Here is a 111,673-nt window from a genome sequence, read left to right as displayed (position 1 = left end):
GCTCGATCCCGACGACCCCTTCCCGGCCGGTTTCGTGCTGTAGCCGCCCGGCCCCGATACTGGTCGCCGACCCCATGCCCGGCAGCCGAGGAGGACCGGCCCGATGACCGCTCACGACGGGCCCGCCCTGCCCTCCCTCGGCGGGCAGCGGCCCAGCTACCGCGAACGCGTCGCGGACGCCCTGCGGGCCGCGCTCGTGGCGGGCGAGCTGCGCCCGGGGGAGGTGCACTCCGCACCCGCCCTGGCGGGCCGCTTCGGGGTCTCGGCCACCCCGGTGCGCGAGGCGCTGCTCGACCTGGTGAAGGAGGGCCTGGTGGACCCGGTGCCCAACAAGGGCTTCCGGGTCACCGAGGTCTCCGAGCGGCAACTCGACGAGTACACACACATCCGCGCCCTCATCGAGATTCCCACCGTCGCCGGCCTGGCCGCCGTCGCCGACCCCGCCGCGCTGGAGGCGCTGCGCCCGGCCGCCGAGGCCATCGTCGGCGCCGCGGCGACCGGCGATCTCATCGGGTACGTCGAGGCCGACCGGCGCTTCCACCTCGGCCTGCTCGCCCTGGCCGGCAACGAGCACCTGGTCGAGGTCGTCGGCGACCTGCGCAAGCGCTCCCGCCTCTACGGCCTGACCGCGCTCGCCGAACGCGGCCTGCTGACCGCCTCGGCCCAGGAGCACCTGGAACTGCTCGACGCCCTGCTCGCCCGCGACGAGGAGGCGGTGCGGGCCGTGATGACGCGCCACCTCGGGCACGTCAGGGGTCTGTGGGCGCGCTGATACGGTGGCCGGACCCCGAGTCACCGGTCCCGGCCGCCGCCGTCGCGCGCCCACCAGGCGCTGGAGCGTGAAGCGCATGACCCCGCACCTTCTGTCCGCCGCGCCCGGCCCGGCGGCCGCAGCGCGCGCCGCCGGCCACCGGTAGGGCGGGCGCCGTGGGGCCCTTCTTCACCCTGAGCACGGAGCCCGGGGAGCCGCGCGCCGAGGGCTTCGTACCGCTCGCGGAGGTGTACGACGGCTCCGCGCGGGAGGCGCTGGCCGGGCGGGTCGCCGAGGTCGGACGGCGGCTCGGCACCGGCGAGCGCCGTGTCGCGGCCTCCCTGGCCCACCAGGGTCTCGCCGCCCGCCTGTGGTCGGTCGCCCTGGGACCCGCGGCGCTGACCGGGCACCTGCCCGACCTGACCGGCGGGCGCCTGTGGTGGCACCCGGACCGCGCCGTGCCGGACGAGCTCAGGCTGCCCGCGGCGGGGGAGCGGTTGCCGGCGGACCGGCTCGGCGAGGCGGTGCTGCACGGGCATCTCGTCCCGCTGACCGAGGCCGTCCGCGCGGTGTCCGGCGTATCCGCCGGGCTGCTGTGGGGGAACGCGGCCTCGGCGCTGGCCGGGACGCTGCGGGTGCTGCAGGCCTGGTGCCTGGGGGAGGGCGGGCGGCCCGGGGCCGCGGCCCGCGCGGCCGGTCTGACGGCGGCTCTGCTGGCCGACCCCCTGCTGCGGGACACCGGCACCCTCGATCTCGCCGGACCCGCCGCCCCGGCCTACCGGCGCCGCAGTTGCTGCCTGTACTACCGGGTGCCCGGCGGCGGTCTGTGCGGGGACTGCGCGCTGCGCTGAGGGCGGGCCGGCCGGACCGGCGGGTGCCGGGTGGAAAGACGATCACCCCGCGGGAAGGACGCACCTGGGACCGCAGGTGCGCTCGACCCGAGGGCTGACGGGCCGGCCTCGCCCTCGTCCACCAGGTTGATGCATTGGCGTAGTTGTTGCAATAAATACGCAATAAAGGTCTGGGTTGCCGAACGCCGAAGGGGCCGTGCCGCATGGGCGCCTCCACGCTTCCCGACATGCCGTACGACTGCGCCGCGCCGGGGCCGCGCCAAGTACCACGCCGCCTACGTCAGGCCGGAACGCGTGGGGGCCGTCGCTCGCGCCCTCCGCATGCGGAAGGACGCGGGCGACGGCCCCGGAACAGCGATACGGCGCGGGCCGGTGACCCGCGGCGCTGTCACACGTCGAAGTAGAGCTCGAACTCGTGCGGGTGCGGCCGCAGCGCGATCGGCGCGATCTCGTTGGTCCGCTTGTAGTCGACCCAGGTCTCGATCAGGTCCGGGGTGAAGACCCCGCCCTGGAGGAGGAACTCGTGGTCGGACTCGAGGGACTCCAGGACCGCCGACAGCGAGGTCGGGACCTGCGGGACGCCCGCGTGCTCCTCGGGGGCGAGCTCGTAGAGGTCCTTGTCGACGGGCTCGGCCGGCTCGATCTTGTTTTTGATGCCGTCGAGACCGGCGAGCAGCAGCGCCGAGAAGGCCAGGTACGGGTTGCCGGAGGAGTCCGGGGCGCGGAACTCGATGCGCTTGGCCTTGGGGTTGGCACCCGTGATCGGGATGCGGATGGCCGCCGAGCGGTTGCGCTGCGAGTAGACCAGGTTGACCGGGGCCTCGAAGCCGGGGACCAGGCGGTGGTAGGAGTTCACCGTGGGGTTGGTGAACGCCAGCAGCGCCGGGGCGTGCTTGAGGATGCCGCCGATGTAGTAGCGGGCGGTGTCGGACAGGCCCGCGTAGCCCTGCTCGTCGTAGAAGAGCGGGTCGCCACCCGCCCACAGGGACTGGTGGACGTGCATGCCGGAGCCGTTGTCACCGAAGATCGGCTTGGGCATGAAGGTCGCGGTCTTGCCGGCGCGCCAGGCGACGTTCTTCACGATGTACTTGAAGAGCATCAGGTCGTCGGCCGCGGCGAGCAGCGTGTTGAACTTGTAGTTGATCTCGGCCTGGCCGGCGGTGCCCACCTCGTGGTGCTGGCGCTCGACCTGCAGGCCGGACTTCATCAGCTCGAGGGTGATCTCGGCGCGCAGGTCGGCGAAGTGGTCGACCGGCGGGACCGGGAAGTAGCCGCCCTTGTACTTGACCTTGTAGCCGCGGTTGTCCTGCTCCGCACCGGTGTTCCAGGCGCCGGCCTCGGAGTCGATGTGGTAGAAGGACTGGTTCGCGCTGGTCTCGAAGCGGGCGCTGTCGAAGACGTAGAACTCGGCCTCGGGGCCGAAGTACGCGGTGTCGGCGATGCCGGAGGAGGCGAGGTAGGCCTCGGCCTTCTTCGCCACGTTCCGCGGGTCACGGCTGTACTGCTCACCGGTGATCGGGTCGTGGATGAAGAAGTTGACGTTGAGTGTGGAGTCCCTGCGGAACGGGTCGAGCTTGGCCGTCGACAGGTCCGGCACCAGCGCCATGTCGGACTCGTGGATGGCTTGGAAGCCGCGGATCGAGGAGCCGTCGAACATCAGCTGCTCGTCCGGGTCGAAGGACTCGACCGGGACCGTGAAGTGCTGCATCACACCGGGCAGGTCGCAGAACCGGACGTCCACGAACTTGACGTCGTTGTCCGAGATGAACTTCTTCACCTCGTCGGCGTTTTGGAACGACATCCAACTCCTCCTTGGCCCGGCCCGGGAGGCCGGATTGCAGCTCATGGGTGCGACCAGTGCGGTGGCGCACGTTGAGGGTGACGATAGAGACCGGGCATTTCCCCGTCGTGACCCATTTGTTTCTTGCAGGTTAACCGAGCCACCGGGTGGTTGACGGGTCGCGCGCGGGGGGCCCGGCGGCACCGCGTACCGTGGACGCGTGGACAACAGGGATGTCATCGGATCGTGGATCGAGGGCCCGAAGGCGGCCGCGGAGCGGATGGGTGTCGAATTCGGCTACCGCGGCAAGCGCCTCGGCCTTCCGGAGGAGGGCCCCGGTTCGATCGCCCCGGTCGGGCGGCGGATCGCGGCGCTCTTCATCGACTGGGGCCTGTGCGCGCTGATCGCATACGGCCTGATCGCGCACCGTGACGCGGCCGCGGCCAATCCGTGGACCACGGTCGTCTTCGGTGTCATGAGCGTGCTGCTGCTGGGCACCGTCGGCACCACCCCGGGCAAGCGCCTGCTGGGACTGCGCGTGGTCCGGGAGGACGGCGGGCGGCTCGGCCCCGGCGCGGCGGTGCTGCGCACGTTCCTGCTCCTGCTGGTGATCCCGGCGGTGGTCTGGGACCGCGACACCCGCGGCATGCACGACAGGGCCGTGAAGGCGGTCCAGGTCCGGATGTGACCCGTCGGGTCCTGATCGCATCCGGACCCCACGGAAACGGGACGTGCCCCGGACGAGTCGACTCGTCCGGGGCACGTCCCGTTTCCGTTCGTATACGGTCCCGCGGGCTCAGCGGCCCTTCGGCATCCGCATGCCCTTGGGCATCGGGCCCTTGGGGACCGGCATGTTGCTCATCAGGTCGCCGAGCGCCCGCAGGCGGTCGTTCACCTCGGTGACCTTGGGCCCCGGCACCACGCGCGGCAGCTTCAGCAGCGTGGCGCGGATCTTCTTCAGGGAGACCTCGCCCTCGCCGTTGCCGACGATGATGTCGGTCACCGGCACGTCGTAGACCACCCGCGCCATCTTCTTCTTCTCGGCGGCCAGCAGGCTCTTGACCCGGTTCGGGTTGCCCTCGCCCACCAGCACGATGCCGGCCTTGCCGACCGCGCGGTGCACGACGTCCTGGTTGCGGTTCATGGCCACCGCGGGCGTCACCGACCAGCCCCGGCCGACGTTGTCGAGCACGGCCGCCGCGGCGCCCGGCTGTCCCTCGAGCTGGCCGAAGGCCGCCCGCTCGGCACGCCGCCCGAAGACGACCGCCATCGCGAGGAGGGCCAGCAGGAGGCCCAGGATGCCCGCGTAGATGGGGTGACCGATCGCGAAGCCGACGGCGAGGATGACACCGAAGGTGACGACTCCCACAGCCGCGAGGACGAGGCCGACCTTGGAGTCGACCCGCCTGGTCATCTTGTACGTCTGGGCGATCTGCTTGAGGCGCCCAGGGTTGTTCTCGGATTCTTCCCTCGCCATGCCGCACAGGATACGTGTCCCGGGCGGCGCCGGCCCCACCGGAGGGGCCGGGAAGGGCCGGGAAGGCGGGGAAGGAGGCTAGAGGCTGTCCTGACGGCCCGTGCGGGCGGAGACCAGGGCGTCCATGACGTGCTGGGCCTCGCGGCGGTCCTTGGCCCGCTTGCGGTCCTCGAGCACGGCCGACCAGGCGTTGCGTCGCGCGGTGGCCTCGGCGCCACGGAACAGGAAGGACTCCACGGCGCGCAGCGCGCCCGCCGCGGCGCCGGGGATGGTGCTCTGGCGATGGAGTTGTGCGGCCTCGGCCTGCATGGTGGTGTCCCCCTCAGGACGGCTCAGTCGCGCGTGGATGTTCCGCTTGTCCAGAGTCACCACATTGTGTTACCAGCCCGTGACTGGTCGGTCAAACCGTCGTGAAACCCGGTCGGTCCCTTCGCGTCGGCCCGCTGCGCCTGCCGCACGTCAGAGACACGAAAGGGGCCCGAGTGGGGCCCCTGACGTGACGAACCGCACGTTCGCCGATCGAGTGCGGTGGGTGATCAGACGGCCTCGGCGGCCACCGCGCCGCGCCGCTCCATCGCCTGCTGGAAGAGGCGTCCCGCCCGGTACGAGGACCGCACGAGGGGGCCGGACATGACGCCGGCGAAGCCGATCTCCTCGGCCTCCTCCTTCAGCTCCACGAACTCCTGCGGCTTGACCCAGCGCTCCACCGGGTGGTGCCGCAGGCTCGGCCGCAGGTACTGCGTGATGGTGATCAGCTCGCAGCCCGCGTCGTGCAGGTCCTGCAGGGCCTGGCTGATCTCCGCGCGCTCCTCGCCCATGCCCAGGATCAGGTTGGACTTGGTCACCAGACCGGCCTCGCGGGCCTTGGTGATGACCTCCAGCGAACGCTCGTAGCGGAAGCCGGGGCGGATGCGCTTGAAGATCCGCGGGACGGTCTCGACGTTGTGCGCGAGCACCTCGGGCCGGGCGCCGAAGACCTCGGCGAGCTGCGCGGGGTCGGCGTTGAAGTCCGGGATCAGCAGCTCGACCTTGGTGCGGCCGGCCGCACGGGTGCCGGTCATCGCGTGGATCTGGCGCACCGTCTCGGCGTACAGCCAGGCGCCGCCGTCCTCGAGGTCGTCGCGGGCGACGCCGGTGATGGTGGCGTAGTTCAGGTCCATCGTGACGACGGACTCACCGACGCGGCGCGGCTCGTCGCGGTCGAGGGCCTGCGGCTTGCCGGTGTCGATCTGGCAGAAGTCGCAGCGCCGGGTGCACTGGTCGCCGCCGATGAGGAAGGTGGCCTCACGGTCCTCCCAGCACTCGAAGATGTTGGGGCAGCCCGCCTCCTGGCACACCGTGTGCAGGCCCTCGCGCTTCACCAGACCGTGCAGCTCGGTGTACTCGGGGCCCATCTTCGCCCGGGTCTTGATCCACTCGGGCTTGCGCTCGATGGGGGTCTGGCTGTTGCGGACCTCCAGACGGAGCATCTTGCGGCCCTCAGGTGCCACAGCTGACACGGTCGACTCCCTCTCGCGACTTCATTTCCTCGGTGAACATCAGCCTACGCCCGTGGATTCCCATCTCAGACCGCGCGCGGCAGCGGCTCGGCCGACTCCAGAACGGCTCGCAGGTGCTTCTCCACGACCGGCAGCACGTCCGTGACGCCGATCTCGCGCCCCAGCTCGTTGCTGAGCGAGGCCACGCCCGCGTCCCGGATGCCGCACGGCACGATCCGGTCGAACCAGGTGTTGTCCGGATTGCAGTTGAGCGCGAAGCCGTGCATGGTGACGCCCTTGGCGACCCGGATGCCGATCGCGGCCAGCTTGCGGTCCTCGCGGCGCTGGCCGGCGTTGGAGGGGGCGTACTCGGGGCCGGACAGCCGCGGGTCGAACTCGTCGTCGTGCAGACGGGGGTCGAAGTCCAGGGTCAGCCCGGGGATGACCGCCGGGCGGTCCTCGATCGGGTCGCCGAGCACCCACACCCCGCTGCGGCCCTCCACGCGGGTGGTCTCCAGGCCGAACTCGGCGCACGCGTTGATCAGCGCCTCCTCCAGCCGGCGCACATGGGCGACGACGTCGACGGGGCGCGGCAGCTTCAGGATCGGGTAGCCGACGAGCTGGCCGGGGCCGTGCCAGGTGATCTTGCCGCCGCGGTCCACGTCGATCACCGGCGTACCGTCCAGCGGCCGCTCGCTGTCCTCGGTGCGGCGGCCGGCGGTGTACACCGGCGGGTGCTCCAGCAGCAGGCAGGTGTCGGGGATCTCGTCCGCGAAGCGCGCGGCGTGCACACGGCGCTGCTCCTGCCATGCCTCCTGATACTCCACGGCGTTCTCGCCGAAGCCCAGATGGACGAAGTGCAGCTCACTCACGGCCGCTCCCTTGTGATCGCCTGCTGCGGCGCCCCCGTTCGTCGATACCGGACGCCTTGGCAACTGTACGTCCGCCGCGGCCCTGCCTTGCAGCGGGCTGCGGATAGCAGCCGGGAGGGGCGGACGGAAGGATTCCGGGGTTATGCGGGGGGAGGTTCACCCGTTACAGCGAATGCGAGGCTCTGGTAGTGAGCGTCCCGGCACAGAACGTTACATTCGCGCCGTTCTGGAGATAGCCCGGAAGGCAGGGGACCGCACCACTGATGTCCGACCGTTCCTCGCAGCGCCCCCCCAACCGCCAACTCGCGGCCCTCATCGCCGAAGCCGGCTTCTCCAACGCGGGACTCGCCCGCCGCGTGGACCAGCTCGGCATCGAGCACGGGCTCGACCTGCGGTACGACAAGACCTCCGTCACCCGCTGGCTGCGCGGCCAGCAGCCGCGCGGCACCACCCCCGCGCTGATCGCCGAGGTCTTCACCCGCCGGCTCGGGCGGCGGCTGTCCGCCCACGACCTCGGCCTCGACGCGGTGGCCCCGGTCTACGCGGGACTGGAGTTCGCCGCGTCCCCCGAGGAGGCCGTGGAGATCGTCTCCGGGCTGTGGCGCAAGGACACCGGCAGCCAGGCCGACCTGCGCAAGATCGCCTTCACCCCGGCGGGCCTGGTCGTGCCCAGCCGCGACTGGCTCATCGGGCGCGCCGACGACCGGGTCGGGCGCAACGCCGACCCGGGCCCCCAGGGCGGCGGCACACCCCGGCTGCCCGCCCAGCGCACCCGCGGCGACGCGGCGCCCCAGGTGCCGGGAGGTCCCGGCGGGAACCGCGTCACCATGGGCGACCTCGCCGCCCTGCGTTCCGTCGGCGAGCTCTTCCGCTCGCTGGACAACGCCTTCGGCGGCGGCCACGCCCGCCAGGCCCTGGTCCGCTACCTGGAGCACGAGGCCGAGCCGATGCTGCGCGGCAGCTACGGCGAGACCATGGGCCGCCGGCTGTTCGCCGCCGTCGCCGACCTGACCCGGCTCGCCGGCTGGACCTCGTACGACATCGGCGCCCACGGCCTCGCCCAGCGCTACTTCGTGCAGTCGCTGCGGTTGGCCCAGGCGGCCGGCGACCGGGTCTACGGGGGCTACGTCCTGGTCACGATGAGCCGCCAGGCGGTCTACCTCGGGCACGGCCGCGAGGCCGTCCAGCTCGCCCGGGTCGCCCAGCAGGGCGTGGGCAGCGGGGCCCCGCCGGTCGTCCAGGCGCTGCTGCACGCGGCCGAGGCCCGCGGGCACGGTCTGCTCGGCGAGGTCAGGGCGTGCACCGCCGCGCTGGTACGCGCCGAACGCGCCCTGGAGACCGCCCGCGCCGGGGACGACGTGCCGTCCTGGGCCCGCTTCTTCGACGAGGCCCAGCTCGCCGACGAGTTCGGCCACTGCCACCGCGACCTCCAGCAGTACCGCGCCGCCTCCCAGCACGCCGAACGCTCGCTGCAACTGCGGCCCGCCGCCTACGCCCGCAGCCGGCTGTTCTGCCGCACCGTGCTCGCCACCGCCCGCCTCGGGCTCGGCGAGGTCGACGCGGCCTGCGCGCTGGGCGCCGAGGCCATGCAGGCCGCCGTCGAGATGCGCTCGGTCCGCGCCCTGGAGTACGTCCGGGACTTCGGGCGCCGGCTCGACGCGCACCGCGACACCTCGTCGGTGCGGGCCTTCCACGACCGGGCCGCGGCGCTCGGGGTCCTCGTGGGCTGACGCACGGGCCGGCGCGCGGCCGGCCGGCCCCGGGGCGCTGCTTCCCCGGGCCGGCCGGGGCCGCTCACGCGGCCAGCGGCTCCGTCCGGGTCCCCGGGCGCAGGCCCACGTCGCGCAGCAGCCGCTGCGCCGCCCGGCGCCCGGAGAGCATCGCGCCCTGCACCGTGCTGGTGTCGCGATGGTCGCCGCAGACGTACAGCCCCTGCAGGATGCGCACCGGGCGCCGCAGATCGTGCGGCGCGGGCATGGCGGGGACGGCCTCCGGGTCGTGGTGCACGGCCAGCCGCCGCCAGCCCGCGGTGGAGGTGCCGTAGAGCTCGGCGAGATGGGCGCGCACGGCGCGGTCGTCGGGGTCCGGCACGGCGGCGGCACCGAGCAGCACCGAGGTCACCAGCGTCCGGCCGACCGGCGCGCGGGACGGGTCGACCAGGCTTGCCGGGAGCGAGTGCGAGACCGGTCCGCGCCGGTCCGCGTCCAGCACGAGCGCGGCCTCCCGCAGCGGCGCCGTCGGCGCCATGTGGTGGACCACGGTGACGGCGTGGAAGTCGGGCACGCGCAGCCCCGGCAGGAGTTCGGCCGCCGCGCGGGCCCCGGTGGCCACCACCACGGCCCGGCACGGCAGTTCCTCCTTGTCCTCGGTCAGCACCGCGTTGGTGGAGGCCGCCACCGCGCGCGTGCCCAGCCGCAGCGACCCCTCCGGCAGCGCGGCCGCGAGCTGCCGCGGCAGGGCCTGCGCGCCCCCCGCGGGCACGCAGGTGCGCCCGAGGGCGAAGGCGCGCAGCACCAGGTCGGCGCAGCGGCTGGACGTCGTCAGACCAGGGTCGCAGAGCAGCGCCGAGAGCAGCGGCCGCAGGTACCCGTCGACCGCGCGGGGCGCGAGCCCGCGTGAGGAGAGCGCTTCGGCGGCCGTCGTCTCGGGCCGCTCCAGGAGGCGTTCGACCGGGGTGTCGGCCAGGCGGTGGAGCGCCGCCCGCAACCGCGCCTTGTCCAGCGGCGAGCCCAGCGGCGCGCGGGCCGCCGCCAGTGCGCCGCGCGGGTCGCCGACGCGGTAGCCGCGGCCCGCGGCCCGCACCAGGACGGCGGGTGAGAAGGGCCGCAGCTGGAGGTTGTCCAGACCCGGAGTGCGGAGCAGTTCCGGATAGGAGGTGTTGAGCAATTGCGGCCCCCGGTCCAGCAGGAAGCCGTCCACCTCGTCGGTGGCCATGCGCCCACCGACCCGGTCGTCGGCTTCCAGGACGGTCACCTGGAGCCCGGCACTGATCAGATGATGCGCCGCCGACAGGCCGGCGACACCGGCCCCGATCACGCATACGTCCGTAGAAGAACCGGTAGAGCGTGCTGTTGAGAGCACGTTGCCCCTCCCCGAGGTCGGCACGTTTCCCCGCTCGCGTCAGCTGGCGCTGGAAGCGTCATGCCCAGAACTTCGCCAACTGATGCCGCCCGGGGGCCGCGTGGTGGCATTCAGTGCCGCTCTTCGGCCAGTGCCGCGCGGATCGCCTCCTCGATGCCGGGGTGGGCCCAGGCGAACGAGGTGTCGAGGAGCTTGCGCGGCACGGCCCGCGTACTGCCGAGGATGTCGGTGGAGAACTCCCCGACGACGGTGCGCAGGACGGGCGCGGGGACCGGGAACAGCGCGGGCCTGCGCAGCACCCGGGCCATGGCGGCGGTCACCTCGGCGTTGGTCAGCGGCTCGGGCGCGCACAGGTTGACCGGCCCGGAGACCGTGTCGTGGTCGATGATGTGGCGCAGCGCGGCGACCTGGTCGTGCAGCGAGATGAAGCTCCAGTACTGCCGTCCGCTGCCCAGCCGTCCGCCCAGCCCCGCCTTGAACAGCGGGAACAGCCGCGCCCAGGCGCCGCCCCGGCCCGAGACGACCAGGCCCGTGCGGGCGAACGCCGTCCGGATGCCCGCGTCCTGGGCCGGGGCCGCGGCGGCCTCCCAGTCGCGGCACACGTCCGGCAGGAAGCCCTCCCCGTACGGGGCGTCCTCCTCGACCCGGCGGTCGCCGGTGTCGCCGTACGCGGTGATCCCGGACCCGCTCACCAGCACGCGCGGCGGAGTGGCCAGCGAGGCCAGAGCGCCGGCGAGCGTCGCGGTGCCCCGCACCCGGCTGTCGTGGACGGTCCGCTTGTACGCGTCCGTCCAGCGGTGGTCGCCCACGTTCGCCCCCGCGAGGTTGACCACGGCCTCGGCACCCTCCAGGGCCGAGGCGTCGATCCCGCCTCCCTCGGGGTCCCAGCGCGCCTCGTCCGCCCCGGAGGGCGGCCGCCTGACGAGGCGTACGACCTCGTGGCCGTCGGCGAGCAGGGAGCGGACCAGGGCGGAACCGATGAGACCGGACGAGCCGGTGATCGCGATACGCATGGGGACATGGTCGCGCCTCGGCGCCGCCCGTTGTGACAGGGTGACGGGCATGTCCGGGATACGTGTGCGCGCCGCCCTGCTCTCCGACGACCCCGCCCTGGCCCGGCTGGACCGTGCCACGTGGTCGACGCTGCACGCGGTCGCGCCGCCGCCGCAGGAGCACCAGGACTTCTTCGGCGAGCGCTCCGGACCCGACGCGTACCTGGTCGCCGAGGTCGACGGGCGGACGGCCGGATACCTGCGCCTCGTGCCGCCGACGCCGCTGGCCTCCAACGCCCATGTACGCCAGATCCAGGGCCTTGCGGTCGACACCTGGGCCCGCGGCCGCGGCGTCGGGCTCGAACTCGTCATGGCGGCACTGGAGGCCGCCCGGGGGCAGGGCGCGCGGCGGGTGACACTGCGGGTGCTGGGCCACAACACCCCGGCCCGGCGGCTGTACGAGGCGGCCGGCTTCACGGTCGAGGGCGTCCTGCCCGGGGAGTTCCTGCTGGACGGCGTCTACGTGGACGACGTGTTGATGGGGCGGGCGCTGTGACCGCCGCCGCGACCGCTGCCGCCCGGGGCGGGGCTCAGCCGAAGCGCTCCCACAGCCGGGGGAAGCGCTGCGCCACCGCGTCCGCGTTCTCGAAGTCGACGTAGACGCCCTCCGGCTCGGCCGGCTGCGGCGGCAGGTCCAGATCCGGCAGCCGCACCCCGGTCAGCTGCTCGTACGCCTCGTCGGCCGCGTAGCCCAGGTCCTCGGCGTCGCCGTCCACCTCGGGGTCGAAACTCTCGGCCAGCTCCGCCAGCGCGTCGGGGTCGTGCACCGCGCCCTCGAACACATGCCGGCCCTGCCCGATCAGCCAGCACCGGAAGAAGTCGAACGCGTCGTCACCCGCGCCGCCCAGCATCAGATCCGCGGCGCCCCACACGTCCCACCGGTACGCCCGGTTGAAACGGCTCTCGAAGTGCCGCGCGAAATCGACGACGGACTCCGGGTCGAGCTGCGTCAGCCGCTCCACCAGCAGATCGGCGTGCTCCTCCGGGTCCCCGCCCGCCGCCGTCCGGGTACTGTCGACGATCTCCCAGAACTCCGTCTCGTCCATCACCGCTCCAGCATCGTGTCTGGGGCCTGCCCCCGCACGCGGAGAGACGCGGATGCGCCCGTGTCGTGACGTTACTCTGCCCGCGCGGGGGCCTGTGCGCCCGGGTGTTGACGCCGCCGGGACGGGCGGGCGACGCGGGAGTCGACGGGCGGCGGCGGTCAGCCGTCGTAGGCCGCCGCCATGGTGCGGGCCGCGCGGGCGAAGCGGGCGCGGAGCGGGGCGGGGGAGAGGAGTTCGGCCTCGGGGCCGAGGGCGAGCAGTTGGTGGTAGGCGACGTCGAGGGACTCCACGGGCAGTGTGACGGTGACCCGGCCGTCCGCGTCGGGCGGCGCGGCCGCGTCCAGCGCCTCGCGGGCGGCGGCCGTGTCGGCGACGTACGGCAGGTGCCGGGCGCCCTCCGGGGTGAGCCGCAGCACGACCTCGGCCCGCAGCACGGACCGCGCGAACTCGGCGGCCCGCGCCTGCCAGAACGCGGGCAGGTCGAACCCCGGGTCCCTGGCGAATCCTTCGGGCAGGACGTCCGCGGCGCTGAAGCGGTCCACCCGGTACACCCGGACGTCCCCCTCGGTGCGGGCGACCGCGTACCAGACGCCCGCCTTGAGCACGAGCGCGTACGGATCCAGCTCCCGTTCCACCTCCGTGTCCGCGCGCCGGTACCGCGCCCGCAGCCGGCGGTCGCCCCACACCGCCTCCGCCAGGGCCGGCAGCAGCGGGGGCGTGGCCGGTTCCTGCCACCATCCGGGCGCGTCCAGGTGGAAGCGCTGCGCCGCGGTGCGCGGGGCGTCCCGCAGCTCGGGCAGCAGCGCGGCCGCCACCTTCAGCCGGGCCGCGGACCCCGCGTCGTGCAGCCCCATCGCCTCCAGCGCCGCGGGCACACCGGACAGGAACAGCGCCTCCGCCTCCGCGCGGGCGAGCCCGGTGAGCCGGGTCCGGTACCCGTCCACGAGCCGGTAGCCGCCCGCGCGCCCCCGCTCCGCGTACACCGGGACGCCCGCCTCCGACAGCGCCAGCACGTCCCGGCCGACGGTCCGCTCGGACACCTCCAGGGCCCCGGCGAGCTCGGCCGACGTCATGGAGCCGTGGGACTGCAGGAGCAGGACGAGGTGGATCAGCCGTGCCGCGCGCATGCCGTCGAGGCTAAGCCCTGGGTCCGACACCGCGGCGGGGCCGGTCCGGACAGCCGGACCGGCCCCTGTGGTGCCCGCTGCGCGCGCCTCGGCGCGGGGGAAGGTCGACGCAGCGCGCGACCCGCAAGGGCGTTGGGGCCACCGAGGGGGCGGTGCCTCCCCGTCCTTGCCGGCGGTGCATGGCCATGCCCCCTGAAGTACGGCCGCGGTGCCCCAACCACTCACCGCGGCACGGGATTTCCCGCGGGAACGGCCGAGGCCCCAGCCCGCGAAGGGGCTGGGGCCTCGGCCGTCGTACGGTCCCGCGGCGACGTGCGGTCGATTACAGACCGAGGTCGCCCTCGAACTCGCCGGCCTCCAGGCGGGCCTTGACGTCGTTCAGGTAGCGGGCGGCGTCCGCGCCGTCGACCAGCTGGTGGTCGTACGACAGGGTCAGGTACGCCACGTCGCGGATCGCGATGGTCTCGCCCAGGTCCGGGTGGTTGATCACCATCGGGCGGCGCACGGTGGCGCCGATGCCCAGCTCGGCGACCTGCGGGTAGTTCACGATGATCGTGTCGAACAGCGCACCGCGCGAACCGGTGTTGCTGATCGTGAACGTGCCGCCGGACAGATCGTCCGGGCTGATCTTCTTGTTGCGGACCTTGCCGGCCAGCTCGGCGGTCTTCTTGGCGATGCCCGCCAGGCTCAGGTCGCCGGCACCCTTGATGACCGGGACCATCAGGCCCTGCTCGGAGTCGACCGCGATGCCGATGTTCTCGGCGTCGTGGTAGGTGATCGTGCCGTCGTCGTTGATCTTGGCGTTGACGACCGGGTGGGCCTTCAGCGCCTCGGCGGCGGCCTTGACGAAGAACGGCATCGGCGAGAGCTTGACGCCCTCGCGGGCCAGGAAGGACTCCTTGGCCCGGGCCCGCAGCTTCATGATCTTGGTGACGTCCACCTCGACCACGGTCGACAGCTGCGCCTGGCTGTGCAGGGCCTTCATCATGTTGTCGGCGATGACCTTGCGGATGCGCGACATCTTGACGGTCTGCCCGCGCAGCGCGGCAGCGGCGGCCGGCACCGTGACACCCGCGGCCGGGGCCGGGGCGGTCGGCGCGGCGGCGGCGGCCTTGGCGGCCTCCGCGGCGGCCAGGACGTCCTGCTTGCGGATCCGGCCACCGACACCGGTGCCCTTGACCGAGGCCAGGTCCACGCCGTTCTCGGCCGCGAGCTTGCGCACCAGCGGGGTCACGTACGCGCCCTCGTCGGTGGGCGCGGTCGCCGAGGGGGCGGCCGCAGGGGCCGGGGCCGGGGTGACCGGAGCCGGAGCGGCGACCGGCGCGGGGGCCGGGGCCGGGGCGACCGGAGCCGGAGCAGGCGCCGGAGCGGGGGCCGGGGGAGCGACCGGGGCGGGGGCCGGAGCCGCGGCGGCCGGGGCCGGTGCGGGGGCGGCGGGGGCCGGAGCGGCGGCGGGCGCGGCACCGGCGGCACCGATGACGGCGAGCTTGGCGCCGACCTCGGCGGTCTCGTCCTCGCCGACCAGGATCTCCAGCAGGGTGCCTGCGGCCGGCGACGGGATCTCGGTGTCGACCTTGTCGGTCGAGACCTCGAGCAGCGGCTCGTCGGCCTCGACGCTCTCGCCGACCGACTTCAGCCAGCGGGTGACGGTGCCCTCGGTCACCGACTCGCCCAGCGCCGGCAGGAGCACCGGGGTGCCCTCGGCGGCGCCGGCCGGGGCCGGTGCGGGGGCAGGGGCCTCGGCGGCGGGAGCCGGGGCGGGGGCCTCCTGCACCGGAGCCGGCGCGGGCACCGCGGCGGCCGGGGCGGGAGCGGCAGCGGGCGCGCCCGTGCCGTCGTCGATGACGGCCAGCTCGGCGCCGACCTCCACCGTCTCGTCCTCGGCCACCTTGATGGACGAGAGGATGCCCGAAGCGGGCGCCGGGATCTCGGTGTCGACCTTGTCGGTCGACACCTCGAGCAGCGGCTCGTCGGCCTCGACGCGCTCACCCTCGGCCTTGAGCCAGCGGGTGACGGTGCCCTCGGACACGCTCTCGCCGAGCGCCGGCAGGGTTACGGAAACCGCCATGGTTTCGGTTGCTCCTAACGATCTGTGCGGATTGGTCTGCGTGTCCGTGGATCAGTCGTGCGCGTGCAGCGGCTTGCCGGCCAGCGCCAGGTGAGCCTCGCCGAGCGCCTCGTTCTGCGTCGGGTGCGCGTGGATGAGCTGGGCGACCTCGGCGGGCAGGGCCTCCCAGTTGTAGACCAGCTGCGCCTCGCCGACCTGCTCGCCCATACGGTCACCGACCATGTGGACGCCGACCACGGCGCCGTCGCGGACCTGGACGAGCTTGATCTCGCCGGCGGTCTTGAGGATCTTGCTCTTGCCGTTGCCGGCCAGGCTGTACTTCAGGGTGACGACCTTGTCGGCGCCGTACAGCTCCTTGGCCTTGGCCTCGGAGATGCCCACGGAGGCGACCTCCGGGTGGCAGTACGTGACGCGCGGCACGCCGTCGTAGTCGATCGGCACGGTCTTCAGGCCGGCCAGCCGCTCCGCGACGAGGATGCCCTCGGCGAAGCCGACGTGGGCCAGCTGCAGGGTCGGGACCAGGTCGCCGACCGCCGAGACGGTGGGCACGTTGGTGCGCATGTACTCGTCGACCAGGACGTAGCCGCGGTCCATCGCGACCCCGGCCTCCTCGTAGCCCAGGCCCTGGGAGACCGGGCCGCGGCCGACGGCGACGAGCAGCAGCTCGGCCTCGAACTCCTTGCCGTCGGCGAGGGTGACCTTGACGCCGTCGGCGGTGTACTCGGCCTTGGAGAAGAAGGTGCCGAGGTTGAACTTGATGCCGCGCTTGCGGAAGGCGCGCTCCAGCAGCTTGGAGCTGTTCTCGTCCTCGACCGGCACGAGGTGGGGCAGGCCCTCGACCACCGTGACGTCGACACCGAAGGACTTCCACGCGGAGGCGAACTCGACGCCGATGACGCCGCCGCCGAGCACGATGGCGGACTTCGGGATGCGGTCCAGGACCAGCGCGTGGTCGGAGGAGATGATCCGGTCGCCGTCGATGGTCAGGCCCGGCAGCGACTTCGGCACGGAGCCGGTCGCCAGGAGCACGTGGCGGCCGGTGTAGCGCTGGCCGTTGACGTCCACCGAGGTCGGGGAGGACAGGCGGCCCTCGCCGGTCACGTAGGTGACCTTGCGGGAGGCCACCAGGCCCTGCAGACCCTTGTAGAGGCCCGCGATCACGTCGTCCTTGTACTTGTGGACGCCGGCGATGTCGATGCCCTCCAGGGAGGCCTTGACACCGAACTGCTCGGCTTCGCGGGCCTGGTCCGCGATCTCACCGGCGTGCAGCAGAGCCTTCGTGGGGATGCAGCCGCGGTGCAGGCAGGTGCCGCCGAGCTTGTCCTTCTCGATCAGGGCGACGTCCAGACCGAGCTGCGCCGCGCGCAGCGCTGCGGCGTAGCCGCCGCTACCGCCACCGAGGATCACTAGGTCGAAAACGGTGCTGGCGTCGTTCGCCACGTCACGTCCTCCATGCATGGATACGCCGGAGCCGGTCCGTCATGACCGGGCGGCGGCTTTTGTTCGGCCGCTTCTGTTAAACGGGGCCCTGTCGTGCCGAGACAACATCTTCGCACTTGTTCGGGGCGGACGAGGCACCGGGCCGGGGTGTGAGACGTACGGAACGCCCCTGGCCAGGCTTACTCGCCGGTATCCCCGGTGAAATACGGGAGTGCGTTGTCCCTTTGCTCGCTCTTGGCGAACGCGTACGGCCCCGGATGCCATACCCGGGGCCGTACGGAATGTGCCGAGGCTTACACCGCGGTCAGAGCAGCTCGCCCGCGCCGGCCTTCTCGGCCAGCCGCACCAGGGTGCGCACGGCGGAGCCGGTTCCACCCTTGGGGGTGTAGCCGAACGGGCCGGACTCGTTGAACGCGGGACCCGCGATGTCCACGTGGGCCCAGGTGATGCCCTCGCCGACGAACTCCTTCAGGAACAGGCCGGCCGCCAGGCCGCCGCCCATCCGCTCGCCCATGTTCGCGATGTCGGCGGTGGGGGAGTCCATCGCCTTGCGCAGGTCGGTCGGCAGCGGCATCGGCCAGGACTGCTCGCCGACCTCGCCCGCCGTCTCGTGCACCGCGGTGCGGAAGGCGTCGTCGTTGGACATGACACCGAAGATGCGGGTGCCGAGGGCCAGCACCATGGCGCCGGTCAGCGTCGCCACGTCGATGATCGCGTCCGGGTTCTCCTCCGAGGCGCGGGTGATCGCGTCGGCCATGACCAGGCGGCCCTCGGCGTCGGTGTTGAGCACCTCGACGGTCTTGCCGCTGTACATCCGCAGCACGTCGCCGGGGCGGGTGGCCGCGCCGGAGGGCATGTTCTCGGCGAGCGCCAGCCAGCCGGTCACGGTGACGGGCAGGCCCAGGCGCGCGGCGGCGACCACGGTGGAGAACACGGCGGCGGCGCCGCTCATGTCGCACTTCATGGTCTCGTTGTGGCCGGCCGGCTTCAGCGAGATGCCGCCCGAGTCGTAGGTGATGCCCTTGCCGACCAGCGCGAGGTGCTTGGCGTCGCGGCCCTTGCCGCCGCTGTAGACGACCTTCACCAGGCGCGGCGGGTTCGCCGAGCCCTGGCCGACGCCCATGATGCCGCCGTAGCCGCCCTTGACGAGCGCCTTCTCGTCCAGCACCTCGACCTTGAGGCCGTGCTCCTTGGCGGCCTCCTGCACGAAGGCGGCGAAGGCCTTCGGCGTGAGGTCGTTCGGCGGCATGTTGATCAGGTCACGGGAGCGGTTGACCTCTTCCGCGATGACCGTGGCGCGCTCGGCGGCGGCCTTGAAGGCCTTGTCGCGCGGCTTGGCGCCGACCAGCGCCACCTCGGCCAGCGGCGCCTTGCCGTTGCCGGCCTGGTAGGCGGTGTACGCGTACGCGCCCAGCAACGCGCCCTCGGCGACCGCCTGGGCGGCCGCGGCGTCCGCCACCGGCAGCGCGAGGGCGGCCTTCTTGGAGCCGGCGAGGGTGCGGGCGGCGGCACCGGCCGCCTTGCGCAGCACCTCGGTGTCGAACGCGGCACCGTCCGCCGGGGCCTCCCCGAGGCCGACCGCCAGCACGACCGGCGCCTTCAGCCCGGCCGGGGCGGGGAGCTTGGTCACCTCACCCTCAGCGCCCGAGGCGCCCAGCGTCTCGAGCGTCGCGGCAAGCCTGCCGTCGAAGGCCTGGTCGACCGCCTCCGCCCCGGTGGCGACCTCGGGGCCCTTCGTCCCCTTGGTCACGCCGATGACGACGGCGTCCGCGCGCAGCGCCGCGGCGGAGGAGGTGCTGAGAGTCAGTGCAGTCACGGTGATGGAGATCCTGTTCCTTCAGAGGCCCGAATTCTTGGCACCGGGCATCGCCCGGCGGCGCGGGGCGGGGGTGCAGGACCGACCTTACGCTCACTCCTGACACTTCCGCCCGCGGCGTGCACCCCGCGGCCGAAGGCGCGGGTTTTCCCTATCCGGTTCGGCCGCCCGCCGCCAGCACGACCAGGGCGGCGGTGCACGCCGTCTCGCACAACGCGCCGAAGACGTCGCCCGTGACACCGCCCAGCCGCGCCCGGCAGCGGCGCAGCAGCAACTCCGCGGCGCCCAGGGCGATCAGGGCCGCCGCGGCGAACCGCGCCACCGCGTACGGGCCGAACGGCAGCCCCGCCGCGGCGCACAGCGCCACCACCCCGGCGGCCAGTCCCCACGCCGCCCGCGCCGGGACCGCGCCGGCCACCGCCGCGCCCAGCCCCTCCGGCCGGGCCGGGGGCACCCCTTCGCGGCAGGCGAGCGTCATGGCGGTGCGGGCCGCCACCGACGCCACCGCGAAAGCGGCCGCCCCGCGGGCCCACGAGGTCCCGTACGCCCCGGCCAGCGCGGCGACTTGGCCGAGCAGGACCAGGACCAGGGTCAGTACGCCGAAGGGCCCGATGTCCGACTGCCGCATGATGCGCAGCGCGTCCTCGGCGGGCCGTCCGCTGCCCAGTCCGTCGGCGGTGTCGGCGAGTCCGTCCAGATGCAGTCCCCTGGTGAGCGCGGCGGTCACCGCGACCGTGCCGGCCGCGGCGAGCAGCGGTCCGCAGCCGAGCAGCAGCAGCACCCCGCCGGCCGCCGCGGCGAACAGCCCGGCGACCAGGCCGACCAGGGGGGCGGCCAGCATCCCCGCCCGGGCCGCCGGGCGGTCCCAGCGGGTGACCCGCACACGCAGCACGGTCAGGGTGCCGAAGGCGAACCGCAGTCCGTCGGCGGGGGTCGCGGCGGCGGGGCTGGCGGTCATGGCGTGCAGAGTAACGGCCGCTTCCTGACCGTATAGTGCGCATACCAGGCCGAACGGGAGCAATCGGTATGAGCGACTGGTGGTACCGCAACATCATCGAGCCGGGAAAGCTGCCACTGCTCCTCGCCCTCTTCGCCTTCGTCGCGACCTTCGTGATCACACGGACCATCACCCGCCTGATCCGCGCCGGAAAGGGCCCGTTCCGGAACATCTCCTCGGGCGGGACGCACATCCACCACGTGGTGCCCGGCATCATCCTCATGACGATCGGCGGCTTCGGGGCCGTGGCCAGTTCCACGCACGGCTTCGGGGCGGGGCTGGCGGCCGTGGTCTTCGGCATCGGAGCGGGGCTCGTGCTCGACGAGTTCGCGCTGGTGCTCTACCTGGACGACGTGTACTGGAGCGAGCGCGGCCGCAAGAGCGTGGAGGCCGTCGTGATCACCTTCTCCCTTGTGCTCATGCTGCTCGGCGGCCTCGCCCCGTTCGAGGTCGACTCGCTCTCCGCCGACCAGCAGCAGAACCGCCTGACGGCGGTCCTCACGATCGTCGTCAACTTCCTCTTCGTCCTGGCCGCCCTGGTGAAGGGCAAGTTCCGCACCGCCGTGGTGGGCGTCTTCGTGCCCTTCGTCGCCCTGGTCGGCGCACTCCGGCTGGCCCGCCCGGACTCCCTGTGGGCCGAGCGGCTGTACGGGCGGCGCCCGAGGACGGCCCACCGCGCGGAACTGCGCGCCGCCAGGCACGCCGCCCGCTGGCGGGGCCCGACGCGGCGCTTGCAGGACTGGCTCGGCGGCTTCACCGAGCACTGATCGGGCCGGGGCAGGCGGCACGGACCTGTGCCGCGCACGACAGAGGTGACCCGCAGTGACGCCCGCGGGGAGTGCCGCGGGGCGGCGTGCGATGCTCACCGGCGGGGCGACGGCAGCCGGGGGACGCCGGGGAAGCCGTCCGCCGCGGTTCGCCGGCCGGATCCGCCGCACCGGTCCGGTCCGCAGCCCGTGCCGCGCCCCGGAACCGGCCGGAGCAACGCGAGGCTCGGCCGCGCCTGTTCCAGGGTTCGGCGCGACCTCGTCCGGGTGCCTGATCACGGAGACCGGTGCGGATTGCGGGGCACGAAGCCGAGCCGCGGGGACCGTCCGGTGACGCCCCATCCGCCGCGCGCACCCGGCGAACCGGCGCGTACGACGCGCGGGTGCACCTGCCGCGCGCCGCGTACGGCCGGCCGGTCGTGCGGTCACGCTGAGGGTCCGGCGAGGCGGTCAGGCCTCAAGACGCGCTCGTGCCCTTGCGGGCCGTCACCTCGGGTCGGGTGTCTTGGCCTGGCGCGGTTCGCCGCTCGCCTGCCCGGCCGGGTGCCAGTCCGGCGTGCGGAGGGCGATGCGCTGCGCGACGAGCGTGCGCGTCGCGGTCGGCCGGCCGGTCGTGCCGGTCACCTTAAGGGGCCGCCGAGGCCGTCAGGCCTCAGGCGCGTTCGGGCAGTTCGGCGGAGAGTGCCGCGGCGGCCTTGAGCAGCGGCAGTACGAGCAGCGCCCCCGTGCCCTCGCCGGCCGTCACCTTCAGGTCCAGCTGCGGTTCGATCGACAGCCGGTCCAGTGCCTTGGCCTGGCCCGGTTCGCCGCTCGCCTGCCCGGCCAGCCACCAGTCCGGCGCACGGAAGGCGATGCGCTGCGCGACGAGCGCGCACGCCGCCGACACCACGCCGTCCAGGACCACGGGCAGCTTGCGCACCGCCGCCTGCAGCAGGAAGCCGGTGATCGCGGCCACGTCGGCGCCGCCCACCGCGGCCAGCAGCTCCAACTGGTCGCCCAGGACCGGCCGCGCCCGGCGCAGCGCGTCCCGGATCGCCGCGCACTTGCGCATCCAGGCCACGTCGTCGATGCCGGAGCCGCGGCCCGTCACCACGGACGCGTCCGTGCCGCAGAGCGCGGCGATGAGCACCCCGGCGACCGTGGTGCCGCCGACGCTCAGATCGCCGAGCAGGACCAGGTCGGTGCCGGAGTCCGCCTCCTCGTCGGCGACCGCCATGCCCGCGCGGAACGCGGCCTCGGCCTCCTCGGCCGTCAGCGCGTCCTCGACGTCGATCCGGCCCGAGCCGCGCCGCACCCGGTGCGCCGTGACCTCGGCGGGCAGTTCCTCGGCGGGGGTGTCCACACCGACGTCCACCACCCGGACCACCGCGCCGTACTGACGCGCCAGCACGTTCACCGGCGACGCCCCGTCCAGGACCGCGCGGACCAGCTCCACGGCGGTGCCCGCCGGGCGCGCCGACACCTTCAGCGCCGCCACCCCGTGGTCGGCCGCGAACAGCACCGCCTTGGGGCGTTCGATCGGCCGCACGACGGCCGCGCTCTGCGCCGCGGAGAGCCACTCCGCGAGTTCGGCCAGGTTGCCCAGCGCCCCGGCCGGTCGCACCAGCCGCTGCCAGCGGTCGTGCGCGTCACGGCGTACGCCGGCGTCCGGGCGCTCCACGCGGGAGGCGAAGTCATCGAGATTCAGGCCGCTCACGGGATCGAACACTACCGTTCCACCGCGCCCCGCGCCGAGGTCAGCCCCGCAGCGTCAGCGTCTGTCCGGCCACGACCAGCAGCACGTGCTCCGACTCGCCGGCCACCATCGCGTTCAGCCGCCCCAGTTCGTCCCGGAAACGGCGCCCGCTCGCCGTGGCCGGGACCACGCCGGAACCCACCTCGTTGCTGACGGCGACCACGGTCCGCCGGGTGGCGCGCCAAGCCGCCGTCAACGCCTCCACACGACGGCGCAGTTCGCGCTCGCCGCCGTCCGCCCAGCTCGCGTCGGACCAGGCGCCGACCTCGTCCATCGCGTGCGTCAGCCAGAGCGACAGGCAGTCGACCAGCAGCGCCGGGCCCCCGTCCCGCCCGAGCAGCGGCACCAGGTCGCAGGTCTCCAGCGTCTGCCAGCCGCCCGGCCGCCGCTCCCGGTGCAGCGCCACGCGCCGCGCCCACTCCGGGTCCTCGTCCCGGGTCCCGCCGGTGGCGACGTACAGCACCTCCGGGAAGGCCGACAGCCGTCGCTCGGCCTCCGCCGACTTGCCAGAACGGGCCCCGCCCAGGACGAGGGTGCGGCGCGGCAGGTCCGGTACCTCGTGGAAGTCGCCGACGGTCAGCGTCGTCCCGTCCGGCACGGCGCGTGCGCCCAGCGCGGCCAGCCGGCGGCGCGTCTCCGGGCCGGGGTGCACCGCGTGGTCGAGGTGCACGGCGATCACGTCCGTCGTGCCGGTGACGGCTCCCGCGGCGCGCAGCCGGGCCAGCGCGTCGGGCCGCGCCACGACGTCCAGCAGCACCGTCCCGTACGGGCGTTCCGCCTCCGCGAGCCCGGCTGGGCCGCACTCCGGCGGCAGGTACAGCAGCCGTTCGCCCGTCGGCGCCACCACCTCGTACCCGGCCCCGGGCGCGTCCACCGGCACCGACCGGATCCGGTGCCGCGTCGGCAGCGTCATCTCCTGCCCGGCGGGCAGCCGCGCCGGGGCCGGCAGACCCGCGGGGATCTCCACCGCCGGTCCGTCGTGCGGATGGGACAGCAGCACCTGCCGCACACCGGCCAGCGAATGCCCCGACCGGGCGGCCGCCAGCGCCACGCCGGGCGTGAGGTCCAGCAGCAGCACCCCGTCCACGAGGAGGGAGGTCGCCGCCCGCGCCCGTTCGCCCACCGCCACCGCGCACGCCGCGCACGGGCAGCCGGGCAGCGGCAGGCCCTCGGGGCCCCCGGTGCCGAGAAGTGTCAGTTCCACGTCCCGATTCTTTCGCGTCCGCGCACGCTACGCTGCCGGGCAGGCACCCCGAGGGACGAGGAGACGGACATGGCGTGGACCTGGCGTTTCGAGAAGACCGACGGCACGGAGGTCGTACCCGCGGTCGAGCCCGAGGAGTTCACCACACAGGGCGACGCCGAGTCCTGGATCGGCGAGGTCTGGAAGGACCTGCTCCAGGGCGGCGCCGACCAGGTCGTCCTCTTCGAGGACTCCACCAAGATCTACGGCCCCATGAGCCTGCACGGCGACGAGTAGCCCGCGCCGCCGTCTCCGCGGTGTGGAGGGCGCCGTGCGGCGCCCTCCACACCGGGTGTTCCGCCGGGCGGGGTTCTAGAGCTCGCCCAGGGTCACACTGACCGTCTTCTCGTTGCCGTCGCGCACAAAGGTGACGTCCACCTTCTTGCCCGGGGCGGAGGGGGCCAGCGCCTCGGAGAGCGCCTGGGAGGTCTGGATCTGGGTGTTGCCGACGCCGATGATGATGTCGCCGGGCTCGATGCCCGCCTTGGCGGCCGGGCCGCCCCGGACGACGGAGATGACGGCGACGCCGGCCGGGCTGAAGTCCGGCCCGAGCACGGTGCGGCCGGTGACGCCGAGGGCGGCCCGCCCGGACGAGGTGACCTTGCCGTCCTTGATGATCTGATCGGCGATACGGGTGATCGTCGAGGAGGGGATCGCGAAGCCGATGCCCGGCGCCGAGTTGTTCCCGTTCCCGGAGGACGGGTTGATCGCGCCGAGGGTGGGGATGCCGATGATCTCGCCGGACAGGTTGACCAGCGCCCCGCCGCTGTTGCCCGGGTTGATGGGCGCGGAGGTCTGCACCAGGTTGGCGATGGTGGCCCCGGGGGTGCCGCCGGACGCCGTCTCGGTGACGGTGCGGCCGAGGGCGGAGACGATGCCCTGGGTGACGCTGCCGCTGAGCCCCAGCGGGCTGCCCATGGCGAGCGCGATCTGCCCCACCTCGACCTTGGACGAGTCCGCGAAGCGTGCCGCGCGCAGCCCCGACGGCGGCTTCTCCAGGGCGATCACCGCGAGGTCCTGCTCCGGGTAGCTCGCCACCAGCGTGGCCTTCTGCGGCTCGTTGTCGTTGGCCAGCGTCACCTGGAAGGTGGTGTTCTTCCCGACGACATGGGCGTTGGTGACGATGTGGCCCTTGGTGTCGTAGACGATGCCGGAACCGAGCTCCTCGGACGTCGTGATCTGCACGACCGAGGGCAGCACGTTCCGGACCACGTCCTGGTAGTTGTCCTGCAGCTCGCGGGCGCCGGTCGCCTCCGAGACCTCCGGCGCCGCGGACGTCTTCGCCGCGGGGGACTGGGGGGAGGAGGGGGAGCCGGAGGTGCATCCGGCGAGCATCAGCAGCGTCGCGGTCGCCGCGCACAAGGCCCCGAGCGTCCGTCGGGAGGTCGGCATGGAATCGGTCATGCCGGAAGTGTCGCTTTCGGCACACTCTGTGGCGTGTAGCCCGCCCCGGTCAGTCCCGGACGCCGCACAGATGCAGCAGTGCCGCCACCGAACGGTACGGATCGGTGCGCCCGGCGAGCTCCTCCGCGGCGAGCAGTTCCTCCGGCACCTCGGCGGGCACGGCGTCGTCACCGTCCGGGGCGGTGTCGGTGAAGATCCGCACTCCGTACCAGGCGTGCAGCGGAGCGCCGATGCCGTTCAGGGTGGTGGTGAGTGCCGCGAGCCGGTCGGCGCGGGCGGTCACTCCCAGCCGGTTGGTGTACGTGGTGCCGCCGCCCGAGAGCGCGGCCAGCGCGGTCGTCCAGTCGCCCTGCAGCGCGGGGCGCATCGCCAGCGCGTCGGCGTTGCGCACCAGCAGGGAGAGCAGCCCGCCCGGAGCCAGTACGCGGGCCAGCCCGGCGAGCATCGGGTCGGGCTCGGGCACGTACATGAGCACCCCGTGGCAGAGCACCACGTCGAAGCTGCCGGGCCCGAAGTACCGGCCGGTCTCCCGGCCGTCGCCCTCGACCAGGGTGACGCGCTCGCGTATGCCCTCGGGCTCGGTGGCCAGCGCCGCGCGCAGCGTGCCCGCCATCGCCGGATCGGCCTCCAGGCCGGTGACGAGGTGGCCGGCGCGCGCCAGCCGCAGGGCCTGGGTCCCCTGGCCGGGGCCGACGTCGAGGACGCGCAGCCGGCGGCCCACCGGGAAGCGGGCGGTGATCTGCTCGTCGAGCTGGCGGGCCACCAGCTCCTGGCGCACTGTGTTCCGGAGTCCGCCCAGCCCGTCCAGCCAGCGGCCGGCGACGGAGGCGAACCCGCCGTCCGCGCTCAGAGCTGCTTCGTGCCGCGCTTGACCTGCGGCTTGGGCAGGCGCAGGCGGCGCATCTGGAGGGACCGCATCAACGCGTAGGGAACGGCGCCCCGGGTGTTCTGGCCGGGGAAGCGCTTGGCCAGTTCGCGGCGCAGGAGGAAGGCGGAGACGGCCGAGTCGACGACGATCACCACGATCACCACCAGCCACAGCAGCAGCGAGAGCTGCTTGAGCGCCTCGTTCTGCACGATGCTCAGCACGAGGATGACCACGGCCATCGGCAGGAAGAACTCGGCGGCGCGGAAGCGGGAGTCCACGTAGTCGCGGGCGAACTTGCGCACCGGGCCCTTGTCACGCACGGGCAGGTAGCGCTCGTCGCCGTTCATCAGCGCCTCGCGCTGCTTGGACATGTCCGCGCGGCGCGCGTCGCGCGCCTGCCTGGCCGCCGCCTTGCGGTCGCCGGGCGCGGTCACGACCTTGCGCCGCTGCGTCTGGGCCTCGCTGCGCTTGGGGGTAGGACGGCCCTTGGGGGCCTGCGGGTCACGGGTCTGCCGGTCCTCGACCACCGTGGTGGCTGAGGCCTGCTCATCTTGAGAACGACGTCGGAACACAACACCAAGGTTACGTGGTCGCCGACCGGACCCCCAGCCCCTCACCTACTCCCTGGGCCTGAGGTCACCGAACTGTGATCGTTCTCAAGGATGAGCGCTTCCGCAGCAGAACAGTGGGGTAATGGAACCACGCCCCGTACTGTGGGGTCTGTAGATGGTGTGCCGGCCAGCCGACTGAAGGGGGCGCGCGAGGCCCATGAGCGGTGTCATGAAGCGGATGGGGATGATCTTCCGCGCGAAGGCCAACAAGGCCCTTGACCGGGCCGAGGATCCGCGCGAGACCCTCGACTACTCGTACCAGAAGCAGCTGGAGCTGCTGCAGAAGGTGCGCCGGGGAGTGGCGGACGTCGCGACGTCCCGCAAGCGCCTGGAGCTGCAGCTGAACCAGCTGCAGCAGCAGTCCGCGAAGTACGAGGACCAGGGCCGCAAAGCGCTCGCCCTGGGCCGTGAGGACCTGGCCCGCGAGGCGCTCTCGCGCCGGGCCGCGCTGCAGCAGCAGGTCACCGACCTGGAGACGCAGCACCAGACGCTGCAGGGCGAGGAGGAGAAGCTCACCCTCGCCGCCCAGCGGCTGCAGGCCAAGGTGGACGCCTTCCGCACCAAGAAGGAGACCATCAAGGCCACCTACAGCGCCGCCAAGGCCCAGACCCAGATCGGCGAGGCCTTCTCCGGCATCTCCGAGGAGATGGGCGACGTCGGCCTGGCGATCCAGCGGGCCGAGGACAAGACCGAGCAGCTGCGCGCCCGCGCGGGGGCCCTGGACGAGCTCCTGGCATCGGGCGCGCTGGACGACCCGACCGGCATCGCCAAGGACGACATCCAGGCCGAGCTGGACCGGCTCTCCGGCGGCAGCGACGTGGAGCTGGAACTGCAGCGCATGAAGGCCGAGCTCGCCGGGGGTTCCCCGCAGCAGGCCCTCGAGAGCGGGCAGCCCGGTCAGCCGCGCCAGCAGCAGGCGCAGCCCCAGGACCAGCCGCGTTTCGACAAGCAGTAGCAAGCAAGCAGTAACGAGCAGTGGCGAGCACGGACCGGCAGAGGGAAGAAGCGTCGAGGCACCCCTGAGGAGGGCGTCGTGATCGTGAGGATCATGGGCGAGGGCCAGGTGACGGTGGACGCGAGCCACCTCGCCGAACTCAACAGGCTCGACGACGAGCTCCTGGCCGGGATGGAGAAGGGCGACGAGACCGCGTTCCGGCGCACGCTGACCGCGCTCCTCGACGCGGTCCGCAGGCTCGGCACACCGCTTCCGGACGACTCCCTGGAGCCGTCCGAGCTGATCCTGCCCGGCCCGGACGCCACCTTGGAGGAGGTCCGGGCCATGCTCCGCTGGGGGTCCCCCCAGACGGAGTCCGGGGGAGGACTGATCCCCGGCTGACCGACGCACCAGCGCACCCGACCGTGCCCCGGCCCCGGTTCCGCACCGGACCGGGGCACGGTCGTTCCGCGGGGCCCGTACCGTTGGGCAGCGTGCAGCATCGTTCCATGCGGGACCGGGCCCGCCTGTGGCCGACGGCCCACCCCGTCGCCCTCGACGCCGGGCTGGCGGCCGCGGTTCTGGCGATCATCCTCGGCAACATGTTCATCGGGCCGCACGCGGAGCGGTACGACACCTCCGTCACCGACATCGTGCTCAGCGTCGTCGCCTGCGCCGCTCTGCTGCTGCGCCGCCGCAGCCCGCTGGGCGTGCTGGTGTTCACCGGCGCGGTCACCGTCGTCTACCTGCTCACCGCGAGCGGCGACAGCCGGGGCCCGGTGGCCGGCGCCGTCATCGTCGCGCTGTACTCGGCCTCCGCCCGCACCGATCGCGCCACCACCTTCCGCATCGGGCTCGCCTCCTGCCTGGTGCTGACCGTGGTCGCCATGCTCTTCGGGGCCAGGCCCTGGTACTCCGCCGAGAACATCGCCCTGTTCGCCTGGTCCGGCATGGCCGCCGCGGCCGGTGAGGCCACCCGCAGCCGGCGCGCCTACATCGTCGCCGTCGAGGAGCGGGCCGAGCGCGCGGAGCGGACCCGGGAGGAGGAGGCCAAGCGGCGGGTCGCGGAGGAGCGCATGCGCATCGCCCGCGAGCTGCACGACGTGGTCGCCCATCACATCGCCCTGGTCAACGTCCAGGCCGGCGTCGCCGCCCACGTCATGGACACCCGGCCCGACCAGGCCAAGCAGGCCCTGGCCCACGTCCGCGAGGCCAGCCGTTCCGCCCTGGACGAGCTGCGCGCCACCGTGGGACTGCTCCGCCAGTCCGGCGATCCCGCGGCGCCCATGGAACCCGCGCCGGGACTCGGCGTCCTGGACCAGCTCGTCGAGGGCTTCCGGCGGGCCGGACTGCCGGTCGACGTCGCCGAGGACGGCGCCGGCACGCTGCCCGCGACCGTCGACCTGACCGCCTACCGGCTGATCCAGGAGTCACTGACCAACGTCCACAAGCACGCCGGCCGGGGCGCCCGTGCCGAAGTGCGGATCGCCCGCGCCGCCGGGGCCCTGGAGGTCACCGTCGTGGACCGCGGCGGCCGCCCCGACGCCGCCGTCCCGGCCCCCGCCGCCCCCGGCGGCGGCCACGGCCTCATCGGCATGCGGGAACGCGCCGCGGCCCTCGGCGGCACCTGCGAGGCGGGTCCGTGTCCGGACGGCGGGTTCCGTGTGCACGCCCGGCTTCCGCTGGCGGTGACCGCCTGAGGGCGGCACGGGCACCCGGCGGCAGTGGGAGGATGCCCCCATGATCAGGGTGCTGCTCGCCGACGACCAGGCGCTGCTGCGGGGCGCGTTCCGCGTCCTCGTGGAGTCCGAGCCGGACATGGAGGTCGTCGGGGAGGCCTCCGACGGCGCCGAGGCGATCGCGATGGCCCGCAGCACTCGGGCCGACGTCGTGCTCATGGACATCCGGATGCCCGGCACGGACGGCCTGGCCGCGACCCGGGCGATCACCGGCGACGAGGACCTGGCGGGAGTGGCGGTGCTGGTCCTCACCACCTTCGAGGCCGACGAGTACGTGGCCCAGGCGCTGCGCGCCGGCGCCGCCGGATTCCTCGGCAAGGGCGCCGAGCCCGACGAGCTGCTGGGCGCGATCCGCACCGTCGCCGCCGGGGACGCGCTGCTGTCGCCGTCCGCGACGAAGAGCCTGATCGGGCAGTTCCTGGCGCAGGCCGGCACACCGTCCCGTCCCGCCCCCGAGCTCGACGCGCTCACCGCCCGCGAGCGCGAGGTGCTGATCGAGGTCGCGATGGGCCTGCCGAACGACGAGATCGCCGAACGCCTCGGCGTGAGCCCGCTCACCGTCAAGACCCATGTGAACCGCACCATGGCCAAGCTGGGCGCCCGCGACCGCGCTCAGCTGGTCGTGGCGGCGTACGAGTCCGGCCTGGTGCGCCCGGCCGGGCGCTGAACTACGCCCGGCGCCGTACCGCAGCCGCAGTACGCGGCCGCCGCACACCACGACCTCGGAGTGAGAAAACCCCCCTCCCCGACAGGAGAAGCTGGGGTGGTCCGACGACCGATATCTGAATCCGCATCCTCTGACCCAGAGAAGAGACCGCACCACGATGTCCTGGCTGTCCAGAATCAGCCTCGCCCAGCGCGCCCTGATCGCGCTCATGGCCGTGGTCGCCGTCGTATTCGGCGCGATCGCGATACCTTCGCTCAAGCAGCAGCTGCTGCCCTCCATCGACCTGCCCATCGTCTCGGTGATCACGACCTTCCAGGGTGCCTCGCCCGATGTCGTCGAGAAGCAGGTCGTCGAGCCGATCGAGGACGGCATCAAGGGTGTCGACGGGATCACCGGCATCACCTCGACGGCCAGCGAGGGCTCGGCCGTGATCATGGCCCAGTTCGACTACGGCAACGACAGCGACAAGCTGGTGGCCAACGTCCAGCAGGCAGTGAACCGGGTCTCCTCGCGTCTGCCGGAGGCCGCGGACCCGCAGGTCGTGGCCGGCTCGACCGACGACATCCCGACCGTCGTGCTCGCCGCGACCTCCACCGGACTGGACCAGCAGGCGCTCGCCGACGGCCTGGACCGCTCGGTGGTCCCGGTGCTGCAGGACATCGACGGCGTCGGCCAGGTCACCGTCACCGGCGTCCAGGACCAGGTCGTCACGGTCACCCCGGACGACGCGAAGCTCGCCAGGGCCGGGATCGGCGCGGCCGCCGTGGTGCAGGCGCTGCAGGCCGGCGGCCACCCGGTGCCCGCCGGTTCCTTCGACGAGAACGGCAAGAGCCGTACCGTCCAGGTCGGCGGCGAGTACGCCTCGCTGGACGAGATCAAGGACCTGCGCGTCCCGGCGGGCGCCAAGCCCGTGCGGCTCGGTGACATCGCCACCGTCGTCGAGGCGCCGGACGCCACCGACTCCATCACGCGCACCGACGGCGAGCCGAGCCTCGGCATCGCCGTCACCATGACCCAGGACGGCAGCGCCGTCGCGGTCTCCACGGCGGTCAAGGACAAGCTGGCGGACATGGAGCGGGACCTCGGCAAGGGCGCGAAGCTCACCGTCGTCAGCGACCAGGGTCCTGCGGTCTCCAAGTCGATCCACGGCCTGACCACCGAGGGCCTGCTGGGCCTGCTCTTCGCGGTCCTGGTCATCCTGGTCTTCCTGGCGTCGCTGCGCTCGACGCTGGTGACCGCGCTCTCCATCCCGCTGTCGGTCGTGCTGACGCTGATCGTGCTGTGGACCCGCGACCTGTCCCTCAACGTCCTCACGCTGGGCGCGCTGACGATCGCCATCGGCCGGGTCGTCGACGACTCCATCGTGGTGCTGGAGAACATCAAGCGGCACCTGGCCTACGGCGAGGAGAAGCACTCGGCGATCATCACCGCCGTGCGCGAGGTCTCCGGCGCGGTCACCGCGTCCACGCTCACCACGGTCGCGGTCTTCCTGCCGATCGGACTGGTCGGCGGCCTGGTCGGGGCGCTGTTCGGTTCCTTCTCGCTGACCGTGGCGGCCGCGCTGCTCTCCTCGCTGCTGGTCTCGCTGACGGTGGTGCCGGTGTTCTCGTACTGGTTCCTCAAGCCCCCGGCCGACGCCGGCACCGTGGACCCGGACGAGATCCGCCGGGCGGCGGAGGCGAAGGAGGCCGGCAGCCTGCTGCAGCGGCTGTACGTCCCGGTGCTGCGCTTCGCCACGCGCCGCCGCATCACCAGCGTCGTGATCGCGGTCGCGGTGCTGTTCTGCACCTTCGGCCTGGTCCCGCTGCTGAAGACGAACTTCTTCGACCAGGGCGACCAGGACACCCTGACGGTCAAGCAGCAACTCGCGCCGGGCACCGGCCTGAAGACCTCCGACGCCGCGGCCGGCAAGGTCGAGAAGCTGCTGGGAAGCATCGACGAGGTCAAGGACTACCAGGTCACCGTCGGTTCCTCCGGCTTCCTGGCGGCCTTCGGCGGCGGTACCGGCGCCAACCAGGCCAGCTTCCAGGTCCGTCTGAAGGACGCCGGCGACACCGCCGCCGCCCTGGACAAGATCCGCGCCGGCCTGAAGACGCTCGACGGCGTCGGCACCACCTCGGTCTCCGCGGGCGGCGGCTTCGGCAGCCAGAACCTGTCGGTCGTGGTGAAGGCCGCCGACGGCGACACCCTCGCCAAGGCCGCCGACCAGGTCCGCGACGCCGTGGCCGGACTGGACGACGTCACCGACGTCACCAGCGACCTCGCGCAGTCCGTGCCCCGGATCGAGGTCCACGCCAAGCAGGCCGAGGCTGCGAAGTACGGCCTCAACGACACCACCATCGGTGCCGCCGTCACCCAGGCCGTGCACGGCACGACCGTCGGCAAGGCGGTGCTGGACGACACCGAGCGCGATGTGCGGGTCACCTCCGAGCAGGGCGCCACGACCCTCGCCGGGCTCAAGGCGCTCACCATCGAGACCCCCGTGGGCCCGGTGAAGCTGGGCAAGGTCGCCGACGTGGTGGAGGCCCCCGGGCCGGTGCAGAAGACCCGGATCGACGGCGCTCGGGCGGCGACGATCACGGCGACGCCGACCGCCGACAACACCGGCGCCGTCAGCACCGCCCTGCAGAAGAAGATCAAGTCGCTCCACCTCCCCAAGGGGGCGACGGCCGAGATCGGCGGCGTCTCCTCGGACCAGGGCGACGCCTTCTCGGGGCTCGCGCTGGCGATGCTCGCCGCCGTCGCCATCGTCTTCATGCTGCTGGTCGGCACGTTCCGCAGCCTGGTCCAGCCGCTGGTGCTGCTGGTGTCCATCCCGTTCGCCTCGACCGGCGCCATCGGCCTGCTGCTCATCACCGGCACCCCCCTGGGTGTGCCGGCACTGATCGGCATGCTGATGCTCATCGGCGTCGTGGTGACCAACGCGATCGTGCTGATGGACCTCATCAACCAGTACCGCGCGCAGGGTTACGGCGTGGTGGAGGCGGTCATCGAGGGCGGCCGGCACCGTCTGCGGCCGATCCTGATGACGGCGCTGGCGACCATCTTCGCGCTGCTGCCGATGGCCCTCGGGGTCACCGGTGAGGGCGGCTTCATCGCCCAGCCGCTCGCCGTGGTCGTCATCGGCGGTCTGCTGACGTCGACGCTGCTCACGCTGCTGCTCGTGCCGACCCTCTACACGATGGTCGAGCTCCGCAAGGAGCGGCGGGCCAAGCGCAAGGCGCTCAAGCGGGCCGCGAAGGCGGGCGGTTCCGGCGCGGGCGAGGCCGAGCCGACGCCCGAGCTGACCAAGGTCTGACAGCCTTGAGCAGGGCCTGACGGCAGAGGGGCCAGGGGCGAACGCCCCAGGCCCCTCCCTGGTTCTCCCCGGTTTGCGCGGGGCGGGCCGGCGGGGGGGCCGGGGCCCCCCCCCCCCGGCCCCTCTGCCTGTTGTCCGTCTGTTGTCCGCCTGTCGTGAGCCCGTTGCGGCCGCGTTCGGCTCTCACAGGAAGAAGCCCGAGGGGATGTACGGCTCCGGCGGCCGCATCCCGCGCAGGCAGATCCAGCCGGACGTGCTCAGTTCCAGGCCCGCGGTCAGGCCGACGTCCACCGCCCACTGCTGCTCGGCCGTCAGATTGCCGACCCGTGCCGGGGTGCCCTCGGGCAGGCTCAGCAGCGCGGCCGTGAGCAGCCGGGTCGCCAGCCTGCGCGACGTGGCGGCGAGCAGCCGTACATACCCGTCCTCACCGACGTAGCAGTAGCCGCTTCCGGCGAGGTCGTCGACCACCAGCAGGCCGCTCTCGGTGAGCAGTTGGTCGTGGTCGGGACCGTGCGCGCCGCCCCGGGTGCGCCGGTCCACGGAGTCCATCATGTCGCGGTGCTCGGCCGACCCCTCGTGCACCGCCCCGTCCGGCGCCGGCAGGTCGCCCTTGCGGACGGCACCCTCCAGGCGCATCGCCGGGTGCAGCGCGAAGCCCGCCCGGCGGTAGGTCGCCGCCGCCCGCGCGTCGGGGGAACTGCAGATGATGCCGCGCAGGCAGCCGCGCCCGTAGGCCAGGGCGGCCGCGAGCAGTTCGCGTCCGACCCCCTGCCGCTGCGCGGACGGCAGCACGGCGAACAGCGACAGGCCCCATGTCCCCTCGCGGCGCGTCGACATGGAGACGCCCAGGGGCATGCCGGAGGTCTCGTCCACGGCCAGCCAGCAGCCACCGGGGTCGGTCCGCGCGACGTGCCGGTTGCGGCGGCGCAGCAGAGCGGCCCGCTCGGGAGGCATCCCCTCGGGCGGGCCGCTGCCGGGCAGGGCGTCGGAAGCGCCGAAGGCGGCGGCGGCCACGACCGCTATCGCGTCGGCGTCCTCGTCGGAGTCACGGAGGGGGCGAAGGATCATGCGCCCATCCTGCCCGCTACGGCAGGGCGAGCATCCGCTCCAGCGCGAGCTTGGCGAAGTGCTCGGTCTCCTCGTCGACTTGGATGCGGTTGACGACCTTGCCGTCGGCCAGCGACTCCAACGTCCACACCAGGTGCGGCAGGTCGATCCGGTTCATGGTCGAGCAGAAGCAGACGGTCTTGTCGAGGAAGACGATCTGCTTGTCCGGGTGCGCCTTGGCCAGCCGGCGCACGAGGTTGAGCTCGGTGCCGATCGCCCACGAGGAGCCGGCCGGGGCCGCCTCCAGCGCCTTGATGATGTACTCGGTCGAGCCGACCTGGTCGGCCGCGGCCACGACCTCGTGCTTGCACTCGGGGTGCACCAGGACGTTGACGCCGGGGATGCGGGCGCGGACGTCCTCGACCGACTCCAGCGAGAAGCGGCCGTGCACCGAGCAGTGGCCGCGCCACAGGATCATCCTGGCGTCGCGCAGCTGCTCCGTGGTGAGCCCGCCGTTCGGCTTGTGCGGGTTGTAGACGACGCAGTCCTCCAGGGAGAAGCCCATGTCGCGGACGGCGGTGTTGCGGCCGAGGTGCTGGTCGGGGAGGAAGAGCACCTTGTTCTCCCGGCCCTCGCCCTGCTCGAAGGCCCACTCCAGGGCGCGCTTGGCGTTGCTGGAGGTGCAGATCGTGCCGCCGTGCCGGCCGGTGAACGCCTTGATGTCGGCGGAGGAGTTCATGTACGAGACGGGCACGGTGACGTCGGCGACGCCGGCCTCGGTGAGCACGTCCCAGCACTCGGCGACCTGCTCGGCGGTGGCCATGTCGGCCATCGAGCAGCCGGCGGCCAGGTCGGGGAGGATCACCGCCTGGTCCTCGGAGGTCAGGATGTCCGCGGACTCGGCCATGAAGTGCACACCGCAGAAGACGATGTACTCGGCCTCGGGCCGGGCGGCGGCGTCGCGCGCCAGCTTGAAGGAGTCGCCGGTCACGTCGGCGAACTGGATGACCTCGTCGCGCTGGTAGTGGTGGCCCAGGACGAAGACCTTGTCGCCGAGTTTCTCCTTGGCGGCGCGGGCCCGTTCCACCAGGTCCGGGTCGGAGGCGGCAGGCAGGTCGCCGGGACAGTCCACACCGCGCTCGCTGCGGGGGTCGGACTCGCGGCCCAGGAGAAGCAGCGCGAGCGGGGTCGGCTGGACGTCCAGCGGTTCGGTGGTGGTGGTCACGGGCCCGGAGCCCTTTCTCTGCGGAACTGCGGCTCAACCTTTTCGTCTATTTGACGCTATCTATCATAACCCGTTCGCGTCAGGATGACGATGGGCATCGCGTCACTGTGACGCATTACCCGGAGCAGCGTCGGTGTGCGAGCATGGATGACGCGAAAGACGGTCGGACCCGGAGGAATGAATCCGGGAAGCCACCGGTTGACCGTCGTGGCAGCAGTCCGTACAACCCGGGAGTGATCAGATGACGGTTCAGGACGAGACCAGCCAGAGCGAGGGCATCCTGCTGTCCGACGCAGCGGCCTCCAAGGTCAAGAGCCTGCTCGAGCAGGAAGGCCGCGAAGACCTCGCGCTGCGCGTCGCCGTCCAGCCGGGCGGCTGCTCCGGTCTTCGCTATCAGCTGTTCTTCGACGAGCGCGCGCTCGACGGCGACGTCGTGAAGGACTTCGGCGGCGTCAAGGTCGTTACCGACCGCATGAGCGCCCCGTACCTCGGCGGCGCCTCGATCGACTTTGTGGACACGATCGAGAAGCAGGGCTTCACGATCGACAACCCGAACGCGACCGGCTCCTGCGCCTGCGGCGACTCCTTCCACTGAGTCCCGGCGCGGACGCGCACGCACACGGAGGCGGCGGACACCGAACGGTGTCCGCCGCCTCCGGCGTTGTGCGGGATCAGGTGTGCGGCACGGTGCTGCCGTCGGAGAGGTCCACGACCTTCCGGTCGCCGAGCGGCCGGTCCAGGGAGACCGTGCGGGTGAACTTCTTGGCGATCATGATGCAGGCCGCGCCGGGGTTCTTCTCCACCGAGGTGACGCGCACCTCCACCACCCGGCCCGAGCCGTCGGCGGTCGCCGCGTAGCTGCTGCAGACGCCGCCCCAGAAGCGCAGGGTCAGCTTCGAGCCCTCGACGGTGTACGACTCCACCTTCGTCGTCCCCGCCCGCGGCGCCGTGCCCGGGCCGGGGGCCCCGGGCCCGGTCGAGGGTGACGGGCGGCCGCGCAGGTACGCCGGGTCCACGGCGGGCTGCGCCAGCACCGAGGTGCCCCGCACGCCGGGCTGCGTCAGCGTGAACAGCCACGACGGGACCAGTGCCCGCCGCCCGCTCACGAACTGCGCCGACAGCCCGAACTCGGCCTTGCGGATCTCCTGGCCCCGGGGGCCGGACGGCAGGCACGGCAGCTGCCTCGGCAGCGCCGGGTCCTCGCCGGGTGCGCGGGACTCCTTGGGGACCACCGTCGGGCAGGTGCGAAGTCCCAGGTCACCGCCGGTGCCGGAGCGCCGCAGCTGCTCCAGCGCCTCCTCGGCCGACACCACGGGATAGGTGTCGCCCCGCGTCAGCGGCGCCATCGACCCGTACGCCGTGACCACGCCCTCGTGGCCCACGGTCAGCACCGTGCGCCACCCGTGCGTCGGCAGGCCCGCGACCCGCGGGTCCGCGGTGACCTCGCGCAGGGCTCCCGCGGACTCGCCGGCGTCGGTGCGGGCGTCCTTCAGGCCGAGTGCCGCGAGCACGGGAGCCGCCTCGCGCAGCGCCCGGTCGGCGGGCACCGCCTGGTCGCCCGGGGCGGGGAGGCGCTTCTTCGGCGGGGAGGCGGTGGTGTAGCGGGAGTACGCCCAGTCGCCGGGCGCCTGCTGGTTCACCCGCAGGGCGGGCCCGCCGCCGTCCGGGGTGCCGCCGGCCTTCCACGCGCCGTGGTCGGAGCCGACCGTCCCGGACATGCCCAGGGCGCGTGCCAGCTTCTCCACCGCGGACCGGGAGACCGTGCCGGGGCGCTGAAGGGCGGCGGACGACGGACCGGCGGGCAGGTCGGTCCTCAGGACCGGGTCGCCGACCGGGCCGTGCGTGGCGCCGTCGAGCTCCAGCGGCGTTGGGGACCCGTTCCCGGCGCCGTTCCCGGCGACGGCGGGGGTACCGGGCGTGCCGCCCTGGGCGCTCGCCCAGTAGGCGCCGCCGCCCCCGGCGGCCAGCACGGCCGCGGCGACCGCGGTGACGGCCCAGGACGGCCTGCGCCGGCGGCGCGGCGGCGCGCTCTCGCTCTCCACGGTGGCTCCTTCGGCTCCCGTACCACGGGGTACAGCAGATGACGCCCCTGTGACTCAGGAGCGGGACGTCACTTGGACGGGCCGGAGCGCGTCGCGGTTCCGATCAGTCGCCGTACTCGGCCATGCCCTCGACGACGTGCGCGGACGCCTCGGGCACCGTGATGCCGTGCAGGGTGGAGGGGGCGACCCGTGAGACCTCCGTCGCGGCGGGGGTCTCCCAGTGCTGGGCCATCTTGCGGCAGTCGCCGAGCAGCTCGGCGAGCGTCTCAGGTTCGCCGAGCGGGGCGGCGGGCAGGGAAGGGGTCATAAGCCGACCCTAGGCATCCTGAATCACATGAGAAAGCCCTACTATCGGGTAGTTTCTCCGTGTCGGCGTTCACCGGTGCACCCGGTAGCGTTGACAGCTCCGTTGCCCGTTTCCACGTCCGCCCCCCGCAGGAGCAGCCCAGCCGTGCGTATCGCAGTCACCGGCTCCATCGCCACCGACCATCTGATGACCTTCCCCGGCCGATTCGCCGACCAGCTCGTCGCGGACCAGCTGCACACGGTCTCCCTCTCCTTCCTGGTCGACACCCTCGACGTGCGCCGTGGAGGCGTCGGCGCGAACATCTGCTTCGGAATGGGCCAACTGGGTGTACGGCCCGTGCTCGTCGGGGCCGCCGGCTCCGACTTCGACGACTACCGGGCGTGGCTGGACCGGCACGGTGTGGACACCGCGTCGGTGCGGATCTCCGAGGTCCTGCACACCGCGCGCTTCGTCTGCACCACCGACGCCGACCACAACCAGATCGGCTCCTTCTACACCGGTGCGATGAGCGAGGCCCGCCTCATCGAGCTGCACTCCGTCGCCGCCCGCGTCGGCGGCCTCGACCTGGTCCTCATCGGCGCCGACGACCCGGAGGCGATGCTCCGCCACACCGAGGAGTGCCGTTCCCGCGGCATCCCGTGGGCCGCGGACTTCTCGCAGCAGATCGCCCGTATGAACGGCGACGAGATCCGGATACTGCTGGACGGCGCGGCCTATCTCTTCTCCAACGAGTACGAGAAGGGCCTCATCGAGTCCAAGACCGGCTGGACCGAGGAGGAGATCCTCGGCCGGGTCGGCACCCGGGTCACCACCCTGGGGTCCCGCGGTGTGCGCATCGAGCGGGTCGGCGAGGAGTCGATCGTCGTCGGATGCGCCGAGGAGGAGGCCAAGGTCGACCCCACCGGCGTGGGCGACGCCTTCCGTGCCGGCTTCCTGTCCGGTCTCGCCTGGGGCGTCGGGCACGAGCGCGCCGCGCAGGTGGGCTGCATGCTCGCCACCCTGGTCATCGAGACCCTCGGCACCCAGGAGTACCAGCTGCGCCGGGCGCACTTCATGGACCGCTTCACCAAGGCCTACGGCGACGAGGCCGCCGACGAGGTCCGCACGCACCTGCGCTGACCTCGCCGCGCCGTTTCCTTCGCGCCCCGCCGCCCTTCCGGGGCGGCGGGGCGCGGGTGCGCGAGGGGTCAGGACAGCCGGCGCACCCAGTAGGCGACGCCGCGCGGCGCCTCGTGCGCACCGGCGTACTCCTGGCCGCGCATCTCGCACCAGGCGGGGATGTCGAGCCGGGCGGCCTCGTCGTCGGACAGGACGGAGACGATGCCGCCGACCGGCACGTCCTCGATCACCTTCGCCAGCTCGATGACCGGGATCGGGCACCGCTTGCCGAGGGAGTCCACCACCAGCTCCGGCAGGCCCTCGCCCGCCCCGCCGGTGGGCCGGGCCGACGGCTCGGGGGCGCCGAGGCGTTCGCGGACGGTCCGGACGACGCCGGGCAGTGTCTCCAGGAAGCCCTCGACGTCGTCGGCCACCGCGCCGTACGGCAGCGACACGCGGACGTTCCCCTCCGACAGCACGCCCATGGCCTTGAGGACATGGCTGGGCGTCAGGGTGCTCGACGTGCACGACGACCCGGAGGAGACGGACCAGCCCGCCCGGTCGAGTTCGTGCAGCAGCGCCTCGCCGTCGACATAAAGGCAGGAGAACGTCACGACGTTGGGCAGTCGCAGCGAAGGGTGCCCGACGACCTCGACGTCCGCCACCAGCTCCGGCACCCGGGCGCGGATCCGGTCGACCAGCGCCGACAGACGTGCCGCCTCCGCGACCGCCTCCGCGCGCACCGCGCGCAGCGAGGCGGCCGCCGCGACGACGGCCGGGAGGTTCTCGAAGCCGGGGGCGCGGCCGGACTCCCTTTCGTCCGTGGGTCCCTGGGGAGCGAAGCGGGTGCCCTTGCGCACCGCGAGCAGCCCGACCCCGGACGGCCCGCCCCACTTGTGCGCGCTCGCCGCCAGCAGGGACCAGGGGCCCTCGACCGGACCCCAGCCCAGCGACTGGGCGGCGTCCACCAGCAGCGGCACCCCGGCCGCCCGGCACCGTTCCGCCACCTCCGCGACCGGCTGCACCGTGCCCACCTCGTGGTTGGCGGACTGGAGACAGGCCAGCGCGGTGTCCTCCCGCAGCGCCTCCGCGAAGGCGGCGGCGTCGACCAGGCCGGTGCGGTCCACCCCCACCTCGGTCACCGGGCCGCCCTCCACCGCGTGCAGGACGGAGGAGTGCTCGACCGCGGAGACGACCGCGTGCCGCCCCACCCGCCGCCGTCCGGCCAATGCCCCGGAGACCGCCGCGTGGACCGCGCGTGTCCCCGAAGGAGTGAAAACCAGTTCGTCCGGCCGGCACCCCACGGCCTCCGCCGCGGCCTCCCGCGCCGCGTCCAGCAGCAGTCGGGCCCGGCGCCCCTCCCGGTACAGCCGGGCGGGGTCGGCCCAGCCCTCGTCGAGGGCGGCGAGCAGGGCCTGACGGGCGACGGGATGCAGGGGAACGGCGGATGCGGCATCGAAATAGGGCACGTCCCGCACGGTACGCCCCGTGGGTCCCGACGGCTTCTGGGCCTGCGTCAGAAGGCCCCGGAACGGGGCGTTCCGCGAGTACGGGACGGCGTCCGACACCCCTTCGGGGGCCGCCCCGGCGCGTTGGCACCCCTCCCCGCGCGGCCCAAAAACGAGTCCAGTAGGGTTTGGTCCGCATAAACATCCACACCACTGCCCGCGCCAGGGCGACCGACCAGCACAGGCCGGGAATCCGGACGCGCGGGCGAGACTCTCGGGAAGGCGCTACGTGAGTCCCTACGGCTCCGACCGCTCGTCGCGGCGCCCGATGCGGCGGATTCTGCCGCAGGCGCTGGCCGCGGGCCTGGTCCTTGCGACCGCCACCGGTTGCACATACGAGGACTTCCCCCGCCTCGGCATGCCCAGCCCCGCAACAGCCGAGGCACCGCGGATCCTCTCGCTCTGGCAGGGTTCCTGGGCGGCCGCGTTCGCGGTCGGTGTGCTCGTCTGGGGACTGATCCTCTGGAGCATCATCTTCCACCGCCGCAGCCGCACCAAGGTGGAGGTGCCGCCCCAGATCCGGTACAACATGCCGATCGAGGCGCTCTTCACCACGGTTCCGCTGGTCATCATCTCGGTGCTCTTCTACTTCACCGCGCGGGACGAGTCCAAGCTCCTGGAGACCTCGAAGCGGCCCGACCACGTCATCAACGTGGTCGGCTTCCAGTGGAGCTGGGCCTTCAACTACGTCGAGGACGTGGACGGCAACCCGTCGACGCCCCCGGCCGGCAAGGTGCCCGCGGAGCTCTCCTCGATCTCGGCGAAGAAGCTGGACGCGCCCGCCGGTGCGGACGGCGTCTACGACTTCGGCTCCGCGGCCACCCGGGACCCGGACACCGGCAACCCGGGCCCGACCCTGTGGCTGCCGAAGGGCGAGTCGGTTCGTTTTGTGCTCACCTCGCGTGACGTCATCCACGACTTCTGGGTGGTCCCCTTCCTGATGAAGATGGACGTCATCCCCGGGCACACCAACGTCTTCCAGGTGACCCCCAACAAGGAGGGCACCTTCATGGGCAAGTGCGCCGAGCTGTGCGGCGTGGACCACTCCCGGATGCTCTTCAACGTCAAGGTCGTCTCTCCGGCGCAGTACCAGCAGCACCTGAAGGACCTGGCGAAGAAGGGCCAGACCGGTTACGTCCCGGCAGGCATTGCCACCACCGGCAACGCCAAGAACGCGGAGACCAAGACCCAGTGAGCATTCTCAACGAACCCCACGGCGCGGCCGCGGCGCACGAAGACACGTACGAGGACGAGCTGCCGCTGCGCACCAAGCAGCCCGGCGCGGCGGTCGTGAAGTGGCTGACCACGACCGACCACAAGACGATCGGCTCGCTCTACCTCGCGACGTCGTTCTTCTTCTTCATCATCGGCGGCATCATGGCGCTCATCATGCGCGCCGAGCTCGCCCGCCCCGGCACCCAGGTGGTGTCGAACGAGCAGTTCAACCAGCTCTTCACGATGCACGGCACCGTGATGCTGCTGATGTTCGCGACGCCGCTGTTCGCCGGTTTCGCGAACTGGATCATGCCGCTGCAGATCGGCGCCCCCGACGTCGCGTTCCCGCGGCTGAACATGTTCGCCTACTGGCTCTACCTGTTCGGCTCGCTCATCGCGGTCGCCGGCTTCCTGACGCCGAACGGCGCCGCCGACTTCGGCTGGTTCGCCTACTCCCCGCTCACCGACGCGGTCCGCTCGCCGGGCATCGGCGGCGACCTGTGGATCATGGGTCTGGCCTTCTCCGGCTTCGGTACGATCCTCGGCTCGGTCAACTTCATCACCACGATCATCTGCATGCGCGCCCCCGGCATGACGATGTTCCGGATGCCGATCTTCGTCTGGAACGTGCTGCTCACCGGTGTGCTGGTGCTCTTCGCCTTCCCGGTGCTGGCCGCCGCGCTGCTCGCCCTGGAGGCGGACCGCAAGTTCGGTGCCCATGTGTTCGACGCCGCCAACGGCGGCGCCTTGCTGTGGCAACACCTGTTCTGGTTCTTCGGGCACCCAGAGGTGTACATCATCGCGCTGCCGTTCTTCGGCATCATCAGCGAGGTCATTCCGGTCTTCTCCCGGAAACCGATGTTCGGTTACGTCAGCCTCATCGCGGCGACCATCTCCATCGCCGGCCTCTCGGCGACCGTGTGGGCCCACCACATGTACGTCACCGGCGGCGTGCTGCTGCCGTTCTTCTCGTTCATGACCTTCCTGATCGCGGTACCGACCGGTGTGAAGTTCTTCAACTGGATCGGCACGATGTGGAAGGGCTCACTGAGTTTCGAGACACCGATGCTCTGGGCGATCGGCTTCCTGATCACCTTCGCCTTCGGTGGTCTGACCGGTGTCATCCTGGCCTCGCCACCGCTGGACTTCCACGTCTCCGACTCGTACTTCGTGGTGGCGCACTTCCACTACGTCGTCTTCGGAACCGTCGTCTTCGCGATGTTCTCCGGCTTCCACTTCTGGTGGCCGAAGTTCACCGGCAAGATGCTGGACGAGCGGCTGGGCAAGATCACCTTCTGGACGCTGTTCTTCGGCTTCCACGGCACGTTCCTCGTCCAGCACTGGCTGGGCGCCGAGGGCATGCCGCGCCGCTACGCGGACTACCTGGCCGCGGACGGCTTCACCACGCTGAACACCATCTCGACCATCAGCTCGTTCCTGCTGGGCCTGTCGATGCTGCCGTTCTTCTACAACGTGTGGAAGACCGCCAAGTACGGCAAGCCGGTCGAGGTCGACGACCCGTGGGGCTACGGCCGCTCGCTGGAGTGGGCGACCTCCTGCCCGCCGCCGCGGCACAACTTCCTCACGCTGCCGCGCATCCGGTCCGAATCCCCGGCGTTCGACCTCCACCACCCGGAGATCGCCGCTCAGGACCAGCTGGAGAACGTCGGCCCGGCCCCCAAGGCCGTCTCCGGCGGCGATGAGAAGGAGACGGGCAAGTGAAGTTCCAGGGCAGGCTGTTCCTGTGGCTCTCCTTCTTCTTCCTGGCCATGGCCGTCATCTACGGTCTGTGGTCCAAGGAGCCGGTCGGCACCACGGCGCTGTTCCTCTCCTTCGGCCTGGCCGTGATGATCGGGTTCTACCTGGCCTTCACCGCCCGCCGGGCGGACACCGGGGCACAGGACCGTGAGGACGCGGACGTCGCGGACGACGCCGGCGAGCTGGGCTTCTTCAGCCCGCACAGCTGGCAGCCGCTGCTGCTGGCCTTCGGTGGTGCCACCGCGTTCCTCGGCATCATCTTCGGCTGGTGGCTGATCTACTTCGGCGCGCCCTTCATCCTCTTCGGACTGTGGGGCTGGGTCTTCGAGTACTACCGGGGCGAGAACCGCACCCAGTGAGCCCGTCGCGCACACGGGCGAGGCCCGGACACCCGAATGGGGTCCGGGCCTCGCCCGTTCGCACGCGCCCGACGCGCGCGAACGGGCTCTTATGCATAACGTGTGATCATGGGTCTCTTTTCTCCCCGCCGAATGGCGATCGCACTCGTGACAGCGGTGGCGGCAGCTCCGCTCGCCAGCTGCTCGGGTGGCGGCGATCCGTTGGCCAAAGCTCCCTACGACGCTTCGGGCGACGTGGTGTGGGCCGCGGGCACGGGCACGAAGAAGGCCGACCCCCGGAAGCCGCTGGAAATCACCGTCAAGGGTGACAGCAAGCGCATCACGGATGTGACGGCCACCGACGGCGCCGGCCGATTCATCCGCGGGCGGCTCTCCGAGGACGGCAGGCACTGGCAGAGCACCTCCGCACTGGGGGCGGGGGCCCACTACACCGTACGGGTGAGCACCGAGGACAAGGACGGCCGTCAGGGCCGCAAGACGCTGGCGCTGGACACCCGTGCCCCCGACAAGCTGCTGCGGGTCACCTTCGGCCCCGAGAGCGGCACCTACGGCGTCGGACAGCCCGTCACCGCCGAACTCAGCGCCCCGGTCAAGGACATCAACGCACGCATCGCCGTCGAGCGCAGTCTGCACGTCGACTCCGCGCCGTCGGCCGGCCAGGGCGCCTGGTACTGGGTGGACGACCGCACCCTGCACTACCGCCCGCGCACCTACTGGCCCGCGCACGCCCGGATCGAGGTGCGCAGCACCCTCGACGGCCTGCACATCAAGGGCGGCATGTACGGCGGCCCGGCCAAACCCCTGACGCTGCGCACCGGCGATCGGGTGGAGGCGCTCACGGACGCCGAGACGCACACCATGACCTTCAAGCGCAACGGCCGCGTCGTGCGCACCATCCCGGTCACCACCGGCAAGCCCGGCTTCTCCACCCGCAACGGCATCAAGGTCGTGCTGGGCCAGGAGGCCAACGTACGGATGCGCAGCGAGACCGTGGGCATCGCGTCGGGCAGTTCGGACGCCTACGACCTGCCCGTGCAGTGGGCCACCCGGGTGACCTGGAGCGGCGAGTACGTGCACGCCGCGCCCTGGTCGGTGGGCTCGCAGGGCGTCGCCAACGTCAGCCACGGATGCACCGGGATGAGCACGGACAACGCGCACTGGTTCTTCGACAACGTGCGGCGTGGGGACATCGTGGTGGTCACGCACAGCCTGGGTGACGAGATGGCGCCGTTCGGGAACGGATTCGGCGACTGGAACCTCAGCTGGGCCGACTGGCGCAAGGGCAGCGCCGCCGGGGCGCGGGCCGGCACCGACCCGGCCGCGGCGGACGACACGGACGACCCGCAGGCCCGTCTGCGGCCGGTCCTGTGACCTCTGCGCCGGCTACGCGTCGACGGACAGACGCTGCCTGAGCAGCCCCGCCAGGGCGGCGCTCAGCTCGACCGGGTCGACGGGGTGGCTCACCGCCGCGTCGGCCCGGCTCCAGCTGGCCAGCCAGGCGTCCTGGGGGCGTCCGATCAGCACCAGCACCGGCGGGCAGCGGAAGATCTCGTCCTTGACCTGCCGGCACACACCCATGCCGCCTGCCGGCACGGACTCGCCGTCCAGCACGCACGCGTCGATGCCGCCGTTCTCCAGCGCGCTCAGCACGGCGGGAAGGGTCGCGCACTCCAGGTACTCCACCGGCGGCAAGTCGGCTGCGGGGCGGCGCCCGACGGCCAGACGGACCTGCTCCCGGGTGTTCCTGTCGTCGCTGTAGACCAGCACCGTCGCGGTCGTCTGCATCCGTGCCTCCTCGCCTTCGTGGAGTCGCCTGCCTGTGGCCGAACCTTACTCCTGAGCAGGGTCCTTCGAGGAGTGTTAGCTCCTTCGGGCGATCTCTGCCGCTGTCCCAACGGCCTTGACACACCGAATGGCACCCCCCGGAGTGAGCGCGAGATAAGGGACCGACATAATGTCGGTCGTGGCGACAGCAACAGCAGTAGAAACCGGGCACGCGCACCCGTCGGTCAACCGGCCGAACCTCACCAGCGTCGGAACCATCATCTGGCTGAGTTCCGAGCTGATGTTCTTCGCGGCCCTCTTCGCGATGTACTTCACCCTTCGCTCGGTGACGGGTGCCGAGTACTGGAAGGCTCACGCCGATCTCCTGAACGTTCCGTTCTCGGCGGCGAACACCACGATCCTCGTGCTCTCCTCCTTCACCTGCCAGATGGGTGTCTTCGCCGCCGAGCGCGGCGATGTGAAGAAGCTGCGCGCGTGGTTCACGGTCACCTTCATCATGGGCGCGATCTTCATCGGCGGTCAGATCTTCGAGTACACGAACCTGGTCAAGGAGGACGGCCTTTCGCTGTCCTCGGACCCGTACGGTTCGGTGTTCTACCTGACCACCGGCTTCCACGGTCTGCACGTGACGGGCGGTCTCATCGCCTTCCTGCTGGTCCTGGGACGGACCTACGCGGCCAGGCGGTTCACCCACGAACAGGCCACCGCCGCCATCGTCGTCTCCTACTACTGGCACTTCGTCGATGTCGTCTGGATCGGCCTCTTCGCCACGATCTACCTGATCAAGTAAGCGGACCGCCGCGGCAGCCGCGGCCTTCGGTCCGTGTCCCAGACCCATCGACGCAAGAGATCCTGACACCGGGGTAATCCGTGAAAAAGCTCTCCGCACGACGGCGCCACCCGATGGCGGCGCTCGTCGTCCTACTTCTCGCGCTCACGGCCATCGGGGGGCTGTACGCGGCGCTCGCGCCCGCACCCAAGGCGCAGGCCGACGACAGCTCCCAGTCCCTCGCCATCGAAGAGGGCAAGAAGCTGTACGCCGTCGGTTGCTCCAGCTGCCACGGTACGTCGGGCCAGGGAAGCAGTGACGGCCCGAGCCTGGTGGGCGTCGGCTCCGCGGCCGTGGACTTCCAGGTCGGCACCGGCCGCATGCCGGCCCAGCAGCCCGGCGCGCAGGTTCCGAGCAAGAAGAACATCTACTCGCAGAAGCAGATCGACCAGCTCGGCGCCTACATCGCGTCGCTGGGCCCCGGCCCGTCCACGCCCACCGAGGATCAGACCAACCCGAGTGGCGCGGACACCGCGCGAGGCGGGGAGCTGTTCCGCACCAACTGCGCGCAGTGCCACAACTACCAGGGCAAGGGTGGCGCCCTGACGAACGGCAAGTACGCCCCGTCGCTCTCGGGCGTGAGCAACAAGCACCTGTACGAGGCCATGCTCACCGGCCCGCAGAACATGCCGTCGTTCCCCAACAGCACGATGCCCGAGCAGAACAAGCGCGACATCATCGCCTACCTGAACGCCGTCAACGGCGACAAGGCGCCGAGCCCCGGCGGCATGTCGCTGGGCAGCCTCGGCCCCGTCACTGAAGGCCTGTTCGGCTGGATCTTCGGCCTCGGCGTTCTGATCGTCTGTGCGTGCTGGATCGGCGCCCACACCACCAAGGCCAAGAAGTCATGAGTCAGGACATGTCAGAAGAGAACCTGCCGGAGCGTTCGGCTCACGACCGTGGCCAGGTCGGCCTCGCGGATGAGCACCCGTTCGCCGACCCGGGCCTGCCCGCGCACCTGCCGCGCCGCCAGGACATCGACGAGAAGGCCGCGAAGTCCTCCGAGCGGACCGTGGCGCTGCTGTTCACCGCCTCGATGATCGCCACGCTCGGTTTCATCGCGAGCTTCGTCGTCATCCCGATCGACAAGATCGTCTACGTCTGGCCGCTGGGCCACATCAGCGCGCTCAACTTCGCGCTGGGCATGACGCTGGGCGTCTCCCTGTTCGCCATCGGCGCGGGCGCGGTCCACTGGGCCCGCACGCTGATGGACGACACCGAGCGCCCGGCCGACCGGCACCCGATCGAGGCCGACCCGGAGACCCGGGCCCAGGTGATGCAGGACTTCGCCGACGGCGCCCGCGAGAGCCAGCTCGGCCGTCGCAAGCTGATCCGCAACACCCTGCTCGGCGCGCTCACCCTGGTCCCGCTGTCCGGCGTCATGCTGCTGCGCGACCTCGGCCCGCTGCCGGAGGAGAAGCTCCGCCACACGCTGTGGGCCAAGGGCAAGCTGCTGGTCAACCAGAACACCAACCAGCCGCTGCGTCCCGAGGACGTCGCCGTCGGTTCCCTGACCTTCGCCGTGCCCGAGGGGCTCGAGGAGGACCAGGAGGACTTCCAGGAGCAGATCGCCAAGTCCGCGCTGATGATCGTCCGCATCGAGCCGGAGGACATCAAGGACAAGCGGGCGCGCGACTGGGCGCACCAGGGCATCCTGGCCTACTCGAAGATCTGCACCCACGTCGGCTGCCCGATCAGCCTGTACGAGCAGCAGACGCACCACGTGCTCTGCCCCTGCCACCAGTCGACGTTCGACCTGTCCGACGGTGCCCGGGTGATCTTCGGCCCGGCGGGCCACGCTCTGCCGCAGCTGCGGATCAGCGTGAACGACGAGGGCTACCTCGAGGCGCTCGGCGACTTCGAAGAGCCCGTGGGCCCTGCCTTCTGGGAGCGTGGATGAGTACCAACGAGAGCGTGAGCGCCAAGCCGCGCGGCAAGGCGCCCGCGGGTGAGCGTGTCGCCGACTGGGCGGACGGCCGGCTGGGCATCTTCAGCCTGGCCAAGGCCAACATGCGGAAGATCTTCCCGGACCACTGGTCCTTCATGCTGGGCGAGATCTCCCTCTACAGCTTCATCATCGTCATCCTGACCGGTGTCTACCTGACGCTGTTCTTCCACCCGGCGATGAACGAGGTCGTCTACGACGGCTCGTACACCCCGCTGCAGGGCATCAGGATGTCCGAGGCGTACGCGTCGACCCTGCACATCAGCTTCGACGTGCGCGGCGGTCTGCTGGTCCGGCAGATCCACCACTGGGCGGCCATCGTCTTCGTGGCCGCGATGCTCGTGCACATGATGCGCGTCTTCTTCACCGGCGCCTTCCGCAAGCCGCGCGAGGTCAACTGGCTCTTCGGCTTCCTGCTGCTGTTCCTCGGCATGTTCGACGGCTTCATGGGCTACTCGCTGCCGGACGACCTGCTGTCGGGTACCGGTATCCGGTTCATGGAGGGCGCGGTCCTGTCCGTGCCGATCGTCGGCACGTACCTGTCGTTCTTCCTCTTCGGCGGGGAGTTCCCGGGGCACGACATCGTGCCGCGGTTCTACACGATCCACGTGCTGCTGATCCCGGGCATCATGGCGGGCCTGCTGGTGGCCCACCTGATCCTGGTCTTCTACCACAAGCACACGCAGTTCCCGGGTCCCGGCAAGACCGAGAAGAACGTGGTCGGCATGCCGCTGCTGCCGGTCTACACCGCGAAGGCGGGCGGCTTCTTCTTCCTGGTCTTCGGCGTCATCGCGGCCATGTCCGCGCTGGTGTCCGTCAACCCGGTCTGGGCGTACGGCCCCTACCGGCCGGACCAGGTGTCGACCGACGCGCAGCCCGACTGGTACATGGGCTTCTCCGAGGGCCTGATCCGCATCATGCCGGGCTGGGAGATCAGCCTGTGGGGCCACACGCTCGTGCTGGGCGTGTTCATCCCGCTGGTGATCTTCCCTCTGGTCCTGGGCTTCATGGGCGTCTACCCGTTCCTGGAGTCGTGGGTCACCGGTGACAAGCGCGAGCACCACCTGCTCGACCGCCCCCGCAACCGCCCGGTCCGCACCGGCATCGGCGCGGCCTGGATCAGCCTCTACCTGATCCTGCTGGTCGGTGGTGGCAACGACCTCTTCGCTACCCGCTTCCACCTGTCGATCAACGCGATCACCTGGGTGGTCCGGATCTCCTTCTTCGTGCTGCCGGTGCTGGTCTTCTTCATCACGAAGCGGATCTGCCTGGGCCTGCAGCGGCGCGACCGCGACAAGGTGCTGCACGGTCGCGAGACCGGCATCATCAAGCGGCTGCCGCACGGCGAGTTCATCGAGATCCACGAGCCGCTGGACCAGGCCAAGCTGTTCACGCTCACCTCGCACGAGCAGCCGGAGCCGCTGGCCATCGGCCCGGCGACGGACGAGAACGGCGTGGAGAAGAAGGTCGGCCTCACCACGCGACTGCGCGCGAGGCTGTCGCGCGGCTACTACGGCGAGGGCACCCAGATCCCCAAGCCGTCGGCCGAGGAGTACGAGGAGATCACGAGCGGCCACGGCCACCACTGATCCCGGACGCTGTGCCACCGGGAAGGGCCCTGTTCGTCGGAGTTCATCCGATGGACGGGGCCCTTTCCCGTTCCCCCGCGCCGATAGGGTGGGGGCGAGGACGTCCGTTGCCCATCCCCTGCACGTCAGACCACCCGGAGTGTGGACCATGAGCGTTGTGAACCCCGCTGGAGGCGACACCGCGGCGGGCCGCTCCTGGCCCGGGATCCTGGGAGCCCTGCTGGCGGGGCAGGACCTGAGCACCGCGGAGACGGCCTGGGCGATGGACCGCATCATGAGCGGCGGGGCCTCCGACGCCCAGATCGCCGGCTTCATGGTGGCGCTGCGGGCCAAGGGCGAGACCGTCGACGAGGTCACCGGCCTCGTCGAGTCGATGTACGCGCACGCGCAGCCCCTCGACATCCCCGGGCCGGCCGTCGACATCGTGGGCACCGGCGGCGACCGGGCCAGGACCGTCAACATCTCGACGATGTCCGCCATCGTCATCGCGGGGACCGGGACCAAGGTCGTCAAGCACGGCAACCGCGCGGCCAGCAGTGCCAGCGGGGCCTCCGACGTGCTGGAGAAGCTGGGCATCAACCTGGACCTGTCGCCCGACCGCGTCGCCCGGGTGGCCGAGGAGATCGGCATCACCTTCTGCTTCGCGGCCAAGTTCCACCCCGCGATGCGCTACGTGGCCTCGGCGCGGCGCGACCTGGGGGTGCCGACCTCCTTCAACATCCTCGGCCCGCTGACCAATCCGGCCCGGGTCGGGGCGTCGGCGGTCGGCTGCTTCGACACCCGGATGGCCGGTCTGATCGCGGGGGTGCTGGCACGGCGCGGCTCCTCCGCGCTGGTGTTCCGCGGTGACGACGGCCTGGACGAGCTGACGGTCACCTCCACCTCGCAGGTCTGGATCGTGCGCGAAGGGACCGTGGAACAGGTCCCCTTCGACCCGCGCGACGTCGGCATCGAGCTGGTGCGGATCGAGGCGCTGCGGGGTGCCGACGCGGCCTACAACGCGGATGTGGCCCGCCGGCTGCTGGCCGGTGAGACCGGGCCGGTGCGGGACGCCGTCCTGCTCAACTCCGCTGCCGCGCTGGTGGCGCTGGAAGCCGCGGAGGGCAGTCTGACCGAGCGGATCGCCGCGGGAATGGCACGGGCGGCGGAGTCCATCGACTCGGGCGCGGCCGCGAAGACCCTGGAGCGGTGGGCGGCGGCCACGAACGCGTAGCCGCGCGGACGTTCGCAGGCGAGGGCCGGGGCCGGGCGCCCCGGCCCTCGCGCGTCTCCCGGCCCTCGCGCGCTCCCGGTACGGCCCGCGGCCCCGGGTGCCGCCGTGCGATGTCCGGGATGCGGACCGCGGCTTGCGGCACCGGGCGTCTGTGGCAGGATGCTGCGCAGGTCACGAGTGACAGCGACACGGCCCCGGCCCGCTGTCCGGCAACCCTCCTTCCGTGGCGGGGTGCCCCGGGTGATGACCAGGCCGCAGGCAGCGAGGTCTGCGGCAAGCACGGGCATGAGGAGTTCTTCCATGAGCAAGCGAATGCGCTAGGGCCCGAAGGCCCCTTTTCCACCCTCCCCGGGCGCGCCGCCGTGTGCCGTCCGGCGCCGCGAGGGCTTTCCCGTCATCCCTGACGCCCTGTCGCTCCCCCCCTGCCCACAGGAGACTTCGCCATGTCCGTGCACCTTGCTGCGACCGTCCGCACCACCACCACCGCCCCGCTGCCGGTCCTCGGCCGCGACGTCCTCGTCCCGCTCGTCACCGGTGGCGAGGTCGCCTACGCCGCCCTCGACTACGCCGCGAGCGCGCCCGCGCTGCAGCGGGTGTGGGACGACGTGGCCGCCTACGCGCCCTACTACGGCAGCGTGCACCGGGGCGCGGGCTACCTCTCGCAGCTGTCGACGGACCTGTTCGAGAGCAGCCGTGCGGAGGTGGCCGCCTTCCTGGGCTGCCGTGCCGACGACCAGGTCGTGTTCACCCGGTCGACCACGGACTCGCTCAATCTGCTGGCGTCCGTGGTGCCCGACGGCACCCGCGTCTTCGTCTTCGAGACCGAGCACCACGCCTCACTGCTGCCCTGGCGGCAGGGCGACGTCACCTACCTGAGCGCGCCCCGGACCCCCGCGGAGGCGGTGTCCGTGCTGGAGCGGGCGCTCGCCGCGTGTCAGTCGGAGGGTCCGGCGCTGGTCTGCGTGACGGGTGCGTCCAATGTGACCGGTGAGCTCTGGCCGGTGCGCGAGCTGGCGGCCGCGGCCCACGCGCACGGTGCGCGCATCGTCCTGGACGCCGCGCAGCTCGCGCCGCACCACCCCGTCGACGTGGCCGCGCTCGACGTGGACTGGGTCGCGTTCTCCGGGCACAAGCTCTACGCGCCCTTCGGCTCCGGCGTCCTGGCCGGCCGGGCCGACTGGCTCCGCGAGGGCGAGCCGTATCTCGCGGGCGGCGGCGCCACCCGGCGGGTCGCCCGCCGCGAGGACGGCGGCGTCGACGTGGACTGGCACACCACGGAGGCCCGCCACGAGGCCGGTTCGCCCAACGTCATCGGCGTCCACGCCATCGCCTCCGCCTGCCGGGCCCTGCGCGAGGCGGGCTTCGAGTCCCTCGTCGAGCGCGAGCAGGCACTCGTCGCCCGGGTGCGCGACGGTCTCGCGGGGATCCCGCAGGTGCGGGTGCTCTCCCTGTTCGGCGAGGACGCCCCGCGGGTGGGCGTCCTGTCCTTCGTGGTCGACGGCTGGAACAGCTCCCACTTCGCCGCGGCGCTGTCGGCCGAGTACGGCATCGGCGTCCGCGACGGGCTGTTCTGCGCCCATCCGCTGGTCCGCACCCTGCTCGGCGACCACACGGAACCGGGCGACTGCGGGGGCGACACCACCCTCAACGCCGTTCGCGTCTCCTTCGGCGCGGGTACCCCCGACGAGCACGTCGAGCGCTTCCTCACCGCCGTCGCCACCCTCGTCACCGACGGCGCCCAGTGGCGCTACCGCACCGAGAACGGCCGCTGCGTTCCCGCGTAACGCCGCGCCGGGCGCGCCCGGAGCCGAGGTCTACTAGGAGTCGAGGCCGATGGCGAAGGCGGCTTCGAGGTCGTGCTGGGAGTACGTCCGGAAGGCCACGTGCGTGTCGGTGGCCTCGACGCCGGGGATCTTGCTGATGCGCCCGGGGATGACGTCCGCGAGCTGGTCGTGCTGGGCGACACGGACCATGGCGACCAGGTCGTACGTGCCGGTGACGGAGTAGACCTCGCTGACGCTGTCGAGCGCCGCGATGGACTGCGCGATCTCGGGGATCCGGTCGACGCTGGTCTTGATGAGCACGATCGCGGTGATCACGGCTGTAGGTCTCCTTGGGTCGCCCTGGCTGCGGCCTCAAGCTTAGGCCTTGCCCGGTAGCACCCCCAGGCGCACAGGAAACCGAAGAGGAAGCCGGTGATGTGCGCCAGGTACGCCACGCCCGGGCCTGACTGGGGGGCCTGTCCGGCGAGGGACTGCAGGACGAACCAGAAGACCAGCACCATCCACGCGGGGAAGCGCAGCGGCAGGAAGAAGAGGAAGGGGAAGAGACTGGTCACGCGCGCCCGGGGATAGAGGTAGAGGTACGCGCCGAGCACGCCGGAGATGGCGCCGGACGCGCCGACCAGTGCCTGGGTCGACGTGGTGTGCGCCAGGGCGTAGCCGTAGGTGGCCAGGTAGCCGCACGCCACGTAGAAGACGAGGTACCGCAACCGGCCCATGCGGTTCTCGACGTTGTCGCCGAAGACGTAGAAGAACAGCATGTTGCCCAGCAGGTGCACCCAACTCCCGTGCACGAACAGCGCCGTGAGCACCGACACGAAGGGCGACCGTCCGAGGCCGTCCGGCGGGGGGCAGCCGGTCGGCATCACGACCGACGCGGCGGTGACACGCCCGTGCCAGAGTTCCGCGGGAATGACACCCCACCGGGCGAAGTACGAGGCCTGGGCGCACGCCAGCTCGTGCCCGGTGCCGTACACGGGGTTGAGCCCGGAGGCCGGGCCGATCAGGAAGACCGCCACGCACAGCCCGATCAGGGCGTACGTCACCACGGGTCTGCGGCGGACAGGGTTCTTGTCGTACACCGGGATGACCATGGATCGATCATGACGGAACGGGTGTAACGGGCACAGGACGCCTCGCCGCAGCGCCGGATCCCGCCGAGGCCGTAGGGTGACCGGAACGCAAACGCGCGACCTAGGAGCAGATCCGATGACGGTTCCACTGCCGACGTCCACGACCCGGTGGCGCTGCACCCTCTGCGGAAACCTGACCCGGTTCGACGTCACCCGGTCCAGCAGGGTCGTCGAGTACGTCCACCTGGACCTCGCGGGGGAGCCCAGCGTCGAGGAGCGCGAGGTGCTCAGCGAGACCGTCGAGTCGGTGCGCTGCCGCTGGTGCAACGCCGTGGACCGGGTCGAGCTGGTGGACCGTCCCGACGCGGCGGCTGCGCAGGCCTGACCGCCGCCAGGGACAATGGAGGGGCGCGGCGTGGCCTGAGAGGCCGGGGAGGCCGGGGAGGCGCCGAAGAACTGGACAGGAGTGACTGGTGGACCGGACCGGCGGTAATCCGGGCCACGGCGACGAGGCGGCCGGGCCCGCGGCTCCGGCTGCCCCGGACGGCTCGGCCCCGCCCGAGGCCCTCGACCGTCCGCTGCCCGAGGGCGTGCGCCACCGCGTGGTCTCGCTCGCGGCCGACGCCTTCGGCGGGCTGACCCTGGGCGAGCTGCCCGCGGTGCTGCGCCCGTACGCCCGGTTCACCCCGAGTCGCCGTGCCAAGTTCGCGGCCACCGCACTGGCCACCGCCCTGGAGAGCGATCCCGCCTTCCGGCAGCGCGTCGCCGGACGGCTGCGGGAGGCGGAACCCGATCTGTGCGATGCGCTGGACGCCGGCACCCCGCCGCCGGCCGTGGATCCGCTCGATGTGGCCGCCGCCGCCTATCTGCTGCGGCCCGCGGGCTGGGCGAAGCTGGTCGCCGCCGCCGGGGAGGAGGCGCAGCGCGCCAGCGCTGAGCGGGCCGGCGAGGAGGCGCTGCGCGAACTGCGGCAGCTGAGGACCGAACTCGACGAGGCGCGGGCGCAGTCCCGCACCGAGGCCGTCCGCGCCCGCGCCGACCTGGACGCGGCCCGCAAGGAGGCCGAGTCGCTGCAGCGCAAACTGCGCAGCGCCGCCAGCGATGTGAAGCGCGCGGAGGCGGCCCTGCGCAAGGTCGAGGCCGAACTCGACGAGGTGCGTTCTGCCGCCGCGGCGGACAAGGCGGCCGCGGACGGCGAGGCACGCCGGCTGCGCGCCCGGCTGGCCGAGGCGGAGTCGGCGGTCGAGGCGGGCCGCCGGGCGGCACGCGAGGGCCGCACCGTGGAGGACATGCGGTTGCGGCTGCTGCTCGACACCGTGCTGGACGCGGCGTCCGGGCTGCGCCGGGAGCTGGCGCTGCCGCCGCGCGACACCCTGGGCGTGCGCCCGGCCGACACCGTGGACGCGGTGGCGCCGGGGGCGATCAGCCCGAAGGACATCGCGCGCCGCGCGCTGTCGGAGGACGACCCGGCGCTGCTGGACCAGTTGCTCGCGCTGCCGCAGGCCCATCTGGTCATCGACGGCTACAACGTCACGAAGACCGGTTATCCCGCCCTGCCGTTGGAGAAGCAGCGGCTGCGGCTGCTGGGGGGTCTCGCGGTGCTGGCCGCGCAGAGCGGCGCCGAGGTCACCTGTGTCTTCGACGGCGCGGACCTGGACGCGCCGGTGCTGCTCGCCCCGCCGCGCGGGGTGCGGGTGCTGTTCAGCAAGGCCGGTGAGACGGCTGACGAGTTGATCCGGCGTCTGGTTCGGGCGGAACCTCCCGGTCGTCCGATTGTGGTGGTTTCGTCCGACCGCGAGGTGGCGGACGGGGTGGCCCGCGCCGGCGCCCGCCCGGTCGCATCCACCTTGTTGCTCAAGCGACTTGCCCGGGTGTGACCTGGAGCACACCGTGGGGCGGGTGGGGCGGTTTTTCGGAGCTCTGCGTCAACTCACCATCACTGCGCGTGCGATGTGTGTAAAGAAAACGCGAGTGAATGACTTTTTTCCTTCAGAGATTTGATCCGATCACAAGATGGTCACTAGGGTCAGGCCTCGAACCTCTGCGCAGTCGATCACCCAATCAGGGTGACAGCAGAGGTCCCGCCGATCCGAAGTGGCGTGCGTACGACGGGGGACGCCGACGCTCGGGGCCGGGGAACCGCGGTTCCCGATGCACGCGGCAGGCGGCTGGAGGAAGAAGGAGCTCGCCCGAGTGGCGTCCCACCGTCGACCCAAGCAGACCAGTCGCGCACGTGTCACTGTGCTCACCGCGACCGCCGCCGCAGCCGTGGCGCTCTCCGCCCAGGCCGCCCAGGCCGCGCCCGCCAAGCAGTCCGTCAAGAGCGTCAAGGCCAAGGTCGACGCCCTCTACGAGCAGGCCGAGCAGGCGACCGAGAAGTTCAACGGCGCCAAGGAGAAGCAGCAGCAGCTGCAGAAGCAGGTCGAGGACATCCAGGACGAGGTCGCCCGCGAGCAGGCCGGGCTCAACGACCTCCAGGACGAGCTCGGCACTCTCGCCAGCGCCCAGTACCGCAGCGGCGGCATCGACCCGACGTTGCAGCTCTTCCTCTCCGCCGACCCGGACAGCTACCTCGACAAGGCGTCCACCCTGGACCAGTTGAGCACCAAGCAGGCCGAGGGTCTCCAGCAGATCGCGGAGAAGAAGCGCACGCTCAACCAGCAGAAGGCGGAGGCGGCGAGCAAGCTCTCCGAGCTCGACGAGACCCGCACCGAACTGGGCAAGAAGAAGAAGGAAGTCCAGGGCAAGCTGGCCGAGGCGCAGCGGCTGCTCAACTCGCTGACCGCCGCCCAGCGCGCCGCGGTCGCCGCCGCGGACGCACGCGCCAGCCGTAGCAACGAGCGCGTCAACCTGGGCAACGACACGCCGGCCTCCGGCCGCGCCGCCGCCGCCCTCGCGGCCGCCCAGACCAAGCTCGGCTCGCCGTACGTCTACGGCGCCACCGGCCCGAGCTCCTTCGACTGCTCCGGCCTCACCTCCTGGGCCTACGCGCAGGCCGGTGTCGGCATACCCCGGACCTCGCAGTCCCAGGCGTACGCCGGCACGCACCTGTCGATGAGCCAGCTGCAGCCGGGCGACCTGGTGATCTTCTACGGCGACATGCACCACGTGGCCCTGTACGCGGGCAACGGCATGGTCCTGCACGCGCCGCGCACCGGCACGGTCGTCCGCTACGAGTCGATCAACAACATGCCGTTCCAGTTCGGCGTCCGCATCTGATCCGCACCCGAGCCGGATCCGAGTCCGGTCGAACCCGTCGGGTTGAACCTATCGGGTGATCTCGTACGGTGACGGCCGGGCGGTGACCTGCGCAAGTGGGGCGTCGCCCGGCCTTCGCGCGTCCCGCGGTCTTTGAACTCCGCGTGCACGGCTGACTACTGTCGGCCGACGTGCCTTCCCATCGACGCATTCCGCAGCCCGGCCAGGGCCCCCGTACCGCACGGGTCACGGTCCTGACCGCCGCTGCCGCCACCGCCGCGGCGGTGGCGGGCGCCGCCTCCGCGACGAGCGCGCAGGCCCGGCCCGCGGACACCGCGACCGACGTGGCCACCCGCATCGACCACCTCTACGAGCAGGCGGAGCGGGCGACCGAGCAGTTCAATGCTGCCAAGGAGCACTCGGAGCAACTGCGCGACCAGGTGGAGGTCCTGCAGGACCGCGCCGCACGCGGCCAGGAACGGGTCAACGGGCTCCGCAACGACCTCGGCATGCTCGCCGGCGCGCAGTACCGCAGCGGGGGAGTGGACCCCACCCTCGCCCTGCTGCTCTCGCCCGACCCCGGCACCTACCTCGACCGGGCCGCCACCCTGGACCGGATCAGCAGCCGCGGCAACGCCCGGCTCGGCGAACTGCGCGACGCCCAGCGGGTGCTGGACCAGGAGCGCACCCAGGCCGCCGGCCGGCTGGTGGAGCTGGAGCGGGCCCGCACCACGCTCAACGCGCGCAAGAAGACGGTGCAGCGCAAGCTGATGGCCGCCGCGCGCCTGGTCAACTCCCTGTCCGACGAGGAGCGGGCCCGGCTCGCCTCCCGCCTGGAGCAGCGCGCCTCCCGCTCCGGACGGATGATCGACATCCCGGACCTCGCGGCGTCCTCCGCACGCGCCGCCGCGGCCGTCGCGGCCGTGCGCTCCGTCGTCGGCGCCCCCTACGCCTGGGGCAGCACCGGCCCCGGCGCCTTCGACTGCTCCGGGCTCATGGTCTGGGCGTACCGGCAGGCCGGTGTCGGGCTGCCGCGCACCTCCCAGGCACAGATGCACGCCGGGCGGCAGGTGCCGCTCAGCCAGGCACGCCCCGGCGACCTGGTCGTCTACCGGGGCGACGCCAGCCATGTCGGCATGTACGTAGGGAGTGGCCAGGTCGTGCACGCCCCCTACCCCGGGGCACGCGTGCGCTACGACCCGATCGGGATGATGCCGGTCGCGGCGGTGACCCGGCCCGCGTGACCCGGCCCACGCGGCCCGGTGCACGTGACCGCGGGACCGTACGATCGGCGGCGTGGCCCGCATCCGTCGTCCCCTCGTCCGCCTCGCCGCCGCCGCGCTGTGCTGCGCGGCGGTGCTGGCGGGCTGCAGGCCCGTCGGCGCCTCCGGCGACCGCCTGGACCGTACGTCCGTGCAGCGACTGCTGGACGGACGGGCGGCGGCACTGCTGGACCGGGACGAGCGGGCCTATCTCGCCGGTGCGGTGCCCGCCCGGCGGGCCGCCGAACGCCAGGTCTTCCGCAACCTGGAGGACGTGCCGCTGGCCTCCTGGTCCTACCGGGTCCTCTCCGTGGACGGCGGCGACCGGCCGTCCGCCCGCGTCGAACTGGACTACCGCGTCAAGGGGTACGACAGCGCGCCCGTCGCCACCCAGGAGTCGGTGCGGCTGGGACGGGGCGGCGACGGCCGATGGCGCGTCGCCGCGGAGGGCGCGGACGGCGACCAGTTGTGGGAGCAGGGCCCGGTTCGGGTGGTGCGCGGCACCTACAGCCTCGTCCTCGGCACCGTGGGCACGGCCTCTCTGAAGTCGTACGCCGCCGACGCCGACCGGGCGGTCCCCGCGGTGCTGCGGGCGTGGGGGACCCGTGGCTGGAGCGGCAGGATCGTGGTCGAGGTCCCCGCGTCACTGCGGAGGATGGGCGAACTGCTCGACGCCCCCGCCGACGCCTACCAGGGCATCGCCGCGGTCACCACGGGCGAGGCCGGCGGCCCGGCCTCGCACGCCCCGGGCGGCCGCGTCATCGTCAACCCCGAGGCCTTCGGGGAGCTGTCCGCCTTCGGACGCCGCGTCGTGCTGACCCACGAGGCCACCCATGTGGCGACCCGCTCCGCCACGGCCCCCGGCACCCCGCTCTGGCTCTCCGAGGGCTTCGCCGACTGGGTCGCCTACCGCGGCACCGGCCGCTCCGCACCGGACGTCGCCCCCGAACTCGCCCGCGACGTCGCCGCGGGCCGCGTGCCCCGGGCGCTCCCCTCCGACGCGGACTTCGGCACGCGGGCCGCCGGGCTCGCGCAGGCCTACGAGGGCGCGTGGCTGGCCTGCCGGTTCATCGCGGAGCAATGGGGCGACGCCCGCCTCGTCGCCCTGTACCGTGCCGGTGCGGACACACGCCGTGTGCTGGGGATCGGCACGGACGAGCTCACCGCGCGCTGGCGCGCCTACGTCGAGCGGGAGTTGGGATGACCGAGGACTTCAGCCCCGCCGAGACCGCACGCGGCAGGGCGCTGCGCCGGGCCCAGTCGCCGCCCCTCATGGCCGGCCGCCTGGCCGGTCTCGCCCTCCTGCTGGCCCTCGGCCTCACCCCCGCGGGGGCCGCCCTGACCGGGGTGTTCGGCGGTGCGTGGGGGCTGCGCGTCCTGGCCGGCGGGCTCCTCCTGGTCCTGCTCCGACAGGCCGTCACGCTGCCCTTCTCGGCCCGCGTGAGGGTCGTCCGCCGCCGCTACGGCCTGGTGACCCAGGGCTGGGGCGGCTGGGCGGCCGACGTCGCGCGCGGCCTCCTGGTCTCCGTCCCGCTCGCCCTCGCCGCCCTGTACGGCTTCTACGGGCTCGGCTGGGCCTGGGCCGCCCTCGGCGCGGCCTGCGCGGCCGTGGCGCTGTCCTGGCTCGCCCCCGTCGTCCTCGAACCCCTCTTCAACCGCTTCCGGCCCATGGACGCCGGGCCGTTGCGCGACGCGCTGCTGGAACTGGCCGCACGCGACGGCGTCCCGGTGCGCGACGTCCTGGTCGCGGACGCCTCACGGCGCACGACCGCCCTCAACGCGTACGTCTCCGGCTTCGGCAGGACCCGGCGCATCGTCGCCTACGACACGCTCCTGACGACCGCCCCGGCCGGCGAGGTGGCGCTCGTCGTCGCCCACGAACTCGGCCACGTCAAGCACCGCGACGTCCTGCGCGGCACCCTCTTCGGTGCCCTCGGCGCGGCCGCGGGCGTCTGTGTCCTGGCCGCTTTCCTCGCCACCGCCTCCCCCTACGCCGCCGACGACCCCCGCGGCCTCTTCCTCCTCGCCGCGGCGGCCGCCGTCGGCTCCGCCCTGGCCGGCCCCCTCGGCTGCGCCGTCAGCCGCCGCGCCGAACGCCGCGCGGACCGGCACGCCCTCGAACTCACCCGCGACCCGGCCGAGTTCATTGCCATGCAACGCCGCCTCACGGTCGCCAACGTCTCCGACCCCGACCCCCCGCGCGCGCTCCACCTCCTGTTCGGCACCCACCCCACCGCCGTCCAACGCATCGCCGCCGCCCGCGCGTTCACCACGCCCACCCCCTGACCCGCTGAGCACGTGGCCTGCCGAGGCTCCGCGGCGGCCCTCGCCAGCGGGCCTGCGATTGGACCGCGCCCGCGCTTCGTGGGGCACCTGGTGACGCGTGCCCAGGCGGGCCCCCGCGGTTGCCGGGGCAGGGGTGCGGATGCACCAAGGGGTTCGCGGCCGGCGCCGTGCGGCGGTGCGTGCTCCGATGGGTGGAGCGGTCGCTCCGCGCGGCCCCGCGCCGTGGTCTCCTCGGCGCGAGTTCCTGCTCGCCTGGTGCTGCGCCAAGGCGGGTCGGCGTGGCCTGAGGGTGCGCGGCAGGCGCCGTGCTCCGTGCCAGCCCTGCCATTCGGCCGCGCCCGCGCTTCGTGGAGCGGGGGCGTCTGGTGACATGTGCCCGGGCGGGCTCCCGCGGTTGCCGGGCGGTGAGTCCCCGGGGCAGGGGTGCGGTGTCTCCCGGCGAGGGTTTCGCGGCCTGCGCCGCTCGGTGGACCCCTGGCCGGTGTGCGGATCGTGCTGCGGGGTCGCGCTGCGTGGCCCCGCACGCGGGGGGTCTCCTCGGCATGGCCGACTGGTGGGCGCTGGGGAGGGCTCCTGGCCTGCCCACGGGACTGCGTCCGCGTTTCGCGGAGCAGGAGGCGCCGGGTGCCGTGCGCCCAGGCGGGCCGGCGTGTTGCCTGAGCGCACATCGGCGGGGGTGATGAGCCCCGTCAGGGGTGCGGATTCGCCAGGTGAGGGGTTCGCGGCCGGCGCCGTGCGGCGATGCGTGCTCCGATGGGTGGAGCGGTCGCTCCGCGCGGCCCCGCGCCGTGGTCTCCTCGGCGCGAGTTCCTGCTCGCCTGGTGCTGCGCCAAGGTGGATCGGCGTGGCCTGAGGGTGCGCGGCAGGCGCCGTGCGGTGGACCCGCTGGGCCGGTGTGCGGATCGTGCTCCGCTCGGACGAGGGGTCGCTCTGCGCGGCCCCGCGGGGGTGAACTCGGCACCGGGCGGGCTTGCTACCGGGCTGTGCCCGCGCCCGGGCGGGCCAGTGCGGCCCGTGGTCGCCGGGGCGGCGTCACCAGGTGAGGAGCCGACCGCCGTCGGGCTCCGGCTCCGCCTCCGAGGGGGAAGGGTCCGCCTGGGCGGCGGGGAAGGGGCCGGGGTCGCGGGCCGTGGCGGCCCACAGGCGCCGGCAGGCGATGAGGCAGGCGGCGACGAGCAGGCCGTTGCGGAGCACGAGGAGCGTGATCCCGAGCGGGCTGCTGCTGACGACGTCGCCGAAGCGGATCGGGAACTCGTACAGGGTGACCGCGGTGGCGACGACCACGAGCCCCGCGGGCAGGGCCATGACGCTCGCGCGCAGCGTGAGGCAGACGGCGGCCATGCCGATCAGCCAGATCATGTACTGGGGGCTGATGACCCGGCTGGTCGTGGTGAACAGCAGGACCGCCGTGAAGGCCGCGTCGAAGGGCGTCGCCGCTCCGAGGGCGCGGGCCCGCACCCGCCACAGCAGCAGCCAGGCGAAGGCCGTGACCGTGAGCGTGAGCGCGATGTCGCTGACCAGGCCGACGTAGGGGCCGAGGAACTCCACGGAGCCGTAGTTGAGCAGCACCTGGCCCTGCCAGCCGTGGTGCCGGGCGAAGTGGAAGACCAGGGAGCCCAGCGACTCGATCTCGGTGCCGCGCTCGCCCTGGAACCGCAGGAACGCGAAGGCCCCCGGCATCCACAGCCAGAAGCCCAGCGCGAGGACGCCCGCGCCGGCCACCGCGGCCGCCCACACCCGCCGGTCCCGTACCCCGGTGAGCAGCAGTACCGGCCAGACCTTGAGCATCGCGGCGAACGCGATGAGCGCGCCGGCGACCCTGGGGTGCCGCACCGTCGCCAGCATCGCGGCCACGGCGACGGCGGTGACCATGACGTCGTACCGGGCATAGGAGGTCGGTCCCAGCAGCGGCACGCCGACCACCCAGACGTAGACGCCCGCCTGCCTGCGCCCCTCGCCGCGCGAGCCGCGCAGCAGCACGGCGAAGGCGGCGGCGTCGGCCGCGCAGGCGAGCCAGAAGAAGGCGGTGGTGTAGTCGAGGAACGGCAGCAGCCCGGGGGAGAGCACCGCCAGCGCGGCGGCGGGCGGGTACTGCCAGGTGACGTCGTGGAGCGGGAAGGTGCCGGAGCGCAGCACCTCGTACCAGCCGTGGTAGATCGCCGTGACGTCGCTGGTGACGTCGAGCGGCGACACGCTGAACACCTTGAACACGCACAGCAGCAGCACGATCCGGGTGATCACCCAGGCGAGGACGGGTCCCACCGGGGACCTCCCGCCGTTACTGCCTGCCATGTCCACCTCGTCGTTTCGCTTCTGCAGAGATGATGCACGATGCCGGTCGCGCCTGTGGACGGGCCCCGGTTGTCAAGGACGCATTCGCGGCCGCGGTCGGTTGCCGGGGCCGGCAACCGCTACGCTCGGCGCCGTATGGACAAGACCCTGATCGTCACGAATGACTTCCCGCCCCGCCCCGGGGGCATCCAGGCCTTCGTGCACAGCATGGCGCTGCGCCTGGACCCCGGGCAGGTCGTGGTGTACGCCTCCACGTGGCGCGACGGCTCCGAGGTCGCCCGGTTCGACGCCGAGCAGCCCTTCCCCGTCGTCCGCGACCGCACGTCGATGCTGCTGCCGACCCCGCGGGTGACCGCGCAGGCCGCCGGGCTGCTGCGGGAGCACGGCTGCACGTCGGTGTGGTTCGGCGCGGCGGCGCCGCTGGGCCTGATGGCGCCCGCGCTGCGGAAGGCCGGGGCCCGGCGGATCGTGGCGACGACGCACGGCCACGAGGCGGGGTGGGCGCAGTTGCCCGCCAGCCGTCAACTGCTGCGGCGGATCGGCGAGGGCACCGACACGATCACCTATCTGGGTGAATACACCCGGTCGCGGATCGCCCCCGCGCTCACCCCGCGCGCCGCGGCCCGCATGGTGCAGTTGCCGCCGGGGGTCGACGAGAAGACCTTCCACCCCGCCTCCGGCGGCGACAAGGTCCGGGCCCGGCTCGGGCTGGCCGACCGGCCGGTGATCGTGTGCGTGTCCCGCCTGGTGCCGCGCAAGGGCCAGGACACCCTGATCCTCGGGCTGCCGCGCATCCTGGCCGTCCAGCCGGACGCGGTGCTCCTGGTCGTCGGCGGCGGCCCGTACGCGAACGAGCTGAAGCGGCTCGCGGCGCAGACCGGGGTGACCGACTCGGTCGTCTTCACGGGGGCGGTGCCCTGGGAGGAACTGCCCGCGCACTTCGGTGCGGGCGACGTCTTCGCCATGCCCTGCCGCACCCGGCGCCGCGGGCTGGACGTCGAGGGGCTCGGCATCGTCTACCTGGAGGCGTCCGCGACCGGGCTGCCGGTCGTGGCCGGCGACTCCGGCGGCGCTCCGGACGCGGTGCTGGACGGCGAGACCGGCTGGGTGGTGCGCGGCGGTGTGCCGGAGGACGCGGCGGACCGCATCCTGGCCCTGCTCGGCGACGCGGAACTGCGGCAGCGGATGGGCGAGCACGGGCGCAAGTGGGTCGAGGACGCCTGGCGTTGGGACCTGCTCGCCGACCGGCTGAAGGCGCTCCTGTAGAGGCTCCTCGGCGGCAGGCGCAGGCGCAGGCGCAGGCGCGGAGGACCGCGGGCCCGCGAACGCCGCACGCGCGAGGCGTACGGCGGCCGTGGTCAGGTCACGAACGCGCGGGACTCACCTGGCGTAGATCGCGGCGACCTCGTCCGCGAACTCCCGCAGCACCACGTTGCGCTTCAGCTTCAGCGACGGCGTCACGTGCCCGGACTCCTCGGTGAACTGGGTCGCCAGGACGCGGAACTTCTTCACCGACTCGGCCTTGGACACCGCGGCGTTGCCGTCGTCGATCGCCGACTGCACCTCGGCCAGCAGCTCCGGGTCCTCGCGCAGCTCCGCGGCCGTGCGGCCGGCCTTGCCGTGCTGCTCGGCCCAGCGGGGCAGGAACTCCTCGTCCAGGGTCACCAGCGCGCCGATGAAGGGCTTGCCGTCACCGACCACCATGCACTCCGCGACCAGCGCGTGGGCGCGGATGCGGTCCTCGATCACCGCCGGGGCGACGTTCTTGCCGCCGGCCGTGACGATGATCTCCTTCTTGCGGCCGGTGATGGTGATGTAGCCGTCCTCGTCCAGCGCGCCGATGTCGCCGCTGTGGAACCAGCCGTCGGTGACGGCCTCCGCCGTCGCGGCCTCGTTGTTCCAGTAGCCACTGAACAGGTGCTCGCCGTGGAGCAGCACTTCGCCGTCGTCGGCGATGCGGACCGTGGAGCCGGGCAGCGGCTGGCCGACGGTGCCGATCTTCGTACGGTCCCAGGGGTTGAAGGCCGTGGCGGCACAGGACTCCGTCAGGCCGTAGCCCTCCAGGACGGTGAAGCCGATGCCCCGGTAGAAGTGGCCGAGCCGCTCGCCGAGCGGCGCGCCGCCGGAGATGGAGTACTCGGCGCGGCCGCCGAGGACGGCGCGCAGCTTGCTGTAGACCAGCCGGTCGAAGACCTTGTGCTTGAACCGCAGGCCGAGCGAGGGTCCGTTCGCCGAGTCCAGCGCGCGGCTGAACTCGATCGCGACGTCGGACGCCTTGTCGAAGACCTTGCCCTTGCCGCCTGCCTGCGCCTGCGCGCGGGCGGAGTTGTAGACCTTCTCGAACACGCGCGGCACGCCCAGCAGCATCGTCGGCCGGAACGAGGAGAGCTCGCCGGTGAGGTTCTTGATGTCGCTGACGTGCCCGAGCTTGATCGGGGCCATCACACTGGCCACCTCGACCAGCCGGCCGAAGACGTGGGCCAGCGGCAGGAAGAGCAGCACCGAGGAGTCGCCGGTCCGGAAGAGCGGCTTGAGCCGTTCCACCACGTTGCCGCACTCGGCGAAGAAGGCGCGGTGGCTGAGCACGCAGCCCTTGGGGCGGCCGGTGGTGCCCGAGGTGTAGACGATCGTGGCGGGGGAGTCGGCCTTGGCGGACGCGCCGCGCTCGTCGACCGTCGCCTCGGCGATGTCGGTGCCGGTGGCGGTCAGCGTCTCCACGGCGCCGCCCTCGATGCGCCAGACGTGCTTCAGCTGCGGCAGGCGTTCCCGGACGGACTCCACCGACTTCTCGTGCGCCTCGCTCTCCACGACGACGGCGACGGCGCCGGAGTCGGAGAGGATCCACTCGATCTGCTCGGCCGAGGAGGTCTCGTACACCGGGACGGAGACCGCGCCCGCGCTCCAGACGGCGAAGTCGAACAGCGTCCACTCGTACCGGGTGCGGGAGATCAGGGCGACCCGGTCGCCGGGCTGCACGCCCGAGGCGATCAGGCCCTTGGCGACCGCGCGGACCTCGGCGAGGAAGGCGGTGGCGGTGACGTCCGCCCAGTCCCCGGCGGCGGTCTTGCGGGCGATGACGGCAACGTCCGGGTGCTGAGCGGCGTTGCGGCGGATGAGATCCGTCAGATTGCCGTCCGCGGGGACCTCGTAAAGAGCCGGAAGGCTGAACTCGCGCAAGACTGCTGCTCCTCATCGGCGCCGGCGGCGGTGCTGGCTGCGTCCACTGCGGGGGTTGAACAGTGGGGCGGACTGCCCGGACGTTACCCACCGGTAAAGCTCGAGCGGTAGGGGGTGCCGTGTAGATGTTTTGTGTGTCACACCGTCGTCACACACCGGCGGTCCGCCGCGGCGCAGCGCGTATCCACTGGTTGGGAGCCTAGTCGAGGCCCTTGATGACCCGCAGGTAACAAGCGTCCCGGCACGAGCGGCCCGCGGCGGGGCCCGGCGTCCTAGAGTGATCGTCATGCGGGTCCATGTCGTCAGTGATGTCCACGGCGCCGCCGAGGCGCTCGCCAAGGCCGGGGACGGGGCCGACGCCCTGATCTGTCTCGGCGACCTCGTCCTCTTCCTGGACTACGCGGACCACTCGCGCGGCATCTTCTCCGACCTGTTCGGGGCCGAGAACGCCTCCCGCATGGTCGCCCTGCGCACCGCCCTGCGCTGGGACGAGGCCCGCGCCCTGGACCGCGAGCTGTGGGACGGCCTCGGCACCGACCGCCGCACCGCCATCGAGGCCGCCGTGCGCCGCCAGTACGCCGAACTGTTCGCGGCCTTCCCCACACCGACGTACGCCACCTACGGGAACGTCGACATCCCCGCGCTGTGGGAGGAGTACGCCGGACCCGGCACGACCGTGCTGGACGGCACCACCGCCGAGATCGGCGGCCTGGTCTTCGGGTTCGTCGGCGGCGGCCTGCGTACGGCCTACCGCACCCCGTACGAGATCGACGACGAGACCTACGCCGCCAAGGTGGCCGCCCTCGGCGAGGTCGACGTGCTGTGCTCGCACATCCCGCCCGCCGTGCCCGAGCTCTGCTACGACACCGTCGCCCGCCGTTTCGAACGCGGCAGCGAGGCCCTGCTCGACGCGATCCGCAGCATCCGGCCCAAGTACGCGCTCTTCGGGCACGTCCACCAGCCGCTGGTGCCCCGGATGCGGATCGGCACGACCGAATGCGTGAACGTCGGCCACTTCAACTCCAGGAGAACGCCGTGGGCGCTGCAATGGTGACCGCCCCGGAGGTCTGCGGGCGCCCGACCAGGCGGTAGCCTTCACCGGCAGGCACACGACAGCAGGCACAGGCAGCGACGTCCCGGAGGGGCCACGGAGATGGCGGAACACACGAGGTCCAGCATCACGATCGACGCGGCCCCGGCCGATGTCATGGGTGTCATCTCCGACTTCGCCCGCTACCCGGAGTGGACCGGGGAGGTGAAGGAGGCCGAGATCCTCACCGCCGACGCCCAGGGCCGCGCCGAGCAGGTCCGCCTCCTCCTCGACGCCGGTGCGATCAAGGACGACCACACGCTCGCCTACACCTGGGTCGGCACCAGCGAGGTGCACTGGACGCTGGTCAAGTCCCAGATGCTGCGCGTCCTGGACGGCGCCTACATCCTCGCCCCGGTCGAGGACGGCAAGCGCACCGAGGTCACCTACCAGCTGACCGTCGACGTCAAGATCCCCATGCTCGGCATGATCAAGCGCAAGGCCGAGAAGGTCATCATCGACCGGGCGCTGGCCGGCCTGAAGAAGCGCGTCGAGTCCCAGGGCTGACGTGCGCACGGTCCTGGTCACCGGCGCGGGCGGCGCGGGCCGCACCACCGTCGCGGCCGCCACCGCCGTGTCCGCGGCCGCCCCGGGGCGCCGGGTGCTGGTGCTGTCCGCGGACCGCGGCGGGGCGCTGGAGCGAGTCCTCGGCACCGCCACCGGAGCCGCCGCCGTCCCCGGCGGGTCCGTCCCGAGCGCCGACCGCGCCGTCTTCGCGGCCCCTGTCCCCTCCGCGCCGGGGCTGTGGGCCGGCCGGATCGACCCGGCCGCCTCCTTCCGCGCCGACGCCATCGAGCTCCAGGGCCGGGTCGGCGCGCTGCTCGAACTGCTCGGCGCCGCGCCGCTGGACCCCGAGGAACTCACCGAACTCCCCGGCGCGGAACCGCTCGCCCTGCTGCGCGCCCTGCGCGACACCGCCGGCCGCTGGGACCTGGTCGTGGTCGACCTCCCGCCGGTGGGCGACGCCCTCGCCGCCCTCGCCCTGCCGGAGCAACTGCGCCGCTACCTCGCCCGGCTGCTGCCCGAGCAGCGCCAGGCCGCCCGCGCCCTGCGCCCGATGCTCGCCCAGCTGGCGGGCGTCCCCGCGCCCGGCCCCTGGGCGTACGAGGCCGCCGCTCGCGCCGACCGCGAACTGGCCGCCGCCCAGGCCGTGGTGGAGGACGCGGCGACGACCGTACGGCTGGTGGTCGAGCCCGGCGCGCACGCCGCCGAGGCGGTGCGCCACGCCCGGGCCGGTCTCGCCCTGTACGGCCACCGGCTGGAGGCGGTCGTGGCCAACCGGCTGCTGCCCGCGCACTCGCCCGACCCGTGGCTGGCCGAGCTGTCCGGCCTGCAGCGCAAGGAACTGCGCGCCCTGCGCGCCGAGATCGCGGGTAGTGGGACAGGCCTGCACGAACTGCCGCACCTGGGACGCGAACCGCGCGGCACCGGGGACCTGGCGCGGCTCGCGGCCGAGCCGCCCGCCGCGGCCGCCGAGGGTCCCGCCGCGCCGCCCTGGACCACCGAGGACCGGCTCGCCGCCGAGGGCCACTTCCGGTGGCTGCTGCCGCTGCCCGGCGCGCTGCGGCACACCGTGGACCTCGTCCGTCGCGGCGACGAACTCGTCGTGGACGCCGAGGGCCACCGGCGTGTCCTGCCGCTGCCCTCCGCGCTGCGCCGCTGCACCGTGGAGGGCGCCGCGCTGCGCGACGGTGTGCTGCAGGTCCGGTTCGTCCCCGATCCCGCCGTCTGGCCCCGATGACGGCGATCGCCCCCTGAACGCACCGGCTTCGTTCGGGTAACGTCGTAGTCAAAAGCCGGAGCGCCCTACGGAGCCCACCATGAGCGAATCCACGGACCGTACCGACCGCCCCGAGGCCGATCACGACGCCTGGGCCAAGGCGAGCGCGGAGGACATCGCCGCGGAGAAGGCCCGCCGCCGGCAGCAGTCAGGACAGGAGCCGGGCAGCGCCGCGGAGGAACTGCGACGACTCGCCGAGGCCGTCGCCGAGCGGATCTCCCTGCTCCGCAGCCCCGCGGCCGAGATGGCCGCCCAGGGGATCATCGCCCAGGTGAAGCAGGCCGTCGAGCCCGTCGTCGAACGCAACCCCGAGGTCTTCGACCACCTCGCCGCGGCCGGCGCCGAACTGCTTGCCGCCTATCGAGCCGCCGTCAGCCGCCAGGAACGGCGCTGGACCTCAGGCGACGGCGGGCCCTCCAGCGAGCGCATTGACCTGGACTGAACGCGAACTGAACAAAGGGCCGAACGGGGCGCACCTCGCCCTCCGGTACGGTTGGACGCAGCGGGGATCGACCGAATACTGAGGGACACATGGGACTCACCATCGGCGTCGACATCGGCGGCACGAAGATCGCGGCCGGCGTGGTCGACGAGGAAGGCTCGATTCTCGAAATCGTCAAGGTGCCGACTCCGTCGACCTCCGAAGGCGTCGTCGACGCCATCGCCGCCGCCGTCCACGACGTCAGCACGAGCCACACGGTCGAGGCCGTCGGCATCGGCGCCGCCGGCTACGTCGACGACAAGCGGGCCACCGTGCTCTTCGCGCCCAACATCCGCTGGCGGCACGAGCCGCTGAAGGACAAGGTCGAGCAGCGCGTCGGCCTCCCCGTCGTGGTGGAGAACGACGCCAACGCCGCGGCCTGGGGCGAGTACCGCTTCGGCGCCGGCCAGGGCCACGACGACGTCATCTGCATCACGCTCGGCACCGGCCTCGGTGGCGGCATCATCATCGGCAACAAGCTGCGCCGCGGCCGCTTCGGCGTGGCCGGCGAGTTCGGCCACATCCGCATGGTGCCGGACGGCCTGCTGTGCGGCTGCGGCAGCCAGGGCTGCTGGGAGCAGTACGCCTCTGGCCGCGCCCTGGTGCGCTACGCCAAGCAGCGCGCCGTGGCCCAGCCCGAGAACGCGGCACTGCTGCTCTCGCTCGGCGACGGCACCCCCGACGGCATCCAGGGCCAGCACATCAGCCAGGCCGCACGCGGCGGCGACAGCGTGGCGGTGGACTCGTTCCGCGAGCTCGCCCGCTGGGCCGGCGCGGGACTCGCCGACCTCGCGTCGCTGTTCGACCCCTCCGCCTTCATCGTCGGCGGCGGTGTCTCGGACGAGGGCGAACTCGTCCTCGACCCCATCCGCAAGTCCTTCCGCCGCTGGCTGGTCGGCGGTCAGCTGCGGCCGCACGCCCAGGTCCTCGCCGCCCAACTCGGCGGCAAGGCGGGACTGGTCGGCGCCGCCGACCTGGCCCGCCAGGGCTAGCGCGGCCGGCCGCCGCCTGCCGGTGCCCCCGTACCCCGCTTCGCCGGAGTACGGGGGCACCGGCGTTCCGGCCGGGTAGGGTGACGGCGTGAGCGAGGTCCCGCGGCCGGATCTGCCGGCATCCCGCACGGAGCCGGACGGCTCCGCCGTCATCCGCGTCCTGAGCTACAACATCCGCTCGATGAGGGACGACGAGGCCGCCCTCGCCCGGGTCGTCCGCGCCTGCGCACCCGACATCGCGCTCATCCAGGAGGCTCCCCGCTTCTTCCGCTGGCGCAAGGCCGTCGCCCGGCTCGCCCGCGACGCGGGGATGGTGACCGTCACCGGAGGAGCGACCGCCGCCGGCCCGCTCGTCCTGTCCTCGCTGCGGGTCCATGTGGAGCGCACGGAGGACGTCCTGCTGCCGCGCACCCCCGGACTGCACCAGCGCGGCTTCGCGACCGCCGTGGTCCGCGTCGGCGGCGCCCGGCTGTCCGTGCTGAGCTGCCATCTGTCGTTGCGGGCCGACGAGCGCTACGAGCAGGGCGGGATGCTGCTGGACCGGCTCGCCGCGATGGGCGAGACCCACGCGGTGGCCGGCGGCGACCTGAACGACCGCCCGCAGGGCCGCACTTTCCGCCGGCTCGCCGGCGCGCTGCAGGACGCCCGGGCGGTACGGCCCTGGGGCGGCGAGTACACCTCCACGCCCGGCGACCCCCACCAGCGCATCGACGCCGTCTTCGCCACGTCCGGCATCGAGGTCCTCGGTTGCGGCGTCCCGGAGCCGCTGCCCGGCATCACCCGGAACGACCTGAGGGCGGCCACGGACCATCTTCCGGTCCTGGCCGCCCTCAGGGTGCCGTCGGTGCCGTGACCGCGGTCAGACGACCGCGCCGCCGCCCGGCAGGTCGTCGTCCTCGTCGCCGCCCGGCCGCATCCGCGTGACCAGGGTGGCGAAGCCGCCGAGGAAACCGCCGACGCCGACCGTGACGGCCCACCACGGCATCTCCTCCTGGAAGAGGATGAACGCGAAGATCAGCAGCGGACCGCCCAGCGCCGCCAGCCAGGCGAACTTCGTGGTGACGTCGGCGTTCGGCAGCGGCGGCGGCTCCGGCGGCACGAAGTGGCCCTCGTCCTCGTCCTCGTCGAGTTCGTAGTCGCGGGGGCCGGAGATGACGGGGTGGATCACGATGGAGGTCGTCTCGGGGGTCGTCGGCACGACCAGGGGGCCGGGCTTCGAGGAGCCCTCGGCGACGTCCTCGGCCTCGGGCCAGGACGCCGTGCCGGGCTCCGGGTCGGCGTCGTACCCCGCCACGATCTGCGCCCAGGCCTCGGCCTCGTCGACCGGCTTGGGCTCGGGCTCGCCGCCCTCGGGCAGCGGACGGCGGTCGTCCTCGGGCTCAGCCACGTGCGGCGTCCTCCTTCTCGTTGCTCTCGTCGTCGCCCGCGGCCGGCCCGGTGCCGGTGAGCCGGCCCACGAACGCGTACGACTGCTCGAAGATCGTCTCGGCGTCGTGGTCGAGGGTGGCCACGTGGTAGCTGCGCTCCAGCACGGTCTCCGTCACGTCCGTCGACGAGACACGGCCGAGCACGAGCGCCGAGTTGGACGGGTGGACGACGTGGTCGACCCGGCTGCGCAGGAGCAGCAGCGGCTGGGTCACCTGGGGCAGGTCGCGCCGCACCAGGTTCCACAAGCGGCTCAGGGAGTGCACCGCGTGCAGCGGGGTGCGGTCGTAGCCCACCTCCACGGAACCCTCCTTCGCGATGTCGCTGGCGATGCCGGGCACCGAGGGCACGAAGTGCCTCAGCACCGGCACGGCCTTGAGTTGATGGCTGTCGGCCTTGACCGAGGGGTTCACGAGGGCGATGCCGCCGACCGCCGCGCCGTGCCGGGCGGCGAGGCGCAGTGCCAGCGCACCGCCCATGGACATTCCGAAGACAAACACGCGGTCACAGCGTCCGGACAGCGCGCGGAATTCCCGGTCCACCTCGGCGTACCAGTCCTGCCAGCCGGTGACCTGCATGTCCTGCCAGCGCGTCCCGTGCCCGGGCAGCAGCGGTGCCGACACGCTCAGACCGCGCCCGGCCAGGTACTCGCCCCAGGGCCGCATGGACTGCGGAGTGCCGGTGAAGCCGTGGCACAGCAGGACGCCGATGTCGCCGCCGTCGTGGCGATAGGGCTCGGCCCCGGGCATGAGCGGCACCGTAGGTCTCCTGTTCGGTGGAATGCGCGGAAAGCGATACCTCACAGTACGCGGACGGCTCACACCGGGGGAGAGCCCTGCCCGATCTGGCGTTAAGGTCTTCCCGTCAGACACAGGAGGTCATCGGTTGTTGTACGGCGTGATGAAGATCGCGATCGGCCACCCCCTGCGAGCCGCCTTCCGGCCGTGGGTGGAGGGCATGGAGAACATCCCCAAGCAGGGACCCGCGATACTGGCGAGCAACCATCTGTCCTTCTCCGACTCCTTCTTCCTGCCCGCCGTGCTCGACCGCAAGGTCACCTTCATCGCCAAGGCCGAGTACTTCACCACCCCGGGCGTCAAGGGCAAGCTCACCGCGGCCTTCTTCAAGGGCGTCGGCCAGCTGCCGGTGGACCGCTCGGGCGCGCGTGGCGCCGGCGAGGCGGCCATCCGCAGCGGGATAAAGGTCATCGAGTCCGGCGAGCTCTTCGGCATCTACCCCGAGGGCACCCGCTCGCCCGACGGGCGCCTCTACCGCGGCAAGCCCGGCGGCCTGGCCCGGATCGCGCTCGCGACGGGCGCCCCGGTGATCCCGGTCGCCATGATCGACACCGAGAAGATCCAGCCGCCCGGCAAGGTCGTGCCCAAGCTCATGCGGCCCGGCATCCGGATCGGCAAGCCGCTCGACTTCAGCCGGTACCAGGGCATGGAGCAGGACCGTTTCATCCTGCGCTCGGTCACCGACGAGGTGATGTACGAGATCATGAAGCTCTCCGGCCAGGAGTACGTGGACGTCTACGCCTCGGCCGCCAAGCGCCAGATCGCCGAGGCGGCGAAGAAGCAGCAGGCAGAACCCGGGGCGTAGCCCCGGGCAGGGGGAACGGGGAGGGCCCATGGCCAGGGACACGGCCGGCGGGCCGGACGCGCGCACGGCCGCCGGGACGGCCGGGCGCCCGCCGGGGCGCGTCGTGCGCATGTCCGTCGAGCAGCCGCTGTGGCGCGCGCTGACGGGCTACCGGGTGCTCACCGCCGGCTACGCCGTCGCGCTGTTCGTCGTCGGCTACGAGGACCATGTCCGTCCGGTGCCCGGCATGGCCTTCATGGCGGTGCTCGTGGTGTGGACGCTGGCCACGCTCGGCAAGGTCACCTCGCCCCAGCGGTGCACCCGGGGCTTCCTCTTCGTGGACCTCGGTATCGCGCTCACCGGCATCCTCCTCACCCCGGTCGTCGAGACGCACCAGCGCATCGTCGACGGCGGGCCCACGCTGCCGTCGATATGGACGGCGGGCTCGGTCCTCGCCTTCGCCATCAAGGGCGGCTGGCGCTGGGCGGCGGCCGCGTCCTGCCTGGTCGGCGGCGCCAACATGGTCGAGCGCGGGGAACTCGCCCGCGACACCGTCCACAATGTGCTGCTGGTGGCCATCGCCAGCATCGCGATCGGCTACGTCGTCGAGGTCGCCCGCGCCAGTGAGCGCACCCTCGCCCGCGCGCTGCAGATCGAGGCCGCCACCCGTGAGCGGGAGCGGCTGGCCCGCGACATCCACGACAACGTGCTCCAGGTGCTCGCCATGGTGCAGCGGCGCGGCACCGAGATCGGCGGCGAGGCCGGAGCGCTGGGCACGATGGCCGGCGAGCAGGAGGCCGCGCTGCGCGCCCTGATCAGCGGCGGACCCACGGCGCCGGCCTGGGTTCCCGGCCCGCGCGGCGCGGACGGGGACCCGGACCCGGACGTCCCCCGCGACCTGCGGGTCCTGCTCACCCCCTTCAGCGGCACCCGGGTCACCGTGGCCGCCCCCGGCACCCCCGTGCTGCTGCCCGCGCACGCGGCCGCGGAACTCGCCGCCGCGGTGGGCGCCGCCCTGGAGAACGTGCGCAAGCACGCGGGGGAGCGGGCGCACGCCTGGATCCTGGTGGAGGACGCGCCCGACGCGGTCCTCGTCAGCGTCCGCGACGACGGCCCCGGCATTCCCGAGGGCCGGCTCGCCGACGCCGAGGCGGAGGGGCGGCTCGGCGTCGCCCAGTCCATCCAGGGGCGGCTGCGCGACCTCGGCGGCACGGCCGAGCTGGTGTCGGTGCCGGGACAGGGGACAGAAGTCGAGTTGAGGCTCGGCAAATGAGAGAGGAGATTGGGCTCATGGCCGTAAAGGTGATGGTGGTGGACGACCACCCCATGTGGCGGGACGCGGTCGCGCGCGACCTCACCGAAGCCGGGTACGTCGTGGTGGCGACCGCCGGCGACGGCCCGGAGGCGGTGCGCCGCGCCAAGGCCGCCCTCCCGGAGGTGCTGGTCCTCGACCTCAACCTGCCGGGTCTGTCCGGCGTCCAGGTCTGCAAGGACGTCATCGCGGAGAACCCGGCCCTGCGGGTGCTGGTGCTGTCGGCCAGCGGCGAGCACGAGGACGTCCTGGAGGCGGTGAAGTCCGGGGCCACCGGCTATCTCCTGAAGTCCGCCGGCCGGGACGAACTCCTCGACGCCGTGAGCCGCACCGCCGTCGGCGACCCCGTCTTCACCCCGGGCCTGGCCGGCCTCGTCCTCGGCGAGTACCGCCGGCTGGCCTCGGACCCCGCGCCCGCGGCGGCCGACCGGCCCGAGGCGCCGCGGCTCACCGACCGGGAGACCGAGGTACTGCGCCTGGTGGCCAAGGGCCTGAGCTACAAGCAGATCGCCGAACGGCTCGTCATCTCGCACCGCACCGTGCAGAACCACGTGCAGAACACCCTCGGCAAGCTCCAGTTGCACAACCGTGTCGAGCTGGTCCGCTACGCCATCGAGCGCGGACTGGACGAGGAATAACCCGTCGGCGCGATCACGGCATTGGTCCGCCTGCCGCACTCGGACGAGTGAATCCGGAGCTCCAACCCGCCCGCACGCCAAGGGATTTCACCGAACGGCCCATCACACATGTGACGCCGGTCACGCTAGCGTCGTTGGCGCAGGCAAATGGTGCGAACGGGAAGGGGAAGGATCATGCGAGTTGGCGTGCTGACCGGCGGCGGTGACTGCCCCGGGCTCAACGCGGTCATCCGTGCCATCGTGCGCAAGGGTGTCCAGGAGTACGCGTACGAGTTCGTCGGATTCAGGGACGGCTGGCGCGGGCCGCTGGAAGGGGACACCGTGCCCCTCGACATCCCGGCCGTCCGTGGCATCCTGCCGCGCGGCGGCACGATCCTCGGCTCCTCGCGCACGAATCCGCTCAAGGTGGACAACGGTGTGCGCCGGGTCAAGGAGAACCTCGCCAAGTTCGAGGTGGAGGCGCTCGTCGCGATCGGGGGCGAGGACACGCTCGGTGTCGCGACCGCCCTGTCGGACGAGTACGGGATCCCCTGCGTCGGCGTACCGAAGACCATTGACAACGACCTCGCCGCCACCGACTACACCTTCGGCTTCGACACGGCCGTCAACATCGCCACCGAGGCGATCGACCGTCTCCACACCACCGCCGAGTCGCACATGCGGGTCCTGGTGGTCGAGGTCATGGGCCGGCACGCGGGCTGGATCGCCCTGCACTCGGGCCTGGCCGGCGGCGCCAACGTCATCCTGGTGCCCGAGCAGCGCTTCGACGTGGACCAGGTCTGCGCCTGGGTGGAGAGCCGTTTCAAGATCCGGTACGCGCCCATCGTGGTGATCGCCGAGGGCGCCATGCCCAAGGACGGCGACATGGTGCTGAAGGACGGCACCCTGGACTCCTTCGGCCACGTCCGCCTGTCCGGCGTCGGCGAGTGGCTGGCCAAGGAGATCGAGAGCCGCACCGGCAAGGAGGCCCGCACCACGGTGCTCGGCCATGTCCAGCGCGGCGGCACCCCCAGTGCCTTCGACCGCTGGCTGGCCACCCGCTTCGGCCTGCACGCGATCGACGCGGTCCGCGACCGCGACTTCGGCAAGATGGTGGCGCTGCGCGGCACGGACATCGTCCGGGTCCCGCTGGCGGACGCGACCAAGCAGCTCAAGACGGTCGACCCGAAGCTCTACGCCGAGGCCGGCGTCTTCTTCGGGTAAACACCTCGTTTCCCTGCCGTCTCCTGGGCTTTCCCCGCTTGCCATGGGCGATCACGCGGCCGTACATTCCCTCCACCCGGCTTGTCCGGCCGCTTCGTTTATCCCCCTTGAGCACATGAGGAGCGCCCGGCATGACGGGTGTACTGGCGGTCGCAGGCGGCACCGCATCCGGTAAGTCCACGCTTGCCGAAGCGCTGTCGCTGACGTGTCCCGAGACCATCGCACTGATCCACCTGGACGACCACTACGTGCCCGCGCACGACCCGCTGAGGGGCGTGTGGACGGTGAGCGCCGGCGGGCACGCGGTCCTGGACTGGAACCACCCCGGCTCCATCGACGAGACCGCTGTCGGCGAGGCCATCGACGCGGCGCGGCTGCGCCCCGGGGTGCGCCTGGTCGTCGTCGAGGGGCTGTTCGCGCTCACCCTCCCGGCCGTCCTGTCACGGGCGGCCTGGCGGGTGTACGTGGACGCCCCCGACGACGTCCGGCTGGCGCGCAAGATCCTGCGGAAGATCGAGGTCCAGCGGCAGGACCCGCGGCTGTCGCTGCGGAACTACCTGCAGACCGGCCGGGACCGCCATGCCGCCCATGTGGCCCCCTCCCGGGCCCGGGCCGACCTGGTGGTCGACGGCACCGCCGACGGCCCCGAGATGCTGGCCGCCGTCCTCGGCCTGGTCGGCCCCGTCCTGACTCCCGCCCCGGAGCCGGTCCCGTCCGTCCGCCCCCGGCGGTCCCGCGCGGCCGCCCGGACGCACCAGTTGCCCGCGGCTGCCGTCTGAGGGTCCTCACACGTTGCAGGCCTCGATGTGCACGTCGACCGTGCCGTCGCCCGGTGCGTCACGGTGACGCCCGTGGACCGGGACAGCGCGCGGTCCCTCCACCGGTCGTCGTGGCCGCCCTCCGCGCCGGTCAGCCGGGGATACGCCGTGGTCAGGGTCCGCCGAGTGGTCGCGGTCCACGACTCCGCCGTCGTCCCGGCACCTGATGTCCGTGGCCTCGGCGGGGATGGCGCCGCCGAGGAAGGAGCCGGTCTCCTCGCAGTCCACCGGATGCGGTCGCCCCGCCGCCCGGAGGAAGAAGGCGGCATGGGAGGGGCCGTCCGTGCGGGACGGGGCGGGTGTGCGCGGACTCGGTGTGCCGTTCGACGTCCCCACCCACCCCGTCCGTGCGGCCGCCCCGGCCGGGCGGAAGCTGCCACGCCCGCTGCCGGGCCCACGGCCGCGGGCCTCCCGGCCGTCAGCCGGCGACCACCACCGACGCCAGCAGCTCCGTCACGATCGCCGTGCCGTTCAAGGTGAGCACCGACTCGGGGTGGAACTGCACCCCGGCGAAGCCAGGGCCGCGCATCGCGTGCACGTCGCCCGTGGCCGGGTCGCGGCTCAGCTCGACGCGGTGCATGGCCAGCTCCTCCGCCGTCCTGGAGTCGCAGCGCGCGGTGAAGGAGTTGTAGAAGCCGACCGTCTCGGTGCGCCCGAACAGGTCGACCGCCGTCTGCGCCCCCTGGAACGGCACGTCCTTGCGCTCGATGGCGAGCCCCAGTTCGGCGGCGATCAGCTCGTGGCCGAGGCAGACGCCCAGCAGCCCGTGCCGGTGGTCGCGCACCAGGCGCGCGGCGAGGGCGCGCAGGAACGCCATCTTGGGGTCCGTGGTGTCCGCCGGATTGCCCGGGCCCGGGCCGAGCACGACCGGGCCGCGGTGGGCGAGGACGGCCTCGCGCAGACCGGGCTCGTCGTAGCGGCGCACCGTCACCTCCAGCCCCGACGAGCGCAGGACGTGCGCCAGCATCGCGGTGAAGGTGTCCTCGCCGTCGACCACGAAGGCGTGCCGGCCGGCGAGCGGCCCCGGTCGCTCCTGCTCACCCGCGGGGGTCTGCATCCGCAGCCAGAACGGCGCGAGGTTGCGGCGGCGTCCCGTGAGCGCGGCCTGCACACGCGTGTCGTCGCCGAGCCGGCGCCGCGGCCCGCCGGGCCCGCGCGCCGCGCCCGGCCGGACCCCCAGTGCCGCCAGTACGCCCGCCGCCTTCGCGTGCGTCTCGGCGACCTCGCCGTACGGGTCCGAGCGGCGTACCAGCGTCGCCCCGACCGGCACCTTCAGTCCGCCCGCGGCGTCGACGTCCACGGTGCGGATCAGGATCGGGGAGTCCAGGGTCTGGACCCCGCCGCCGTCCCGTCCGATCAGCGCCAGCGCGCCGGCGTAGTACCCGCGGCCCCCGGGCTCGTACCGCTCGATGACCCGGCAGGCGTTCTGCACCGGCGAACCGGTGACCGTCGCGGCGAACATCGTCTCGCGCAGCACGTCGCGGACGTCCATGGTGCTGCGGCCGCGCAGCTCGTACTCGGTGTGCGCCAGGTGCGCCATCTCCTTCAGGCGGGGGCCGACCACCACACCGCCGAGGTCGCCGACGGTGCACATCATCTTCAGCTCCTCGTCGACCACCATGGTCAGCTCCTCCATCTCCTTCACGTCGCGGAGGAAGCGGAGCAGCCCGTCCATGTCCGGTCCCTGCGCCGGATAGCGGTAGGTGCCGCTGATCGGGTTCATCACGACCGTGCCGCCCGCCATGCGCACGTGCACCTCGGGGCTCGCCCCGACCAGCGTCCGCTCCGGTGTGCGCACCACGAACGTCCAGTACGCGCCCCGCTCGCCGTCCAGCAGCCGCCGGAACAGCGCGAGCGCGTCCGCCGCGGAGAAGTCCGGGATCCGCCCGCGGAAGGTCCGGCGGATGACGAAGTTCGCGCCCTCGCCGCGGCCGATCTCGTCCTCGATGACCCGCTCCACGATCCCGGCGTAGGTGTCGTCGTCCACGTCGAAGCCGCCGTGCTCCACGTGCACCCCGTGGCCGGGCAGCGCCCGCTCCAGGTCCGGCAGGGGGAACTCGTACGCCTCCCGCGGGTGCAGGACCGCCAGCGGCGTCCCGTCGTCCCGCGCCTCGAAGCCGCGCTCCCTGATCTGCCGGAACGGCACCAGGGCCAGCGCGTCGGCGACCGGCCGTCCGCCCTCCGGCGCACCCTTCGGCAGTGCGATGTCCGTCAGGCGCTCCACCGTGGACACCGGGCCGAGCAGCACGTCGACCGTGTCCGTCTCGCGCCCCGGCGTCCTGCGCCGGATCAGCGCGAACGGCGGGCATGCCGGGTCCAGCAGCCGTTCCACGAGCGCTGCGGCGGAAAGCGGGTTCTTCTCGTCGTCCACGGCGGATCCTTCCGATCGGGGGAAGGGACGGCCGCGCAAACACCGAAGGCCGCCCCTGGGGCGGCCTTCGCGTCAGTCAGTGCGTACGCGTCACGAGTGGGCCGCCGGATCCGCGGTCCACCACCACTGCAGGTGCGTCTGCTGTGCGTACATGTTCTGCACGATAACGCATTCCGCCGCCGCGCACGGCCCTCACCTCCGGTCGGCCCCCGGCGCGGCGAGCTCCCACAGCGAAGCCCATTGCCGTGCCGTGAGGTGCTTGGGCAGCGCGGCCGGCGCCGGGTGCTCGGCGCGCAGCCAGGCGTGCAGTTCCCGGCGGTCGAAGTGGCCGGTCCGCGCCAGGACTTCGCGCACACCGCGCCCCGGCCCGGTGAAGACCCGCCGGACGAACTCCTGGTAGGGGCCCCGGCGGTCCGGCGCGACGAGCGGGTCCTGACGCCGGACGACCGTCAGCAGGCCGCCGTCGACGGACGGCGCCGGGCGGAAGGCCCGCGCGGGTACCCGGGAGTGCAGGACGAAGTCGTACCAGGGCCACCAGGCGGCGGTCAGCATGCTGGCTCCGCCGACGCCCGCGCGGCGGCGGGCGACCTCCCACTGGACGAGCAGCACGGCGGACTGCCAGCCGCCGGCGGACAGCAGCCGCCGCAGGATCGGGGTGGTGAGGTGGAAGGGCAGGTTGCCGACGACGACGTGCGGCTCGCTCGGCAGGCGGTAGCGCAGGACGTCGGCGTTGACGACCCGCGCGCCCGGCGGCAGCCGCCGGGCCAGGCGCCGTGCGCGCCGGGGATCGATCTCGACGGCCGTCAGGGGACGGCCGGTCCGGCTGAGGGGGACGGTCAGTGCGCCGTCGCCGGGCCCGATCTCGACGATGGGGCCGCTGGTGCGGGCGACGAGGGCCTCGATGGAGGCGATGACCGTGCGGTCGGTGAGGAAGTTCTGGCCGAGCTCGTGCCGGCCGCCCACCAGGGAATGGTGGTCAGACATGGGTGTGTACTCCGCGACATGTGGACTGGCTCCGACGGTGGACCCGATGCCGCGGCGGTGTGCGCCGCGGGTTATGCCCGGCGCATCCGGATGTAGTACGTGCAACCCATGGGCGGCACGCTAGCGGGGGCCGGCGCCGCGGCGCACCCGGTTTTTCACAGACGTCGTGTGGACGCTCGCGTATGGGAACGAGCCTCCCGGCCATGTCCCGTCTCGCCGTGCCGGACCTTCACTGGTGCCATGACATCCCGAGACGCAGTCCTCGCGGCGGCCGCGGTCGCCACCGGTCTGATGGCCGGTCTCTTCTTCGCCTTCTCCGTCGCCGTCATGCCCGGCCTCGCCCGGACCGGTGACCGCACCCTGGTCGACGCCATGCAGCGGATCAACGCGGCCATCCAGAACGGGTGGTTCCTGCTCGTTTTCGCGGGCGCCCTCCTGCTCGGCGCCGCCGCAGTGGTGCTCTGCGTCCGCGACGGCGCCCGGACCGTCCTGCCCTGGGTCGTCGCGGGCACGGTCTGCTACCTGCTCGTCCTCGTCGTCACCTTCGCCGTCAACATCCCGCTCAACGACCGGCTGGACGCCGCCGGACCACCGGACGCCGTCGCCGATCCCGCCGCGGTGCGCGAACGCTTCGAAGCCGCCTGGGTCCGGTGGAACCTGGTGCGCACCCTGCTGTGCACCGGCGCCCTGGCGTGCCTCGGCTGGGCTCTGGTGCTCAGCGGGCGGGCCGGTGCGGCCGGATCGTGACCCGGACCCGCCGGCCGCCGACCGGCTGTACGCGATGTGGAATCGCCGTCTCATTCACTGGTCCGGTGCGCCGGGCACCGGACACAACCACGTAATGTGGGGTGCGTGACCGTGAACGCTGATTCTCTCGCCGGGCGCAACACCTGGCGCTCTCTGCCCGCGGCCCAGCAGCCCGAGTACCCCGACACCGAGGCGCTGAGCCGAGTGATCGCGGAACTCGAGTCGTATCCCCCCCTCGTCTTCGCCGGCGAGTGCGATCAGCTGCGCGACCGTATGGGGGCCGTGGCGCGCGGTGAGGCGTTCCTGCTCCAGGGCGGCGACTGCGCCGAGGCCTTCGACCACGTCGGCGCCGACCAGATCCGCAGCAAGCTCAAGACGCTGCTGCAGATGGGCGCGGTGCTCACCTACGCCGCCTCCGTGCCGGTGGTGAAGGTGGGCCGGATCGCCGGCCAGTACAGCAAGCCGCGCTCCAAGCCGACGGAGACCCGCGACGGGGTGACCCTGCCCACCTACCGCGGTGACTCGGTCAACGGCTTCGACTTCACCGAGGCGTCCCGGGTGCCGGACCCGGACCGGCTGAAGCGGATGTACCACGCGTCCTCCGCCACGCTGAACCTGGTGCGCGCCTTCACCACCGGCGGCTACGCGGACCTGCGCCAGGTGCACGCCTGGAACCAGGACTTCGTCAAGTCCTCGCCGTCCGGGCAGCGTTACGAGGCGCTGGCCCGTGAGATCGACCGCGCGCTGAACTTCATGCACGCCTGCGGCGCGGACCCGGAGGAGTTCAAGACCGTCGAGTTCTACTCCTCCCACGAGGCGCTGCTGCTCGACTACGAGAGCGCGCTGACCCGCGTCGACTCGCGGACCGGGCGGTTGTACGACGTCTCCGCGCACATGGTGTGGGTGGGCGAGCGCACCCGGCAGATGGACCACGCGCACATCGAGTTCGCGTCCCGGATCCGCAACCCGCTCGGGGTGAAGCTCGGCCCGACGACCACGCCCGAGGAAGCGCTGGCCCTGATCGACCGGCTGGACCCGGACCGCGAGCCGGGACGGCTGACCTTCATCACGCGCATGGGCGCGGGCAAGGTGCGCGACCTGCTGCCGAACCTGGTGGAGAAGGTCACCGCCTCCGGCGCCCAGGTGGCGTGGGTGTGCGACCCGATGCACGGCAACACCTTCGAGGCGGCCTCCGGGCACAAGACCCGTCGCTTCGACGACGTCCTGGACGAGGTCAAGGGCTTCTTCGAGGTGCACCACGCCCTCGGCACCCACCCCGGGGGCATCCACGTCGAGCTGACCGGCGAGGACGTCACCGAGTGCGTCGGCGGCGGCGACGAGATCTTCGTCGACGACCTGCACCAGCGCTACGAGACGGCCTGCGACCCGCGGCTCAACCGTAGCCAGTCGCTGGACCTGGCCTTCCTCGTGGCGGAGATGTACCGCGGGCAGTGACCCGCCGGCCCACGGCGGTGGGCACCCAGGCGAAGGGGCGCGGATCACACTGATCCGCGCCCCTCGACGGTTTCCAGCCACGCGATGGCCGGGTAAGGTTAGGGTAACCTCAGCCGGAACCGAGACGTGGGGGTGAGTCCGCGTGTACGTCTGCTCATGCTTCGGCATCACAGAAGAGCAGGTCAAGCAGCATGCGGACGCCGGCCGCTGCACCCCGCGCCAGATAGCCTCCGCCTGCAAGGCGGGCACCGACTGCGGTTCGTGCGTGCGCCGCATCCAGGCGCTTCTCGGCCGCGGCGAGAGCTGGGCCGGCCGTACCGTGCCCGCCGCCGGGAGTTCCGCGCCGGAGCCCGTGTCGCGCCCCGCCGCCCTGCCGGCCGTGTCGCCCGCGCCCGCGGCGGTACCGGCCGCGGCGAGCGCCGCCTGACCGGACGGCTCAGCTGTCCGGCTGCTCGATGACCTGGGCGATGTACAGCGGCTCGCCGAGCTTCTCGATGAGTTCGAGCTGCGTGTCGAGGTAGTCGATGTGGTGCTCCTCGTCCGCGAGGATGTCCTCGAAGATGTTGGCCGAGGTGATGTCCCCCTTGGCCCGCATGACCTCGATGCCGCGCCGGAGCCGGTCGATCGCCTCCACCTCGACCTGGCGGTCGGCCTGGAACATCTCGGTGACGGTCTGTCCCACCCGTACATGGAAGAGCCGCTGGTAGTTCGGCAGGCCTTCGAGGAAGAGGATGCGGTCCGTCAGCACCTCGGCGTGCTTCATCTCGTCGAACGACTCGTGCCGCGTGTACGTGGCGAGCTTCGTCCAGCCGAAGTTCTCCTGCATCTTGGCGTGCAGGAAGTACTGGTTGATGGCGGTGAGCTCGCCCGTCAGCTGCTCGTTCAGGAACTCGATGACCTCGGGGTCGCCTTGCATGGCAAACCCGTCCTTTCGGGAGTAATCGACGCGATGCGGGCATCCTCCCACCGCCGGGTGAGGGTGATCCAGTAAGTCGACACTTACTCCGATGGCCCGGGCCCGGTTGCCGGTGCCCGACCCGTGGCTGGTCGGTAGCACTGCATCCGGTCTGTCACCATGGACGTATGGGTCGGTCCGAACGCCACGAAGGAGCGCTTCCTCCGGGGCAGCGGCTCCAGCGGGGCTGGCCGGTGACCCACTACGGTCCGGTGCCGCGGTTCAAGCCCGACCGGTGGGACTTCCAGGTCTTCGGTGCCACGGCCGACGGCGGCAAGCACGCCTGGAACCACGAGGAGTTCTCGGCGCTGCCGTACACGACGGTCATGGCCGATTTCCACTGCGTGACCAAGTTCAGCATGCTCGGTGTCGAGTGGGGCGGCGTCGCCGCCGCCGAGCTGCTGCGGCTCGCGCCGCCCGCGCCCGAGGTCAGCCATGTGATGGTGTGGGCCGAGTACGGCTTCAGCTCCAACCTGCGGCTGTCCGACTTCGCCGCCGGTACCTCCATATTCGCGACCCACCGCGGCGGCGAGCCGCTGACCGCCGAGCACGGGTTCCCGGCCCGGCTGGTCGTGCCCCATCTGTACGCCTGGAAGGGCCCCAAGTGGGTCCGGGGCGTGGAGTACATGACCGCCGACCGCCGCGGCTTCTGGGAGGAGCGCGGCTACCACAACCTCGGCGACCCCTGGTCGGAGCAGCGCTACTCGTACCAGGAGGAGCCCGGCGACGGGCCGGAGCTGTAGCCCCCGCCCCGGTGCTCAGTGGTACTGGTGGACGACCGCGTGACCCTTGCCGCGGCCGAGCATCCACTTGTTGACCGGCGTGGTGACCAGGAACGCCACCACGAAGGACAGCGCGAGGCTGACCCAGAACAGTGCGTCGGCGAGCGTCGCGTCCATGGCGCCCGGGAAGACCGCGATCGTCGCGTTGTCGGCGAGCTCCATGAAGACGATCGAGACGGTGTCGGCGGCGAGCGCCACCCGCACCGCGGTGCGGAAGTCCACGCCGGCCCGCAGGACCCCGCGCATCGTGAGCGAGTAGCCGAAGGCGAAGGCCAGCACGATGGCCAGGATCATGGTCGGCACGTTGTGCCAGCCGAGTGCGGTGCCCACGGCCATGCCGACGACCTCGCCGATGGCGCAGCCGGTCAGGCAGTGCAGCGTCGCCCGGACGGCGTCGGTCCAGCCGGCCGGCGGCGCGGGGTGGTGGTGCGCGGAAGAGGTGTGCGGCTCCTGCGGATGTTCGAGGTGCTGCATGGTGCATCTCCCTCACGTGCGGAGTCCGGAGGACGGGACCGTTGCCCAGCGCACCAACAAGATACCCCCACGGGGTATTCCGGCGCAGGCGGTCACCCGTCCCGGAGCGCCTGAAGCGCCGCCACGTCCCTGGCCATCCCCGTCCTGTCCGGGCCGTCCGGCGTCTCCACGATCAGCGGGACACCGGCGGCCGCGGGATGGCGGAACAGCTCCGCGAAGGCCGCGGCGCCGATGTGGCCGGCACCGATGTTCTCGTGACGGTCCTTGTGGGCGCCGACGACGTCCTTGGAGTCGTTGGCGTGGACCAGCCGCAGCCTGCCCGGTCCGACGGTGGCGACCAGTTCGTCCAGTACGGCCTTCACGCCGCCGGCCGCCGCGAGGTCGTGCCCGGCGGCGAAGACGTGGCAGGTGTCCAGGCAGACCCCGAGCCGCGGGTGGTGGTCGAGCGCCTCGAAGTACGGGCCCAGGTCCTCGACGAGCGAGCACAGCGAGAAGCCCTGCCCCGCCGTGGGCTCCAGCAGCAGCCAGGGGTCGTCCTCGTGCGTCAGCTCGTCCAACAGCGGCCGCATCCGCTCCCGCACCTGCGCCAGAGCGGTCTCCCGGGCGCGTCCGCCGGTCGCGGACCCGGTGTGCACCACCGTGCCGAGCGCCCCGATGTCCCTGCCCCGGCGCAGCGAGTGCCGCAGGGAGACCACCGAGTGGTCCGCGGTGGCCTCGGTGTGCGAACCGAAGTTGATCAGGTAGGGGGCGTGGACGTAGACCGGCATCCGCTCCGCGGCGCAGCGCTCGCGGAACAGCTCGTCCTGCCGCGGGTCGCCCGCCGGGGTGGCCCAGCCGCGCGGATTGGCGACGAAGACCTGCACGGCCTCCGCCCCCAGCCGCGTGGCGGCCGCGAGACCCGTGGCGGCCAGGCCCCCGGCGACGGGCACGTGGGCACCGACCGGATTGCGCACGACGGCGGGTGCACGGGACTCGCTCAGCGCACCCACAGCGTGATCGTGCTCCCCTTCGGTGCCTGGCTGCCGGCGGCCGGTGACTGGTTGCTGACCTCACCGGTGAAGAAGAAGCGGATCACGCGCACGTCGAACCCGGCGGCCTTGAGCTCCTGGCGGGCCGTCTCGACGTCCTTGCCCCCGACGTCCGGGACGTCGACCATCTGCTGGCCCTTGGACACGGTCAGGGTGACCGTGTCGCCGGCCGCCAGCTGCTGCCCCGCGTCCTTGCTCTGGGCGGCGACCCCGCCCTCGTCCGCCTGGTCGGAGAAGACCCGCTGCGGCGCGACCTTCACCCGCAGCCCGGCCTCCTGCAGCTCCCTGCGGGCGTCCTCCAGCGGGGCGCCGACGACGTCGGGCACGTCCACCGGCGCGCCCTTGCTGACCACGAGCGCCACCGCGGAGTCCGGCTTGCGGGTCGTCCCGCCGCCCGGGTCGGTGGAGATCACGTCGCCCTGGGGGACGTCGTCGCTGAACTCACGGGTCACCCGGCCCGCCGTCAGGCCGGCGGACGCCAGGTCCTGCCGGGCCCGGCCCAGCGACCTGCCCGTCACATCCGGCACCTTCACCTGCTCCGGGCCCTTGGAGACGGTGAGGGTGACCGTGCCGTCGTCGCGGATCCGCGTGCCCGGGCCGGGATCGGTGTCGCTGACCCTGCCCTTCGGCGTGGCCGCGTCGAACGCCTCGACCACCTCGACCTCGAGCCCGGCCGCGCGCACCTGCTTCTCGGCGTCCGCCCGCGCCAGGTTCAGCACCGCGGGGGTCCTGGTGAACTGGCCGTCGTTGATGTACCAGACGCTGCCGCCGATGCCGGCGACGAGCAGCAGGGCGACGACCACGGCGATCATGCCCGGCCGGGCCCGCAGCCGGGCGCCGTCGGGGGCCGCGTGCCCGGGGCCGGGGACGGGCCGGCGCCGCGCCGGCTCCGGCGGCATCTCCAGCCGTGCGGTGCGGTGCACAACAGCGGTCGCCTCCTCCGCCCCGGCCGGCCGCGGCGCCACCGGGGGCGCGGGCGCGTGCGCCGTGGGCGGTACGGCGTCCAGCTGGGCGGGGCTCAGAGCGGCGCGTGCCGTGTGCAACCGGGCCAGCAGTTCCACGGCGTCCGCGGGACGCAGCGCGGGCTCGCGGGCCGCCGCGCCCGCCACGAGGACGTCCAGCTGCGGCGCCAGTCCCGGCACGGTGGCCGACGGCGCGGGGATGTCCTCGTTCAGGTGCTGGTAGATCACCTGCATCGGCGTGCCGCCCGCGCGGGGCTTGCCGCCGGTGAGCATCTCGTAGAGCAGCACTCCGCAGGCGTACACGTCGCTGCGCGGATCGGTCGTGCCGCTCTCGATCTGCTCCGGTGCCATGTAGGACACGGTGCCCAGCACGACGCCGGTGGTCGAGGTCGTCGTGGTGTGCGCGTCCACGGCCCTGACCAGGCCGAAGTCCGCCACCTTCACCCGGCCGTCGTCGCCGATGAGGACGTTCTCCGGCTTCATGTCGCGGTGCACCAGGCCCGCGCGGTGCGCCGCGCCGAGGGCCGCCAGCACGGGCTCCAGGATGTCCAGCGCCGCGCGGGGCGGCAGCGCGCCCCGGTCGCGCAGCAGGTCGCGGAGCGTGCAGCCGGCGATGTACTCCATCGCCAGGTACACGTACGAGCCGTCCGCGCCCTGGTCGTAGATCTGCACCACATTGGCGTGGTCCAGCCGCGCCACGGACTTCGCCTCACGGATGAAGCGCTCCACGAAGCCGGGCTCGGCGGCCAGTGCCGGGTGCATCACCTTCAGCGCGAGCACACGGTCCAAACGGGTGTCCAGTGCTCGGTAGACCGTCGCCATCCCGCCGACCGCGATCCGGGCCTCCACCCGGTAGCGGCCGTCGAGCGTGCGCCCGACCAGCGGGTCTTGAAGGGTCATATCCACAAACGTGCAGTTTACGGTGTTCGCCTTACCCGCTTGGGCTAACGCGGCAACGTTGTGTCGCGGTCGTGCGGTACCGACACGGAACCGTGACGCGCTGCTCCGGCCGCCCGCCGGACCACCGCGCGGCACCTCAGGCGCCGAAGGCCGGCCGCTCGGGGTCGAAGGCCGCGACGCCCTCGGACGGCGAGGAGGCCAGGGCGTGCCGGCGCCGCGGGATGCGCCCCGCGCGGTGGGCGAGGCGCCCGGCCTCCACGGCATGGCGCATGGCGTCGGCCATGAGCACCGGCTCCTGGGCCCGGGTGACGGCGGAGGCGAGCATGACGGCGGCGCAGCCCAGCTCCATCGCGAAGGCCGCGTCGGAGGCCGTGCCCGCTCCCGCGTCGAGGATCACCGGCACGGAGGCCCGCTCCACGATCAGCTCGAAATTGTGCGGGTTGCGGATGCCCAGGCCGGAGCCGATGGGCGATCCCAGCGGCATGACCGCGGCGCAGCCGAGGTCCTCCAGCCTGCGGGCCAGCACGGGGTCGTCGTTGGTGTACGGCAGCACCGTGAAGCCGTCGTCGACCAGGACCTCGGCCGCGTCCAGGAGCTCGACCGGGTCGGGCAGCAGGGTGCGCTCGTCCGCGATCACCTCCAGCTTCACCCAGTCCGTGCCCAGTGCCTCCCGGGCCAGCCGGGCGGTGAGGACGGCCTCGCCCGCCGTCCGGCAGCCGGCGGTGTTGGGCAGGACGCGGACGCCGTGGCGGGCCAGCACCGACAGCACGGAGCCCTTGACCGTGGGATCGAGCCGCCGCATGGCGACCGTGGTGAGCTCGGTGCCGGAGGCGAGCAGCGCCTGCTCCAGCACCTCCAGGCTCGGCGCGCCGCCGGTTCCCATGATCAGACGGGAGCCGAACGCCGTTCCTGCGATGGTCAGCGGATCGTCGGCCATGCGGGTCAGCCCCCCTGCACCGCGGTCAGGACCTCGACGCGGTCGCCGTCGCTCAGCGCGGTGGCGGGCCACTGCCCGCGGGGCACCACGGTCTCGTTGAGCGCGGCGGCGACACCGGAGGGGGCGGTGGTCAGCCCGGCGACCAGCCGGTCCAGCGTGAGGCCCGGCGTCACCTGGCGGGGCTCGCCGTTGACGGAGACGGTCATCGCGTTCATGCGTACTGCTCCTGAGGAGTGAATCGGCCGGGGGAGAAGGGGCGGGCCACCTCGGGCAGGTCGCCGCCGGTCAGCACCTCGGCCATCACGTCGCCGGTCAGCGGGGTGAGCAGCACGCCGTTGCGGTGGTGCCCGGTGGCCATGAGCAGGCCCTCCAGCGCGCTGCGGCCCAGCAGCGGGGCGTTGTCGGGGGAGCCGGGGCGCAGCCCGGCCACCGTCTCCACCAGCGGCAGCTCGGTGATGCCCGGTACCAGGTCGTGGGCGTCGCGCAGCAGCTCGTACACGCCGCCGGCCGTGACGGTGGTGTCCCAGCCCGTCTCCTCGCTGGTGGCGCCGACGACCAGCTCGCCGTTCTCCCGCGGCACCAGGTAGACATGGCCGCCGCGCACCACGGCGCGCACCGTGCGGGACAGGAAGGGCGCGTACGCCGCGGGCACCCGCAGCCGCAGGACCTGGCCCTTCACCGGGCGCACCGGCGGCAGCAGGCGCTCCGGCAGGCCGCCGAGCCGGCCGCTGCGGCTCCCGGCGGCCAGCACGGTCTGCCCGGCGGCCAGCACGCTGCCGTCGTCGAGCAGGACCCCGCGCGCCCGGTCGCCGGTGATGTCCACCCCGGTCACCGCCGCGCGGCGGAAGGTCACCCCGGACAGCTCGCAGGCCCGCAGCAGCGCGGCCACCAGCCGTCGCGGGTCGACCTGGTGGTCGCCGTCGACGCGCAGGCCGCCGCGCACGCCCGGCGCGAGCATCGGCTCCAGGCGGCGGCACTCGCGTCCGCTCAGCCACTCCGCCGAAAGCCCCAAGGAGGTCTGGAAGGCGTGCAGTTCGCGCAGTTCGGCGCGGTCGTCGGCGTCCAGGGCCACGGCGAGGGTGCCGCACGCCCGGTAGCCGGTCTCCAGACCCGTGGCCTCCTCCAATTCGGCCGTGAACGCCGGATAGCGGTGGATCGCGGCGAGGTTGAGGTCGAGCAGGGCCCGCTCGCCGTACTGCAGCTCGGTGACGGGGGCCAGCATCCCGGCGGCCACCAGGGCGGCGCCGCCGCCCGGATCGGGGTCGGCGACCACCGTGCGCAGCCCGCGCTGGGCCGCCCGCCAGGCGGTGACCAGGCCGATGATCCCGCCACCGATGACGACGGTGTCCGGCACGTCATGACGGTGCATCGGTGTACCGCTCCTCCCTTCGCCGGCATGACCCGGATCAGGTTCGTACGGTCGGCGGCCGGCCAGCCGCCCTCTCAGCCCGGTGCGCCGGGCTCCCGCGAGTGCATTCGTCCGCCACTTTAGTACGCACCACTGACGGCGAGTAGGGCGCCGGTACCGGGGTGCGCGCCGCGCGGCGTTACGGTGATCAGCGTGACCAGCAGCAGCGAGCAGCGCGTCGTCGTCGTCGGGGCCGGGATGGCCGGGGTGCAGACCGCCGTGTCCCTGCGGGAGCAGGGGTGGGGCGGCGCGATCACGCTGCTCGGCGCGGAGCGGCATCCGCCGTACGACCGGCCCCCGCTGTCCAAGGGCGTCCTCTTCGGCGCCGACGAGGGTCCGGGCGCGCTGCTGGACGTGGACTTCGGCGGCATCGGCGTCCAGCTGCTGCTCGGCCGGCACGCGAGCGCGCTGCGCCCGGACGAGCGCCAACTGCTCACCGACGCGGGCCCGGTGGAGTACGACAAGCTGGTCGTGGCCAGCGGCGCCGAGCCGCTGACGCTGCCGGGCAGCGAGGGCGTGCCCGGCGTGCACGTGCTGCGCACCCTGGACGACGCCGCCCGGCTGCGGCCGGTCCTGGAGGCGCGGAACACGGTCGTCGTGGTCGGCGCGGGCTGGATCGGCGCCGAGTTCGCCACCGCCGCCCGGCACGCGGGCTGCGCCGTGACCGTCGTCGAGGCCGCCGACCGGCCGCTGGCGGGCGTGCTGCCCGAGCGGATCGCCGACCGGATGCGCGGCTGGTACGCGGAGGCCGGCGTCGACCTGCGCACGGGCGCCGCCGTCGCCGGGGTCGAGCCGGGCGCCGTGCGGCTCGCCGACGGCAGCGTGATCGCCGCGGAGGCCGTCGTCGTCGGCATCGGCGCCCGGCCGGCGACGGGCTGGCTGGCGGGCTCCGGGGTCGACCTCGGCCCGGACCGGTCGGTCCTGGCCGACGACCGGCTGCGCACCTCCGTACCCGACGTGTACGCCGTCGGCGACTGCGCCTCCTTCCCCTCCGCCCGGTACGGGCAGCGGCTGCTCATCCACCACTGGGACAACGCGGTCCAGGGGCCCCGCACCGCGGCCGCCAACATCCTGGGCGGCGACGAGGTCTACGACCCCGTCCCGTACTTCTGGTCCGAGCAGTTCGGCCGCTTCGTCCAGTACGCGGGGTACCACGTCGACTCCGACGAAATGCTGCTGCGGGGCGACCCGGACGGCCTCGCCTGGTCCGTGCTGTGGCTGCGCGACGGTGTGCTGGTCGCCCTCTTCGCGGTGGGCCGTCCGCGCGACCTCGCCCAGGCCCGCAAGCTCATCGCGCGGGAGGCCCGGGTCGACCGGGCCCTGGTGGCCGACCCCGCCGTGCAGCTGCGGACCGCCGTCGTCTGACGGCCGCCGAGCCGCGCGGCCGGCCCCGCGGAACGCCCCGCATGCCCCTGGTGGACGCCACGAGTACCGCGGTACGGGTCCGGGATGGCACGCTTGTCCTGTGACCGAGATCGACGCAAAGATTGATGCCCTCGTACCCTCCTGGCTCAACGTCCCCGACATCGCCGAGCAGCTCGACGTGGAGGTGACCCGGGTCCGCCAGCTGATCAAGGAAGGGCAGCTCATCGCGGTGCGCCGCGGGGAGAACAGGGTGCTGATGGTCCCCGCCGACTTCATCGGCGACGGGAAGATCGTGAAGGGCCTCGCCGGCACGCTCAACCTGCTCAAGGACGACGGGTTCAGCGACGAGGAAGCCCTGGAGTGGCTGTTCACCCCGGACGAGAGCCTGCCCGGCACGCCGGTGCAGGCCCTGCGCGAGAACCGCGGGACCGAGGTGAAGCGCCGGGCCCAGGCGCTGGCCGTCTGAGCCGTTCGACCAGCGCACCCGGCGCGCCGAGCGCGCCCAGCGCATATCACCGCACGTACCGCTGGTACGGCACGTACCGCACCCGAGGGGGACCCACCGCATGAGCATCCGCGCGAGGCTCGCCGACGCCCGGCTCTACCTGTGCACCGACGCCCGCCGGCGCCAGGGCGGCATCGCGGAGTTCGCGGCCTTCGCGGACGCCGTGCTGGCGTCCGGGGTGGACATCGTGCAGTTGCGCGACAAGGGCATCGAGGCCCGCGAGGAGCTGGAGTACCTCGCGGTCCTCGGTGACGCGTGCCGGCGGCACGGCGCACTGCTCGCCGTGAACGACCGCGCGGACGTGGCGCACGCGGCCGGGGCCGACGTCCTGCACCTCGGGCAGGGCGACCTGCCGGTGCCGGCCGCGCGGGCGATCCTCGGCTCCGGCGCGGACTCCCCGGTCGTCGGACGGTCGTGCCACTCCGAGTCCGAGGCGGCCGCGGCCGCCTCGGAGCCCGGTGCGGACTACTTCTGCACCGGGCCGGTGTGGCCGACCCCGACCAAGCCGGGCCGCCCCGCGCCCGGGCTGGGCCTCGTCCGCTACGCGGCGGGGCTCGGCACGGACCGGCCGTGGTTCGCGATCGGCGGCATCGACCTGGACAACGCCGAGCAGGTGCTGGAGGCGGGCGCACGGCGGATCGTCGTCGTACGGGCCGTCACCGAGGCCGACGACCCCGGCGCGGCCGCCGCGGAGCTCGCCAAGCGGGTCCGCTCCTACACCGGCTGACCCCGCGGGCCGGCGGCCCGGACGGCCGACCGCTCGTCGGCCGGGCCCGGCGTGTCCAGGGAGTGAACATTTCCCCGCGTCCTGTTGGGGCCCTCCGGCCCCCGCGGCTAGCCTGAGGCGCATGGCCCTCGGAACCGCTTCCACCAGGACCGATCACGCGGTCACCATTCGTGAGCTGCTGGCCTCGGGGCAGCGCTCGTACTCCTTCGAGTTCATGGCGCCGAGGACCGAGAAGGGCGAGCGGACGCTGTGGGACGCCATCCGCCGCATCGAGGCGGTGGGCCCCACCTTCGTCTCCGTCACCTACGGCGCGGGCGGCACCTCGCGGTCCGGCACCGTCCGGGCGACCGAGCGCATCGCGTCCGACACCACCCTCACGCCCGTGGCGCATCTGACCGCGGTCGACCACTCCGTCGCGGAACTGCGCAACATCATCGGCCAGTACGCAGACGCCGGGATCCGCAACATGCTCGCGCTGCGCGGCGACCCGCCCGGCGACCCGATGGGGGAGTGGCAGCGGCACCCCGAGGGGGTGGACTACGCCTACGAACTCGTGCGGCTCATCAAGGAGTCGGGCGATTTCTGCGTCGGCGTCGCGGCCTTCCCGGAGATGCACCCGCGCTCGAGCGACTGGGAGAGTGATACGCGTCACTTCATCGAGAAGTGCCGCGCGGGCGCCGACTACGCCATCACCCAGATGTTCTTCGACGCCGAGGACTACCTGCGGCTGCGTGACCGGGTCGGGAAGGGCGGTTGCGAGACGCCCATCATTCCGGAGATCATGCCGGTCACGAACGTGCGGCAGATCGAGCGCTTCGCCCAGCTCGGCAACGCGCCTTTCCCGCCGGAGCTCGCGGACCGTATCCTCGCGGTCAAGGACGATCCGGCCGCGGTGCGGGCGATCGGGGTCGAGTACGCGACGGAGATGTGCCGGCGGCTGATGGCCGAGGACATTCCCGGGCTGCACTTCATTACCCTTAATCACTCCACGGCGTCGTTGGAAATCTACGAGAATCTGGGACTGCACCAGAGGTCGTGAGGGCGGAGCCGCCGCCCCGGTGGGCCGACGACGGTGAACGGTGAGGAAGTGCTCTCATGGCCTACACAGTGCTCTACATCGCCTTCGGCGTGGTCGCGCTGTGGCTGCTCGGCGAAGTGCTGCTCCAGTACAAGGCCCGGCTCAGGTGGCGGCTGCTCGCCTTCGCGGGATTCATGGGCGTCGTCCTCGGCGTCTACCTGCCGTCCGTCGTGGTGATCGTGCTGGGCGCGCTGGCCTTCGGCACCGGCCAGACCTTCGTGACGCTCTCCTACCGGCGGGGCTTCGTCGAGGGCTGGGCCCTCAAGGCCCCCAAGGGCGACGACCTCGACGACGACGCCGACTCCGACGACGACCCGGCCGAGCCCGCGCCCGCCTCCCGGCGCGCCGGCGGACGCCGCGGCCGGGGCGGGCGCGGCGAGGCGGCCGAGGGCTACGGTGCCGAGTCCGTGACGCAGGGTCCGGCCGAGGAGCACAACTCCGGCGTGCCGGAGGCCGCGGGCGTCGGGCAGTCGTACGACGCCTACGCCGGGGCCCGGGGCGCCGGGGCGCCGGAGGCGCACGGCATGGACTCCACGCAGGTCTACCAGCCCATGCCCATGCACGAGGACAGCGGCGAGTACCCGACGTTCGACGGGCAGCAGCCCGGCTACACCCCCGACCCGTACACCAGTGGCGGCTACGAGGGCTACGGCACCACCGGCTACGGCGACTGGAACAGCGGGGCGCAGCAGCAGCCCGCCGCGGCCGCGTACGACGCCTACGGCCAGCCGCAGCAGACCGGCGGCTGGGAGACCCAGCAGGCCTACGGCACCTACGGCGGCTACCAGGACCCTTACCAGCAGGGGCAGCAGGGCGCCGGAGCCCCGCAGCAGCAGGGGTACGGCTACGACACGCCCGCGGGGGGCGTCTGGGTGCCGCAGCAGGGCGGCGAGCAGCAGCCGTACATCCCGCAGCAGCAGAACTCCTACGACCAGCAGCAGCAACAGCAGCCGCACGAGCAGCAGCAGGGCCAGGGCCAGGGGCAGTACGACCCGTACGACCCCTACCGCTACAACTAGCGGCTGCCGCCGGGGCCGCCCATGATCAGGTCGGCGGTGACGGCTGCGGACATGCCGGTGTGAGCGAGCCCGCCACCGGGGTGGGACCAGCCGCCGACGAGGTGGAGGCCGGGGACCGGGGTGCGGTTGTCCGGGTGGAGGTGCGCTCCGTCGGCGCCGGCCAGGGCCGGCCGGGGGAGCCGGCCGCCCGCGAGCCCCGTCTCCCGCTCGGTGTGGGCCGGGGTGTGCACCATGCGCCACAGCAGCCGGTCGGCGAGGTCCGGCAGGGCGGCGGAGGCCGCCGCGAGCACCGCGTCCGCGTAACGGTCCGCGACACCGGGGGCGTTCCAGTCGAGCCCGTGGGCGCCCTGCGGCGGCACGGTCGCGCTGACGGTGACCGCCTCTGACCGGTCGTCAGGGCGCAGGGTGTCGTCGTCGGGCCGCAGCACCGTGACGGTCATCCGCTCGTGCAGCTCACCGCGGGCCAGGGCGGCCGCCTCCGCCGCCTGGTCGGGGGCGTGGACGACCGTGCGGTGCGGGGTACCGGCGGGCCGGGCACCGCGTAGCGCCAGGCACACCGTGAGCCGGCCGGGGCCCGCGCCGTCCAGGCCCTGCGGCGCGGGACCCGCGGCGCCGGGCAGCAGTGCCGACAGCGCCAGGGGCGCGACGCCCGCGACGACCTGTTCGGCCTCCGCCCTTGTGCCGTCGGCGAGTTCGAGCCCCGCCGCGCGTCCGTCCTTCTCCACGACCGCCGTCACGTCCGCGCCGAAGTGGAACTCCACGCGCCGCTCCAGGCACCGCTGGTGCACGGCGTCCGCCAGGGCGCGCATGCCGCCGCGCACGTACCAGGAGCCGAAGGTCTGCTCGATGTACGGCAGCACGGCGGCGCTCGCGGGGGCGGTCCGCGGGTCGAAGCCGTGGGCGAGGGCGTAGGAGCCGAGCAGACCGGCGAGCCGCGGGTCGCGCAGCTCGCGCGCGGCGGTCTCGGCCAACGTCGGTGCGCCCCGCCGGAACAGGCCGCGGCGGACCGGAGCCGCCGGGTACGGGTCGCGGCCCAGGACGGCCGGGTCGGCGGCGAGCGCGTCCTCCAGCAGGGGCCGGCGGGTGGCGTCCCACACGTCGCGGGCGCGCACCAGCAGGTCGCTCCAGCGCTCGCCCGAGCCCGCCCCCAACGCGGCGTCCAGCGCGGCCACCACACCGCCGCGCGAGGCGTTCGGCAGCACGACGTCCGTGCCGTCCGCGAACAGATGACGGCCGGCGGGGTCGACCTGGGACAGCGCGACGCTCTGCTCCAGGCTCTTCTTGCCGGTCTTGAGGAACAGGTCGCGGTAGACCGCCGGGAGATGCAGCAGGCCGGGACCGGTGTCGAACCCGAAGCCGTCGCGCTCGTACCGGCGGACGGCACCGCCGTGCGTGTCCGCGCGCTCGTACACCGCCACCCGGTGCCCGCCCGTGGCGAGCCGGGCGGCGGCCGCCATGGCGCCCATACCCGCGCCGATCACCGCAATCCGTGCCATGCCGAGGACCCTATCCCCACCCGCTGACAGTCCCGGGACCGGACCTGCGCTGACGGCGGCGCTCCCGCCAGCGACGCCAGTAGCGGCGGATCCGGGACATCACGAAGAACACCGTCACCGTGCCGAGCGCGAGCAGCGTCGCCGCGACGGCCGCCGCCGCGACCGGGTGGAACAGCGCGAGCACGATGACCCCGGAGACGCCGATGTCCTCGGCGAGACTGACCACGATGTTGCTCGCGGGCTCGGGCGAGGTGTTGACCCCCATCCGCAGTCCGGCCTTCACCAGATGGCTGACCAGTGCCGTCGTGCCGCCGACCGCCCCGGCCGCCAGCTCCGGCAGCGAGCCGTCGTGGCCGGCGAGCAGCGCGGCCACGACGGCGCCCGCGACGGGCCGGATCGCGGTGTGCACGGCGTCCCACGCCGTGTCGACGTAGGGGATCTTGTCCGCCACCGCCTCGCAAAGGAAGAGCACGCCCGCGGCGATCAGTACGTCCGGGCGCTCCAGCGCCGGGGGCACCTCGTCGCTGATCCCGGTGGCGCCCATCAGGCCGAGCAGGAAGACCACGGCGTAGGCGTTGATCCCGCTCGCCCAGCCGCTGGTGAATACGAGCGGAAGAACCGACATGGGCGCTGATGCTAGCGAAGCCGCGCCCAGGGCTTTGAGCGGTACCGCCCAGTACTGAGTATCCGTACCTAGACGCGCACTTGAGTACGCGCGCGGATGAGCGGAACCCCGTCGGGACGCCAAGGTGGTGTCAACGGACGGGCAAGGCGCCGGAACCGCCGGCACGGGGCGGCGGAACGGCGCGGCGCCCGGACGGGAACGGGGGCACCACGGGGGAGCGTCGCCCCGGCACGGCCCGACGGGGGATCGGGTCGCACCGGGGCGGCGCGCTCCTGTTGTTTTCCGGCTCTAGGCGCGGGCCTGGCCCGCGACCCGGCCCTGCAACAGCCGGGACAAGGCGGCGTGCACGTCGTCGATCGACCGCTCCGGCTGGAACGACAGCCAGTCGAGCGCCGCCACCAGCACCATGCCGAACAGGGCGGCCGCCGTCAGCGGCACGTCGATCTCGTCGCTCAACTCGCCCGCCTCCACGGCCGCCTGCAGCGTGCGCTCCACGACGGCCACCGCCTCCTTGCGCAGCACCATGAGCGTGTCCTGCCAGGCCCGGTTGGTGCGCCACAACTCGGCCACGTACAGCTGCGTGAACGACGGGTACTCCGCGATGAAGGCCAGGCCCGCGCGGATCATCGCGTCGATCGCGTCCACATGGGAGCCGCCGCGCGCGGTCACGGTGTCGCCCGCCTCTTGCAGCGAGGTGGTGAGCAGGCCGACGCCGTGCCGCAGCAGCTCCTCGAAGAGCTCGTTCTTGCTGGTGAAGTTGTAGTAGACCGTGCCCTTGGCCACGCCGGCGCGCTCGGCGATCTCGTCCACCGTGGTGGCGGAGAAGCCCTGCTCGGCGATGAGGGTGACCGCGGCCTGGAAGAGCTTCTGCCGGGTGGCCTGCCGTCGTGCACTGTTCATGACGTCGATTGTCTACGGCCGCGCCGCACCGGCGTCACAGGGACAGCTCCGGGTGCAGCCGGGCCGGCGTCCAGACCTGCTTGCGGAGCGCCGACCACGCGGTGAGCGCCAGCGCGCCCGCCGTGAAGGCCGCCAGCACCAGGCAGGCCCGCCACACCGGCCACAGGCCGCCGCCCGTGATGAGGTGCCGCAGTCCCTCGACGACGTAGCTCATCGGCAGGAACGGGTGGACGGCGTTGAAGAAGCCCGGGCTGGTCTGCACGGGGTAGGTGCCCCCGGCCGAGGTCAGCTGGAGCATGAGCAGCGCCAGCACCAGGACGCGGCCCGCCGGGCCGAAGCGGGCGTTGAGCCACTGCACGATCGCGCCGAAGCAGGCGGTCACCAGCGCCAGGAAGCCGATCGTGCCCCCGGCGCGCGCCATGTGGAGGCCGATGGCCCAGTGCAGCACGGCCATGAGCGCGAGCGCCTGCAGGACGCCGATGGCGACCACCGGCAGCCAGCCCGCCACCGCGATGCGCCACGCGGGCGCGCCTGCCGCCAGGGCGCGCTTGCTCAGCGGCTGCAGCAGCATGTAGGCGACCATGGCGCCCACCCAGAGCGAGAGCGGGATGAAGTAGGGGGCAAAGCCGGTGCCGTAGTTGGGCGCCTTGTGCAGCGCGCCCGACGCCAGCCGCACCGGGTCGGCCATCACCTCGGTGCGGTCGTCGCGGTCCTTGGTGCCGTAGTCGGGGATCCGCGCGGCGCCGTCGTGCAGGCCGTCGGCGAGCCGCGCGCTGCCGTCGGTCAGCCGGGTCAGGCCGCCGGTCAGCCGGTTGCTGCCGTCCGACAGCCGGTACATGCCGCCGGCCAGGCCGTTCGCGCCGGAGGACAGGCCGGTCAGTCCGCTGTCGAGGGTGCCGGCCCCCGACGAGGCGGTGTGCAGACCGTTCGAGACCTTCCTGGCACCGTCGTTGAGTTCGTTGACGCCGTCGACGGCGCTCTGCAGCCTGCCGGCCAGGTGCGGGTCGGACAGGTCCGTGGCGACCGAGTGCAGCGTGCCCAGGTCGCCGCGGAGGCCGTCCAGTTGCGCGCCGTGGGTGCGCACATAGGTGTCGAGCCGGCCGGCGACCCCCACCACCTCGTCCGCGGCGTCCCCGGCCCTGTCGAGCGCCCGGCACGCGGGCGTCACCGCGCCGAGCGGGCACTGCTGCGCGTAGGCGCTGTGCACCTGGGCGGCGGCGGCCCTGGCGTCGGTGACGGCGCGCTCCGCCTGCCCCGGCAGGTCGCCGAGACCGTCCTGCGCGGCCCGTGATCCCCGCGCGACGAGTCGCGCCACCGCGTTGATCTCCTTGACGTGCCTCTTGACGAAGGCGAGTTCGTCGGAGGCGCCGTTCACCTCGTCGGCCAGCGTCTGGGTGCCGGCCGCGACGCGGCCGGCACCGGCGTCCAGCGTGTCCAGCCCGGTGGCGAGGGCGTGGCTGCCCTTCTTCGCGTCACGCAGCCCGTTGGCCAGCCGCCGTGCGCCGTCCTCGGCGCTGTCGATGCCGTCACCGAGTTCCTTGGAGCCCGTGCGGGCCGTTCCGGCTCCCTTGGTGACGTCGTCCGCGCCGTCGGCTGCCTTCACCGTCCGGTCGTGGAGGTCGGAGAAGGAGACGAAGATCTTGTCGTAGAAGCCGCGCGAGGCCTTGGTGGAGGCGGCCGAGCGCACCTCGGAGAACACCGTGCGGGAGATCTGGCCGACGATGTAGTTGTTGGCGTCGTTCGTGCGCACCTGGAGGGCGCCGGTCTCGGGCCGCCGGCCCGCGCTGGAGCCGATCCGGGCGCTGAAGTCGGACGGGATGGTCAGCGAGAGGTAGTAAGTGCCGTCCTCGACGCCGTCGGCGGCCTCGGCGGCGGTGGTCTCGTGCCAGTCGAAGGTGTCGCTGCGGCGCAGCCCGTCGACGATGGAGTCGCCCGCGGCGAGCCGGTCGCCGTCCACGGTGGCGCCCTTGTCGGCGTTCACCAGGGCGACCGGGATCTTGTCCAGCCGCCCGTACGGGTCCCAGAACGACCACAGGTACAAGGCGCCGTAGAGCAGCGGCAGGAGCAGCAGCGACACCATCGCGGCGCGGGGCAGCCGCCCCCTGCCGAACCTCCTCAGCTCAAGCGCTGCCAGCCTCGGCGTGCGCATCCGACGCCCCCTCCTCGCTCGTGGGGACGGCGTTCCCGCCGGCCCCGGTCCCGATCCCGCTTCCGGTGGCGCTGTCCGGGCCGCCCGCGGCCACGGGTGGGTGCGTGCGGACCACGACGGCGTCGTCCTCGGGCGCCTGTGTGCAGACCGCCAGCACGGTGGTGCCGCCGGCGGCGACACCGCGCAGCATCGCCCAGGCCAGGTCGCGTTCGGCCGGGCCCAGCTTGTGGTCGGCGTCGTCGACGGCCAGGACCCGGGGTCGGCCGAGCAGCGCGAGCGCGGTGCCCAGGCGCAGGGCCTCGAGCCGTTCCAGGTCGCGGGCGGCGGTGCGCTCGGCCTTGGGCAGCGTGGCCGGGTCCAGCCCGGCCGCCTCCAGGGCCTCCGCGACGCGGAGCCGGCCTGCGGCCTGCCGCTCGGCGCGCGGTCGCACCAGTTGGCGCAGCGAGTCGCCGAACCGCTGCTGCAGCAGGACCCGTTCGCGCAGATGCTCGCCCACGGTGAGCGCGGGGTCGAGTTCGAAGACCCCGTCGACCGGGCCGAGCGCGGCGACCCGCCGGACGGCGGCGAGCTGCCGGGGCAGCCGGTACCCGGCCACCTCGGCGTGTCCCTCGCCGGCCCGCATGCGTCCGGTGAGCGCGAGCAGAAGACTCGTGCGGCCGGACCCCGAAGCTCCCTCGACGGCGATCAGGCTGCCGGCCGGAGCCGTGAAGGTGACGTCCCGGAACACCCAGCCCCGAGGTCCCTCGAGCCCGAACCCTTCCGCGGTGATCACTCGCCCGCCCCCGTCTTCGTAATTGAACTGACTGGTCAGTGCAAAAACTGTAGCGCACTCCGGCGCCGCCCATCGAACGCGCAGGTCAGGGCGATTGTCAGAGGTGTGCTTCACGATGAGTTGCGAAGGGCCAGGAACTGTCGGACACGTCATACGAAGACAGGAGGTACGTGATGACCGCGCCAGCTCGCAGGACCGCCGCCGGCGGCGGTGCCACCGACGTCCATCCCGTGCTGCGCAGGGCGGGCGCGCCCGCGGCCGCGCTCGATCTGCTCGCCCAGGCCGCGCGGGGGCTGCAGGAGGCCGCCGTGCTGGAGGCCGCCAACGACCGCTACGCCACCGCCCATTTGGCCGCGCTGCGCACCGCGGCCGCCGTGCTCGCCGTGCGCGGCCGGCCGGAACCGACCAAGCGCCGCCGGCAGCGCATCCGCAGCGCGTGGGAGGTGCTGCCCGAGGTCGCGCCGGAACTGACGGAGTGGAGCGCCCTGTTCGAGGCGGGCGCGCAGCGCCGGGCCCTGGCCGAGGCCGGGATACCGGGTGCCGCCACCCGGCGGGACGCCGACGATCTGGTCCGGGCCGCCGGGATGTTCCTGCGGCTCGTGGAGCGCATGCTCGCACTGCAGCCCGCCCTGCCGCGCCGGCAGGTGGACCGCCCGGCTTGATCGGGAGGCTTCGCGCGGCCCACTAGAGTGGGTGCCAGGCCGGGCCCACCGGTCCCGAGCCCCGACCGCCCGCGAGGAGCCGTCCGCATGTCCCGTCCAGGAGGGGCCGAACCGCTGCGTCCCCGCGCAGCCCTGCGTACTGCCGTGGTCTGGGAGGTCCTGCGCGAGGCGCTGGACCGGCAGGCCAAGGCCGTCGGCCGCGACGTCCTCGACGTGCTCGACACGGGCGGGGGCACCGGCAACTTCGCGGTGCCGGTGGCCAGTCTGGGTCACCGCGTCACCGTCGTCGACCCCAGCCCCGACGCGCTCTTCGCCCTGGAGCGGCGCGCCGCCGAGGCCGGCGTGACCGAACGCGTCCACGGCGTCCAGGGCGACGCCCACGGACTCCTGGACGTCGTGCCCGCCGGCAGCCAGGACGTGGTGCTCTGCCACGGCGTGCTGGAGTACGTGGACGATCCCGCCGAGGGCGTCCGCAACGCCGTCGGCAGCCTGCGCCCCTCCGGGACCCTGAGCCTGCTCGCCGCCGGCCGCCACGGGGCGGTGCTCGCGCGTGCCATCGCCGGTCACTTCACCGAGGCCCGGCAGACCCTCGACGACGCCGACGGCCGCTGGGGCGAGGGCGATCCGATGCCGCGCCGCTTCACCGCCGAGGAACTGACCGGCCTGGTCGCCGACGCGGGCCTGCGGGTCGGCGCGGTGCACGGCGTGCGGGTCTTCGCCGATCTGGTCCCCGGCGTCCTGGTGGACACCGAACCGGGCGCCCTGGAGGCGCTCCTGCGACTGGAACTCGCCGCCGCGGAGCAACCCGCTTTTCACGCGGTGGCCACCCAACTGCACGTGCTGGCCGAGCGCGGCTGACACCGTCCCCCGGGCCGGGGGGCCTTACACCTTCCGGTCACCCAGCGGGAGGAGTCGGTCACACGCCCCCCGAGAAGCGGTTCCGGGCCGTATGCTGGCATGACGTGGCGTTCGACGGGGAAAACCTCCCCCGTCGGATTGGCGCAGTGGGGCGGGTTTCACGGGGGCGATTCCCTGCCTATCCTGGAAGGGTCGTAACGGTCGCTCCCCCGCGACCGACGAGTAGGAGGACTCCGTGCCGCTCTCGGAGCACGAGCAGCGCATGCTCGAGCAGATGGAGCGAGCGCTGTACGCCGAAGATCCCAAGTTCGCGTCGGCGCTTGAGGGAAGCGGGCTGCGCACCTACACCAGGCGGCGGGTCTACCTGGCTGTGGCGGGCTTCCTGGTGGGCATCGGGCTGCTGATGGCCGGCATGATCGCCCAGCAGCCGTGGATCAGTGTCGTGGGCTTCCTGGTCATGCTCGGCTGTGCCGTCCTCGCCGTCACCGGCTGGCGTCGCGCTGCGCGGCCGGGCTCCACCGCGGCCCCTGCAGGACATTCTCATCCGGGCACCCCGGGCCGTGCACGTCGTCAGTCGCGCCGCGGCATGATGGACCGCATCGAGGAGCGGTGGCAGCGCCGCCGCGACGAACAGGGCCAGTGAGCCACGGCCCACCGACCTCCACCGTCTTCGCCCATGGGGGCGGGATCCCGACCGGGACCCCGCCCCCATTCGCGTCCCCGGGGCCGATCGGCGGCCGGCGCGGCGTCCCCTGCCGCCCGAGAGGCGGCGGCGTCCCCTCGGAGCCGCCCACGGACGGCGGAGGGGCGGCCTCCCTGCCGGGAATGCCGCCCCTCCGCCGTCCGTGGACCCCGCTAGGGGGTGTCGCGCCGCAGCGGGCGGCGCAGCGCGTCACCGGCGTCCCGGAAACGCTCGGCGGCGCGGACCCGCCGGTCGGCCCAGGCCTCGCTCAGCCGCCACACGACCCTCACCGCTGAACGCGGCAGCAGCAGCGCCCGCAGCCGGGTGAGACGGTCGGCGGAGTGCCGCAGGCCGTCCGTCACCAGGCGCACGTCGGCCGCGCTCCCCACGGCCGCGACCGGCCGCGGCGAGAACAGGGCCTGCTCCACGGCGCCGGCGAGCCGCCTGGCCGCCTCCTCCGCGGGGCCCTGCAGCCCTCCGACCCCGGCCAGCCGGGCCACCACCGCGCGCGGCGTCTCCGAGTCGTCGGGTGGCAGTCCGTAGTCCCAGGCGGTGTCGGTGAGCTCCTGCCAGGCCGCCAGCGTGCGCGCGCCCTCATGGACGCCCGGATCGGACGGGTCCCGTCCGGTCAGCCGCAGCCACGCCGCGACAGCCGCCGGGTCGCTCCCGCGGGTCAGCCGGCGCACCCGCAGCCGGTGCCGCCACAGCAGCGGCGCGAAGAACAGCAGGACCAGCAGCGCGAGCACGATCCCGGCCCCGAACCACACGCTGGCCAGCATGTCCCGCACGTCCTGCCAGAAGCCGCCGTCCGGCGGGGTGCTGTCGGCGGACCCGGCCAGCGGGTCGCAGTCGCCGAGCTGGATGTCCTTGGCCCGGCAGGTCGGCGAGGCGGTCGGACCGGCGCTCGGCGCGGTGGTCGCGCTCTGCTGCGGGGTGTCCGTGGCGGCACCGGCCGGATCCGAGGCCGAGGTCTCCACCGTGTAGTCCGGGGTGGTGCCCCGGGTCGGGGTGGGCTCGAAGCGGGTCCACCCCACGCCTTCGAAGTACAGCTCGGGCCAGGCGTGCGCGTCCTTCAGCCCCACCGAGTACGTGCCGTCGGACTCGGGAGTGCCCGGGGTGAAGCCCACGGCCACCCGGGCCGGGATGCCGAGCGTGCGGGACATCGCCGCCATGGTGAAGGCGAAGTGGATGCAGAAGCCTTCCTTGTTCTTCAGGAACCGCGTGATCGCCTGCACCCCTGTGCCCGACCGCACCGAGGTGTCGTACGTGAAGGCGCCCGAGGTGAACCAGCGCTGCAGCGCCACGGCCCGCTCGTAGTCGTTGGTGGCGTTCTTGGTGATCTCCAGCGCGGTGCGGTTGACCTCGTCCGGCAGCGAGTCCGGCACCTTGGTGTACTCCGCGCGCAACTTGGCCGGTGCCGGAGGGGCGGCGGCCAGTTGCTGAGCCGTCGGCTGCAGCCGCAGGCTGGTGACCTCGTAGCTGGCACCGGAGGTGTTCTGCCCGCGGTCGCCGATGATGGTGCGACCCTCGGGCTCGTACCGCCACCGGCCGTCGATGCGCACCTTCTGGGCCGGGTACGGCATCGGCAGCCACATCTGCACGTAACCGCGGTCGGCCACGACCGAGGTCTCGGTCAGCGAGGTGGCGATCTGCGGACCGAGCCCCTGGGGGACCGGCAGCACCTTGGGAACGTCGGTGAGGGCGCGCTGCGAGGGCTCCCACTTGTCGCCGGTGAACTGGTCGAGGGAGACGATGCGCAGGTACATGTCCGCGGTCGTCTGGGCGTTGGTGCGGTAGCGGAGGACCTCGCGGTCGTCGGGCTGGTTCAGGTTGTCCTGCAGGGCGACCACCGGGTTGACCGCGGCGATCGTCCCGCCCCCGCCCCCGCCGCCCTGGCCCGCGCCCGTGGCGCCGAGCAGCCCGCCGCCGAGCCCGGGTGCCAGGCCCGCCAGGAGCGCCACGCCCAGGGCGACCGCCCCGATGCGGTGCCCGGTGCGCACCGGTGCCACCGGGCCGCCGGCCGACAGTGCCGCGGGGCCGTTCCCGCCGCGCGGCGCGCCGCCCGCACCGCCGAATATCCGGCCCCAGCGTGAGAGCCGGTCCCGGCCCTCGGCGAGCAGGAGCAGCAGGTAGCCCACGCCGGCCAGGAGGAAGAGCCACCACTTGCTCGCGCCCCCGGACAGCCCGGCCGCGACCGAGTACAGCGCCAGCAGCGGCAGCCCCGCCGGGGCCGCGCTGCCGTAGGTGACGGCCAGCGCGTCCACGACCAGCCCGATGAGCACGACGCCGCCCACCAGCAGCAGGCGGATGCCCTCGGTGACCGGTGCCGGGATCGCGAACTGGCCCACGTCCTGCACGCCCGCCGTCAGCAGGCGCCCGAACTCGGTGAAGGCCGGCGGTCCGGGGAACACCCCGAGCACGGCCTGGTCGTGGACGAAGAGCAGGGTCAGCGCCAGCAGCGACACGATCGCCTGCGCCCCGATCGTCAGCGGCCGGGCCAGCGGCACCCGCCGGGCCGCCGCGCCGACGCCGGTCTGCAGCAGCACCAGGACCATCGCCTGCAGAATCCACGAGCTCGGCGTCGCCAGCGGGGTCAGGGCGAAGGAGGTCAGGATCGTCGCCAGTGCCGCGAACGCCGCGATCCGTGCGCGTCCGCTCATCATCGGGTTCCCGCCTCCTCCTGGGCGCGGCGCCGGTCGGCGCGCTGCCACAGCTCCGCCAGACCGTCACCGTGGGAGACCGTCAGCACCGTCCAGCCGGCCTCGCGCAGCAGCCGTGCGCCGCGCGCGCTGCCGTCCTCGGCGCTCTCCGGGCCCGCCGACGGGTCCGGCAGCCCCGCGCCGTAGTACGCGTCGCCGGTGTCCGCCCCGCCCCAGGCCTCGCGGCTCATCAGGAAGGCGACGGCACCGCCGGCCCGCTGGCGCATCCGGGCGGCCATCGCGGCCTGCTCCTCGTCCAGGTCGCCGAAGAACGCCACGAGCAGCCCCTCGGTGCCGGCCCGCAGCACGTCGAGCGCCCGCGACAGCCCCGCGCCGTCGGAGTGGTCGATCACGGCCAGCGTGTCGAGCAGCACCCCGGCCGCGTCCGAGGTGTCCGAGCCGAAACCCTCGTTGCCGGGCACGGTGCTGCCGTTGTCGGTCAGCAGCCGTACCGTGTAGCCCCGCTCCAGCATGTGCACCGCCACGGATGCGGCCCCGGAGACCGCCCACTCGAAGGCGGAGTCGGGCCCGGCCCCGAAGTAGGCGAGCTCCCTGGTGTCCAGCAGGACCGTGCAGCGGGCCCGGTGCGGCTGCTCCTCGCGGCGCACCATCAGCTCGCCGTACTTGGCGGTGGAGCGCCAGTGCACGCGGCGCAGGTCGTCCCCGTAGCGGTAGCCGCGCGGGATCACGTCGTCCTCGCCGGCCAGCGACAGGGCACGGGTGCGGCTCTCGCCGTATCCGGAGGAGTCGCCCTTGAGCTTGACCGCGGGCAGCGACTCGACCCGGGGCACCACGGTGAGGGTGTCCTGCGCGCTGAAGGAACGCGTCAGTTCGCACATGCCGAAGGGGTCCGTCAGCCGCAGCTGCAGCGGTCCCAGCGGGTAGCGGCCCCGCAGGTCGGAGCGGACCCGGTAGGAGACCTCCCGGTGTCCGCCGGGCTCCACGCGGTCCAGCACGAACCGCGGCCGCGGCCCCAGCACGTACGGCACCCGGTCCTGGAGCATCAGCAGCCCGGTGGGCAGCCGCGACACGTTGTCCACCCGCAGGTGGACCCGGGCCTCCGACATCGCCGGCACCCGCGACGGAGTCAGCCGGCGGCTGCCCGCGACGCGGTACCGCGTCCGGTGGAGCACGGTCACGCACAGCAGCGGCAGTACGGCCAGCAGCAGGCCGACGCGCAGCAGGTCGGTCTGGCCCAGCACGAACGCGCAGACCGCGGCGGCCACGCCCGCCGCGAGGAAGGAGCGGCCTCGGGTGGTGAGGCCGCCCAGGGCGGCGCGGAGGCCGCCTTCACGCTCGGTCACGCGATGCCTCCTGCGCCCTGCCCCGTCTCGGATTCATCGGCTGCCGTACGGGTCGGGTACCGGGGTGCGCTGCACGATCTCGGCGACGACCTGTTCCGGCGTGCGCCGGTTCAACTGGGCCTGCGCCGTGGGCAGCAGACGGTGTGCCAGGACCGTGGAGGCCAGCGACTGGACGTCGTCCGGGAGGACGAAGTCCCGGCCGTCCAGGGCCGCCGCCGCGCGGGCGGCGCGCACCAGGTGCAGCGTCGCGCGGGGGGAGGCGCCCAGGCGCAGGTCGGGATGGTCGCGGGTGGCGGAGACCAGGGAGACGGCGTAGTGCCGCACCGCGGCCGACACGTGCACCGTGCGTACCGCCTCGACCAGTTTGACGATCTCGTGGGCGTGGGCCACCGGCTGGAGGTCGTCCAGCGGACTGACGCCCGCGTGCACGTCCAGCATCTCCAGCTCCGCCTCCAGGCTCGGGTAGCCGATGGAGACCCGGGCCATGAAGCGGTCGCGCTGCGCCTCGGGCAGCGGGTACGTCCCCTCCATCTCCACCGGGTTCTGGGTGGCGATGACCATGAAGGGGCTCGGCAGCGGGTAGGTGCTGCCGTCGATGGTGACCTGCCGCTCCTCCATCGACTCCAGCAGCGCCGACTGCGTCTTGGGCGACGCCCGGTTGATCTCGTCGCCCACGACGATCTGCGCGAAGATCGCGCCCGGCTTGAACTCGAAGTCGCGGCGCTGCTGGTCGAAGACGCTGACGCCGGTGATGTCGGACGGCAGCAGGTCGGGCGTGAACTGGATGCGCCGGACCGAGCAGTCGATCGACCGGGCCAGTGCCTTGGAGAGCATCGTCTTGCCGACGCCGGGGACATCCTCGATCAGGAGGTGTCCCTCGGCGAGCAGCACCGTCAGGGCAGTCCGTACGACCTCGGGCTTGCCCTCGATCACGTTCTCCACCGACCGTCGTACGCGGTCCGCCGTGGCGGTCAGATCGCTGAGGCTTGCTCGCGACTCATAGGTCGTCACCCGGTTCTCCTCGGCCCGTTCCTAGGGTCGCGGCCATCCCTGGACCGGCCCTCCCCGTGTTCATGGAGCATTCTCTCCTCAACTATGCTCCGCGTCACTCGGCTTCCGTTACTCGTTCGTGATTTCCCGGAGCAGGCCGGTGTGCACGTCGAAGACAAATCCCCGCACATCGTCCGTATGGGCCAGGAACGGCGAGGTCCGCACGCGCTGCATGGACTGCCGGACGTCCTGGTCGACGTCGCGGAACGCCTCCACCGCCCAGGTCGGCCGCTGGCCGACCTCGTGCTCCAGCTCGGTACGGAAGTCCTCGGTCAGCGACTCCAGGCCGCAGCCGGTGTGGTGGATCAGCACCACCGACCGGGTGCCGAGGGCGCGCTGGCTGATGGTGAGCGAGCGGATGGTGTCGTCGGTGACCACGCCGCCCGCGTTGCGGATCGTGTGGCAGTCGCCGAGCTCGAGGCCGAGCGCGGCGTGCAGGTCGATCCGGGCGTCCATGCAGGCGACCACGGCGACCTGGAGGACCGGCCGGGCGTCCATGCCGGGGTCGCTGAACCGCGCCGCGTAACCGCGGTTCGCCTCGACCAGGCGTTCGGTGACGGAGGAGGTGCCGGTGCCGGCGCGGTCCGCCGGCTGCTGCGCGTTTGTCGACATGGGACGACCGTAGACGGCGTGGGGCCGACACACCCGCCGCCGGGTCCGGCAAAACTCGGTCAAACACCCGCAGTGTGAGGTAACCCACAGGCGCCGTCGCCGATCGCCCATGCGAGTGATTCCGATGCGGCCGCACCCCTGTACGCCCGTGCCGGGGCGGGCTTCTCGTTGACCGTGGGGCCCGGTGGAGTAAAGTGGCGCGAAGTGGGTCGCCAGCCAGTGGCCGGTCAAGCGGGAGGTGCGGATGTTCCTCGGGACGTACGCGCCGCGGCTGGACGACAAGAGCCGGCTGGTCCTGCCTGCGAAGTTCCGCGAGCAGTTCGCCGACGGCCTGGTCATCACCAAGGGGCAGGAACGCTGCCTCTGTGTCTGGCCCGTGGCGGGCTTCCGTGCCCTGACCGAGGAGCTCGGCAGGGCGCCGGTCACCTCGAAGGCGGCTCGGGACTACATGCGCGTGCTGTTCGCCGGCGCCCACGACGAGGTGCCCGACAAACAGGGCCGGGTCACTCTTCCGCAGCCGCTCCGCGACTACGCCGGCCTGCGCCGGGACTGCGCCGTCATCGGTGCCAACACCCGGGTGGAGGTGTGGGACGCGACCGCCTGGGAGGAGTACCTGTCCGCCCAGGAGGACGCCTTCTCGGCGCTGTCGCAGGAGGTGCCGCCCGGCCTACTGTGACCCCGCCCGTTCCGCCCCCGCCCCGCCGCACACCGAACCTTCCGAGGAGCCGCGCACACCCCCTGATCTAGCCTGATGGCTCACGTACGAGTACGTGACGCTCGGCCTCCTCCCGCTCTCCGGTCCGCCGGCACTCCTTCCCCGGTGCCAGGGGTCCGTCCACGAGCGGGCGGGGACCCAGTGGTACGTCCCCGGAAGTACTTGAGAAGGGCCCCATGAGCACCACCCCCTCCGAGCCACGCCACGTCCCGGTCATGCTGGACCGCTGCCTGGACATGCTGGCCCCCGCCCTCGGCGCCCCGGGCGCCGTGGTCGTGGACGCCACCCTCGGCCTCGGCGGGCACAGCGAGGCCCTGTTGCGGCGCTTCCCGGAGGCCCGGCTCGTCGCGGTGGACCGCGACCCCGCCGCGCTGAAGCTGGCGGGGGAGCGGCTCGCCCCCTACGGCGACCGGGCCACCCTTGTGCACGCCGTCTACGACGAGCTGCCCGAGGTGCTCGACCGGCTCGGCGTCCCCCGTGTGCAGGGCGTCCTGTTCGACCTCGGCGTCTCCTCCATGCAGCTCGACGAGGCGGACCGGGGCTTCGCCTACGCCCAGGACGCGCCGCTGGACATGCGGATGGACCAGAGCAGGGGCATCAGCGCCGCCGAGGTGCTCAACACCTATCCGCCGGGCGAACTGGTCCGCGTCCTGCGCGAGTACGGCGAGGAGAAGTTCGCGCGCAAGATCGTCGAGGCGGTCGTCAGGCAGCGGGCCCACGAGCCCTTCTCGCACAGCGCGCGGCTGGTCGAGCTGATCCGTGAGGCGCTTCCCCAGGCCGCCAAGCGCACCGGGGGCAACCCGGCCAAGCGCACCTTCCAGGCGCTGCGCATCGAGGTCAACGGCGAGCTGACCGTGCTCGAGCGGGCGATCCCGGCCGCCGTCGCGGCGCTCGCGGTGGGCGGCCGGATCGCCGTGCTGTCGTACCACTCGCTGGAGGACCGCCTGGTCAAGGGGGTCCTCGCGGCCGGCGCGGCCACCACCGCGCCCCCGGGGCTGCCGGTCGTCCCCGAGGAGTACCAGCCCCGGCTCAAGCTGCTCACGCGCGGCGCCGAACTCCCGACGGAGGACGAGATCGCCGCCAACCGCCGCGCGGCCCCCGCCCGGTTGCGCGGCGCGGAACGGATCAGGGAGGCCCGGGCATGAGACGGCGCACGGCGGCACGGTCGCCCTTCGTCCTGCTGATCGTGCTCCTGCTCGGCGGCGGCCTGATCACCCTGCTGCTGCTCAACTCCGCGGTGAACCGGGACTCCTTCAAGCTCAGCGAGCTGCAGAAGGAGACCACCCAGTACACCGACGACGAGCAGGAGCTGCAGCAGGAGGTCGACCAGTACTCCGCCCCGGACGCCCTCGACCGGCGCGCCCGCGAGCTCGGCATGGTGCCCGGCGGCAACCCGGCCTTCCTCGCCCCCGACGGCTCCGTGCTCGGCGACCCGGGCAACGCGACCGACGCCCCGGTGCCCCTGCCGTCCCCGAGCACCGCCCCGGCGACGGTGGCCCCCAGCGGCTCCGCCGCCGCCTCCCTCGGCCCCGTGCCCTCCGTCGGCCCGTCGGGGGGCCCGACCGCCAGTTCGTCCGCCAGTCCGTCCGTCACCCCCCAGGAGACGCCGTGACCCCCGCCCCCGCCCCCGCACCGGGACGCCGGCGAACCCCGCCGTCCCGCGCCGGTGAAGGTACCGCCGCGTGGTGAGCCACGACGGCGAACCGCCCCGCAGGCGGCCCGCGCCCGGCGCCGGCCGCGAGGCGGCGGGGCGCCGCCAGCCCCCGCGCGGCGGCGGGCGCAGGCCCGTTCCGCCCCGTGAGGCGCACGCCCGCGGCAACCCCCCGCCCCGGCAGCGGGGGCGCCGTCCCGCGCCGCGGGGGCCGGTCTCGCCCTCCGGGACGGCGCTGCTGCGGCTGGGCAGGCCGCGTCCCCGGCTGCGGCTGGTGAGCCTGGCGCTCTCCCTGGTGATGATGACCTTCGTGATCCGGCTCTTCCAGGTGCAGGCCGTCGACGCGGCGACGTTCACCGCCAAGGCCGAGATCAACCGGAACTTCAAGGC

At 72.9% G+C, this 111,673-nt stretch carries 107 protein-coding genes and 2 riboswitches (2 of these 109 only partly in view); of the genes, 59 read left to right on the top strand and 48 right to left on the bottom strand.

Annotation, left to right across the window (positions count from 1 at the left end; all coding sequences use genetic code 11):
- From ACIP98_RS10140 to ACIP98_RS10130, 3 genes are all read left to right on the top strand, one after another.
- A protein-coding gene (locus tag ACIP98_RS10140) for a proline racemase family protein (protein ID WP_401974814.1) crosses the window boundary here: on the top strand, positions 1-43 show its 3' end. 959 nt of this gene lie to the left of the window's left edge; only the last 43 of its 1,002 coding nucleotides appear in the window; the start codon falls outside the window, past its left edge; the stop codon is at positions 41-43.
- 60 nt (positions 44-103) lie between these two features.
- Positions 104-772 (top strand): GntR family transcriptional regulator, encoded by a 669-nt coding sequence (locus ACIP98_RS10135; RefSeq protein ID WP_319662174.1) that lies wholly within the window; start codon positions 104-106, stop codon positions 770-772.
- Positions 773-927: 155 nt separating this feature from the next.
- The gene (locus ACIP98_RS10130; RefSeq protein ID WP_319662172.1) at positions 928-1,602 is read left to right on the top strand and encodes a (2Fe-2S)-binding protein; all 675 of its coding nucleotides are present in this window, start codon (positions 928-930) and stop codon (positions 1,600-1,602) included.
- A 388-nt stretch (positions 1,603-1,990) separates the two neighbouring features.
- On the opposite strand, the gene glnA is transcribed toward ACIP98_RS10130, so the two are convergent.
- Positions 1,991-3,403, bottom strand: coding sequence for a type I glutamate--ammonia ligase (glnA, locus tag ACIP98_RS10125; RefSeq protein WP_319662171.1), 1,413 nt, complete (start codon positions 3,401-3,403; stop codon positions 1,991-1,993).
- 199 nt (positions 3,404-3,602) lie between these two features.
- Between glnA and ACIP98_RS10120 the strand changes: the two genes are divergently transcribed.
- Entirely contained in the window at positions 3,603-4,070 is a 468-nt protein-coding gene (locus ACIP98_RS10120; protein ID WP_319662170.1) for an RDD family protein, read from the top strand.
- A 108-nt stretch (positions 4,071-4,178) separates the two neighbouring features.
- Here ACIP98_RS10120 and ACIP98_RS10115 read toward each other — a convergent pair whose 3' ends face one another.
- From ACIP98_RS10115 to lipB, 4 genes are all read right to left on the bottom strand, one after another.
- Positions 4,179-4,859 carry a DUF4191 domain-containing protein gene (locus ACIP98_RS10115; RefSeq protein WP_319662169.1) on the bottom strand — a complete coding sequence of 227 codons (681 nt, stop codon included), beginning with the start codon at positions 4,857-4,859 and terminating at the stop codon, positions 4,179-4,181.
- A 78-nt stretch (positions 4,860-4,937) separates the two neighbouring features.
- On the bottom strand, positions 4,938-5,168 hold the full coding sequence (locus ACIP98_RS10110) for a hypothetical protein (RefSeq protein WP_319662275.1): 231 nt from the start codon (positions 5,166-5,168) through the stop codon (positions 4,938-4,940).
- A 227-nt stretch (positions 5,169-5,395) separates the two neighbouring features.
- Positions 5,396-6,358, bottom strand: a complete 963-nt coding sequence (gene lipA / locus ACIP98_RS10105; protein ID WP_319662168.1) for a lipoyl synthase — start codon at positions 6,356-6,358, stop codon at positions 5,396-5,398.
- A 65-nt stretch (positions 6,359-6,423) separates the two neighbouring features.
- Positions 6,424-7,209 (bottom strand): lipoyl(octanoyl) transferase LipB, encoded by a 786-nt coding sequence (lipB, locus tag ACIP98_RS10100; RefSeq protein ID WP_319662167.1) that lies wholly within the window; start codon positions 7,207-7,209, stop codon positions 6,424-6,426.
- Positions 7,210-7,472: 263 nt separating this feature from the next.
- Here lipB and ACIP98_RS10095 point away from each other — a divergent pair, with 263 nt between their 5' ends.
- On the top strand, positions 7,473-8,939 hold the full coding sequence (locus ACIP98_RS10095; RefSeq protein ID WP_401974810.1) for a regulator: 1,467 nt from the start codon (positions 7,473-7,475) through the stop codon (positions 8,937-8,939).
- 64 nt (positions 8,940-9,003) lie between these two features.
- On the opposite strand, the gene ACIP98_RS10090 is transcribed toward ACIP98_RS10095, so the two are convergent.
- Complete coding sequence (locus tag ACIP98_RS10090) at positions 9,004-10,245, bottom strand: NAD(P)/FAD-dependent oxidoreductase (protein WP_319662165.1); 1,242 nt, start codon at positions 10,243-10,245, stop codon at positions 9,004-9,006.
- 155 nt (positions 10,246-10,400) lie between these two features.
- The gene (locus tag ACIP98_RS10085) at positions 10,401-11,303 is read right to left on the bottom strand and encodes a TIGR01777 family oxidoreductase (RefSeq protein ID WP_319662164.1); all 903 of its coding nucleotides are present in this window, start codon (positions 11,301-11,303) and stop codon (positions 10,401-10,403) included.
- 49 nt (positions 11,304-11,352) lie between these two features.
- Here ACIP98_RS10085 and ACIP98_RS10080 point away from each other — a divergent pair, with 49 nt between their 5' ends.
- Complete coding sequence (locus ACIP98_RS10080) at positions 11,353-11,838, top strand: GNAT family N-acetyltransferase (RefSeq protein ID WP_319662163.1); 486 nt, start codon at positions 11,353-11,355, stop codon at positions 11,836-11,838.
- A 34-nt stretch (positions 11,839-11,872) separates the two neighbouring features.
- On the opposite strand, the gene ACIP98_RS10075 is transcribed toward ACIP98_RS10080, so the two are convergent.
- From ACIP98_RS10075 to ACIP98_RS10050, 6 genes are all read right to left on the bottom strand, one after another.
- The gene (locus ACIP98_RS10075; protein WP_319662161.1) at positions 11,873-12,388 is read right to left on the bottom strand and encodes a DUF4240 domain-containing protein; all 516 of its coding nucleotides are present in this window, start codon (positions 12,386-12,388) and stop codon (positions 11,873-11,875) included.
- A 158-nt stretch (positions 12,389-12,546) separates the two neighbouring features.
- A complete protein-coding gene (locus ACIP98_RS10070) occupies positions 12,547-13,515 on the bottom strand; it encodes a helix-turn-helix transcriptional regulator (RefSeq protein ID WP_401974806.1) in 969 nt (322 codons plus the stop codon).
- Positions 13,516-13,837: 322 nt separating this feature from the next.
- Complete coding sequence (gene sucB, locus ACIP98_RS10065) at positions 13,838-15,583, bottom strand: 2-oxoglutarate dehydrogenase, E2 component, dihydrolipoamide succinyltransferase (protein WP_401974804.1); 1,746 nt, start codon at positions 15,581-15,583, stop codon at positions 13,838-13,840.
- Positions 15,584-15,634: 51 nt separating this feature from the next.
- Positions 15,635-17,023, bottom strand: coding sequence for a dihydrolipoyl dehydrogenase (gene lpdA, locus ACIP98_RS10060; protein ID WP_319662158.1), 1,389 nt, complete (start codon positions 17,021-17,023; stop codon positions 15,635-15,637).
- A gap of 304 nt (positions 17,024-17,327) precedes the next feature.
- Complete coding sequence (locus tag ACIP98_RS10055; RefSeq protein ID WP_401974802.1) at positions 17,328-18,839, bottom strand: leucyl aminopeptidase; 1,512 nt, start codon at positions 18,837-18,839, stop codon at positions 17,328-17,330.
- 151 nt (positions 18,840-18,990) lie between these two features.
- Entirely contained in the window at positions 18,991-19,797 is an 807-nt protein-coding gene (locus ACIP98_RS10050; RefSeq protein WP_401974800.1) for an adenosylcobinamide-GDP ribazoletransferase, read from the bottom strand.
- Positions 19,798-19,865: 68 nt separating this feature from the next.
- Between ACIP98_RS10050 and ACIP98_RS10045 the strand changes: the two genes are divergently transcribed.
- Positions 19,866-20,603, top strand: coding sequence for a hypothetical protein (locus ACIP98_RS10045; protein WP_319662155.1), 738 nt, complete (start codon positions 19,866-19,868; stop codon positions 20,601-20,603).
- A 652-nt stretch (positions 20,604-21,255) separates the two neighbouring features.
- Here the strand turns inward: ACIP98_RS10045 and cobT are convergent.
- Together cobT and ACIP98_RS10035 are read right to left on the bottom strand one after the other, a co-directional pair.
- A complete protein-coding gene (gene cobT, locus ACIP98_RS10040) occupies positions 21,256-22,299 on the bottom strand; it encodes a nicotinate-nucleotide--dimethylbenzimidazole phosphoribosyltransferase (protein WP_319662154.1) in 1,044 nt (347 codons plus the stop codon).
- A 40-nt stretch (positions 22,300-22,339) separates the two neighbouring features.
- Positions 22,340-23,542 carry a bifunctional adenosylcobinamide kinase/adenosylcobinamide-phosphate guanylyltransferase gene (locus ACIP98_RS10035; RefSeq protein ID WP_401974797.1) on the bottom strand — a complete coding sequence of 401 codons (1,203 nt, stop codon included), beginning with the start codon at positions 23,540-23,542 and terminating at the stop codon, positions 22,340-22,342.
- Between the two features lie 69 nt (positions 23,543-23,611).
- On the opposite strand from ACIP98_RS10035, the gene ACIP98_RS10030 reads away from it, so the two are divergent.
- The gene (locus ACIP98_RS10030) at positions 23,612-23,818 is read left to right on the top strand and encodes a hypothetical protein (RefSeq protein ID WP_319662151.1); all 207 of its coding nucleotides are present in this window, start codon (positions 23,612-23,614) and stop codon (positions 23,816-23,818) included.
- Positions 23,819-23,893: 75 nt separating this feature from the next.
- Here the strand turns inward: ACIP98_RS10030 and ACIP98_RS10025 are convergent, their stop codons facing one another.
- Genes ACIP98_RS10025 through ACIP98_RS10015 form a run of 3 tightly spaced genes read right to left on the bottom strand, consistent with a single transcriptional unit; the run spans position 23,894 to position 26,425 of the window.
- A complete protein-coding gene (locus ACIP98_RS10025) occupies positions 23,894-24,985 on the bottom strand; it encodes a trypsin-like peptidase domain-containing protein (protein ID WP_319662150.1) in 1,092 nt (363 codons plus the stop codon).
- A 49-nt stretch (positions 24,986-25,034) separates the two neighbouring features.
- Positions 25,035-25,784 carry a class I SAM-dependent methyltransferase gene (locus ACIP98_RS10020; RefSeq protein WP_401974842.1) on the bottom strand — a complete coding sequence of 250 codons (750 nt, stop codon included), beginning with the start codon at positions 25,782-25,784 and terminating at the stop codon, positions 25,035-25,037.
- 47 nt (positions 25,785-25,831) lie between these two features.
- A complete protein-coding gene (locus tag ACIP98_RS10015; protein ID WP_401974793.1) occupies positions 25,832-26,425 on the bottom strand; it encodes a DUF3043 domain-containing protein in 594 nt (197 codons plus the stop codon).
- Positions 26,426-26,621: 196 nt separating this feature from the next.
- Between ACIP98_RS10015 and ACIP98_RS10010 the strand changes: the two genes are divergently transcribed.
- From ACIP98_RS10010 to ACIP98_RS09990, 5 genes are all read left to right on the top strand, one after another.
- The gene (locus ACIP98_RS10010; RefSeq protein WP_401974791.1) at positions 26,622-27,419 is read left to right on the top strand and encodes a PspA/IM30 family protein; all 798 of its coding nucleotides are present in this window, start codon (positions 26,622-26,624) and stop codon (positions 27,417-27,419) included.
- A 78-nt stretch (positions 27,420-27,497) separates the two neighbouring features.
- On the top strand, positions 27,498-27,800 hold the full coding sequence (locus tag ACIP98_RS10005; protein WP_319662147.1) for a hypothetical protein: 303 nt from the start codon (positions 27,498-27,500) through the stop codon (positions 27,798-27,800).
- Between the two features lie 107 nt (positions 27,801-27,907).
- Positions 27,908-29,098, top strand: a complete 1,191-nt coding sequence (locus tag ACIP98_RS10000) for a histidine kinase (protein WP_319662272.1) — start codon at positions 27,908-27,910, stop codon at positions 29,096-29,098.
- Between the two features lie 40 nt (positions 29,099-29,138).
- Positions 29,139-29,804, top strand: coding sequence for a response regulator transcription factor (locus ACIP98_RS09995; protein ID WP_319662146.1), 666 nt, complete (start codon positions 29,139-29,141; stop codon positions 29,802-29,804).
- Between the two features lie 157 nt (positions 29,805-29,961).
- Positions 29,962-33,102: an efflux RND transporter permease subunit gene (locus ACIP98_RS09990; protein ID WP_319662145.1), complete on the top strand. Its 3,141-nt coding sequence runs from the start codon at positions 29,962-29,964 to the stop codon at positions 33,100-33,102.
- Positions 33,103-33,285: 183 nt separating this feature from the next.
- On the opposite strand, the gene ACIP98_RS09985 is transcribed toward ACIP98_RS09990, so the two are convergent.
- Together ACIP98_RS09985 and nadA are read right to left on the bottom strand one after the other, a co-directional pair.
- Complete coding sequence (locus tag ACIP98_RS09985; protein ID WP_401974787.1) at positions 33,286-34,170, bottom strand: GNAT family N-acetyltransferase; 885 nt, start codon at positions 34,168-34,170, stop codon at positions 33,286-33,288.
- Positions 34,171-34,186: 16 nt separating this feature from the next.
- Positions 34,187-35,374, bottom strand: a complete 1,188-nt coding sequence (gene nadA, locus ACIP98_RS09980; protein ID WP_319662143.1) for a quinolinate synthase NadA — start codon at positions 35,372-35,374, stop codon at positions 34,187-34,189.
- 241 nt (positions 35,375-35,615) lie between these two features.
- On the opposite strand from nadA, the gene ACIP98_RS09975 reads away from it, so the two are divergent.
- On the top strand, positions 35,616-35,969 hold the full coding sequence (locus ACIP98_RS09975; RefSeq protein WP_319662142.1) for an iron-sulfur cluster assembly accessory protein: 354 nt from the start codon (positions 35,616-35,618) through the stop codon (positions 35,967-35,969).
- 76 nt (positions 35,970-36,045) lie between these two features.
- Here the strand turns inward: ACIP98_RS09975 and ACIP98_RS09970 are convergent, their stop codons facing one another.
- Together ACIP98_RS09970 and ACIP98_RS09965 are read right to left on the bottom strand one after the other, a co-directional pair.
- The gene (locus ACIP98_RS09970) at positions 36,046-37,416 is read right to left on the bottom strand and encodes a hypothetical protein (protein WP_401974783.1); all 1,371 of its coding nucleotides are present in this window, start codon (positions 37,414-37,416) and stop codon (positions 36,046-36,048) included.
- A gap of 103 nt (positions 37,417-37,519) precedes the next feature.
- Positions 37,520-37,723 carry a hypothetical protein gene (locus ACIP98_RS09965; RefSeq protein ID WP_401974781.1) on the bottom strand — a complete coding sequence of 68 codons (204 nt, stop codon included), beginning with the start codon at positions 37,721-37,723 and terminating at the stop codon, positions 37,520-37,522.
- 144 nt (positions 37,724-37,867) lie between these two features.
- Here ACIP98_RS09965 and ACIP98_RS09960 point away from each other — a divergent pair, with 144 nt between their 5' ends.
- Entirely contained in the window at positions 37,868-38,842 is a 975-nt protein-coding gene (locus ACIP98_RS09960; protein ID WP_319662139.1) for a carbohydrate kinase family protein, read from the top strand.
- 68 nt (positions 38,843-38,910) lie between these two features.
- Here ACIP98_RS09960 and ACIP98_RS09955 read toward each other — a convergent pair whose 3' ends face one another.
- The gene (locus tag ACIP98_RS09955) at positions 38,911-40,290 is read right to left on the bottom strand and encodes a cysteine desulfurase/sulfurtransferase TusA family protein (protein WP_401974779.1); all 1,380 of its coding nucleotides are present in this window, start codon (positions 40,288-40,290) and stop codon (positions 38,911-38,913) included.
- Positions 40,291-40,558: 268 nt separating this feature from the next.
- Here ACIP98_RS09955 and coxB point away from each other — a divergent pair, with 268 nt between their 5' ends.
- From coxB to ACIP98_RS09935, 4 genes are all read left to right on the top strand, one after another.
- Positions 40,559-41,524, top strand: a complete 966-nt coding sequence (gene coxB / locus ACIP98_RS09950; protein WP_401974777.1) for a cytochrome c oxidase subunit II — start codon at positions 40,559-40,561, stop codon at positions 41,522-41,524.
- Positions 41,521-43,266 carry a cytochrome c oxidase subunit I gene (gene ctaD, locus ACIP98_RS09945; RefSeq protein WP_319662135.1) on the top strand — a complete coding sequence of 582 codons (1,746 nt, stop codon included), beginning with the start codon at positions 41,521-41,523 and terminating at the stop codon, positions 43,264-43,266. Before coxB ends, ctaD begins: the two co-directional genes overlap by 4 nt.
- Positions 43,263-43,661: a cytochrome c oxidase subunit 4 gene (locus ACIP98_RS09940; protein ID WP_319662134.1), complete on the top strand. Its 399-nt coding sequence runs from the start codon at positions 43,263-43,265 to the stop codon at positions 43,659-43,661. The genes ctaD and ACIP98_RS09940 overlap by 4 nt, the downstream gene beginning before the upstream one ends.
- A 132-nt stretch (positions 43,662-43,793) precedes the next feature.
- On the top strand, positions 43,794-45,032 hold the full coding sequence (locus tag ACIP98_RS09935; RefSeq protein WP_319662132.1) for an Ig-like domain-containing protein: 1,239 nt from the start codon (positions 43,794-43,796) through the stop codon (positions 45,030-45,032).
- A 12-nt stretch (positions 45,033-45,044) separates the two neighbouring features.
- Here the strand turns inward: ACIP98_RS09935 and ACIP98_RS09930 are convergent, their stop codons facing one another.
- The gene (locus tag ACIP98_RS09930; protein ID WP_319662131.1) at positions 45,045-45,446 is read right to left on the bottom strand and encodes a hypothetical protein; all 402 of its coding nucleotides are present in this window, start codon (positions 45,444-45,446) and stop codon (positions 45,045-45,047) included.
- A 169-nt stretch (positions 45,447-45,615) separates the two neighbouring features.
- Here ACIP98_RS09930 and ACIP98_RS09925 point away from each other — a divergent pair, with 169 nt between their 5' ends.
- The 6 genes from ACIP98_RS09925 (at position 45,616) to ACIP98_RS09900 (ending at position 52,806) form a co-directional block, all read left to right on the top strand.
- Entirely contained in the window at positions 45,616-46,236 is a 621-nt protein-coding gene (locus ACIP98_RS09925; RefSeq protein WP_319662130.1) for a heme-copper oxidase subunit III, read from the top strand.
- A gap of 80 nt (positions 46,237-46,316) precedes the next feature.
- Positions 46,317-47,126: a cytochrome c gene (locus ACIP98_RS09920; protein WP_319662129.1), complete on the top strand. Its 810-nt coding sequence runs from the start codon at positions 46,317-46,319 to the stop codon at positions 47,124-47,126.
- An 8-nt stretch (positions 47,127-47,134) separates the two neighbouring features.
- Positions 47,135-48,175 (top strand): Rieske 2Fe-2S domain-containing protein, encoded by a 1,041-nt coding sequence (locus ACIP98_RS09915; RefSeq protein ID WP_319662128.1) that lies wholly within the window; start codon positions 47,135-47,137, stop codon positions 48,173-48,175.
- Complete coding sequence (locus ACIP98_RS09910; protein ID WP_319662127.1) at positions 48,172-49,809, top strand: cytochrome bc complex cytochrome b subunit; 1,638 nt, start codon at positions 48,172-48,174, stop codon at positions 49,807-49,809. Before ACIP98_RS09915 ends, ACIP98_RS09910 begins: the two co-directional genes overlap by 4 nt.
- Before the next feature lie 148 nt (positions 49,810-49,957).
- On the top strand, positions 49,958-51,022 hold the full coding sequence (trpD, locus tag ACIP98_RS09905; RefSeq protein WP_319662126.1) for an anthranilate phosphoribosyltransferase: 1,065 nt from the start codon (positions 49,958-49,960) through the stop codon (positions 51,020-51,022).
- A 169-nt stretch (positions 51,023-51,191) separates the two neighbouring features.
- A riboswitch (SAM riboswitch) is annotated at positions 51,192-51,308 on the top strand.
- 157 nt (positions 51,309-51,465) lie between these two features.
- Entirely contained in the window at positions 51,466-52,806 is a 1,341-nt protein-coding gene (locus ACIP98_RS09900) for an aminotransferase class V-fold PLP-dependent enzyme (RefSeq protein ID WP_401974772.1), read from the top strand.
- Positions 52,807-52,839: 33 nt separating this feature from the next.
- Here ACIP98_RS09900 and ACIP98_RS09895 read toward each other — a convergent pair whose 3' ends face one another.
- Positions 52,840-53,121, bottom strand: coding sequence for an Lrp/AsnC ligand binding domain-containing protein (locus ACIP98_RS09895; protein ID WP_319662123.1), 282 nt, complete (start codon positions 53,119-53,121; stop codon positions 52,840-52,842).
- On the bottom strand, positions 53,118-53,897 hold the full coding sequence (locus ACIP98_RS09890; RefSeq protein WP_319662122.1) for a rhomboid family intramembrane serine protease: 780 nt from the start codon (positions 53,895-53,897) through the stop codon (positions 53,118-53,120). The genes ACIP98_RS09895 and ACIP98_RS09890 overlap by 4 nt, the downstream gene beginning before the upstream one ends.
- Before the next feature lie 115 nt (positions 53,898-54,012).
- Here ACIP98_RS09890 and ACIP98_RS09885 point away from each other — a divergent pair, with 115 nt between their 5' ends.
- The 6 genes from ACIP98_RS09885 (at position 54,013) to ACIP98_RS09860 (ending at position 60,622) form a co-directional block, all read left to right on the top strand.
- The gene (locus tag ACIP98_RS09885; RefSeq protein ID WP_319662121.1) at positions 54,013-54,261 is read left to right on the top strand and encodes a hypothetical protein; all 249 of its coding nucleotides are present in this window, start codon (positions 54,013-54,015) and stop codon (positions 54,259-54,261) included.
- An 88-nt stretch (positions 54,262-54,349) separates the two neighbouring features.
- Positions 54,350-55,753 (top strand): NYN domain-containing protein, encoded by a 1,404-nt coding sequence (locus tag ACIP98_RS09880; RefSeq protein ID WP_401974768.1) that lies wholly within the window; start codon positions 54,350-54,352, stop codon positions 55,751-55,753.
- A 316-nt stretch (positions 55,754-56,069) separates the two neighbouring features.
- Positions 56,070-57,095 (top strand): NlpC/P60 family protein, encoded by a 1,026-nt coding sequence (locus ACIP98_RS09875; protein ID WP_319662120.1) that lies wholly within the window; start codon positions 56,070-56,072, stop codon positions 57,093-57,095.
- A 170-nt stretch (positions 57,096-57,265) separates the two neighbouring features.
- Complete coding sequence (locus ACIP98_RS09870) at positions 57,266-58,318, top strand: NlpC/P60 family protein (RefSeq protein ID WP_319662119.1); 1,053 nt, start codon at positions 57,266-57,268, stop codon at positions 58,316-58,318.
- Between the two features lie 52 nt (positions 58,319-58,370).
- A complete protein-coding gene (locus ACIP98_RS09865; protein ID WP_319662118.1) occupies positions 58,371-59,540 on the top strand; it encodes a hypothetical protein in 1,170 nt (389 codons plus the stop codon).
- Positions 59,537-60,622, top strand: a complete 1,086-nt coding sequence (locus ACIP98_RS09860) for a M48 family metalloprotease (RefSeq protein WP_401974765.1) — start codon at positions 59,537-59,539, stop codon at positions 60,620-60,622. Before ACIP98_RS09865 ends, ACIP98_RS09860 begins: the two co-directional genes overlap by 4 nt.
- Positions 60,623-61,654: 1,032 nt before the next feature.
- Here the strand turns inward: ACIP98_RS09860 and ACIP98_RS09855 are convergent.
- Positions 61,655-62,914 carry a glycosyltransferase 87 family protein gene (locus ACIP98_RS09855; RefSeq protein ID WP_319662116.1) on the bottom strand — a complete coding sequence of 420 codons (1,260 nt, stop codon included), beginning with the start codon at positions 62,912-62,914 and terminating at the stop codon, positions 61,655-61,657.
- 135 nt (positions 62,915-63,049) lie between these two features.
- Here ACIP98_RS09855 and ACIP98_RS09850 point away from each other — a divergent pair, with 135 nt between their 5' ends.
- Positions 63,050-64,180: a glycosyltransferase family 4 protein gene (locus ACIP98_RS09850; RefSeq protein ID WP_401974763.1), complete on the top strand. Its 1,131-nt coding sequence runs from the start codon at positions 63,050-63,052 to the stop codon at positions 64,178-64,180.
- A 114-nt stretch (positions 64,181-64,294) separates the two neighbouring features.
- On the opposite strand, the gene ACIP98_RS09845 is transcribed toward ACIP98_RS09850, so the two are convergent.
- Positions 64,295-66,091 (bottom strand): AMP-dependent synthetase/ligase, encoded by a 1,797-nt coding sequence (locus ACIP98_RS09845; protein WP_319662114.1) that lies wholly within the window; start codon positions 66,089-66,091, stop codon positions 64,295-64,297.
- Between the two features lie 286 nt (positions 66,092-66,377).
- Between ACIP98_RS09845 and ACIP98_RS09840 the strand changes: the two genes are divergently transcribed.
- The 6 genes from ACIP98_RS09840 (at position 66,378) to ACIP98_RS09815 (ending at position 71,287) form a co-directional block, all read left to right on the top strand.
- Positions 66,378-67,145 carry a metallophosphoesterase gene (locus ACIP98_RS09840; protein WP_319662112.1) on the top strand — a complete coding sequence of 256 codons (768 nt, stop codon included), beginning with the start codon at positions 66,378-66,380 and terminating at the stop codon, positions 67,143-67,145.
- A gap of 99 nt (positions 67,146-67,244) precedes the next feature.
- Positions 67,245-67,688 carry an SRPBCC family protein gene (locus ACIP98_RS09835; protein ID WP_319662110.1) on the top strand — a complete coding sequence of 148 codons (444 nt, stop codon included), beginning with the start codon at positions 67,245-67,247 and terminating at the stop codon, positions 67,686-67,688.
- A gap of 1 nt (position 67,689) precedes the next feature.
- Positions 67,690-68,922: an ArsA-related P-loop ATPase gene (locus ACIP98_RS09830; RefSeq protein WP_319662108.1), complete on the top strand. Its 1,233-nt coding sequence runs from the start codon at positions 67,690-67,692 to the stop codon at positions 68,920-68,922.
- 79 nt (positions 68,923-69,001) lie between these two features.
- Positions 69,002-69,403, top strand: a complete 402-nt coding sequence (locus ACIP98_RS09825; RefSeq protein WP_319662106.1) for a DUF5304 family protein — start codon at positions 69,002-69,004, stop codon at positions 69,401-69,403.
- Between the two features lie 89 nt (positions 69,404-69,492).
- Positions 69,493-70,434, top strand: coding sequence for an ROK family glucokinase (locus ACIP98_RS09820; RefSeq protein ID WP_319662104.1), 942 nt, complete (start codon positions 69,493-69,495; stop codon positions 70,432-70,434).
- An 88-nt stretch (positions 70,435-70,522) separates the two neighbouring features.
- Entirely contained in the window at positions 70,523-71,287 is a 765-nt protein-coding gene (locus ACIP98_RS09815) for an endonuclease/exonuclease/phosphatase family protein (protein ID WP_319662102.1), read from the top strand.
- 6 nt (positions 71,288-71,293) lie between these two features.
- Here ACIP98_RS09815 and ACIP98_RS09810 read toward each other — a convergent pair whose 3' ends face one another.
- Both ACIP98_RS09810 and ACIP98_RS09805 read right to left on the bottom strand, forming a co-directional pair.
- Positions 71,294-71,821: a hypothetical protein gene (locus ACIP98_RS09810; protein ID WP_319662100.1), complete on the bottom strand. Its 528-nt coding sequence runs from the start codon at positions 71,819-71,821 to the stop codon at positions 71,294-71,296.
- Positions 71,814-72,617: an alpha/beta fold hydrolase gene (locus ACIP98_RS09805; protein WP_319662098.1), complete on the bottom strand. Its 804-nt coding sequence runs from the start codon at positions 72,615-72,617 to the stop codon at positions 71,814-71,816. Before ACIP98_RS09805 ends, ACIP98_RS09810 begins: the two co-directional genes overlap by 8 nt.
- A gap of 127 nt (positions 72,618-72,744) precedes the next feature.
- Here ACIP98_RS09805 and ACIP98_RS09800 point away from each other — a divergent pair, with 127 nt between their 5' ends.
- From ACIP98_RS09800 to ACIP98_RS09780, 5 genes are all read left to right on the top strand, one after another.
- Complete coding sequence (locus ACIP98_RS09800; protein ID WP_319662095.1) at positions 72,745-73,461, top strand: lysophospholipid acyltransferase family protein; 717 nt, start codon at positions 72,745-72,747, stop codon at positions 73,459-73,461.
- Between the two features lie 109 nt (positions 73,462-73,570).
- Positions 73,571-74,713, top strand: coding sequence for a MacS family sensor histidine kinase (gene macS / locus ACIP98_RS09795; RefSeq protein ID WP_319662270.1), 1,143 nt, complete (start codon positions 73,571-73,573; stop codon positions 74,711-74,713).
- 17 nt (positions 74,714-74,730) lie between these two features.
- Positions 74,731-75,390, top strand: coding sequence for a response regulator transcription factor (locus tag ACIP98_RS09790; protein WP_319662094.1), 660 nt, complete (start codon positions 74,731-74,733; stop codon positions 75,388-75,390).
- 174 nt (positions 75,391-75,564) lie between these two features.
- Positions 75,565-76,593 (top strand): 6-phosphofructokinase, encoded by a 1,029-nt coding sequence (locus ACIP98_RS09785; protein ID WP_319662093.1) that lies wholly within the window; start codon positions 75,565-75,567, stop codon positions 76,591-76,593.
- Positions 76,594-76,724: 131 nt separating this feature from the next.
- A complete protein-coding gene (locus ACIP98_RS09780; RefSeq protein ID WP_319662091.1) occupies positions 76,725-77,372 on the top strand; it encodes a hypothetical protein in 648 nt (215 codons plus the stop codon).
- Between the two features lie 457 nt (positions 77,373-77,829).
- On the opposite strand, the gene ACIP98_RS09775 is transcribed toward ACIP98_RS09780, so the two are convergent.
- Positions 77,830-79,782, bottom strand: coding sequence for an anthranilate synthase family protein (locus tag ACIP98_RS09775; RefSeq protein ID WP_401974756.1), 1,953 nt, complete (start codon positions 79,780-79,782; stop codon positions 77,830-77,832).
- Between the two features lie 192 nt (positions 79,783-79,974).
- Positions 79,975-80,766 carry a 23S ribosomal RNA methyltransferase Erm gene (gene erm / locus ACIP98_RS09770; RefSeq protein WP_401974754.1) on the bottom strand — a complete coding sequence of 264 codons (792 nt, stop codon included), beginning with the start codon at positions 80,764-80,766 and terminating at the stop codon, positions 79,975-79,977.
- A 240-nt stretch (positions 80,767-81,006) separates the two neighbouring features.
- Between erm and ACIP98_RS09765 the strand changes: the two genes are divergently transcribed.
- The 3 genes from ACIP98_RS09765 (at position 81,007) to ACIP98_RS09755 (ending at position 83,395) form a co-directional block, all read left to right on the top strand.
- Complete coding sequence (locus ACIP98_RS09765) at positions 81,007-81,513, top strand: anthrone oxygenase family protein (RefSeq protein ID WP_319662088.1); 507 nt, start codon at positions 81,007-81,009, stop codon at positions 81,511-81,513.
- A 105-nt stretch (positions 81,514-81,618) separates the two neighbouring features.
- Entirely contained in the window at positions 81,619-82,968 is a 1,350-nt protein-coding gene (locus tag ACIP98_RS09760) for a class II 3-deoxy-7-phosphoheptulonate synthase (protein ID WP_319662087.1), read from the top strand.
- Between the two features lie 142 nt (positions 82,969-83,110).
- The gene (locus ACIP98_RS09755; protein WP_319662086.1) at positions 83,111-83,395 is read left to right on the top strand and encodes a (2Fe-2S)-binding protein; all 285 of its coding nucleotides are present in this window, start codon (positions 83,111-83,113) and stop codon (positions 83,393-83,395) included.
- A 9-nt stretch (positions 83,396-83,404) separates the two neighbouring features.
- Here ACIP98_RS09755 and bfr read toward each other — a convergent pair whose 3' ends face one another.
- Complete coding sequence (gene bfr / locus ACIP98_RS09750; protein WP_319662085.1) at positions 83,405-83,884, bottom strand: bacterioferritin; 480 nt, start codon at positions 83,882-83,884, stop codon at positions 83,405-83,407.
- A 167-nt stretch (positions 83,885-84,051) separates the two neighbouring features.
- Here bfr and ACIP98_RS09745 point away from each other — a divergent pair, with 167 nt between their 5' ends.
- Positions 84,052-84,666 (top strand): sulfite oxidase-like oxidoreductase, encoded by a 615-nt coding sequence (locus tag ACIP98_RS09745; protein WP_319662084.1) that lies wholly within the window; start codon positions 84,052-84,054, stop codon positions 84,664-84,666.
- A 15-nt stretch (positions 84,667-84,681) separates the two neighbouring features.
- Here ACIP98_RS09745 and ACIP98_RS09740 read toward each other — a convergent pair whose 3' ends face one another.
- From ACIP98_RS09740 to thiO, 6 genes are all read right to left on the bottom strand, one after another.
- Positions 84,682-85,179 (bottom strand): DUF4396 domain-containing protein, encoded by a 498-nt coding sequence (locus tag ACIP98_RS09740; protein ID WP_319662083.1) that lies wholly within the window; start codon positions 85,177-85,179, stop codon positions 84,682-84,684.
- A 92-nt stretch (positions 85,180-85,271) separates the two neighbouring features.
- Complete coding sequence (locus ACIP98_RS09735; protein WP_319662269.1) at positions 85,272-86,132, bottom strand: deoxyribonuclease IV; 861 nt, start codon at positions 86,130-86,132, stop codon at positions 85,272-85,274.
- 23 nt (positions 86,133-86,155) lie between these two features.
- Positions 86,156-88,069: a Stk1 family PASTA domain-containing Ser/Thr kinase gene (gene pknB / locus ACIP98_RS09730; protein ID WP_401974749.1), complete on the bottom strand. Its 1,914-nt coding sequence runs from the start codon at positions 88,067-88,069 to the stop codon at positions 86,156-86,158.
- A gap of 136 nt (positions 88,070-88,205) precedes the next feature.
- The gene (locus ACIP98_RS09725) at positions 88,206-89,006 is read right to left on the bottom strand and encodes a thiazole synthase (RefSeq protein WP_319662081.1); all 801 of its coding nucleotides are present in this window, start codon (positions 89,004-89,006) and stop codon (positions 88,206-88,208) included.
- A gap of 5 nt (positions 89,007-89,011) precedes the next feature.
- Positions 89,012-89,212: a sulfur carrier protein ThiS gene (gene thiS, locus ACIP98_RS09720; protein WP_319662268.1), complete on the bottom strand. Its 201-nt coding sequence runs from the start codon at positions 89,210-89,212 to the stop codon at positions 89,012-89,014.
- Between the two features lie 5 nt (positions 89,213-89,217).
- Positions 89,218-90,375 (bottom strand): glycine oxidase ThiO, encoded by a 1,158-nt coding sequence (gene thiO, locus ACIP98_RS09715; RefSeq protein ID WP_319662080.1) that lies wholly within the window; start codon positions 90,373-90,375, stop codon positions 89,218-89,220.
- Positions 90,373-90,484: riboswitch (TPP riboswitch) on the bottom strand. (Overlaps the previous gene by 3 nt.)
- Positions 90,485-90,567: 83 nt before the next feature.
- Between thiO and ACIP98_RS09710 the strand changes: the two genes are divergently transcribed.
- From ACIP98_RS09710 to ACIP98_RS09690, 5 genes are all read left to right on the top strand, one after another.
- On the top strand, positions 90,568-91,779 hold the full coding sequence (locus tag ACIP98_RS09710) for an FAD-dependent oxidoreductase (protein WP_319662079.1): 1,212 nt from the start codon (positions 90,568-90,570) through the stop codon (positions 91,777-91,779).
- Positions 91,780-91,879: 100 nt separating this feature from the next.
- Positions 91,880-92,245 carry an Rv2175c family DNA-binding protein gene (locus ACIP98_RS09705; protein ID WP_319662078.1) on the top strand — a complete coding sequence of 122 codons (366 nt, stop codon included), beginning with the start codon at positions 91,880-91,882 and terminating at the stop codon, positions 92,243-92,245.
- Positions 92,246-92,345: 100 nt separating this feature from the next.
- Positions 92,346-93,011 carry a thiamine phosphate synthase gene (thiE, locus tag ACIP98_RS09700; RefSeq protein WP_319662077.1) on the top strand — a complete coding sequence of 222 codons (666 nt, stop codon included), beginning with the start codon at positions 92,346-92,348 and terminating at the stop codon, positions 93,009-93,011.
- A gap of 121 nt (positions 93,012-93,132) precedes the next feature.
- Complete coding sequence (gene metF / locus ACIP98_RS09695; protein ID WP_319662075.1) at positions 93,133-94,050, top strand: methylenetetrahydrofolate reductase [NAD(P)H]; 918 nt, start codon at positions 93,133-93,135, stop codon at positions 94,048-94,050.
- Positions 94,051-94,106: 56 nt separating this feature from the next.
- Positions 94,107-95,108: a hypothetical protein gene (locus ACIP98_RS09690; RefSeq protein WP_401974743.1), complete on the top strand. Its 1,002-nt coding sequence runs from the start codon at positions 94,107-94,109 to the stop codon at positions 95,106-95,108.
- On the opposite strand, the gene ACIP98_RS09685 is transcribed toward ACIP98_RS09690, so the two are convergent.
- The 5 genes from ACIP98_RS09685 to ACIP98_RS09665 all read right to left on the bottom strand — a co-directional run bounded on the left by ACIP98_RS09685 (position 95,105) and on the right by ACIP98_RS09665 (position 101,050).
- A complete protein-coding gene (locus ACIP98_RS09685; RefSeq protein ID WP_401974740.1) occupies positions 95,105-96,604 on the bottom strand; it encodes a phytoene desaturase family protein in 1,500 nt (499 codons plus the stop codon). The genes ACIP98_RS09690 and ACIP98_RS09685 overlap by 4 nt on opposite strands.
- Positions 96,605-96,614: 10 nt before the next feature.
- Entirely contained in the window at positions 96,615-97,229 is a 615-nt protein-coding gene (locus tag ACIP98_RS09680; protein ID WP_401974739.1) for a DUF4126 domain-containing protein, read from the bottom strand.
- Positions 97,230-97,517: 288 nt separating this feature from the next.
- Positions 97,518-98,129: a TetR/AcrR family transcriptional regulator gene (locus tag ACIP98_RS09675; RefSeq protein ID WP_401974737.1), complete on the bottom strand. Its 612-nt coding sequence runs from the start codon at positions 98,127-98,129 to the stop codon at positions 97,518-97,520.
- 34 nt (positions 98,130-98,163) lie between these two features.
- Complete coding sequence (locus ACIP98_RS09670) at positions 98,164-100,278, bottom strand: YhgE/Pip family protein (protein ID WP_401974736.1); 2,115 nt, start codon at positions 100,276-100,278, stop codon at positions 98,164-98,166.
- Positions 100,250-101,050 carry an ATP-binding cassette domain-containing protein gene (locus tag ACIP98_RS09665; protein WP_401974734.1) on the bottom strand — a complete coding sequence of 267 codons (801 nt, stop codon included), beginning with the start codon at positions 101,048-101,050 and terminating at the stop codon, positions 100,250-100,252. Before ACIP98_RS09665 ends, ACIP98_RS09670 begins: the two co-directional genes overlap by 29 nt.
- 173 nt (positions 101,051-101,223) lie before the next feature.
- Here ACIP98_RS09665 and ACIP98_RS09660 point away from each other — a divergent pair, with 173 nt between their 5' ends.
- The 3 genes from ACIP98_RS09660 (at position 101,224) to ACIP98_RS09650 (ending at position 103,213) form a co-directional block, all read left to right on the top strand.
- Positions 101,224-101,712: an SAV_6107 family HEPN domain-containing protein gene (locus tag ACIP98_RS09660; protein ID WP_319662068.1), complete on the top strand. Its 489-nt coding sequence runs from the start codon at positions 101,224-101,226 to the stop codon at positions 101,710-101,712.
- An 87-nt stretch (positions 101,713-101,799) separates the two neighbouring features.
- The gene (locus ACIP98_RS09655; protein ID WP_319662067.1) at positions 101,800-102,570 is read left to right on the top strand and encodes a methyltransferase; all 771 of its coding nucleotides are present in this window, start codon (positions 101,800-101,802) and stop codon (positions 102,568-102,570) included.
- 235 nt (positions 102,571-102,805) lie between these two features.
- Positions 102,806-103,213: a DUF3040 domain-containing protein gene (locus tag ACIP98_RS09650; protein WP_319662066.1), complete on the top strand. Its 408-nt coding sequence runs from the start codon at positions 102,806-102,808 to the stop codon at positions 103,211-103,213.
- Between the two features lie 212 nt (positions 103,214-103,425).
- Here the strand turns inward: ACIP98_RS09650 and ACIP98_RS09645 are convergent, their stop codons facing one another.
- The 4 genes from ACIP98_RS09645 to ACIP98_RS09630 form a co-directional block, all read right to left on the bottom strand.
- Positions 103,426-105,912, bottom strand: coding sequence for a DUF3488 and DUF4129 domain-containing transglutaminase family protein (locus tag ACIP98_RS09645; protein WP_401974840.1), 2,487 nt, complete (start codon positions 105,910-105,912; stop codon positions 103,426-103,428).
- A complete protein-coding gene (locus ACIP98_RS09640; protein ID WP_319662065.1) occupies positions 105,912-107,255 on the bottom strand; it encodes a DUF58 domain-containing protein in 1,344 nt (447 codons plus the stop codon). Before ACIP98_RS09640 ends, ACIP98_RS09645 begins: the two co-directional genes overlap by 1 nt.
- A 33-nt stretch (positions 107,256-107,288) precedes the next feature.
- Positions 107,289-108,266: a MoxR family ATPase gene (locus tag ACIP98_RS09635; protein WP_319662064.1), complete on the bottom strand. Its 978-nt coding sequence runs from the start codon at positions 108,264-108,266 to the stop codon at positions 107,289-107,291.
- A gap of 108 nt (positions 108,267-108,374) precedes the next feature.
- On the bottom strand, positions 108,375-108,917 hold the full coding sequence (locus tag ACIP98_RS09630; RefSeq protein ID WP_319662063.1) for a carbonic anhydrase: 543 nt from the start codon (positions 108,915-108,917) through the stop codon (positions 108,375-108,377).
- Positions 108,918-109,161: 244 nt separating this feature from the next.
- Between ACIP98_RS09630 and mraZ the strand changes: the two genes are divergently transcribed.
- From mraZ to ACIP98_RS09610, 4 genes are all read left to right on the top strand, one after another.
- Positions 109,162-109,593 (top strand): division/cell wall cluster transcriptional repressor MraZ, encoded by a 432-nt coding sequence (gene mraZ / locus ACIP98_RS09625; protein WP_319662062.1) that lies wholly within the window; start codon positions 109,162-109,164, stop codon positions 109,591-109,593.
- Between the two features lie 215 nt (positions 109,594-109,808).
- A complete protein-coding gene (gene rsmH / locus ACIP98_RS09620) occupies positions 109,809-110,777 on the top strand; it encodes a 16S rRNA (cytosine(1402)-N(4))-methyltransferase RsmH (RefSeq protein ID WP_401974728.1) in 969 nt (322 codons plus the stop codon).
- Complete coding sequence (locus tag ACIP98_RS09615; RefSeq protein ID WP_401974725.1) at positions 110,774-111,244, top strand: septum formation initiator family protein; 471 nt, start codon at positions 110,774-110,776, stop codon at positions 111,242-111,244. Before rsmH ends, ACIP98_RS09615 begins: the two co-directional genes overlap by 4 nt.
- 70 nt (positions 111,245-111,314) lie before the next feature.
- On the top strand, positions 111,315-111,673 hold the 5' portion of the coding sequence (locus ACIP98_RS09610; RefSeq protein ID WP_401974722.1) for a peptidoglycan D,D-transpeptidase FtsI family protein. It continues 1,672 nt past the right edge of the window; 359 of the gene's 2,031 nt are visible here — the first part of the coding sequence; the start codon lies at positions 111,315-111,317; the stop codon falls past the right edge of the window.

The sequence above is a fragment of the Streptomyces sp. NPDC088354 genome (assembly GCF_044753585.1).
Taxonomy (GTDB): domain Bacteria; phylum Actinomycetota; class Actinomycetes; order Streptomycetales; family Streptomycetaceae; genus Actinacidiphila.
The sequence above is the reverse complement of the archived record's forward strand: the minus strand, read 5'-3'. Positions and strand labels throughout refer to the sequence as shown.

Excerpts from the sequence above, each read along its gene's own strand:
- ACIP98_RS10135 (WP_319662174.1), top strand. The coding sequence starts at position 104 with ATGACCGCTCACGACGGGCCCGCCCTGCCCTCCCTCGGCGGGCAGCGG.
- glnA (WP_319662171.1), bottom strand. The coding sequence starts at position 3,403 with ATGTCGTTCCAAAACGCCGACGAGGTGAAGAAGTTCATCTCGGACAAC.
- ACIP98_RS10115 (WP_319662169.1), bottom strand. The coding sequence starts at position 4,859 with ATGGCGAGGGAAGAATCCGAGAACAACCCTGGGCGCCTCAAGCAGATC.
- ACIP98_RS10110 (WP_319662275.1), bottom strand. The coding sequence starts at position 5,168 with ATGCAGGCCGAGGCCGCACAACTCCATCGCCAGAGCACCATCCCCGGC.
- ACIP98_RS10095 (WP_401974810.1), top strand. The coding sequence starts at position 7,473 with ATGTCCGACCGTTCCTCGCAGCGCCCCCCCAACCGCCAACTCGCGGCC.
- ACIP98_RS10085 (WP_319662164.1), bottom strand. The coding sequence starts at position 11,303 with ATGCGTATCGCGATCACCGGCTCGTCCGGTCTCATCGGTTCCGCCCTG.
- ACIP98_RS10080 (WP_319662163.1), top strand. The coding sequence starts at position 11,353 with ATGTCCGGGATACGTGTGCGCGCCGCCCTGCTCTCCGACGACCCCGCC.
- ACIP98_RS10075 (WP_319662161.1), bottom strand. The coding sequence starts at position 12,388 with ATGGACGAGACGGAGTTCTGGGAGATCGTCGACAGTACCCGGACGGCG.
- ACIP98_RS10070 (WP_401974806.1), bottom strand. The coding sequence starts at position 13,515 with ATGCGCGCGGCACGGCTGATCCACCTCGTCCTGCTCCTGCAGTCCCAC.
- sucB (WP_401974804.1), bottom strand. The coding sequence starts at position 15,583 with ATGGCGGTTTCCGTAACCCTGCCGGCGCTCGGCGAGAGCGTGTCCGAG.
- ACIP98_RS10050 (WP_401974800.1), bottom strand. The coding sequence starts at position 19,797 with ATGACCGCCAGCCCCGCCGCCGCGACCCCCGCCGACGGACTGCGGTTC.
- ACIP98_RS10045 (WP_319662155.1), top strand. The coding sequence starts at position 19,866 with ATGAGCGACTGGTGGTACCGCAACATCATCGAGCCGGGAAAGCTGCCA.
- ACIP98_RS10030 (WP_319662151.1), top strand. The coding sequence starts at position 23,612 with ATGGCGTGGACCTGGCGTTTCGAGAAGACCGACGGCACGGAGGTCGTA.
- ACIP98_RS10025 (WP_319662150.1), bottom strand. The coding sequence starts at position 24,985 with ATGACCGATTCCATGCCGACCTCCCGACGGACGCTCGGGGCCTTGTGC.
- ACIP98_RS10010 (WP_401974791.1), top strand. The coding sequence starts at position 26,622 with ATGAGCGGTGTCATGAAGCGGATGGGGATGATCTTCCGCGCGAAGGCC.
- ACIP98_RS10000 (WP_319662272.1), top strand. The coding sequence starts at position 27,908 with ATGCGGGACCGGGCCCGCCTGTGGCCGACGGCCCACCCCGTCGCCCTC.
- ACIP98_RS09995 (WP_319662146.1), top strand. The coding sequence starts at position 29,139 with ATGATCAGGGTGCTGCTCGCCGACGACCAGGCGCTGCTGCGGGGCGCG.
- ACIP98_RS09990 (WP_319662145.1), top strand. The coding sequence starts at position 29,962 with ATGTCCTGGCTGTCCAGAATCAGCCTCGCCCAGCGCGCCCTGATCGCG.
- ACIP98_RS09985 (WP_401974787.1), bottom strand. The coding sequence starts at position 34,170 with ATGATCCTTCGCCCCCTCCGTGACTCCGACGAGGACGCCGACGCGATA.
- ACIP98_RS09975 (WP_319662142.1), top strand. The coding sequence starts at position 35,616 with ATGACGGTTCAGGACGAGACCAGCCAGAGCGAGGGCATCCTGCTGTCC.
- ACIP98_RS09965 (WP_401974781.1), bottom strand. The coding sequence starts at position 37,723 with ATGACCCCTTCCCTGCCCGCCGCCCCGCTCGGCGAACCTGAGACGCTC.
- ACIP98_RS09935 (WP_319662132.1), top strand. The coding sequence starts at position 43,794 with ATGGCGATCGCACTCGTGACAGCGGTGGCGGCAGCTCCGCTCGCCAGC.
- ACIP98_RS09930 (WP_319662131.1), bottom strand. The coding sequence starts at position 45,446 with ATGCAGACGACCGCGACGGTGCTGGTCTACAGCGACGACAGGAACACC.
- ACIP98_RS09925 (WP_319662130.1), top strand. The coding sequence starts at position 45,616 with ATGTCGGTCGTGGCGACAGCAACAGCAGTAGAAACCGGGCACGCGCAC.
- ACIP98_RS09915 (WP_319662128.1), top strand. The coding sequence starts at position 47,135 with ATGTCAGAAGAGAACCTGCCGGAGCGTTCGGCTCACGACCGTGGCCAG.
- ACIP98_RS09910 (WP_319662127.1), top strand. The coding sequence starts at position 48,172 with ATGAGTACCAACGAGAGCGTGAGCGCCAAGCCGCGCGGCAAGGCGCCC.
- trpD (WP_319662126.1), top strand. The coding sequence starts at position 49,958 with ATGAGCGTTGTGAACCCCGCTGGAGGCGACACCGCGGCGGGCCGCTCC.
- ACIP98_RS09900 (WP_401974772.1), top strand. The coding sequence starts at position 51,466 with ATGTCCGTGCACCTTGCTGCGACCGTCCGCACCACCACCACCGCCCCG.
- ACIP98_RS09890 (WP_319662122.1), bottom strand. The coding sequence starts at position 53,897 with ATGGTCATCCCGGTGTACGACAAGAACCCTGTCCGCCGCAGACCCGTG.
- ACIP98_RS09885 (WP_319662121.1), top strand. The coding sequence starts at position 54,013 with ATGACGGTTCCACTGCCGACGTCCACGACCCGGTGGCGCTGCACCCTC.
- ACIP98_RS09860 (WP_401974765.1), top strand. The coding sequence starts at position 59,537 with ATGACCGAGGACTTCAGCCCCGCCGAGACCGCACGCGGCAGGGCGCTG.
- ACIP98_RS09855 (WP_319662116.1), bottom strand. The coding sequence starts at position 62,914 with ATGGCAGGCAGTAACGGCGGGAGGTCCCCGGTGGGACCCGTCCTCGCC.
- ACIP98_RS09850 (WP_401974763.1), top strand. The coding sequence starts at position 63,050 with ATGGACAAGACCCTGATCGTCACGAATGACTTCCCGCCCCGCCCCGGG.
- ACIP98_RS09840 (WP_319662112.1), top strand. The coding sequence starts at position 66,378 with ATGCGGGTCCATGTCGTCAGTGATGTCCACGGCGCCGCCGAGGCGCTC.
- ACIP98_RS09835 (WP_319662110.1), top strand. The coding sequence starts at position 67,245 with ATGGCGGAACACACGAGGTCCAGCATCACGATCGACGCGGCCCCGGCC.
- ACIP98_RS09825 (WP_319662106.1), top strand. The coding sequence starts at position 69,002 with ATGAGCGAATCCACGGACCGTACCGACCGCCCCGAGGCCGATCACGAC.
- ACIP98_RS09820 (WP_319662104.1), top strand. The coding sequence starts at position 69,493 with ATGGGACTCACCATCGGCGTCGACATCGGCGGCACGAAGATCGCGGCC.
- macS (WP_319662270.1), top strand. The coding sequence starts at position 73,571 with ATGTCCGTCGAGCAGCCGCTGTGGCGCGCGCTGACGGGCTACCGGGTG.
- ACIP98_RS09790 (WP_319662094.1), top strand. The coding sequence starts at position 74,731 with ATGGCCGTAAAGGTGATGGTGGTGGACGACCACCCCATGTGGCGGGAC.
- ACIP98_RS09785 (WP_319662093.1), top strand. The coding sequence starts at position 75,565 with ATGCGAGTTGGCGTGCTGACCGGCGGCGGTGACTGCCCCGGGCTCAAC.
- ACIP98_RS09780 (WP_319662091.1), top strand. The coding sequence starts at position 76,725 with ATGACGGGTGTACTGGCGGTCGCAGGCGGCACCGCATCCGGTAAGTCC.
- erm (WP_401974754.1), bottom strand. The coding sequence starts at position 80,766 with ATGTCTGACCACCATTCCCTGGTGGGCGGCCGGCACGAGCTCGGCCAG.
- ACIP98_RS09765 (WP_319662088.1), top strand. The coding sequence starts at position 81,007 with ATGACATCCCGAGACGCAGTCCTCGCGGCGGCCGCGGTCGCCACCGGT.
- bfr (WP_319662085.1), bottom strand. The coding sequence starts at position 83,884 with ATGCAAGGCGACCCCGAGGTCATCGAGTTCCTGAACGAGCAGCTGACG.
- ACIP98_RS09745 (WP_319662084.1), top strand. The coding sequence starts at position 84,052 with ATGGGTCGGTCCGAACGCCACGAAGGAGCGCTTCCTCCGGGGCAGCGG.
- ACIP98_RS09740 (WP_319662083.1), bottom strand. The coding sequence starts at position 85,179 with ATGCAGCACCTCGAACATCCGCAGGAGCCGCACACCTCTTCCGCGCAC.
- pknB (WP_401974749.1), bottom strand. The coding sequence starts at position 88,069 with ATGACCCTTCAAGACCCGCTGGTCGGGCGCACGCTCGACGGCCGCTAC.
- ACIP98_RS09725 (WP_319662081.1), bottom strand. The coding sequence starts at position 89,006 with ATGGCCGACGATCCGCTGACCATCGCAGGAACGGCGTTCGGCTCCCGT.
- thiS (WP_319662268.1), bottom strand. The coding sequence starts at position 89,212 with ATGACCGTCTCCGTCAACGGCGAGCCCCGCCAGGTGACGCCGGGCCTC.
- thiO (WP_319662080.1), bottom strand. The coding sequence starts at position 90,375 with ATGCACCGTCATGACGTGCCGGACACCGTCGTCATCGGTGGCGGGATC.
- thiE (WP_319662077.1), top strand. The coding sequence starts at position 92,346 with ATGAGCATCCGCGCGAGGCTCGCCGACGCCCGGCTCTACCTGTGCACC.
- metF (WP_319662075.1), top strand. The coding sequence starts at position 93,133 with ATGGCCCTCGGAACCGCTTCCACCAGGACCGATCACGCGGTCACCATT.
- ACIP98_RS09690 (WP_401974743.1), top strand. The coding sequence starts at position 94,107 with ATGGCCTACACAGTGCTCTACATCGCCTTCGGCGTGGTCGCGCTGTGG.
- ACIP98_RS09685 (WP_401974740.1), bottom strand. The coding sequence starts at position 96,604 with ATGGCACGGATTGCGGTGATCGGCGCGGGTATGGGCGCCATGGCGGCC.
- ACIP98_RS09680 (WP_401974739.1), bottom strand. The coding sequence starts at position 97,229 with ATGTCGGTTCTTCCGCTCGTATTCACCAGCGGCTGGGCGAGCGGGATC.
- ACIP98_RS09675 (WP_401974737.1), bottom strand. The coding sequence starts at position 98,129 with ATGAACAGTGCACGACGGCAGGCCACCCGGCAGAAGCTCTTCCAGGCC.
- ACIP98_RS09670 (WP_401974736.1), bottom strand. The coding sequence starts at position 100,278 with ATGCGCACGCCGAGGCTGGCAGCGCTTGAGCTGAGGAGGTTCGGCAGG.
- ACIP98_RS09660 (WP_319662068.1), top strand. The coding sequence starts at position 101,224 with ATGACCGCGCCAGCTCGCAGGACCGCCGCCGGCGGCGGTGCCACCGAC.
- ACIP98_RS09655 (WP_319662067.1), top strand. The coding sequence starts at position 101,800 with ATGTCCCGTCCAGGAGGGGCCGAACCGCTGCGTCCCCGCGCAGCCCTG.
- ACIP98_RS09645 (WP_401974840.1), bottom strand. The coding sequence starts at position 105,912 with ATGAGCGGACGCGCACGGATCGCGGCGTTCGCGGCACTGGCGACGATC.
- ACIP98_RS09630 (WP_319662063.1), bottom strand. The coding sequence starts at position 108,917 with ATGTCGACAAACGCGCAGCAGCCGGCGGACCGCGCCGGCACCGGCACC.
- mraZ (WP_319662062.1), top strand. The coding sequence starts at position 109,162 with ATGTTCCTCGGGACGTACGCGCCGCGGCTGGACGACAAGAGCCGGCTG.
- rsmH (WP_401974728.1), top strand. The coding sequence starts at position 109,809 with ATGAGCACCACCCCCTCCGAGCCACGCCACGTCCCGGTCATGCTGGAC.
- ACIP98_RS09615 (WP_401974725.1), top strand. The coding sequence starts at position 110,774 with ATGAGACGGCGCACGGCGGCACGGTCGCCCTTCGTCCTGCTGATCGTG.